At 51.7% G+C, this 84,617-nt stretch carries 75 protein-coding genes, 2 tRNA genes and 6 pseudogenes; 39 read left to right on the forward strand and 44 right to left on the reverse strand.

The window, feature by feature from the left end:
• From FYJ64_RS11830 to FYJ64_RS09615, 8 genes and pseudogenes are all read right to left on the reverse strand, one after another.
• A pseudogene (locus tag FYJ64_RS11830) lies at positions 1–114 on the reverse strand (prealbumin-like fold domain-containing protein); the annotation flags it as partial.
• Positions 115–125: 11 nt separating this feature from the next.
• A complete protein-coding gene (locus FYJ64_RS09585) occupies positions 126–455 on the reverse strand; it encodes a hypothetical protein (protein ID WP_154574931.1) in 330 nt (109 codons plus the stop codon).
• A 54-nt stretch (positions 456–509) separates the two neighbouring features.
• Entirely contained in the window at positions 510–728 is a 219-nt protein-coding gene (locus FYJ64_RS09590) for a hypothetical protein (protein WP_154574932.1), read from the reverse strand.
• Between the two features lie 67 nt (positions 729–795).
• Positions 796–1,905, reverse strand: coding sequence for a Spy0128 family protein (locus tag FYJ64_RS09595; protein WP_154574933.1), 1,110 nt, complete (start codon positions 1,903–1,905; stop codon positions 796–798).
• A gap of 4 nt (positions 1,906–1,909) precedes the next feature.
• Positions 1,910–2,785: a class C sortase gene (locus FYJ64_RS09600; protein WP_154574934.1), complete on the reverse strand. Its 876-nt coding sequence runs from the start codon at positions 2,783–2,785 to the stop codon at positions 1,910–1,912.
• 71 nt (positions 2,786–2,856) lie between these two features.
• Positions 2,857–3,699, reverse strand: a complete 843-nt coding sequence (locus tag FYJ64_RS09605) for a class C sortase (RefSeq protein ID WP_154574935.1) — start codon at positions 3,697–3,699, stop codon at positions 2,857–2,859.
• A 133-nt stretch (positions 3,700–3,832) separates the two neighbouring features.
• Positions 3,833–5,416, reverse strand: a complete 1,584-nt coding sequence (locus FYJ64_RS09610; RefSeq protein ID WP_154574936.1) for an isopeptide-forming domain-containing fimbrial protein — start codon at positions 5,414–5,416, stop codon at positions 3,833–3,835.
• Between the two features lie 761 nt (positions 5,417–6,177).
• On the reverse strand, positions 6,178–9,828 hold the full coding sequence (locus FYJ64_RS09615; RefSeq protein ID WP_206045630.1) for an InlB B-repeat-containing protein: 3,651 nt from the start codon (positions 9,826–9,828) through the stop codon (positions 6,178–6,180).
• A 908-nt stretch (positions 9,829–10,736) separates the two neighbouring features.
• On the opposite strand from FYJ64_RS09615, the gene FYJ64_RS09620 reads away from it, so the two are divergent.
• The 7 genes from FYJ64_RS09620 to alr all read left to right on the forward strand — a co-directional run bounded on the left by FYJ64_RS09620 (position 10,737) and on the right by alr (position 20,060).
• Entirely contained in the window at positions 10,737–11,597 is an 861-nt protein-coding gene (locus tag FYJ64_RS09620; protein WP_154574938.1) for an anthranilate synthase component II, read from the forward strand.
• Positions 11,594–13,288, forward strand: coding sequence for an aminodeoxychorismate synthase component I (pabB, locus tag FYJ64_RS09625; protein ID WP_154574939.1), 1,695 nt, complete (start codon positions 11,594–11,596; stop codon positions 13,286–13,288). Before FYJ64_RS09620 ends, pabB begins: the two co-directional genes overlap by 4 nt.
• Positions 13,285–14,043 carry an aminotransferase class IV gene (locus tag FYJ64_RS09630; protein ID WP_154574940.1) on the forward strand — a complete coding sequence of 253 codons (759 nt, stop codon included), beginning with the start codon at positions 13,285–13,287 and terminating at the stop codon, positions 14,041–14,043. The genes pabB and FYJ64_RS09630 overlap by 4 nt, the downstream gene beginning before the upstream one ends.
• A gap of 376 nt (positions 14,044–14,419) precedes the next feature.
• Positions 14,420–15,778: an acetyl-CoA hydrolase/transferase family protein gene (locus tag FYJ64_RS09635; RefSeq protein ID WP_154574941.1), complete on the forward strand. Its 1,359-nt coding sequence runs from the start codon at positions 14,420–14,422 to the stop codon at positions 15,776–15,778.
• 335 nt (positions 15,779–16,113) lie between these two features.
• Positions 16,114–17,550, forward strand: a complete 1,437-nt coding sequence (gene purB / locus FYJ64_RS09640) for an adenylosuccinate lyase (RefSeq protein WP_154574942.1) — start codon at positions 16,114–16,116, stop codon at positions 17,548–17,550.
• Between the two features lie 41 nt (positions 17,551–17,591).
• Positions 17,592–18,881: an adenylosuccinate synthase gene (locus FYJ64_RS09645; RefSeq protein ID WP_154574943.1), complete on the forward strand. Its 1,290-nt coding sequence runs from the start codon at positions 17,592–17,594 to the stop codon at positions 18,879–18,881.
• Positions 18,882–18,920: 39 nt separating this feature from the next.
• The gene (gene alr, locus FYJ64_RS09650) at positions 18,921–20,060 is read left to right on the forward strand and encodes an alanine racemase (RefSeq protein WP_154574944.1); all 1,140 of its coding nucleotides are present in this window, start codon (positions 18,921–18,923) and stop codon (positions 20,058–20,060) included.
• A 92-nt stretch (positions 20,061–20,152) separates the two neighbouring features.
• Here alr and FYJ64_RS09655 read toward each other — a convergent pair whose 3' ends face one another.
• Positions 20,153–21,376, reverse strand: coding sequence for a MalY/PatB family protein (locus FYJ64_RS09655; protein WP_154574945.1), 1,224 nt, complete (start codon positions 21,374–21,376; stop codon positions 20,153–20,155).
• 57 nt (positions 21,377–21,433) lie between these two features.
• Here FYJ64_RS09655 and FYJ64_RS11585 point away from each other — a divergent pair, with 57 nt between their 5' ends.
• The gene (locus tag FYJ64_RS11585; RefSeq protein WP_235897167.1) at positions 21,434–22,600 is read left to right on the forward strand and encodes an asparaginase domain-containing protein; all 1,167 of its coding nucleotides are present in this window, start codon (positions 21,434–21,436) and stop codon (positions 22,598–22,600) included.
• Here the strand turns inward: FYJ64_RS11585 and FYJ64_RS09670 are convergent.
• Complete coding sequence (locus FYJ64_RS09670) at positions 22,554–24,386, reverse strand: choice-of-anchor I family protein (protein ID WP_154574946.1); 1,833 nt, start codon at positions 24,384–24,386, stop codon at positions 22,554–22,556. The two genes, FYJ64_RS11585 and FYJ64_RS09670, sit on opposite strands and share 47 nt — an antisense overlap.
• A 574-nt stretch (positions 24,387–24,960) precedes the next feature.
• Here FYJ64_RS09670 and FYJ64_RS09675 point away from each other — a divergent pair.
• Positions 24,961–25,036 (forward strand) — tRNA-Arg (locus FYJ64_RS09675).
• A gap of 355 nt (positions 25,037–25,391) precedes the next feature.
• Here FYJ64_RS09675 and FYJ64_RS09680 read toward each other — a convergent pair.
• The 14 genes and pseudogenes from FYJ64_RS09680 to FYJ64_RS09745 all read right to left on the reverse strand — a co-directional run bounded on the left by FYJ64_RS09680 (position 25,392) and on the right by FYJ64_RS09745 (position 37,450).
• Positions 25,392–25,640: a DUF6275 family protein gene (locus FYJ64_RS09680; RefSeq protein ID WP_154574947.1), complete on the reverse strand. Its 249-nt coding sequence runs from the start codon at positions 25,638–25,640 to the stop codon at positions 25,392–25,394.
• 166 nt (positions 25,641–25,806) lie between these two features.
• A complete protein-coding gene (locus FYJ64_RS09685; protein WP_154574948.1) occupies positions 25,807–26,181 on the reverse strand; it encodes a DUF7674 family protein in 375 nt (124 codons plus the stop codon).
• A complete protein-coding gene (locus FYJ64_RS09690) occupies positions 26,182–26,418 on the reverse strand; it encodes a hypothetical protein (protein ID WP_154574949.1) in 237 nt (78 codons plus the stop codon).
• A complete protein-coding gene (locus FYJ64_RS09695; RefSeq protein ID WP_328597007.1) occupies positions 26,384–26,647 on the reverse strand; it encodes a polymorphic toxin type 50 domain-containing protein in 264 nt (87 codons plus the stop codon). Before FYJ64_RS09695 ends, FYJ64_RS09690 begins: the two co-directional genes overlap by 35 nt.
• 3 nt (positions 26,648–26,650) lie before the next feature.
• Positions 26,651–27,988, reverse strand: a pseudogene (locus FYJ64_RS09700) (IS4 family transposase); the annotation flags it as partial.
• Between the two features lie 507 nt (positions 27,989–28,495).
• Entirely contained in the window at positions 28,496–28,705 is a 210-nt protein-coding gene (locus FYJ64_RS09705; protein WP_154574951.1) for a hypothetical protein, read from the reverse strand.
• Positions 28,702–28,812, reverse strand: coding sequence for a polymorphic toxin type 50 domain-containing protein (locus FYJ64_RS11835; protein ID WP_154574952.1), 111 nt, complete (start codon positions 28,810–28,812; stop codon positions 28,702–28,704). Before FYJ64_RS11835 ends, FYJ64_RS09705 begins: the two co-directional genes overlap by 4 nt.
• Positions 28,787–28,987: a transposase gene (locus FYJ64_RS09715; protein WP_235897169.1), complete on the reverse strand. Its 201-nt coding sequence runs from the start codon at positions 28,985–28,987 to the stop codon at positions 28,787–28,789. Before FYJ64_RS09715 ends, FYJ64_RS11835 begins: the two co-directional genes overlap by 26 nt.
• A 299-nt stretch (positions 28,988–29,286) precedes the next feature.
• The gene (locus tag FYJ64_RS09720) at positions 29,287–29,493 is read right to left on the reverse strand and encodes a hypothetical protein (RefSeq protein ID WP_154574953.1); all 207 of its coding nucleotides are present in this window, start codon (positions 29,491–29,493) and stop codon (positions 29,287–29,289) included.
• Positions 29,486–29,821, reverse strand: coding sequence for a polymorphic toxin type 50 domain-containing protein (locus FYJ64_RS09725; RefSeq protein ID WP_154574954.1), 336 nt, complete (start codon positions 29,819–29,821; stop codon positions 29,486–29,488). The genes FYJ64_RS09720 and FYJ64_RS09725 overlap by 8 nt, the downstream gene beginning before the upstream one ends.
• A 108-nt stretch (positions 29,822–29,929) precedes the next feature.
• A pseudogene (locus tag FYJ64_RS11425) lies at positions 29,930–30,508 on the reverse strand (transposase); the annotation flags it as partial.
• 63 nt (positions 30,509–30,571) lie between these two features.
• A complete protein-coding gene (locus FYJ64_RS09735; protein WP_154574955.1) occupies positions 30,572–30,889 on the reverse strand; it encodes a hypothetical protein in 318 nt (105 codons plus the stop codon).
• A gap of 29 nt (positions 30,890–30,918) precedes the next feature.
• The gene (gene ygiD, locus FYJ64_RS09740; protein ID WP_154574956.1) at positions 30,919–31,698 is read right to left on the reverse strand and encodes a 4,5-DOPA-extradiol-dioxygenase; all 780 of its coding nucleotides are present in this window, start codon (positions 31,696–31,698) and stop codon (positions 30,919–30,921) included.
• Positions 31,699–32,089: 391 nt separating this feature from the next.
• Complete coding sequence (locus tag FYJ64_RS09745) at positions 32,090–37,450, reverse strand: Ig-like domain-containing protein (RefSeq protein ID WP_206045632.1); 5,361 nt, start codon at positions 37,448–37,450, stop codon at positions 32,090–32,092.
• A 621-nt stretch (positions 37,451–38,071) separates the two neighbouring features.
• Here FYJ64_RS09745 and FYJ64_RS09750 point away from each other — a divergent pair.
• Together FYJ64_RS09750 and FYJ64_RS09755 are read left to right on the forward strand one after the other, a co-directional pair.
• Positions 38,072–38,809, forward strand: a complete 738-nt coding sequence (locus tag FYJ64_RS09750) for a LytR/AlgR family response regulator transcription factor (protein WP_154574958.1) — start codon at positions 38,072–38,074, stop codon at positions 38,807–38,809.
• Positions 38,757–40,631 carry a sensor histidine kinase gene (locus FYJ64_RS09755; RefSeq protein WP_154574959.1) on the forward strand — a complete coding sequence of 625 codons (1,875 nt, stop codon included), beginning with the start codon at positions 38,757–38,759 and terminating at the stop codon, positions 40,629–40,631. Before FYJ64_RS09750 ends, FYJ64_RS09755 begins: the two co-directional genes overlap by 53 nt.
• Positions 40,632–40,757: 126 nt before the next feature.
• On the opposite strand, the gene FYJ64_RS09760 is transcribed toward FYJ64_RS09755, so the two are convergent.
• The 5 genes from FYJ64_RS09760 to FYJ64_RS09780 form a co-directional block, all read right to left on the reverse strand.
• Positions 40,758–41,606, reverse strand: coding sequence for a 3-hydroxybutyryl-CoA dehydrogenase (locus tag FYJ64_RS09760; protein WP_154574960.1), 849 nt, complete (start codon positions 41,604–41,606; stop codon positions 40,758–40,760).
• Positions 41,607–41,719: 113 nt separating this feature from the next.
• A complete protein-coding gene (locus FYJ64_RS09765; protein WP_154574961.1) occupies positions 41,720–42,796 on the reverse strand; it encodes a hypothetical protein in 1,077 nt (358 codons plus the stop codon).
• Positions 42,796–44,433, reverse strand: a complete 1,638-nt coding sequence (locus tag FYJ64_RS09770) for a ClC family H(+)/Cl(-) exchange transporter (RefSeq protein ID WP_154574962.1) — start codon at positions 44,431–44,433, stop codon at positions 42,796–42,798. The genes FYJ64_RS09765 and FYJ64_RS09770 overlap by 1 nt, the downstream gene beginning before the upstream one ends.
• A gap of 9 nt (positions 44,434–44,442) precedes the next feature.
• Entirely contained in the window at positions 44,443–45,951 is a 1,509-nt protein-coding gene (locus FYJ64_RS09775; protein ID WP_154574963.1) for a DUF1846 domain-containing protein, read from the reverse strand.
• Positions 45,952–45,966: 15 nt separating this feature from the next.
• Positions 45,967–46,410, reverse strand: a complete 444-nt coding sequence (locus FYJ64_RS09780; RefSeq protein WP_154574964.1) for a YwiB family protein — start codon at positions 46,408–46,410, stop codon at positions 45,967–45,969.
• Between the two features lie 174 nt (positions 46,411–46,584).
• Here FYJ64_RS09780 and FYJ64_RS09785 point away from each other — a divergent pair, with 174 nt between their 5' ends.
• Positions 46,585–48,351: a S1C family serine protease gene (locus FYJ64_RS09785; protein ID WP_154574965.1), complete on the forward strand. Its 1,767-nt coding sequence runs from the start codon at positions 46,585–46,587 to the stop codon at positions 48,349–48,351.
• Between the two features lie 267 nt (positions 48,352–48,618).
• Here the strand turns inward: FYJ64_RS09785 and FYJ64_RS09790 are convergent, their stop codons facing one another.
• Genes FYJ64_RS09790 through tadA form a run of 4 tightly spaced genes read right to left on the reverse strand, consistent with a single transcriptional unit; the run spans position 48,619 to position 51,632 of the window.
• Positions 48,619–49,302, reverse strand: coding sequence for a GntR family transcriptional regulator (locus tag FYJ64_RS09790; protein ID WP_075713713.1), 684 nt, complete (start codon positions 49,300–49,302; stop codon positions 48,619–48,621).
• A gap of 16 nt (positions 49,303–49,318) precedes the next feature.
• Complete coding sequence (locus FYJ64_RS09795; protein ID WP_154574966.1) at positions 49,319–50,266, reverse strand: 4-(cytidine 5'-diphospho)-2-C-methyl-D-erythritol kinase; 948 nt, start codon at positions 50,264–50,266, stop codon at positions 49,319–49,321.
• A 5-nt stretch (positions 50,267–50,271) separates the two neighbouring features.
• Positions 50,272–51,156, reverse strand: coding sequence for an Ig-like domain-containing domain (locus FYJ64_RS09800; RefSeq protein ID WP_154574967.1), 885 nt, complete (start codon positions 51,154–51,156; stop codon positions 50,272–50,274).
• The gene (tadA, locus tag FYJ64_RS09805) at positions 51,153–51,632 is read right to left on the reverse strand and encodes a tRNA adenosine(34) deaminase TadA (protein ID WP_075713707.1); all 480 of its coding nucleotides are present in this window, start codon (positions 51,630–51,632) and stop codon (positions 51,153–51,155) included. The genes FYJ64_RS09800 and tadA overlap by 4 nt, the downstream gene beginning before the upstream one ends.
• 40 nt (positions 51,633–51,672) lie before the next feature.
• Here tadA and FYJ64_RS09810 point away from each other — a divergent pair, with 40 nt between their 5' ends.
• From FYJ64_RS09810 to FYJ64_RS09875, 14 genes are all read left to right on the forward strand, one after another.
• The gene (locus FYJ64_RS09810; protein ID WP_154574968.1) at positions 51,673–51,852 is read left to right on the forward strand and encodes a hypothetical protein; all 180 of its coding nucleotides are present in this window, start codon (positions 51,673–51,675) and stop codon (positions 51,850–51,852) included.
• Positions 51,853–51,979: 127 nt separating this feature from the next.
• Positions 51,980–52,807: a hypothetical protein gene (locus FYJ64_RS09815; RefSeq protein WP_154574969.1), complete on the forward strand. Its 828-nt coding sequence runs from the start codon at positions 51,980–51,982 to the stop codon at positions 52,805–52,807.
• Between the two features lie 14 nt (positions 52,808–52,821).
• Complete coding sequence (locus tag FYJ64_RS09820) at positions 52,822–52,977, forward strand: hypothetical protein (protein ID WP_154574970.1); 156 nt, start codon at positions 52,822–52,824, stop codon at positions 52,975–52,977.
• Positions 52,978–53,212: 235 nt separating this feature from the next.
• On the forward strand, positions 53,213–53,851 hold the full coding sequence (locus FYJ64_RS09825; protein ID WP_206045633.1) for a CvpA family protein: 639 nt from the start codon (positions 53,213–53,215) through the stop codon (positions 53,849–53,851).
• Positions 53,852–53,947: 96 nt separating this feature from the next.
• Positions 53,948–55,222, forward strand: coding sequence for a dihydroorotase (locus FYJ64_RS09830; RefSeq protein WP_154574972.1), 1,275 nt, complete (start codon positions 53,948–53,950; stop codon positions 55,220–55,222).
• Positions 55,219–55,947 carry a dihydroorotate dehydrogenase electron transfer subunit gene (locus FYJ64_RS09835; RefSeq protein WP_154574973.1) on the forward strand — a complete coding sequence of 243 codons (729 nt, stop codon included), beginning with the start codon at positions 55,219–55,221 and terminating at the stop codon, positions 55,945–55,947. Before FYJ64_RS09830 ends, FYJ64_RS09835 begins: the two co-directional genes overlap by 4 nt.
• On the forward strand, positions 55,941–56,852 hold the full coding sequence (locus FYJ64_RS09840; protein WP_154574974.1) for a dihydroorotate dehydrogenase: 912 nt from the start codon (positions 55,941–55,943) through the stop codon (positions 56,850–56,852). The genes FYJ64_RS09835 and FYJ64_RS09840 overlap by 7 nt, the downstream gene beginning before the upstream one ends.
• Entirely contained in the window at positions 56,852–57,550 is a 699-nt protein-coding gene (pyrF, locus tag FYJ64_RS09845) for an orotidine-5'-phosphate decarboxylase (protein WP_154574975.1), read from the forward strand. Before FYJ64_RS09840 ends, pyrF begins: the two co-directional genes overlap by 1 nt.
• Before the next feature lie 163 nt (positions 57,551–57,713).
• Entirely contained in the window at positions 57,714–58,352 is a 639-nt protein-coding gene (gene pyrE, locus FYJ64_RS09850; protein ID WP_154574976.1) for an orotate phosphoribosyltransferase, read from the forward strand.
• 1 nt (position 58,353) lies between these two features.
• Positions 58,354–59,274, forward strand: a complete 921-nt coding sequence (pyrB, locus tag FYJ64_RS09855; RefSeq protein ID WP_075713693.1) for an aspartate carbamoyltransferase — start codon at positions 58,354–58,356, stop codon at positions 59,272–59,274.
• A 27-nt stretch (positions 59,275–59,301) separates the two neighbouring features.
• The gene (locus FYJ64_RS09860) at positions 59,302–59,721 is read left to right on the forward strand and encodes an aspartate carbamoyltransferase regulatory subunit (RefSeq protein ID WP_075713691.1); all 420 of its coding nucleotides are present in this window, start codon (positions 59,302–59,304) and stop codon (positions 59,719–59,721) included.
• Positions 59,722–60,069: 348 nt separating this feature from the next.
• Positions 60,070–60,145, forward strand: a tRNA-Thr gene (locus FYJ64_RS09865).
• A 487-nt stretch (positions 60,146–60,632) separates the two neighbouring features.
• Complete coding sequence (locus tag FYJ64_RS09870) at positions 60,633–60,857, forward strand: hypothetical protein (RefSeq protein WP_075713689.1); 225 nt, start codon at positions 60,633–60,635, stop codon at positions 60,855–60,857.
• A gap of 236 nt (positions 60,858–61,093) precedes the next feature.
• Positions 61,094–61,999, forward strand: a complete 906-nt coding sequence (locus FYJ64_RS09875) for a hypothetical protein (RefSeq protein ID WP_154574977.1) — start codon at positions 61,094–61,096, stop codon at positions 61,997–61,999.
• Positions 62,000–62,034: 35 nt separating this feature from the next.
• Here FYJ64_RS09875 and FYJ64_RS09880 read toward each other — a convergent pair whose 3' ends face one another.
• Together FYJ64_RS09880 and FYJ64_RS09885 are read right to left on the reverse strand one after the other, a co-directional pair.
• Positions 62,035–65,565: a PD-(D/E)XK nuclease family protein gene (locus FYJ64_RS09880; protein ID WP_154574978.1), complete on the reverse strand. Its 3,531-nt coding sequence runs from the start codon at positions 65,563–65,565 to the stop codon at positions 62,035–62,037.
• Positions 65,559–66,245, reverse strand: coding sequence for an HAD-IA family hydrolase (locus FYJ64_RS09885; RefSeq protein ID WP_206045634.1), 687 nt, complete (start codon positions 66,243–66,245; stop codon positions 65,559–65,561). Before FYJ64_RS09885 ends, FYJ64_RS09880 begins: the two co-directional genes overlap by 7 nt.
• Between FYJ64_RS09885 and FYJ64_RS11430 the strand changes: the two genes are divergently transcribed.
• The gene (locus FYJ64_RS11430) at positions 66,230–66,382 is read left to right on the forward strand and encodes a hypothetical protein (RefSeq protein ID WP_206045635.1); all 153 of its coding nucleotides are present in this window, start codon (positions 66,230–66,232) and stop codon (positions 66,380–66,382) included. The two genes, FYJ64_RS09885 and FYJ64_RS11430, sit on opposite strands and share 16 nt — an antisense overlap.
• A gap of 44 nt (positions 66,383–66,426) precedes the next feature.
• On the opposite strand, the gene FYJ64_RS09890 is transcribed toward FYJ64_RS11430, so the two are convergent.
• From FYJ64_RS09890 to FYJ64_RS09910, 5 genes are all read right to left on the reverse strand, one after another.
• On the reverse strand, positions 66,427–67,239 hold the full coding sequence (locus FYJ64_RS09890) for a PDDEXK family nuclease (RefSeq protein ID WP_154574980.1): 813 nt from the start codon (positions 67,237–67,239) through the stop codon (positions 66,427–66,429).
• Between the two features lie 927 nt (positions 67,240–68,166).
• Positions 68,167–70,344, reverse strand: coding sequence for a Tex family protein (locus FYJ64_RS09895; RefSeq protein WP_154574981.1), 2,178 nt, complete (start codon positions 70,342–70,344; stop codon positions 68,167–68,169).
• A 44-nt stretch (positions 70,345–70,388) separates the two neighbouring features.
• Positions 70,389–71,486 carry a peptide chain release factor 2 gene (prfB, locus tag FYJ64_RS09900; protein WP_154574982.1) on the reverse strand — a complete coding sequence of 366 codons (1,098 nt, stop codon included), beginning with the start codon at positions 71,484–71,486 and terminating at the stop codon, positions 70,389–70,391.
• Positions 71,486–74,320 (reverse strand): preprotein translocase subunit SecA, encoded by a 2,835-nt coding sequence (secA, locus tag FYJ64_RS09905; RefSeq protein ID WP_154574983.1) that lies wholly within the window; start codon positions 74,318–74,320, stop codon positions 71,486–71,488. The genes prfB and secA overlap by 1 nt, the downstream gene beginning before the upstream one ends.
• Positions 74,317–75,609 (reverse strand): HlyC/CorC family transporter, encoded by a 1,293-nt coding sequence (locus FYJ64_RS09910; RefSeq protein WP_154574984.1) that lies wholly within the window; start codon positions 75,607–75,609, stop codon positions 74,317–74,319. The genes secA and FYJ64_RS09910 overlap by 4 nt, the downstream gene beginning before the upstream one ends.
• Before the next feature lie 379 nt (positions 75,610–75,988).
• On the opposite strand from FYJ64_RS09910, the gene FYJ64_RS09915 reads away from it, so the two are divergent.
• Entirely contained in the window at positions 75,989–76,963 is a 975-nt protein-coding gene (locus FYJ64_RS09915) for a biotin--[acetyl-CoA-carboxylase] ligase (protein ID WP_154574985.1), read from the forward strand.
• Between the two features lie 8 nt (positions 76,964–76,971).
• Here the strand turns inward: FYJ64_RS09915 and FYJ64_RS09925 are convergent.
• The 3 genes and pseudogenes from FYJ64_RS09925 to FYJ64_RS09935 all read right to left on the reverse strand — a co-directional run.
• A pseudogene (locus FYJ64_RS09925) lies at positions 76,972–77,630 on the reverse strand (ABC transporter ATP-binding protein); the annotation flags it as partial.
• Between the two features lie 70 nt (positions 77,631–77,700).
• Positions 77,701–78,294 (reverse strand): annotated as a pseudogene (locus tag FYJ64_RS09930) (IS256 family transposase); the annotation flags it as partial.
• Between the two features lie 193 nt (positions 78,295–78,487).
• On the reverse strand, positions 78,488–79,552 hold the full coding sequence (locus FYJ64_RS09935) for a hypothetical protein (protein WP_154574987.1): 1,065 nt from the start codon (positions 79,550–79,552) through the stop codon (positions 78,488–78,490).
• 234 nt (positions 79,553–79,786) lie between these two features.
• Between FYJ64_RS09935 and FYJ64_RS09940 the strand changes: the two genes are divergently transcribed.
• From FYJ64_RS09940 to FYJ64_RS09965, 6 genes are all read left to right on the forward strand, one after another.
• Positions 79,787–80,188, forward strand: a complete 402-nt coding sequence (locus FYJ64_RS09940; RefSeq protein WP_154574988.1) for a hypothetical protein — start codon at positions 79,787–79,789, stop codon at positions 80,186–80,188.
• Between the two features lie 167 nt (positions 80,189–80,355).
• Complete coding sequence (locus FYJ64_RS09945) at positions 80,356–80,568, forward strand: hypothetical protein (RefSeq protein ID WP_154574989.1); 213 nt, start codon at positions 80,356–80,358, stop codon at positions 80,566–80,568.
• A 155-nt stretch (positions 80,569–80,723) separates the two neighbouring features.
• Positions 80,724–80,999, forward strand: a complete 276-nt coding sequence (locus FYJ64_RS09950) for a hypothetical protein (protein WP_154574990.1) — start codon at positions 80,724–80,726, stop codon at positions 80,997–80,999.
• A 341-nt stretch (positions 81,000–81,340) separates the two neighbouring features.
• Positions 81,341–81,532, forward strand: a complete 192-nt coding sequence (locus tag FYJ64_RS09955) for a hypothetical protein (RefSeq protein WP_154574991.1) — start codon at positions 81,341–81,343, stop codon at positions 81,530–81,532.
• 100 nt (positions 81,533–81,632) lie between these two features.
• A complete protein-coding gene (locus FYJ64_RS09960) occupies positions 81,633–81,839 on the forward strand; it encodes a hypothetical protein (RefSeq protein WP_154574992.1) in 207 nt (68 codons plus the stop codon).
• A gap of 63 nt (positions 81,840–81,902) precedes the next feature.
• A complete protein-coding gene (locus FYJ64_RS09965) occupies positions 81,903–82,148 on the forward strand; it encodes a YjcQ family protein (RefSeq protein WP_154574993.1) in 246 nt (81 codons plus the stop codon).
• Positions 82,149–82,205: 57 nt separating this feature from the next.
• Here the strand turns inward: FYJ64_RS09965 and FYJ64_RS09970 are convergent.
• Positions 82,206–82,511 (reverse strand): annotated as a pseudogene (locus tag FYJ64_RS09970) (IS30 family transposase); the annotation flags it as partial.
• Positions 82,512–82,568: 57 nt separating this feature from the next.
• Here FYJ64_RS09970 and FYJ64_RS09975 point away from each other — a divergent pair.
• The 5 genes from FYJ64_RS09975 to FYJ64_RS09995 form a co-directional block, all read left to right on the forward strand.
• A complete protein-coding gene (locus FYJ64_RS09975; protein ID WP_154574994.1) occupies positions 82,569–83,018 on the forward strand; it encodes a hypothetical protein in 450 nt (149 codons plus the stop codon).
• Between the two features lie 437 nt (positions 83,019–83,455).
• On the forward strand, positions 83,456–83,767 hold the full coding sequence (locus FYJ64_RS09980; RefSeq protein ID WP_154574995.1) for a DUF6883 domain-containing protein: 312 nt from the start codon (positions 83,456–83,458) through the stop codon (positions 83,765–83,767).
• Between the two features lie 12 nt (positions 83,768–83,779).
• The gene (locus FYJ64_RS09985) at positions 83,780–83,965 is read left to right on the forward strand and encodes a hypothetical protein (protein ID WP_154574996.1); all 186 of its coding nucleotides are present in this window, start codon (positions 83,780–83,782) and stop codon (positions 83,963–83,965) included.
• Positions 83,966–84,047: 82 nt separating this feature from the next.
• Positions 84,048–84,263, forward strand: coding sequence for a hypothetical protein (locus FYJ64_RS09990; RefSeq protein ID WP_154574997.1), 216 nt, complete (start codon positions 84,048–84,050; stop codon positions 84,261–84,263).
• Positions 84,264–84,390: 127 nt separating this feature from the next.
• A partial coding sequence (locus FYJ64_RS09995) for a transposase (RefSeq protein ID WP_206045636.1) occupies positions 84,391–84,617 on the forward strand: 227 nt, incomplete at its 3' end.

An 84,617-nucleotide genomic window follows, 5' to 3' on the forward strand; every position in this document is an offset into this window, starting at 1 on the left:
CTCATCTTCTGTAACGGTCACCTCATAAGGCGTGCTGTCAAGCTCATAGCCCGTCGGCGCAGTCACCTCGACGATGGAGTATTTCCCCGGAACCAGTTTTCCCGAGGTCGCCTCGCCCTGCGCGTCTACGGATTGCGAAAATAGAGAAACATTTTTCCGCTGATGCTGGGGTTCACATAATAAGCCTTCCGATAAACAACCTTGTACCGGCCGCTCTGCACTCCGGAGGCAACTGTGTTCTCATCCGTATTATCCGGCGCATTCACATAATACACATATATTCTGACGCTGTGCGTACTCGTCGGCCGGATGCTGAAACAATCCACCTTCGATGAATGGTCACTGTTCCCGTTCTGAACCCGTGCCTGCGTTCCATCCAGTGCATCTGCCCAGCTGGCCTTTGTCCTGATTTTCAGAGCTACCTGAAATACATTTTCCGTGTCTGTCGGAATCACATTTTTTCTGACGATAACACTTCCGCTGCTGTTTCTTTTCTCAGTAGTGCTCCCCTACCTGCCATCGAAGTAATTTCCTGACACGATCTGCCACCGGTTTGCCGCAGAACTGTCAGCATTGAACGGCGAATCCGTCGGATGCCAGGCATCCTGAAGCTCCGCAGTTCCTTCCGGTACTGCAGAATCCGCATAGGTACCGGCAGCCGCCAGAATTACCGCTGTAATTATCAGAAGTCCGATAAACAGTCTCCTCAACATTATTTCAATTTTCATGCCGTCTGCCCCCTTCCTGACAGTCTGTAAACAGACCGTATTCAATCTGCAGTCTCAGCGGACATTATCAGTTGATTTTTTCAATGCGCGATGTCCGACTGCGCTTTCTTCTCCACACTTCCAACAGAGAAGCCGCCGCTGCTGTTATCACGACAACCCACAACATCAGATTCATCGGATCCCCGGTATTGATAATGTGCTGAACAAAACTCCTTCGCTTGTATACATTGTTGAATGTGGAGTCTCGTCCAAGCTTTATTCTGTCTATCCGCAGGGATCCATCGCTGTTTTCCTTTACGGTTACCGCAGCTCTTACCTTCATTTTGTCGTAGGTTACATTCTTCATTCCGTCATTAATCTCACTAATGAGGAAATAATAGGTTCCCGTCTTTGAAAACCTGAGAGAAAAGATGATTTCACCGTTCTTTCCGTTTGAAACAGTCTCATTTATTCCGTCCTTCATTATTTCCCCAGCCGCTGTCGTCTGCCGAAGACGAAACCGGAACATTCTCTTCGTCAATTTCTTTCCGGACAACTTCTTCTTCAGCCGCACTTCCGTCCGACAGGGTTTCGTCGGATTCTTTACGAGTACCGGCTTTATTTCGGAAACCACATCATACTTCCATGTATTGACATCGTTCTTACGTTCGATTCCGGGAACCATAATCAGATACGGTTCGATCTGACTGTACGCCTTCGCATTTCCGGTTTTTCCGGTCTCCAGAACAAGATACATCCCATGGCTAAGATCAGTAAAAGCAGCATTTCCGGCACCGTCTGAAACGGCTTTTACACCATTAAGGTTTTTTGCTTTCACAAGCTCCGCCAAAGCTTTAGCCGCTGATTCTGATTGCTCCGCCGTCATCCCATCATAATTTATGTCTGCTGATGAAAATTCAGGCAACGACGTATAGATAGCGCTTCCTCCCTTTGTCTTCAAATTTGCCACCTTATAAAGCGTCAGCTCTTCACCGGGAATCGGAATCGCTCTGTCAACTGTCTTGTGATAAATCGTTTGTATCGTCAGCGTACATGCTCGGTTTAAATCCGCATCCGGAACTTTATTCGGGTCCGTATCGGCCATGCAGACCGACACACCCGCGACCAGTGTCAAAACAATTACAAGAACCGCTGTTACCAGCCGAGATGGTCTGTTTTGCAATTTCAGGAAATTCATCTCTTCATCCTTTCCGCATCCTTCCCCTGCGTTTTTTCTTCGTGGCTCCTGTCAGAAACGCTGCCGACACTGCCCCAGCCGAAAGCCAGAATTGCCAGCTGTGCAGCAGTTTACTAAGCGGGGACCGTATCGGTTTATGAGTCTGATATGGAACACGATGCCCCCGAACCAATAACCGATGAGTATTTACTCCGTAAGGCGTACACGTCAGGAGCGTTACGTAATCACGTCCCTTCTGAATCGCCAGCTCTTCCATATTTTTCGGGCTCACAACACGAATCTGATCCACCTGATAAGCCAGATGGCGATTCAGCACAGTCAGATAAAATTTATCTCCTACTTCCATTTTATCCAGATCACTGAACAACTTTGCGCTGGGCAGTCCCCTGTGAGCCGCCAGAACCGCATGGGTTCCCTTTCCGCCTATTGGAAGACTGGTACCCTTCACATGTCCTACTCCCTTCTCCAGAACCTTCGCTGAGGTACCATGAAAAATCGCCAGTTTCTGCTGAATTCTCGGGATTTCGAGGTATCCCATAACCCCGTTATCTGTAGGATTCAGAAGGTCATCATAGGGATGCTCAATCATATATTTATCCTTTGTAAATGCGTCTGCAACCACATTGCTCGTGTGTTGGCGGTTATAGCTGCGAGCCTTCCTCAGTTCCTCCCGTATTCTTGTCTCAGGAATATGATCAACTTTACTCTGATACACAGTCACAAGCTGATTACTCCTGTGACTGTTCCACAAATCACTGATAGTCGGATAGAGCAGCACGCCGATCCCTAATACAAACAACAGTACGATAAGAATTAACGAGCCCTTCGTATTTTTCTTCTTTCTTTTTTTTCTGTCGATAGTTTTTCCTTTCACAGCCATTTACATTTTTGTATTCGGTCGGATACAATTTTCCATATCCGTTCCCGGCTCATCACATCCGATTCCTGCTTTCACTCCTTTCGGGGTTTCGGAGAATCCCAGAAGATCGCCTTCGATATCACGAACGCCATAGCCAGTCCTGCCGCGATGCAGAGCAGCACCATGAGTATATGTTTCCAATTATGATGTGTTCCTGCCTTTTCTGCCGGATTATACGGCACTCGATGTCCCCGGACCAAAAGCCTGTGACTGTTGACACCATATGGAGTACAGGTCAGCAATGTCACATAATCTTTCCCCTTGACAGCCGCCAGAGCATCTGTCTGTGTTGGTTTCACAACCTTGATCTGATCCACCTGATAAGCCAAAACTTTATTCAGAATATGCAGGTAAAATTGATCCCCCTCCTTCAGCTGGTCCAAATCAGTAAACATTTTGGCGCTGGGCAGGCCACGGTGTGCAGAAATCACCGCGTGTGTTCCCTTCCCTCCAACCGGAAGGCTGCTTCCCAGAAGATGCCCTGCTCCTTTTTTCAGAACACTTTTTGTCGTGTAGTGAAACACAGGAAGTTTCACGTGGATGGATGGTACGTCAACATACCCCATCATTCCATTGCCTGTCACATTCAGAAGCTTTTCATATTCAGCGGATCGATGTCCCGCCTTTGACGAAAAGGCATCCGGCACACTTTTGGGGCGAAGATCACGATTATATGCCCGCGCCTTGGCAAATTCCTTTTTCCAGTTCGTACCGCTTTTGCTGACCTTCGCGTTATAAACAGAAATCAACTGTTTATCGCGATGCTCATTCCAAAGGTTGCTTACTGTTGGATACAGTAATATGGACAAGCCTGTAAGAAAAAGCAGGACAATACCAATGGTGGATTTTCTGTTTCTCCTTTCAGATCTCTTCATATTACTGTGATCCCGTTTCTCCCTTTCTGAGCAAGGCGGATGCCGCGCCGCAGACGCGACACCCGCTTTAACACTATTACTTATCCTTACTGAAATTCGTCCCGAATCAGCGTTTCAGACGTCTTTATTGCATCTATTCCGATCTGTTTTCGTTCCGATGTCTTCTGATCAGCATGCCGCCTGCAATCGCAATGATTGTGATGCCCAGAACGATGAACAGATAGGTGCCCATACCACCTGTGGAGGGCAGTCCCTTGGTCTTGCTGTTTTTAATCGTGACCGTAGATGAATCTCCGCTGATCTTGGTGATCGTCCCTTTATCGTAAGTAGCCGTATAGGTAGACGTAGCGTTTCCATCTATAGTGACGGTATACGATGCCAGAGTTCCATCCTCGTTGTACTTCGCGGAAATTTTTACTGAATGCGTCTTATCATCCAGCGCATAACCTGTCGGAGCCTTAGTCTCCTTCAGAACATACTCCCCTTCATTCAGTCCCGTGATGCTGAGATATCCATCACTTCCTGTCATCGCCGTTTTAACCGCAGTGTTTCCGTCAGACGTGTACAAAGTAAACTCTGCATCTTTCAGTGGCTCAGTCACCTTGGTGGATTCCTGTGTCGTTTCTGTAGAATCAATTTTTTCTACTTTGCCGTTCTCATCTATTTTGATGATCTCTGAGGTTCTCTTAGTGTCGATTCCGGACTCCCCGTTCAGATTCGCATCTATGCCGAAGGTATAGTTATAGGTCTTGCTTTCTTTCGGCTTTGCCGTGCCGTCGGTACTCGGATTGTTGCTGTACGTCAGCTTCGCAGTGTTGGTATTTGGATCGAAGTTGACCGCCGCATTGCTGTTAACCTTTGCGCTGTATGTAACAACGACATTCTCGTTTCCATGCTTCTTGATAAAGGGGGCTTTGAACGAAATTGTAAACGGGTTAGTGCCTGTCTTGCTATAAGTTACATCCCCCTCATTAACGGGCGTCCCGTTCACCGTAACAGCGAAATCCTTAGGATCATCAAATCCTTTCGACAGAGTATCCTCAATTTTATATGTCAGCGTGTTGTTGTCATAGTCGTCACTGTAGGAAGGAATCTTTCCTTCAATTTTAAATCCCACATCATCGCCGACTGCGACAGAATATCCTTTATCTGTTTCTCCGTCATTCGTTTTTCCTTTTCCGGTGGTAACTGATTTGTCAATCGTCGGCTCACTGCTCTTGGCATATGCCACACTTTTGTCAGAGGCCACAAAATTGGATGTCGCATCCACTTCAGGCTTTTCATTTTCACCTGTGGTATAATCTGCACTGACAATCATCGGATTATAGACCTTTGCCGAATCTGTTTTTGTCACAAGCACCAGATACATGCCCGGTTTTACATCGCTCAGCGTGTAATCACTGCCGCTGGAAATCATTGTTTTTCCGGTAAGACCTGAAGTATCGTTTGCCAGCGCTGTAACGTCGGAGGCTTTCAGATCCACATTCCCGTCTTCTTTAACAGTAATTTTATTCCCACTGTTGTTCGCAATCGCCACCCAGCGACCATTCTTTTCCTGTACCACCTGATATGCTGTTACCGTCGCTCCCGCTTCTACGTTTTTCACTGTGATCGTGGTCTCTGCCGTTCTCGTTTCCGCGAAACTCGTAACGCCCATCGCCAGTATCACACCCAAGGCCAACAATAACGTAACGGCCTTTTTGAACACTTTCTTCATTTGCTTTTCTCCTTTTCTATTCTATAGAACAAAATAGAACAATGATGTGCACAAAATTCTAATGTAATATATTCCTCCTTCCCCTAATAGTCCCACTGCTCATTCGCAGACTAAGCGTGCACAATCTTCATACACCACATGCTTACATATATCATTCATCCTCGCTCCATTGGATTGTACGCTGCGGCTCTATTTAAAACCTATCGTCAGCGACCATCTAATCCGATGGGGAATTAATGAGCATGCGCTATTTTACAAAAAACACAACATCCGGCCTGTGGGGAGCTCTAACTCTCCACAGGTCGGATGTTTGCGTGATTTTCCATATTAAAATGCAGGCAAAAATGACAAACTATGTCATGTCTGTCTGTCTGTCTGTCTGTCTGTCTGTCTGTCTGTCTGTCTGTCTGTCTGTCTGTCTGTCTGTCTGTCTGTCTGTCTGTCTGTCTGTCTAAAGATTATCGATTTTGGTGACATCGCTGTCAACCCCTTTCCTTACATTGATCACACTTCTCTATTAAATTTAGCATATTCGAAAACCCTTTTCAAGCCTTTTTAGGGTTATTTTATATTTAAATTCATACATTATTACTATACACAATGGCTATTTGCATAGATTCTTGCTATAATGTGACCATTTTTCGTCTGTTTTCTGCCCATTTATATTTTGAGGTGTACTTATTCAAATGGGATGAAGTTCCCGAACAGACTTCACCCCATTACTGATTTTAATTCTCGCCGCATCCGCCGTCAGCCTCTCATCACTTCACGGTGATGACTACACTGGTCCGCACGCCGTTGGCCGCCATCACATAGATTCTGGCCTGACCCTTCGACACCGCTTTTACCGTGCCGCCTGCGGTGACCTTCACCGCTCTGGAGGTGCTGTACGGGTATTCCGCATCGGTGACAACATACCTGTACCGGGGGGTGTGGCCCTTCCACAGAACCACTCTGCCCTTCCGCTCCGCCTTGACGGAAACCTTCAGTTTCGTCGTCTGGCCAGTGCGCAGCGTCGTCTTTCCCGCCCTGACGCTGACCGACTTCGCGTTTGTCTTTATTCCGCTGTCATTGCCGGTGATGCTGTGCTGCGCCGCCGACTTTGCGATACGTTTTCCCTGTGAATCCACAGCGACAACGTAATATTTGTACGCGTCCTTCCTCCGAAGCTTCCGGAATGTTTTAGACGTGCCCTTCACGGAAGCGAGTTTTTTGAATTTCTCTTTGCTGCACAAAGTCCCGTACACCTCATAATGATGGGCGCTGACTTTGTTCCAGGTCAGTTTCTGAGCCTTCTTGCCGCCGGCTTTCACCGTCAGCAGCAGAACCGGTCTCTTCCAGGTCGCCTTGAAGGCGAGATTGCCTGTGGTTCCTGTCGCCACTGTGACGGTTCTGGTATTTCCGGTCAGGCCGGTGCCGGTCCAGCCGGTGAACACGTAGCCTTCTCTCTCCGGATTCTGCAGTGAGAATGCTGCGGTTTCCACATTGTAGCTGTCGGGGTTTGCGGTCTTCACGTTGCCGCCCGCCAGGTCATAGGTAATTGTATAGGTGACCTTCTTCCAGTGCGCTTTGTAACTGCGGCTGCCGTAGCTGTTCTGCGGCACGGTGACCGTCATATTGTCCTCGCCCTGCAGACCGGTTCCGCTCCATCCGGTAAACTTAAAGCCCTTGCGGACCGGATTGTTCAGCGTGAACGCTTCGTCGTCATAGGTGTACGTCGCTTTGTTCTCCGCTTCGCCGCCGTCCAGATCATAAGTAATCGTATAGACAGTCGGCTCGGCGCTGATCGTCACGTTCCCGGTCACCTTGCTCAGAGTATAGCTGCCGTCCTCATTTTTCTGAATGTCGCAGCCGTCCGCTTTGACGGCAAAGGCCTCGTCCAGCGCGTCATCGGTCAGCTGCACTCTGATGATGCCGGTTCCCTTGTCCTTCTCCAGCCATCTCTCATTCTGGAAACCGGTGAAGCCCTCCTCATAGGTAATCTTCTTCACTCTGGAGCCCGGAATCACCTTATAGAAGTCGGTGACCTCCGCACCGTTTCTGCTGTCTTTGACGGTGCCGCCGAAATTGTTCACTTTTCCGTAGTTTCTGTTCACGGTTCCTGCGTTGAACCGGATTTCTCCGTAGTTGGTCCCAACCTCGCCGGTCTCGTCGTTGGCCTTGAGAACACCGTAGTTGTAGTCGATGGTTCCTTTGTTGGTCTCAACGCCTGCGCGGCTGTTGTGAAGAAACCCGGTGTTGAGACTCAGCAGTCCTTCGTTGTAATCGAGTTCTCCGCTGTTTACCTTCAGCATATTGTAGTTATAGTTAAGTTTCCCTTTGTTGTTTCCTATGACTCCGTAATTGTCGGAGATGGACCCGCCTTTGTAAATCCCCACATATCCGTAGTTCTTTCCGACGGTTCCGCCCTCCGTCACCAGGCCGATCTCTCCATAGTTCTCGGAGACGTTCCCTCTGTTCTCATCGGTCGCGGTGAAAAAGCCGTCAAAACCTGAAACTCCGTTGATAAAGGTCGTGGTGTTCTCCGCGGTCTTTTTCGTCCAGCGGGCGTAGTAGGTGGTGTCCTGTGCCGGGAAGCCGTCGCGCGCGCTCAGCACGCCGTTCCAGTTCCCGCTTTTATCCCTGGCCCACCAGCCGTTGAAGATGTAGCCGCTGCGGCTGCTCATCGGGAGCACGCCGATGGTTTCTTTATATTTCCCCGTGAATGTGCCGCCGTCTGTGCCGCCGTTTCCGTCCAGTTTAATGGTCACGGTGCGGATCTGCCAGCGGGCGTAATACGTGGTGTCTTCGGAAGGTCTCGCCGTGTCGCTGCCGATCTTCTTTCCGTCCTTTTCCCCGGTGTACCAGCCGACAAAATCATATCCGGTTCTGGTGACGTAGCTGTCCAGTCCGGAGTCGTTCAGGAAGCTCCCAAAGACAGTTCCGGCCTTGCTCTTATCGTATTTCTTTACAATGCCCCTGGAGTCAACATCGAATTTGAATGTGATGCTGATCAGGTCAGGGTTGGGCGTCCAGGTAGCCTTGTAGCTGCGATTGCCCGTGCTGCCCGCCGGAATGGTGACTTCCTTCGCAGGAGCATCCAGTCCGGTCCCGGTCCAGCCCGCGAACAGAAACTCAGTGTATTCGCCGTTTTTCTTATCCTGCGGATTCTTCAGCGTGATCGTGTCCTTCGACGTGTAAGCGATCGGATTGCTGTCGCCGTCCGCCAGTGCTCCGCCGTCCAGATCGTAACTGATGGAATATGTGGGCACATCGCTGATAGCTGCGTCTTTCTTGACATTGGAAACCGTATAGGTTCCGTCTCCGTTCTCAGTAAGATCACCGCCGGACATGTACAGCTTATCCACACCGTCCGCCGGAGTCAGCGTTCCCTTTCCGCCCTGCGGCAGGTACACACTTCCGTCCTTCGCCTCGATGAAATCGCCGCCGACGCTTTTCACCAGACCGCTGCCCAACTCCACCTTAAAGCATGAGATGGTTTTGTCATAGCGTCCCGGCTTTCCGGAGGTTGTGCCGCCCAGATCATAGATGGTGGCACCGCCGCTGCTGCTGTTATATACAAAGGTTCCGCCCGCGAAGTTATACACCCTGGGGCTGCCGCTCGCCCAGTACTGCTTCACCGTTCCGCTGTAATTGTAAATAACGCCTTCCTCCGCTGATTCGACGGTGCCGCCGTCGTTATACATCACCGAATTCTCTTCCGTAGTCTTAACGGTGCCGGTATTACTCTTAATGACGTCGCGATTGGTGTCCACGGTTCCACTATTGCTCTCGATGATGCCGTAGTTATCATCCACATTCCCGCTGTTGTTTTTTATGATGCCGTAGTTGTAACTCAGCCCCCGGGAACTCTTCGTGGAAGCGTAGTTCTCAATCGTTCCGTAGTTATATGTGCCGCTGCCCGCGGTTGCGGGAACTGTACCGATGGTTCCATAGTTGTAGGTAAATCCTTTGTTCACCGTTCCGATCTCACCGTAATTGTAGGTCACGCTCCCGGCACTGTCGTCCGTCGCTTTTCCATAAAAATAGGTTGCGGTCCTGGAGGTTGCCTCACTGATTTCCGTCCAGCGGGCGTAGTAGGTGGTGTTTGATGCGGGTTCACTGTCACCTGCTTTCAGAATGTTCCCCCATTCGGATCCACTCTTGGTCCACCAGCCGTTGAAGACGTATCCGTCCTGCTGCGCGACAGGCAGCGGCGCAGCCACCCTCTTCTTGTCCGTTACCTTTACCGTTCCTCCGCCCGTACCGCCATTTGTGTCAAGCACAATGGCGGTGGAGTCCGATAACGCGTGTGCCGGAGTGACATTCAGCATTGCGAAACACAAAATCACCGCAAGCACAATCGCCGCGCTGCAGACCCATTTTCTGCCCCGTCCGTCTGTCATCCGGCCGGAATGAAATTTCATACTCATAGATGCCTCTCTCTCAAAATCGTAATACACTGTAACTTCACAATAACTTAATGCGTGCTCAGCTACCGGATATGCTTGAAATATCAATAATACAAAGAGCATATTCGGTAGCCTGCCGGCGCACCCTTCCATTGGATGGTGCGCCGCGACGCTACTGACAAACTGCCGTCAGCTCCCATTAAGTCTGACGGGAACTTAATGAGCAGACGCTGACTTAATAATCCCTGAACTCTTGGAAATGCAGCAGGTTTGTTTTCCCTTTCCACATATCGCTGCGAGATTTCTTTTACCTTATTTTATTATTTTTTTACCCGCATGAAAACAACGAGAAATGACGTTTTCGTTGACATAATTCGTACTTGACAAAATATTAATTTTATGCTCACAAAGCAATTACAATGCATGGAATAAATACATCCAAAACCGCACTCTCTCCGGAAAGGCCTGATTTTTTAATGCAGACGTGAAAGGCCGAACAGACATATATGGCGGCCGCGATTGTACTCCGGCTTCGCAGCAGGTCAGTTAAAAGAATCGCCACCGCATCATGTTTTGTAAACTCCACACCTCTGCACCGCGTTCTGTAAACTTCGTACCGTGTTTCGCAAACTTTGCATAAAAACATTGGACAAAGCCTGACCCGCCATGTTATATTAATTGCGATGGTGTGTCCACGAAGCGGAAAACTGCCAGGAAAAGATTCTAACAGAATCTTTCCCTGACAGTTTTTTATTTTATGCCGCAGCCTCCCGGCATGCGGCGTGCCGGCACGATTGGCATGAAAGGCAGCGCATCGACATGAAATTCAAAATCCGAAAATCCGGGATCGGAGAACCCGGACCCCAGAAACCAGACATCTCCCGGAGGGCTGAAGCCTTCAGAAAATCAGAAAGGAAGTACTTGCTGTTATGTATCTGATGATTGACCATTATGATTCTTTTGTATACAATCTCGCCTGCTACATGCAGGAATGCGGCGCGGAGGTAGAAACAGTACGGAGCGGCAGCGCCGATCTCACACAAATTGAAATGCTTGCACGGTCCGGAGAACTGGAAGGAATCGTTATCTCCCCGGGTCCGAAGGGGCCGGACGACTGCCCGCTCAGCCAGGAGCTGGTTCGCCGAATGTCCGATCGGATTCCGATTCTCGGAGTCTGCCTGGGACATCAGATTATCGGCCGTGTTTTCGGCGCCACCGTTCAGCGCGGACAACGCCCCATGCACGGAAAAATCAGTCTCATCCACAACAGCCGGCAAGGTCTGTTTCGCGGGCTTCCGGCCTTCTATCGGGTGACACGTTACCATTCGCTGGTGGTCAGTGAAGAAAATCTGCCGCATGAACTGGAGGTCGATGCGCGCACCGGCGACGGCGTAATTATGGGATTCCACCACAAAGAATTTCCCATTTTCGGGGTTCAGTTTCATCCGGAAGCTGTGCTGACCGAGTATGGGCACGAGCTGCTTTACAACTTTATCCAGATCAGCAGAGAAAGATCCGATAGCAAAGCCACTGGAGCATACGCGGGAGCAGCCCTCAGGGGTGATGTCGTGAAAGCGGCCGAGTCAACCCTCGGAGGCAATGCCGAAACAGTCACCGGTGAGACCGTCGGGGCAATCTTCGGGGGCAATGCTGAAGATGCATCAGAGGCAACCCTTGGGGGTGATGTCGCGAAAGCGACCGAGGCAGCCCTCGTCGGCAATGCCGAGAAAGACAATGAAACAGACATCGGAGATTCCGCCGGTACCAAAAAGGAGGAAATCAGATCATGACAACACACGTAGAAAAACTCGACTTTTACCGGCCCACAGCAGAAATTTTTGAGCGGTATCATCAGGAACCTTTTGCGATTTTCCTGGATTCTTCGACGTCGGTCGCGAGTCGCTGCAATTCGACGCCGGTCGCGAGTTACTGCGACTCTTCGCAGTTCGCCGATTATTCGCAGACGCCTTCGACGCCGGTCGCAGGTCGCTGCAGTTCTTCGCAGTTCGCCGGCTCTTCGCCGGCGCCTTCGACGCCGGTCGCGGATTGCTGCAGCTCCTCCTCCCGGCAATACGAACGATATTCCATCATCGCACTGGAGCCGTACCTGATTCTGACAGAGACGGAAGGGCGCTGCACGGAAAACGGGGCTGCCTGTCCGGAGTCTCTCGAGCAGCGTCTGTCACGGCGGCTGGAGGAGCACCGCGAAGATAATCCGACACACCTGCCTTTGATCGCCGGCGCCTTCGGATACTTCTCCTACGATTTCTGCCGGAAGTTCGAGAATATTCACAGCCGCCACCCCCGAACGGTGCAGGTTCCGGACGCTTTTTTCGCATTTTATGACGTTTTGATTATCGAGGACCGGGAGGAACGCGCGTTGTATCTGACGATGCGCGAGGAAGCGGAGGACTTCGGAGCCAGGCTCACAAAGTATCGAGCAGAGCTGCGCAAACCATGTTTTGTTCCTGCTCCCCCCGCGCACAAAGGGCTTGCTCCCTTCAGCTCCGCTTTCACAAAGGCTTCCTATAAGGAGGCGATTCGCCGACTGATTGAATACATCAGAGCCGGCGACATCTATATCGCCAACATGACGCAGCAGCTCCGGCTCAGCAGCAGCCGGGAGCCCTATGAAGTGTACCGCTACCTCCGCACACACCACCCGACCCCCTTCGGCGGATTCCTGCAGGGCGTGGATTTTCAGGTAGTCTGCGCCTCTCCCGAACGTTTTGTGCGGATTCGCGGGAACCGGGTCGAAACACGGCCCATCAAGGGTACCCGGAAACGCGGGAGCACGGAGCAGGAAGACTCCATGCTCCGCGAAGAACTGCGGCACTCAACCAAAGATCGCAGCGAGCTCCTGATGATCGTAGACCTGGAGCGCAACGACCTGAATCACATCTGCGAAGCCGGCAGCGTACAGGTTCCGGAGCATTTTGTCATCGAAGACTATTCCACTGTCTTTCACCTGGTGAGCACAGTCATCGGAAGAAGGCGGCAGGATATTGAGGTTCCGGAGCTTCTTCACAGCCTTTTCCCCGGCGGTTCCATAACCGGAGCACCGAAAATCCGGGCCATGGAAATCATCGATGAACTGGAACTGGAGCGGCGGAATCTGTATACCGGTACACTTGGGTACTTTTCGCTGGACGGAAACTGCGACTTCAATATCATGATCCGGACCGGGATATGCCGCGGGAACCAGTGGCATCTGGGCGTCGGCGGAGGTATCACCTGCGAATCCGACCCGGAGGCGGAGTACGAAGAAACCCTGCAGAAGGCAAAAGCAATGCGGGAGGCTTTGTGGTCGGGCAACGACGCTCGCGGACAGGCCGATAGCGACGACGCTCGTGAACTATCCGACGGCCTCGGCGACGACGCTCACGGACAGGCCGAAGGGCTCGACAGTGCGCGCAAACATGCCGATACGGGCGGCGGAGTTGATACTGACGATGACTTTGTACAGAAGGAGACTGTATGATCAGAGAAGACGAAGGATATTTTTTCGGGCTGGGAGCATTTGAAACCATCGCGGTTGAGTACGGAACTCCCGTCTGGGCAGACCGGCACCTGCGGCGGCTGGCGGAGGCGCTAACCTTTCTGGGGATTGACCGGACAGGCGGAGAAATCAACGATGCATTGGAAGCGGCACTGGAGGACCCGCGGCTGCAGCAGGGGCGTTATGCGCTGAAACTTACGATTTCAGAACAAAATATATTGACGGCGATTCGGCCGAACCCCTACGACCGGCAGACAGTCGAATCAGATTTTGTCGCCGTATATTCCTCTGTCCGCAGGAACGAAACATCTCCGCTGGTCTTCCGCAAAACTCTGAACTACGGCGACTGCATCCTCGAAAAAAGGCGAGCCGCCGCACTGGGCGTCGATGAACCCGTCTTTTTAAACACCCGCGGCGAAATTACAGAGGGCGCAGTGTCCAATGTGTTTTTTGTGCGGAACGGGAGCATCGTCACACCACCTGTCTCCTGCGGTCTGCTGCCCGGCATCGCCCGGGAGGTTCTCATGGAACGGTGCGATATCTGCGAAGAAATCCTCCGGCCGGAGGATGCCGCCATCTGCGAGGAAATGTTTCTGACCAATTCACTGATGGGAGTCATGCCCGTTCGCAGGCTGGGCTCCCACACCTTCGCAGGCACAGAAACCGGAATGCGGCTGACCAGTGAGTTCCGAGAACTGAACAGCGGGGTCTTCAGGGCTTCGTCTGGCGGCGCGTGATAGGGGCTTCGTCCGGCGGCTCGGTAGGGGCCCCGTCCGTCGATGCGCGGTAAGAGTCCTGTCCGGCGGCGCGTGGCAGGGGCTTCGTCCGGCGGCTCGGCAGGGGCTTCGCCCCGTGGCGCGGGCACGAGGTTCGTCCGACAACCCGGCGCGGAATGACATACGGCGGGAGTTTTGCAAAAGTCCCGGCCGGGTCAGATATTTTTGAATAAACAGGTTGCTAACCTTCCGCCAATGTAGTACAATTGGATTGTTAGAAAGTTAACAAACGGTCGGCGAGCCGGAAGGACACGCTGCCGGGGTACTGTGATTTTCGTACAAAACACGAGTCCGGCGCAGATGGCGCGCCGCCACAGAAAAAGAAAGGAAGGCCTGAATGTACAAGGTTTCGACTTTAGCGGAAGAATATAAGAAAAAACTGATTACGGCAGACGAAGCGGCTGCGATGGTGCGCCCCGGTGATCGGATCCACTACGGTCTGGGCTGCGGCGCGGTCGTGGATATCGACGAGGCGCTGGCCAAGCGTGCGGACGAACTTCACGGCGTAGAGGTGATCAGTACTGTATCCATCCGAGAGAAGCCCTTCGCCCTTTACGAGGCGACCACCTCCAACGATCAGGTGAAATTCGCGTCGGCGCATTTCAGCGGATTTGACCGGTTGATGTCCAAAAACGGACGCTGCTGGTATATCCCCATGCTGTTTTCCGAGCTGCCGAAATACTGGATCAACAATCCGTCGGGTATTGATATCGCCATGTTCCAGGTGGCGCCCATGGACAAGCACGGGAACTTCAATCTGGGTCCCCAGGTCGCGGACATGTGGGGCGTAATCAAGGCCGCCAAGAAGATCATCGTCGAAGTCAACGAAAACATGCCCATCGCGCTGGGGCACCAGACTCAGCTGAACCTGTACGGCATCGATTATGTGGTGGAAGGCTCCAACACGCCTCTGGCCCAGATGCCGGACAAGCCGGGGAGCAAAATCGACCGGATGATCGCCTCCCACGTTGTCGAACGCATCAAATCCCACAGCACACTGCAGCTGGGAATCGGCGCACTGCCCTCCACCATCGGAAAAATGCTGGCGCAGTCAGACATCCGCAATATCAATGCGCACACAGAGATGTTCGTTGACGCCTACGTAGATCTCTTCGAGGCAGGCAAGCTCACGGGGAACAAAAACGTAGACAAAGGCAAGGCTCTCTATACCTTTGCCGGCGGCACGCAAAGGCTCTACGACTTCATCGACAACAACCCGATCTGCTGCAACGCGCCGGTAAACTATGTAAACAACGTACACATCATTTCCAGCATTAAGAATTTCGTATCGGTAAACAGCTGCATTCAGGTCGACCTGTACGGGCAGGTATGTTCCGAATCCGTAGGGCACCAGCAGATTTCCGGCACCGGCGGACAGCTGGACTTCGTAATGGGTGCTTTCCAGTCGGAAGGCGGCAAAAGTTTCATTTGTACTCCTTCGACACGGGCACTGCCCGACGGCACTGTGGAATCCCTCATCGCTCCGATGCTGAAGCCGGGTTCCATTGTCACTACGCCGCGTATGGCCACTCATTACATTGTCACCGAATACGGCGCCGCGGATCTGAAAGGCAAGTCCACCTGGGAGCGGGCAGAAGCGCTGATTAACATCGCCCATCCTGATTTCCGCGAGGATCTGATTAAAAACGCGGAGAAAATGGGAATCTGGAAATACACCAGCAAAACATCGTTCTAGGCACGGCAACAAAGGCCGGTGCAGATGTGCACGTGCCGCGAGCATGAACAAAGGCAGACTCGGGCGTGCGCAGGCGGCAGCAAAGGCCGGTGCGGACGTGCCGCATTTACGAACAGAGTCATTTCCGGGCGTTACACAAAGAATAATGCGATCATGTCAGAGCAGAAATACTCCGGCATGGTCGTTTTCTTATCGCCCGGCTTCGCCGAACCGGTCCGAAGCACTCATTTCATGCCACTTTACCGCGATTCCATTGCCTAATCGGGGTTGAAAACACATGGTTCAGATGCTATAATCAAAAATGGATTAAACTGTATGTACAGGGAGGAAAATGAATGGCAGATTATACTGGCTATACAAGTCCACTTTCGGAACGGTATCCGAGCGCGGAAATGAAGTACCTTTTTTCGCCGGAGATGAAGTTCCGGACCTGGCGCAGGCTGTGGATCGCTCTGGCAGAAGCGGAGAAGGAGCTGGGCCTGGAGATCACTCAGGAACAGATTGACGAACTCATCGCTCACAAAGATGACATCAATTATGATGTTGCCAAAGCGAGAGAAAAGGAAGTGCGGCATGACGTCATGTCTCACGTCTACGCATACGGGGTGCAGTGCCCAAAGGCAAAGGGAATCATCCACCTCGGCGCGACATCCTGCTACGTCGGCGACAACACCGACCTGATCATCATGACAGAAGCGCTGAAGCTGATCCGCACCAAGCTGATAAACGCCATCGACCACCTGGCCGATTTCGCGGAAAAATATCGTTCGCAGCCCTGTCTGGCCTATACGCACTATCAGGCCGCCCAGCCCACCACTGTGGGTAAGCGCGCGACACTGTGGCTGAATGACCTGGTTATGGATCTGGGTGATCTGGATTACGTCCTCAGCACTATACGGTTGCTGGGCTCTAAGGGAACGACGGGAACACAGGCTTCCTTCCTGGAGCTTTTCGGCGGCGACCATGAGAAATGCAAGGCTCTGGATCAGAAAATTGCGGATAAAATGGGATTCGAGGCGTGCTACCCCGTTTCGGGACAAACCTACTCCCGGAAAGTAGACAGCCGCGTGTTGAACGTGCTGGCCGGCATCGCCCAGTCCGCACATAAATTCAGCAACGATATCCGTCTGCTGCAACATATGAAGGAGGTCGAAGAACCCTTTGAGAAGCATCAGATCGGCTCCTCTGCCATGGCATATAAGCGGAACCCCATGCGTTCAGAGCGCATGGCATCCCTGGCGAACTACGTGATCAGCGACGCCATGAATCCGCAGCTGACGGCGGCAACCCAGTGGTTTGAACGAACACTGGACGATTCCGCCAACAAAAGAATCAGCGTCTCTGAGGCGTTCCTCGCCACGGACAGCATTCTCGAGCTGTACATCAACATCTCCGAGGGTCTCGTGGTCTACCCGAAGGTCATCGAGGCGCACCTGATGGCTGAGCTTCCATTCATGGCGACGGAAAATATTCTGATGGACGCCGTCAAGGCCGGCGGTGACCGTCAGGAACTCCATGAGCGCATTCGCGAGCTCTCCATGGAGGCCGGAAAAACAGTCAAGGAGGAGGGAAAGCCCAACGATCTTCTGGATCGCATCGCGGCCGATCCCGCCTTTAATATAAGCAAAGAGGCTTTACAGAAGGTTATGAAGCCAGAGAATTACATTGGAAGGTCTGCTGAGCAGACACTCGAGTTTCTTGACGGGGTCATAAAGCCTGTTCTGTCCGCAAACAGAGACGTATTGGGCGTCGAAGCGGAAATCAATGTATAGCATCCTCATTTCTGAGGATCTTTGACAGGAGGAAACGTTTTATGGTCAAAGCAATCGTAGGAGCAAACTGGGGTGACGAGGGTAAAGGCAAAATCACCGATGTCCTGGCACAGGAGGCGGATATAGTCGTCCGGTTCCAGGGCGGCGCCAACGCCGGTCACACGATCAAGAACAAATATGGGAAATTCTCTCTTCACATGATGCCGTCCGGCGTCTTTAACGATAACACCACCTGTGTTCTCGGAAATGGCGTCGCACTGGATATCGATAAATTCGTCAATGAAGTGGAGGACATCGTCTCGAAGGGCGTTCCGCAGCCGGACATCCTGGTTTCCGACCGGGCGCACGTCGTCATGCCCTATCACATCCTGCAGGACGGGTACGAGGAAGAGCGTCTGGCCGGTCACGCATACGGCTCCACCAAGTCCGGAATCGCACCCTGCTATTCCGATAAATACGCCAAGATCGGCTTTCAGGTCAACGAGCTCTTCATGCCTGACGAACCGCTGAAGGAGAGGGTGAACAACGTGTGCACCATCAAGAACGCTCTGTTCACCAACCTCTATCACAAGCCTGCTCTGGTTCCGGAGGAGGTGTACGAGAAGATCCTGGATCTGCGGGAGAAGATCCGTCCCTATGTGGGTAACACCGCCGCATTCCTGAATCAGGCTATCCGCGACAACAAAACAATTCTCCTGGAGGGACAGCTCGGAACCATGAAGGATATCGACCACGGCATCTATCCGATGGTCACCTCTTCAAACCCCATCGCCGGCTACGGCGGCGCGGGGGCCGGCATTCCGCCTTATGAGATCCGTCAGATTGTCGCAGTCACAAAAGCATATTCATCCAGTGTCGGCGGCGGAGATTTTGTGACCGAAATCTTCGGCGAAGAAGCCGAGGAACTGCGCAGACGCGGCGGAGACGGCGGTGAATACGGTGCGACCACAGGCCGCCCGCGGAGAGTCGGATGGTATGACTGCGTCGCTTCCCGGTACGGCTGTATGATTCAGGGCGCTACCGACGTTGCTCTGACGGTCGTGGATCCCCTCGGCTATCTAGACGAGATTCCGCTCTGCGTCGGCTACGAGATCGACGGAAAGGAAATTCAGGATTTCCCGCACGTCACCGATCTCGGACGGTGCAAGCCGATCTATAAAATGATGAAGGGCTGGAAGTCTGACATCACAGGCATCCGGACCTTTGAAGAACTGCCGGCGGAATGTCGGGAGTACGTGAACGAAATCGAGCGTCAGCTCGGCTTCCCGATTACCATGGTCTCCAATGGCCCGGCCCGCGAAGACATCATTCTCCGCAAGCCGCTGATCTAGTCTCAATTATTATTTGTTATACGAAAGAAGGTACAGCATATGTATAAAGAAGCAATCAGACCCGCATGGGCCGAAATCAATCTGAGCAACTTCGACTACAATGTAAAGCAGATTCGCGCCAAGATGGGAAATGACAGAGAGTTTATCGGTGTCATCAAGGCGGACGCTTACGGTCATGGCGCCATCCAGTGTGCTGAGGTTCTTCGCGAAAACGGTGTCAAAACCTTCGCTATCGCAACTCTTCAGGAGGCAATCACGCTGAGAGAGGCCGGAGCCACAGAGCGCATCATCTGTCTGGGCCTGACGCCGGATATGTACGTCGATATTCTGGCGCAGTACGACATCATCCCCGTCGTGGATGACTCCAGAAACGCCCGCGCCATCAGCGACGCGGCAGCCGCGCGGGGCAAGACCATCGACTGCCTGATTGCCGTCGATACCGGTATGGGCCGCATCGGTTATCTGGCAGACGACCTCAACTATGCCGTCGAGGACATCCGTCGCATCGCGGTGCTCCCGAACATCCGCATTCTGGGAATGTTCTCCCATATGGCTACGGCAGACGCCTTCGACAAAACCTTCTCCCATGAGCAGGAAGCAAGGTACAACCGGTTCTACGATGCAGTAACGCAGGCAGGGATTCCCCTTCCTTTCCGGACACTGGCAAACAGTGCTTCCATCATGGAACTTCCGACGGTTCTGTTCGACGGATGCCGCCCGGGAATCATCCTGTACGGCCAGTACCCCTCCCATGAGGTTGACAAGAATCAGCTGAGTCTCAAACCCGTTATGCAGGTAAAGGCCAATATCGTCCATCTGAAGTACGTACCACCGGGATTCTCCTGCGGATACGGACGTAAATTCATTGCGAACCGTCCGTCCGCTATTGCTACGGTCGGTCTGGGATATGCTGACGGCTACCCCCGTCCGTACTCGTCAAAGGCCAGAGTCATCGTCAACGGACAGATCTGCAATGTTGCCGGCAATATCTGCATGGATCAGTTCATGGTTGACGTTACTGATGTCCCGGGCGTCAAGGTCGGCGACGAAGTTATCGTCATGGGAACCGACGGTGTCAACACCATCTCCGCAGACGATATCGCGGACGCAACCGGAACCATCAATTACGAGATCACCTGTGCGTTCGGTCAGAGACTGCCCAAGGTGTTCGTAAAATAGTCCTTATGTGAAACAATTTCCGGCTGGCAGCCGGTTAACGGGAGCTGCGGAGCACGGCAGGCCTATATGGTTTGCCGGCGCTCCGCAATTTTTTATCTGCGCTTTATTGCGCCGGCCATGCGCTGTATACCGGTAGCGACAATACTCCGTGGCATCGCGAGATTCAGCCGGACGAAGCCTTCTGCGCTGCCTACAAACAGCCGGTCTCCACCCTCCAGCAGGACGCCGGCATTTTCTGCGAAGAACAGCGGCAGGTTCGTACCGTCGAAACCGCCCTGAGCATTCCGGAAACAGGGTCGAAGATCCACCCAGTCGAGATAAGTCGATTCGGGGATTCCGCAGACCGCCTCCGGAAGTTCACTGTTAAAATATTCCTTTACAAACCGGAAGTTCTCGTCCAGATATTCCTTCAGCTGGCGGAGCCACTCACCTCCCTCTTCATACGCCGCCTTATGTGCGGCAAGTGACAGCGGATTGAGGTTCCCGACGAGTTTGTTTCTGGAACGGAATTTCCGGCGCTCCCGGTCATCCCGGATAATCGCGTTGGCGAACAGCATTCCCGCCATATTGAAGGTTTTGCTGGCAGACATGCATGTAATCAGCCTCGGATAATCCGGCATAATCTTTCCCAGCGGAATGTGCGTAATCCCGGTGCGGACGAGGTCGCAGTGGATCTCGTCAGATATCACCCACAAATCATTGGAAACGATGATGTCAGCCAGACGCCGAAGCTCATCCTCATTCCAGACTCGACCCGTCGGATTATGAGGATTGCAGAAAATCAGGACTTTCACCGCCGGATCCGCCGCTTTGCGGGCAAGGTCTTTGTAGTCAATGGAATAATACCCGTCTTCATTGTGAAGCGCAGACACAACCAGTTCTGTTTTGTTGTAGTCGGCGGCGTGAGCGAAAAAGCCGTAGGACGGGGTCAGGGTCAGGACTTTGTCTCCCGGCTCGGTCAGATCCTCGATGGCCTGATAGAGCGCGGGGATCACGCCTCCCGTAATCACGAGCTGCTCCCGGGGGAAATCCCATCCGTAGCACTCGCGGCACCAGGCGGACAAAGCGTCGCTGTAATCGTCTGTAGTAAGCCCGGTGTACCCGAGAATCCTCCTGTCCAGCCGACTCCGAATCGCATCGAGGATCGGGGGCGCCGTCGCAAATTCCATGTCCGCCACCCACATACGAACAAATTCGTCATCCTCATAAGGGAATTTTCTGTCCTTTTCCGTGCCGAAAATGTAACTCCGCCATCCGTCGGTATTCAGCGCGTTCGTGTTGCTCCTATCGATAATCTCATCAAAATTGTATTTCATTTCCTACCTCCATCCCCTATAATATACCATGAAGGAAGAAACAGAAAGGAATTTCTCATGAAAAAAATCTGCATTCTATATACCGGCGGTACCATAGGCATGGTTCCCACAAGTCACGGTTATGCCCCGAAGTCCGGCTATTTCCGGAACGCCCTCTCACGCATCGACGAGTTGAAAGACCCCGCCATGCCGGGCTGGGAGCTGATAGAGTTCGACCCGCTGCTGGACTCCTCCAATATCGCCGTAGAGCAGTGGAACAGGATGGGACGCGTCATCGCAGAGAACTACAGACAATATGATGGTTTTGTAATTTTACACGGCACAGATACTATGGCGTACACCGCCTCCGCACTCTCTTTCATGCTGGAGGGACTGAACAAACCCGTGATTCTGACCGGGTCACAGATTCCTTTGTGCCGTCTGCGCAGCGACGCCAGAGACAATATCATCACTTCACTGCTCATCGCCGCGGAAGGATATGTCCGCGAGGTCTGTCTTTACTTCGGCGGGAAACTGATGCGGGGAAACCGGAGTACAAAATCCTCCGCGGACGGTCTGCTGGCCTTTGACTCTCCAAACTTTCCGAACCTGGCCAGCGTAGGCATCGATATCGCCTATAACAAAATCCTGACCACCAGCTTCCGCGATTCACTCACGGCTTGCAGCTGCGAAACGTCAGTGTCCGGCGGAGCAGCAGGATACAGTGGGACAGCGATTCCCGACAAAACAGCAGAATACAGAGGGGCAGAGACTCTCGACAGAACAGCAGAATACAGAGAAGCAGCGATTCCCGACGAGTCCGTCTCAGAGGAATTTCATCTTACCGAATTCAGGCATGCTGCGATTGGCGTAATCAAGATTTTCCCCGGCATACAGTTCCGTCTGTTTGAACCGATTATGACAGAGGGATTAAACGGCATAGTCCTGGAAACCTTTGGCACCGGCAATATTCCGGCATATGGTTCTGAACTTCTGCCGATGATACGCAGAGCCTTTGAGAACGGGACTATCGTCTGTGTCTGCTCTCAATGTCCTCAGGGAACCGTCCGCCTGGGTGCTTACGAAACCAGTTCCATGCTGACGGATGCCGGAGCCGTTTCCGGCGGCAACATGACAACGGAAGCCGCAATCGCCAAGCTGTATTATCTCTTCAGTCTGGGTTTAAGCCGAAACGAGATCAAGGCCAACATGGAAACTCCCCTACGCGGCGAAGGTGATTTCTGAAAACAGTGTACTTCGCCGCTCCGCTCACCTTTTCCCAGGAAAGCTTTACGCTGGTTGTTGTCTGCTTCACCGAAGCCGCTTTCAGAGCACGGAACGACATGACGCTCTTTTTTACCGCGGGAGCGGTCTGCGCTTTCGGCAGCTCTCCTACGGCATACGCCGCCACGGTGCCGCTCACCTCAAAGGCGCTCAGCAGAATCGGGGTTTTGGACGGGGAATCCGATGCGCTAACAAAGGCAAGCCCTTCCGGCGCGACATCTCCCTTCAGGGATTCAACGCCCTCGCCCAGCTTCGCCGGATCCTCGCTGAAGTCGCGGCTGTTGATGTAATTGCTGTACTGCGCCTTCTCCGGATCTGTTACGTCGTAGTCCATAATACCGCCGATCCGCTCTAGTCCGATGAACGCATAGATTTTTCCGTTCACAGTCCCGACGGTTACATTTTCGGCCTCCTGTCCCTTCTTGCGGGAACGGCTGTCGATGAGGTTATCGTCATTGGAGCAGTTGAAGTAGGAAGCCAGAGTCTCTGCTGTCTTCTTCTCGAATTCGTTTCCGCTGTCATAGACCTGCTTCAGACCGCTGTCCTCAACTTTGTATATCGAAAAGGACCGGCCGCCGAACAAAACTGTTTTCCCTTCAGGAAGTCCATCGGTAACATCCGCCTTAATCGCGCGAACCTTCTTGGCCTCAGTTCCGTCCGCGGAAGTAATGGTCACCTTTTCCTCGTTTGCGTAATCGCCCCATTCTCTGGCGTCTCCTTCATTAGCCGTCGCGATATACTGCTGTCCTCCGGACTCCCAGGCAGCAATTCCGTCCGGCATATACGCTCCGACCGCATCCGGATAAACAGCGGCCTCATATTTGTCGTCCTCAAGAACATCAATGGCGTTGCTCTCCGCTCCCAGATCCTTTAATCCCATGGAATATACGCCGTCATAGCTTCCGCCGGAAATATCCAGCACTGCGATCGCGTTAGCCTCCTGCAGTGTGACGTAAGCCTTGGTATTGCTTGCCGCAATGTATTCCGGCTCCAGGTCTGCGGACGGAGCGGTGCCCTTGCTCAGAATGATATTCTGCTTCACCAGCTCATCTCTCTTGCTGTCGAAGGCCGTAAAATCAGCGTCCTCGGACCTGCTAGCCGCAGGGTTTTCATGGTTGACACGAATCACAGATACGGAGCCTTTCGGATCGGTAATTCCGCTGCCGATTCCGTTTCTCGGCTCTCCCTCATTCGCTGCCAGCACAGTATTGCCATCCGGCGTAAAGGTCACCATATCCGGCTGGAATCCCGCCGGAACCATTCCCAGGAAGTCACCGTTTTTCCTCAGGAACGCGATATACCCGCGCTTGTCATATGATTTGTCCTGCAGTGCCACAGCCACCAGATCGTCCTTTGTACTTACCGCAACAGAGGTCATGTCTCCATAAGTGAACGTGCTCTCGGCCTGCGCCGCCTTCCCGCTGATGTCGATGGACGTTGCGGTCATCGCATCAGATCTGGCTCCGGTCACATTTCCCATGCTCAGGATATCCAGCTTTCCCGTAGCGCCGTTGACCACCCACGCGTTGTTGTTGTCTTTGTCATACGCAACAATCTCGGCCACGCCGCCGTCCTTGTTTGAAAATCCCGAGACATAGGAGCCGATCTTCGTCAAGTTCACTCCCTTGCCGTTATCAAAGCCCTGCACCGCCGCGGAGGTGTCCGCAAACGCCGCCTGCGCCGGCAAGACCGTCACAGTCATCATGGCCGCCAGCATCAGCGCCGACGCCTTCCTCATCTTACTCATTCGTCATCTCCTTTCTTGTCAGCAACTTCTCTCTGCCCCCATAATAGCGGATCTCTGTAAAATCTCCGACGGGCACAAAGTTAAAGTTCTGCAAAATATCGGCGGGCGGCGGGAGAATTGCGGCCAGCAGGGACAGCGTGCCAGCCCGGCGGTTCGTGTGAAATTCATGTCAACTGATTCGCGAGGCTAGTACACGCGACTGATGCACGAAGCCGGCGATTTAGCACAAAATCTACGCAGGCTGGTGCACAAAGCCGACGACGATTGTGTGAATCGCCGCGAATTGGTACAAAACCAGTGCACGAGGTCTCGGGCTGTGTGAAATTCATGCCGGGCGGTTTGCGAAGCTAGTGCACGCGACTGATGTACGAGGCCGGCGGTTTAGCACAAAATCTACGCAGACTGATGCACTAGGCCACCAGGAAATACATACTCCGGCATGAATTGACAAAGTTGCCGAGGCAGCCGAGAGATGTCTCCGGAGGCCACGAATCCTCGTTTCCACAATTTTGCAGAGGTCATTCATTCCGCCCTTGAAAAACAGCCCGAAGAATGGTATTATAAATGTTGTTAAGCCTCAGTAGCTCAGGGGATAGAGCGTCGGTTTCCTAAACCGTGCGTCGGGTGTTCGAATCGCCTCTGGGGCACCATTCTTAAAAGCCTTGCAAACGCTGAAATTTCAACGTTCACGCAAGGCTTTCATTTTTCTAAATTTACCAGTTAATGTAAATCAATCCTTATTTTTAGTGGTTTTTAGCGTGGTTTGGTGGGACACCCTGAGTCTCCCCACTACAGCCGCGGAAACTCTGAAGCGCCACGCCGCCGAAGCGTTTTGTCTGTCAGTTCTTTTAGCTCCATGCTTTTACCTCCACGACAAACCCCCGCGTTGCCGCGAGGTCCCTTATTCCTTAATTTTTCTTAGCACACCGAAGGTATTAAATACCACCGGCGCAAGCTGGTGGCGTTCTGCATATATGTATATCAGTTTATATACATTTCTCTTTTTCAGTCTGAAATTTTAACATTCCTGATTTTCTTATATACGTCAAGATAGGCTTCTTTTTTATCTCCGTTATAAGTAACCTCAAAGTACATGCCGTCCGGAAGATCCGTGGAAAGCAGCGCCTTCCAGTTCTGCAATGTCTTGCAGAACCACACGACATAAACATCCTCTGCGGTTACTGCAGAAATCTCATCCTTGCCGGCCTGATCGTTATACAAGTTCGCGACAATCCGTTTTGCTTTTTCCTGCATTCTGTCCTCCATTTCTTTACATAAGAATACCCCGCGGTGCCGCGAGGTATAAAACTCCTGATATGTGTTTTAAATGAATAAGCAGCTTAGGCGGGACCGTCTTTTGTCGCCCGCCATTAGGGTGTTCGATTATGAAATCATCTTGTCCAGCATGTGCTTCTGATTTTTATAACTGTGCTTGTTCTGGCATATATTCTCTTATCGCCTTGAGAGCAAGCTTTGTTTCCGAACCCAGATATTTTTCAAATTGCACATTTCTATAGTCATCACATAGTTCTTCAAGAGTAGTAAATTCTACAACTTCAGCTATGTTTGAATCTCCGGATGTTTCCATCTCCTCTAAGAATATGAACATACTTTGAACAATATCCTCTTTTTTTTTATCAATCGCACGGAACAATATTTTGTCGAAAACAAAACTAAAAAAAATATGCTGCCCAAGGCTCTCATCTATATCTCCCGCCCTTTTCTGCATTTCAAACTCTGTTTGAACTTCCGGGAATCTAGAGCATGCCTCAGATATCAAACTTTCAAATGTCATTTACAACACCTCTTTTAAAGCTCTCAATTCTTTAAGTAAATATTTTCTTTCCTTTATTGTCATATCATCTACAGGAATTTCGATGATGCAGTCTGAATCTATCGGGTCAATATCAACACAATCCTTTCCTATGTCTGAATCCTCCGCATCAAGAACCTCGAATATATACCCTGAAAATTGCTTTCCGTCTTTACAAGTCAAATCAACCTTTTTGCCTAAGTAGCCAATCATTTCCATCTTTTTTCCTCCTCCTTATCCAATACTCCTTCTGATTCTCATACATTGGTACAATATGCGTGCCTGCCGCCGCATAATGAATTTTGAAGCCTGTGGCTGGCACCTTCTTGCCTGTCCTATTATCGACAGCATAGCCTATTTTTTTATCGTTGTCTACTATCATTTCTGATGGTATCAGCTCCCCTTTTTTGTTTAATTTTAGTATACCCGTTCCATGGTATTTTTCAATAACTTAAACTTCCCACATCAAAATGGGAACTGAACATTGAAAACTCAATACTTTAGCCGTGGCAAATAGCTTCAACTCCGCTGGATGGGTGTAACTGAGTGCTCGCTGCATGTATTCCGGCAGTCTGCTGTAGAAATCAGCGGCGAATACCTCAAGCTGTTCTTCTGTGACCCGAAACACCGACTTCACTGTCTGGAACATCGCTTCCACAAGGATCATCATGGACTGGTGGAAAGTGATATCCTCCAGTTCCGTCAGCATCACATAGAACAGTTCACCCAGCGCTCGTTGATCTTCATCCTGCCTCTGGAATACAGACAGGATCATGTATCGCACCATGGCGATGGCGACGTGAGCTGTCATCGCATCGTAGGAAAGCGAATTGCATTCCTTCTGCAGCCGCAGGTAGGACTTGCAGGTCTTGAAGAGGACCTCAATATCCCAGCGCTTGCCGTAGATCCGAATGATCTCTTCTTCGCTGAGATCCATGTCCGTGCAGATCAGAGCGATCCAGTCCTTGCGGTTGCTGCGGTTGCGGACATAGATCAGTCTGGCTGGGATCGGGTGCTCATTCGCGCCATCGTCCTTGCCCACAAGGATCTCCACCGACAGAAGGTAACGGCTGCGTCCTCTGCGCTTCTTCGACTGCTTGAAGATCTGCTTGGAATTCATGCGCCTGCCTTCGAATTCGTATGTGATCCTGAAACTCTTCTTCACCATTGCGATGGTGTCGAGGCCCATATCCTTGATCGCAACGATCTGGTGAGGATTCGCGAACCAGGTGTCGAACAGAACGTATTTTGCCTGGTGGCCAGCTTTCATCGCTGCATCAAGCAGTTCGAGCATGACATCGGTAGCCTTGCGCAATGCCATGGACCGACGCCTCCCGGCGATCGTTCGTCCATCTCCCAGCTCCATGACTCCAAGCTGATTGCTCTCCTTGTTGGAGGACAGGAGGCTGAAATTTATCGGAAGGAAGGAGTTGCCGTCAGACCAGCCAAGTGTCAGCAGGCGGAATCCCTTGCGGTATTTCATCTCTGTATGATCAAACACTCTGGCGACCATGTCGGTCTTCTTGTAGCCGCTTCTGCTAAAGAGGGTGTCATCGATGATGAATACATCTTTGCGTTCCTCACTGGTCAAACGCTGCATGAAGTCGCCGACGACAGCTGCGGACAGGAGCATGGTGAACCGGAACCAGTTGGTCCTCACACTGTTGAGGAACCGGTAGTATGTGTTCTTACTGAAATCCTCACGGTAGGAATCCGCGCGGATCTGCATGTACATGCTCCTGGCATTGAAGACGTTGCCGATCATATAACGGAAGATCTTCATGACCGGGACACCCTTTCCTTGCTGGCGTTACACTTTCGAAGGAGCTTTCCGACATGGAAGATCGAGAGAAAATTCTCGATCACTGTGCAAAGCATCTGTCCATCGCGGTCGTTCTATGGTATGATAGTCATGGCATAAATCCTCCATAGGTATTTAGTTAGTTTGGTCACTTACATTATACCATTTTTCGGAGATCTATGCCTTTTTAATACGGCTAAACTATTGAATTTTCAATGTTCTCACCCCTCTTGGGGTGCGGGAAGTTTGAGTAATATATCCTTTTTTTCTTTCGCCAATCCCGTCCCAGTAAATGAAAATTTTCTATGCTCCTATATTCGCGTTTGCATGACGGGCATATCTTTTTCATTGTGCTTTCCTCTCTTTTCCGCTTCAAACAAAAAGAGACCGACGATTGTCAATCCCTTTAACAACTTACCTGATATAGAGAACTTACGGAAACGTATTATCCTTAATTCCTTTCTCATTAGAGTCTGATATCATACCTACGTTGAATTATCCTATTTCAACAATTTTTTTTATATTGCTTTTCGTTACCGTATGAAGTCTCATTCTAATATTTGGATCCTCTATAGTGATTTGATCCTCTCCATTTTCAGATTCATCTGCGTATGTCACATCAATAGGAACCCCTAAATATGATATTCCGTTTTTTAATTCAATTTTTACCAAATCGCTATCTAAATAATCACATAATCTTTTCATGTGCTTTTTACCGGCACGATGTGTATCCCTTTCTTGGAATGAAATATTTTCATTCGCCTCGTTTCATGCCATTCTCCTTTTTCAAAATGCTGCCCTATGATCTTCAATCATTGCATCCAAGTCTATGTCTAACCCAAATTCCTTAATATCAGCATCCTCTATTTCAAGATCATTTTTTAAACTGTCAAGCATCTCGTAATACGCCGCTTTTTTTCCTTCGTAGAACTCATCGTTTTTATTATTATTGACATCTTCGATTGCATCTTTTGCATTATCTATCAACCTATGGATCATGCGATTCATCGCTTCCTGACTTAACTCAAACACGTTTACCTCTCTTTCTCAATTCTTCCTCTTTGCGTTTTATGCTATCTTCAAAATTATTAATTTCCTTCTTCCAGTGTTTAATATATCCTTTTTTCTTCCTTTCGTCAATCCTGCCCCAGTAAATGAAAATTTTCTATGCTCCTATATTCGCGTTTGCATGACGGGCATATCTTTTTCATTGTGCTTTCTCCTTTATGGGTATAATAAAACCCCGCGGTGCAGGGCATAAAATAGCGTCAGTCGAAGCAAGTGGATTAATTTAATATTTCGATATTATCAATTTCACTTTGTCCTATTTCTAAGTAGTTCCCATCATCTGTCCAAAATGAAATGCCTGGTTCCGTTATTCCGCTTTCTTCTTCATCATCGATACTCTCGATATACCCATCGGTATACATGCCATCGGTAAAAGTGATGCGGACTTTTTCTTCAATATCGATGTATTTAATGATGTTAATCATAGTTACTCCCTTTTATCGGGACCAGATGTGATTCTCTTCTTCCATGATGAATAGCTGCCTTATTAGTTGAAACCCATTTCCCTTTTTGATAATATTCGCCAATAACTCTGTCACATGTTATCTGCTCAATATTTGTTGGACTTCCATCTTTCCTTATTTTTATTATACCAGTTCCACTCTGTTTTACAATGATTTCCTGTGATTCTTCCTTGTTTATTAATAGCCTGCTCTGCGGTCCATATCCTTTTCTCTCACGTTGCTCTTTGTATCTCTCATAATCTCTCGTTCCATTTCGGTGTTTGTCGTATTGCTGCTGACTCAGCTTCAACGAGTATTCTCCGTTTGCAATCTTTTTTGTTATAGTACTGGCTGAAATTTGAGGGATTCACAAGTCAAGTCCAAATTTGTGTGTAAATTGCCTTTAGGTTCATTCTGGTCAGGAAACCTGTAAGAGGGAGGCCTGTTCCTCCGCAATCAGGTGGAGCCTGTTCCTTACATCTGATACAAGAAGTTTGCTGTATGTCTCCTTACTGAAGATGGACCTTCCAGCCTGACAGATACTGTTCTGCTCCAGCAGGACGGATCCAATCAGCCGGACCAGTGAGGCATCATTCGGAAAGATCCCGATGGCTTTCGATTGCCGCTTCAGTTCCCTGTTCAGCCGCTCGATGTGGTTTGATGTGCGGAAGAACCGCCGCATCCCTTCTGGCAGCGTCATGACCGTCATGGCACTCTCGAATCCTTCGTCCAGACAAGCCATGGGAGATTCAGCGACATCTTGATAATCCCGGATGATCTTATCGCGGAGAGTCCGTGCCGCCTGAATGGTCTTCGCGTTGAACATCTCCTGAAGTTCCGCTCTGAGACCGGACTGATATTTCTGCGGAGCTTTGTCTGCGATGTTCTTTGAAAAATGGAACTGGCACCGCTGCCACGGTACGTCAGGAAATACTTCTCTTACTGCCTGAATGATACCTTCATGCGCATCCGATGTGATCATCATGAGCCCGCACAATGTATAATAAAACCCCACGTTGCCGTGAGGTATGAAATAGCACCGGATGTAACCGGTGCGTTATCATACATTAATAGATTTGATTTCTTCTTCGGAGATAGTGAGTTCTCCAAAATCCTTCTTGTTTTCTACAATGATATCAATCCACCAATGACCATCTTCTGAATCTTCAGGAGACTCGTAAGAAACCGCCTTCCCGATCCATAAAATATCATCTATGTCGGTTATTTCTAACTTTTTTCCAAAATACTGATCGAGCCTCATTTCTCTTCCCTCCTTGTAGGAACTATATGTGTCCTTCATCAGTTCTATATCCGCGATTCCGTATAGATCGATGTCGTTTTCTTCCATGCACTGCTTCAGTTTATCTGTTATATTCATCGTCCAATTCTCCTCGCAGTCACAAAACTTTATCTCTCTCCGAACACAAAGCCTGTCATCGCCATGGAGCCGAGGCTGCAGACGTTATTGAATATCCGGGCGCTGTCGCCGTCCGCCGCGCCGAGGCAGTATATCAGCGGAAGAAAATGCTCCGGCGTCGGAACTGCATAGGCCGCTTCCGGACCGGACTCATAATTCACGACCTTATCGGTTTCCCCTGCCAGAACCGCGTCGGCGATATACCGATTGAAGGCCTCCGCCTGCCCTGTTCCGCCGGGATTATCCCAGTCGACAAGGCGAAGGTTGTGAACCACGTTTCCGCTTCCGAAAATCAGATAACCCTCTTCCCGCAGCGCGGCAAGCTTTCTGCCGATTTCCAGCGCGTCCGCAGCGGTTCCCGTGCTGTCCACAGAAAGCTGCACCACCGGTATATCCGCCTTCGGAAACATATGAACCAAAATCGACCAGGTGCCATGATCGATTCCCCATTCATCATTTACCGCGACCCTGCTGCCGAGCAGCGCCAGCACCCGGTCAGACAGTTTTTCACATCCGGATACGGGATAGCGTACCTGATACAGTTCCTCCGGAAAACCATACATGTCATAGATCTGTCTCGGATTTTCGGCAGTCTGCACGAAGGTTCCCCTCGTGTACCAGTGCGCGGAAACAGACAGTATCGCTTGCGGCCGGCCGTACTCCTTCAGAATCCGCTCCCCTGTACGACCTATTTCCTCCGTCAGTGCATCCCTGTGGAGGGCAATCATCGGATCTCCGTGCCCGGAGAACACTACAGGCATTTTATTCATACAATCATCTCCTTTAATAAGCAGGACAGGACGAACCGCCCCGGCTCTTTTTTCTGCTTTGATTATAGGTGCGTCACGGTGAATCGTCAAGCCCGGCGAGGCCCGGAGGCGGTCGGCGTCCCGCGGGTTGCAGGCCGGTTACCGGAGTCTTCTGCGCGTACAAAATTTAACGGGTGGCCGGCAGAGCCGGCGCCTTCCTTTTTAACAATAAGAAACTTGCCGCACGGAGCGTCGGGAATCAGTTTTCACTGACCTCGTGTGCTTCGTGCGGCAGGTTTTCCGCGGCAGCTTCTGCGCTGCCCTCTGGTTCACCGCGTCCTGTTCGTGTCGGGGGACAGAGGAGCGGACGCGGTGAGTTGAAGGTTGTGTGTTATGACTTTATTCAAACGGTTTACTTCACGACTGTAACATATACAACTGCGGTCATACCGTTCAAAGCTGTAGCATTGATTCTGCAGGTTCCCGCCTGCTTTCCCTTTATTGTACCGTCAGCCGCCACGTATGCGATGGACGAATCCGAGGAGCTGAATCTGACGTACATATCATGATCGTAGTCCAGGAGATTGCGGCTCTTCTTGAGCTTGGTCACCTTGACCTTGATCTTGTAGCTTTCACCAACAGAGAGGTTGACGTACTTGTCCGGTACAGAGACGGATTTCGCATCTGTGTGCTTCTTGCTGTATCCGCCCGCAATCGCATGCGAGACATACGCAGAAGCAACGATAACCTTCTTGCCGTTGACAACCTTGTACGCTTTGATTCTGTACTTATACGCCGTACCCTTCTTCAGGTCTCTCTTCACCATGCTGGTGCGGGACTTACTGTAGGTCTTGTAGTACTTCATGTCGCGTCCGCACTTCGCATAGTAAACCATGTAGCCGTCAATCTTGGTCAACTTGGTCCATTTCAGATTCTCCGTCGTCTTTGTGCGCGGCGTAGCCTTCAGAACAAGAGCAGGCTTGTAAATCTTGAACTGCACGTATCCGGAAGCCAGCTTGCTGAAGCCTTCGGTGCCGGTTACCGTCGCTTTGACGTAGTAGGTGCCCGGCATGGTCGGAGCGGCGCTGAGCTGCTTCTTGCTGCTGCTGTAATACGTGTAGACAACGTCTCCGTATTTCGCCTCAGCGACCGGCTTCTTCGCGGTCTTTCCGTATGTCCAGTTGTCAATGGACAAATCCTTTATCCACTCATTATCATCCTTTGTGATGAGATAAGGCAGCGTAATCGTTCCGTCGCCGTCCTGATCGCCGTCATTCCACGCATAGATGGAAGGATCCTTGAGCTTCAGAACAACCTTGTATTCGCCGGCGTCGATTCCGCCTTTGTTCTCAACGACTTCGTAAAGCCCGGACTCCGGAATCTCCGCGGTCTGCAGTTTTCCGTTGTACTTGGAGGCCTGCGTGTAAGCCGGAATGTCCACAACGAGTTTCTTAATCGTGAACTTCACAGTCTTGGATTCCAGTCCCTTATAGTTGTCGGTCTCCTCGACGATCGCCTTGACGTAGTAGGCGCCCGGTTTGGTCGGAGCCTGGTCAAGCTCGTTCATATCGGTGTCATAGTACTTGTATGTGACCGTTCCGTACTTTGCAGCCGCGCTTACCTCAGCCGGATCGCCGTCGTAATCCTTGCTCTCCGCCTTCAGTTCGCCGGTCCACTCGTTGTCGGCCTGAGTGATCCGGAAGGATACCTTGTCGGATTTCAGACCGGTGTAGTTATCGGTTCCTGCGACAGAAGCCTCCACGAAATATTTGCCCGGTCTGGTCGGAGCGCTGTCCAGCTTCTTCAGATCGCTGTCATAGTAGGTGTACTCGACATCGCCGAATTTCGCCTTTGCAGTCACTTCCGCCGGATCTCCGTCACAATCCTTGTTCGTTGCCTTGAGCTCTTCTGTCCATTCGTTCTTCGCCTGAACGATCTTGTACTCAAGCTCATGCTGCTTCGTCAGAGTTCCGTCCGCCCATGTGAAGTTGTCGGTTTCCGTCAGCTCGATGTAAACGGTATAGGTTCCAACGTTGACGTGCTCCACGTTCTTGGAGGAAACCTCGTTGTAGTACGGGCTCTTCGGAATGTCTGCCTTCTGTGCCTTGCCCGTGTATGTGAGGTCTTTCAGGGTCGGGATTTCGACCTTGGCTTTAGCAATCTTGAAGGACACTGAAGTCGAGATCTCATCGTAATTGCCGTTCCCCGGAACGACTGCCTTCACATAATATGTTCCTGCGCCTGTTTCCTCATCGATATCGATTTCATTGGTGCAGGCTTTGTTTGTGTAGTAGTGGTATTCCACCTTGCCCCATTTCGCCTCGGCGCTCGGCTCGTTCGGCGTTTTGCCGTACGCCCAGCCCTCGATGCTCAGAGCCTTTGTGAACTCGTTCTCACCCTTGGTGATCTTGAATTCTGTGGTCGCGATGCTGCCGGAAGGTACGCCGTACCAGCGGTAGTTCGCTGAATCCTTCAGCTTCAGCTTCACGGTATAGGTGCCCGCGTCTGTCACTGCTTCATAGTCGTACAGCCCGTACAGTTCGGAATCGATGTCCGGTGTCTGCGCCTTGGCGTTGTAGACCTTGGACTTCAGAGTCGGAACCTTGACGGCCTGTCTTTCGATATTGAACTTGACATATCCGGACTCCAGCGCTTCGTAGTTGTCCGTGCCGTCAACAAAAGCCTTCACATAATAGGTGCCTGCATTCTCCGGCTTGGAAATCTGCGTGTAGCTGTCGCTGTCCTTCTTGTAATAGTTGTATTCGCTGACTGTACCGAAGTGCGGCTTGGCGGCCGGTGTGGACGCCTCATCGCCATAGGTCCAGTCTGCCATGCTGAGAGCAGTATCCCAGCTGTTCTTCGCCTTGGTGATCTTCCAGGAGATTTCTTTGTCCCCGCTGGTTCCGTCCGCCCAGGTGAAGTTGGCAGGATCGCTCAGACGCAGAGTCACAGTATAGGTACCGACGTCTGTGCCTCCCTCGTCGCTGACGATGGTATAATCCTTGGTTGCCTTGAGTCCGGAGGTCTGCTTCTCGCCGGTGTACGCCTTGTCAGCAGCCGTCGGCAGAACAATTCCGGCCTTCTTCTCATAAACCTGGAATTTGACCTTGCCTGAGGTCAGTGCGCTGTAGCTGTCGCTTCCCTCGACATAGGCTTCAACGTAGTAGGTTCCCGGCAGCTTGCCGTCCGGCTGGCTGATGATGGAGCCGTCCTCGCTGTAGAATCTGTACAGGACGGTTCCCCACTTCGCGCTCGCGGTCGGGTTCTGCGCGGCTTCTCCGGATCTCCAGCTCTGAATCTGCAGACCTTCAATCCAGTAGTTCTCCGCCTTGGTGATGGTGAACTTGATGGTTGTGGTTTCTGTATCTCCGTTGGACCAGATGTAGTTCTTCGCATCCTTCAGCGTCAGAACCACATCATAGGATCCGCCCTCTGTTCCGCCGTCATTTGTGGTGACGGTGTATTTAGCGGTGTCCCTAATATCTGCCTTCTGCGCTTCGCCGTTGTATTCCTTGGAGGCAACTGTCGGAACCTCGACTTCCGCCTTCGAGATGGTGAAGGATGCGGTGTCAGAAATCTCCGCGTAATTATCGTTCCCCGGAACGACTGCCTTCACATAGTAGGTTCCCGCAGCAGTCGTCTGATCGATGTCAATCTCATTGGTGCAGGCTTTGTTTGTGTAGTAGTGGTATTCCACCTTGCCCCATTTCGTCTCGGCGGTCGGCTTGTTCGGCGTTTTGCCGTATGTCCAGCCCTCGATGCTCAGAGCCTTTGTGAACTCGTTTTCACCCCTGGTGATCTTGAACTCCGTGGTCGCGATGCTGCCTTTGCCGCCGTACCAGCGATAGTTCGCAGAATCCTTCAGCTTCAGCTTCACGGTATAGGTACCCGCGTCTGTCATCGCTTCATAGTCGTACAGCCCGTACAGTTCGGAATCGATGTCCGGCGTCTGCGCCTTGGCGTCGTAGACCTTGGACTTCAGAATCGGAACCTTGACGGCCTGTCTTTCGATATTGAACTTGACATATCCGGACTCCAGAGCCTCGTAGTTGTCCGTGCCGTTTACAAATGCCTTGACATAGTAGGTGCCGGCATTCTTCGGCCTGGAAATCTGGGTATAGCTGTTGCCGTCCTTCTCGTAATATTTATATTCACTGACTGCACCGAAATGCGGTTCTGCGGCCGGTGAAGAGGCTTTGTCGCCATAGGTCCAGTCTGCCGTGCTGAGAGCGGTATCCCAGCTGTTCTTCGCCTTGGTGATCTTCCAGGAGATCTCTTTATCCTCGCTGGTACCGTCCGCCCAGGTGAAGTTGGCAGGATCGCTCAGACGCAGAGTCACAGTATAGGTGCCGGCGTCTGTGCCGCCCTCGTCGCTGACGATGGTATAATCCTTTGTCGCCTTGAGTCCGGAGGTCTGCTTCTCACCGGTGTACGCCTTGTCGGCTGCTGTCGGAAGAACCACGCCGGTCTTCTTGTCGTAAACCTGGAACTTGACTTTGCCAGAGGTGAGCGCCTTGAGGCTGTCGGTCGCTTCTACATATGCCTCGACATAGTAGGTTCCTGCCGCGCTGACCTCTGATTTGGCGACGGCGCTGCCGTCCTCATCGTAATACTTGTACTGGACGGTTCCCCACTTCGCCTTGGCGGTGGGTTCCTGCGCGGTTTCACCGGCTCTCCAGCTCTGGATCTGCAAACCCTCGATCCAGTAGTTCTCTGTCCTGGTGATGGTAAATTTGACGGTGGTCGTCTTGGTGTCTCCGTTGGCCCAGACGTGATTGTTCGTATCCTTCAGCGTCAGAACCACATCATAGGATCCGCCGTCTTTTCCACCGTCATTCGTGGTGACGGCGTATTCAGCGGTATCCGCGATGTCCGCCTTCTGCGTCTCTCCGTTGTACTCCTTGGAAGCGACTGTCGGCACAGCCACCTTCTTCTTGTTGATGGTGAATTTCACGGTCTTGGGATCGGTGGATCCGTCTTCCCATGTATATCCTGATTTCAGAGTCAGGGTGATGTCATAGGTGCCGGCGTCCATGTGGACCGCATTTGCGACTGTATAGGCGTCACTGTTCGTAAGACCGGTGATCTCCGCTCCGGTGTAATCCTTTGTTACCGTTCCCGGAACTGACACGGCGCTCTTTTTCAGGATCTTGAAGGACGCTGTCGCGGAGTCGCTCTTGTAGTTATCGGTGCCCTTTGACGTCGCCTTGACATAGTAGGTTCCCGCGGCGGTCGTGGAGGAAATCGCGACCGGAACTGTGCAGGCCGCATCCTCATAATATGTATAGGTGATCGCGCCGGACTCATACTTGGAGGATGCCGACGGTTTGCCCGGCGTATTTCCGTATGTGAAGTCCGCCATGGTCAGTCCGCTCACGGTGTTGGTATCCTGCGTGATTGTGAAATCCTGCGTCACAGTTACCGCATCATAAGTCACCGTTCCCAGCGGGTCAGACGGGAAGTGCAGTCTCAGGGTATAGCTGCCTACATCTGTGGGCTGCTCGTCCGTAACGGTCGTGTCCCCTTTCTTAGTATAACTTATCGACGGGTCGTTCTCGTATGAGCCGGAATCCCAGCTCACCTTCTTTGCCTTCCCGCTGTAAACAAAACTGACATTAGTGCCAGATTGTCCGTTGATGCTTGCGACCGGCTGCTTCGGAGCTGTGTCCGCATATGTGGTCTGCGGCAGCATGATCGTCAGCATCGAGATTACCAGCATGACGGCCAGGATAGCAACTCCTGCCTGTTTGCCGGCTGTTTTCAACGCTTTCATAGAATGTCTCCTCTCTTTCATGTGTGAAAACGATTAACGGGTAATAATAACGATATATATCACAGAATCCCCGGCGCGCTGCCGGAGTTCGTTCTGTGGCTCATATTAATTCCGCAGGCTGGTGAGCTGTGAGTTCGCCGGTCTGCGACAGCCCGCATCTCCGCCCTTTTTCAACCGAATCCGCGCCCTGAACCAGAGAGCGCGGAAAAGCGGACAATTCGATAATTTTTTCTATATTGCTCGGTCATCTTTCTGTTTCCAATAGTTTCGGAACCTATGACCGAAAATTCGGTACAAAAGTCCTGCTCCCACCGGAGAACTGCGGAGCAGGGTTGGTTTTCCCTTTCCGCATATCACTTCGGGATTTCTTTTCCTTGATTTTATTATTTTTTTACCCGCATGAGAATAACGAAAAATGCCATTTTCGTTGACATAATTCGTACTTGACAAAGCATATGTTTTCTGCTCACAGAGCAATTACAATGCATGGCAGAAATCCTCCCGGAGCCGCGACCTCTCCGGAAAAGCCTGATTTTTTTAAATCTCATTGACGAAGTCTTTTCTCATCGTTTAAGATAGTGATGTCGGAAATCAAATCAGGAAGATAAAGGAAGGTTTTGAATGGAGGCTTTGAAGATCGCGGTGTGCGATGACCAGGAAGAAGAACAGAAAAGGCTGAAAGAAATACTGCGGAAAATCCAGTCGCCGCCGGTCACGGCGGTATTTTTCAGCCGGGGCGAGGAGCTGCTGGAGAAATTCTCGGCGAGTACGTACGATCTGATTCTCATGGATATCTATATGGATGGCATGAGCGGAATCGACGCCGTCGCGAAAATCCGCGAGAAGGATCCCGGTGTCCCGGTTGCATTCATCACATCCAGCCTGGACTTCGCGCTGGACAGCTACCGGCTCTCCGCCATCGGCTATATCGAAAAGCCGTATGAGCCGAAGGATATCGAGAGAATCCTGAATCTCGCCCGCACGCTGAAGATCAACACGCCGTCTCTTTACGCACAGAAAAACCACGAAACCATCCGGGTGCCCTTCCGGGACATCCAGTATCTGGAGCAGCAGCGCCATCAGGTCAGCATCGTGTGCAGCGACGGACGATCTGTTCTGGTCTACGGCAAAATCGCCGACATGATGTTGCAGCTGGACGACAATCTGTTCTGCCGCACCCATAAAAGTTTCTGTGTGAATATGGACTTTATATGCTCCGTCAACCCGGAACTCAGATGCCTCGTCATGAAGGACGGCACGAACATCCCGGTCCGCAGGGAAATCTATCCGAAAGTCAGGAAACGCTATGAAAATCACCTCTTCAGCAAAGCAAGAAAAAATCCGTCTGAACCGCAATAATATCCGGACAGTCTCCGCCGCACTGCGGGCTGTTCTTCTGTTCCTGATCCTGCTAAGCATCATTCTCGCGCTCGCTCCCCAGCGGGACTTCGAGTCCTATCCGAAAAAAGAGGCAGCTGTTATCAGCTGCGTGACGGTTACGACGAACGGAAAGACAAAGGATATGCAGCTTCCGTGCACGATCCGGACAAAGAAATCCCGGACAAGGGTGACTGTAACCTTTCAGGTGCCGAAACGCGCAGAGGCGCGGGACATGCTGTATGTAAAGACCGTCTACTGCCCGCTCACGGTCTCCCTCAACGGCCGGATTCTGGCGCAGCTGGGCGATCTGAACTACTACCCGTCCTTTATGCACGACCCCGCAACAGAGGTGCGCTTCGTGGCGCTGCCGAACGACGCCGATGAGCGGACAGTCACTCTCACCTACCTCTCTCCGGAGGGCCGGGACTATGTCACGCTGCACGCCCCGATAATCGGGAAGGTCGGTCCCGTAACCTCGGTGCTGCGCCAAGACCGACAGTTTCCGTTCGCACTGGCCCTGCTGCAGATCTTCATCGGCGTCATCGTCATGATCGTCACTGCTTCCGCGCTCCGCAGGGAACCGGACATCCGCGCTGTCTTCTGGCTCGGACTCTTCTCCCTCTGTGCCGGAATCTGGGAGCTTGGCGAAAACAATCTGACCCTCCTGCTCTTCGACAAGCCTGCGTTGTTGTATATTTTGGACTTCATGGGGCTGGAATGCCTGCTGATTCCGTTCATCCGCTTCCTGCGGTGCATCCTCGACCTGACCCGGGCTCGACTCATCGTCCTTCTGGACTGTCTCGCCGTGGCCGCACCCATCGTATCTCTAACGCTGCAGCTTGCCGGAACCGTTCCTCTGTATCAGAGCATCCGGTTTTTTCATATTTTCACCCCGCTGGTGTTCCTGTATATTCTCTTCCACAGTCTCCGGGAATACCGCAGAAAACGAGACAGCAACTCTCTCCACATCGTTTTCTCACTGCTGATTCTCTTCACCTCGGCCACACTGGAAGCGATGAACTATTATCTGCGCCTCCTCTGGCAGAATGCGCTGTTCTTTGAGGTGGGTATGACGATATTCATCCTGTATTCCGGTTACCTCAGCGTCCGATATTTCTATCTGACCAACCGACAGAAGAAGCGGATGGAGACGGACATGCGGATGATGACCATTGAGGCCAGGGAACAAAAGAAACATTCCCTGCTCATCATGGAGAATGAACGGAAGACACGTGCCCTGCGTCATGACATGCGCCAGAGCCTGATCGCAATAAAGTCTCTCGCTGAACAGAACAATACGGATGAGTTGAACCGCTATATCGACTCCATCATCGACTGCATTCCCTCGGCAATCCGCACATACTGCGACAATCCGATGATTAATGCAATTGTCTCTTATTATGCATCGGCCTGCGAACAGCAGGGGATCCGGTTCGAGACGCACCTGTCGATCAGCGCTGACGATACCCTGACTCAGATCCGGGACGTGGATCTCTGCGCTGTGTTCGGAAATCTTCTGGAAAATGCGCTGGAAGCCTGTGAACGCATGGAGGATGGCAGTCGCTTCGTCACGCTGAACAGCATCTGTCATCTCAACACCCTCACCATCGTGATGGACAACAGCTATGACGGAAAAGCCGAACGCTCCGGCGAACTGTTCCGATCAAGCAAACGGGACAACGCCGATGTAGGAATCGGACTGTCCTCAATTCGGGGCATCGCCCGGATATACGGCGGCGACGCCCGGTTTGACACCGATGGTACGGTTTTCCGTTCCTCAGTATATATGTATCTTCAATAGGTAACTGCGGCACCGGTTACGAATGCGATGAACCTGACCCTGCGGAGCAATCCGCAGGGGTCTTTCTTTGTACGAAAAAGAGCTGCCGCACAACGACAGCTCTGTAATCAGTTTCTTCAGCTGCTCTTATTTGCTGTAATCGAAGAATCCGCATCCGGTCTTCATTCCCAGCTTGCCCGCTGCTACCATCTGGCGGAGCAGAATGTTCGGACGGTATTTGGGATCGCCGAACTGCGTGTACAGCACTTCCATGATAGCCAGGCAGACATCCAGACCGATCAGATCGCCCAGAGCGAGAGGTCCCATCGGGTGATTGCAGCCCAGTTTCATCGCGGTGTCAATGTCCTCCGCAGATGCGATTCCCTCATTGAGGATTCCGATCGCTTCGTTGATCATCGGAATCAGAATTCTGTTGACAACGAATCCCGGCGCTTCCTTAACCTGGACCGGAGTCTTGCCTAGAGCCTCAGACAGCTCTGTAACTGTCTTGTTGGTCTCTTCGGAGGTCAGCAGCCCGTTGATGATCTCTACCAGCTTCATAGCCGGAACAGGATTGAAGAAGTGCATTCCGACAACCTTGTCCGGTTTGCTTGTGGACATTGCGATATCGGTGATTGACAGCGAGGAAGTGTTGGACGCAATGATGCATTCAGGCTTGGTCAGCTCGTCAACCTCTTTCAGCAGAGCCTTTTTCGCTTCCATGTTCTCCGTAGAAGCCTCGATTACCAAGTCTGCGTCAGCGATGATGCTCAGTTCTGTGGAACCGCTGATTCTGCCGAGAGCCGCAGCTTTATCCTCCTCAGAAATCTTTTCCTTTTTAACCAGCTTGGACAGGTTCTTCTCAACCTTGGCCATACCCTTGTCAATGGATTCCTGATGTCTGGCTCTCATTACCACTTCATATCCGTTCTGAGCCAGTACCTGTACGATTCCGGCACCCATGGTGCCCGTTCCTAATACACCAATTTTTTTCATTTCAGAAAACCTCCTATATTTGTGTTAATCACACATATTTACTGGGCGAATCTGTTAAAAAATTAACTTTTTGTCGCAATTAAATTATAACACATTCCAAACTAAAGTAAACCCTAATTCTGCAAAATAAACCCGGTTATTCCGGAGGAAATCTGGAGGAAGCAAACCAGCTCGCCGTAATCGCCGGGGGTCATCCCGTCCAATGTGAGTTTTGTGCCAGTCGTCCTCCTCCACAAAGCCTCCATCGCCGACTTCGCCATCTCGTTCAGAGAGCCGTCCGGATCCGCGCCCGGAAACGGCGGGAGCATGATGTCGGAATCCTCACTGCGACAAAAGAGATGGGTACAGAACGCGTCCTCCCGGAGCGCCGCCTCCTCCCGGGGCATGAATACAGTCCTCGCATCGATCCCGATCGCTTTGTGCAGAGTGGCGATCCATTCTGCCGCACCCGTGAATTCACGCTGCCAGTACACGATATCCTCCTCACGGTGGCCAGCCAGACAAAGACTATAACAATCCGCATCCCGGTCCCACCATGTGCTGGTCAGCATCCGGCGGAATCCTTCCATAAACGCCTGCATATCTGCGCCGGCCAGGAGCCCGGGTACCAGCATCGCGTCCGTGCCGGAAGCCTCAGCGGCCTGGACGTCAGCCTCCAACAGGTGCATCTCATGTCCGTCGGCAGACGCTTCCTCTGCAAGATATCGGGCCTCACCGTTCAGAACGATCCGAATCCGGCGTCCCGCTCCGTCAGTTCCATACCGGTCCTGCAGGAATTTGCGGATCGCCGCAAAGGCCGTTCTTTGTGCCAGCGTCTCCTCCCCGCATGAGAAGGCAACCATGCCGCAGCTGTGTTTCTCCATCTCCTGGAACAAAACACGATACGAGCCGGCCGACAAAGTCCCGCCGAACACCACGAGTTTTTTGTGTCCAGTTCCCGTCAGCGCTCGGAGCATTCCCCGGAGCATGGCAGCCATGCTCCCGTCAGCGACCAGCACAATCATATCACAGAGACTGGAAAATTCACTGAGCTGCAGCTCCAGTTCCTTCAGGCGCCCCGCTCCGGGACTGATTCCGTCCCGGATCCAGGATCGTTTCCAGAGCTCGTCAAGCGCCTTTCCGCTCTTCTCTCTCCACAGACGGATTTCCGCCTCATCACCCGCTCTGCTGTTATCTGCAATGATTCCCATTATCGAATCCTTTCTGTACGACACATCTTCTTCAGAATGCGGTCTGCCTCATCCATTCTGCCCTGATTGCAGAGAACCGTCAGCCGGTCTCCGCCCTTCAGCTCCGTATCACCACCGGGAACCAGTTCCTCCGGACCCCGGAGCACCGAAACCACCAGACATCCTCTGGGCAGTTTCATCTCCTTCAGCCTGCGGCCATCCATGATACTGGAAATATAGACGTCACTTTCAAGCAATACTTTGTTCCGGCGCAGCTGGTCTGTCATGCCACAGTCCGGATCCTTCCGGAGCATCCTCTCCAGCAGTTGTTGATAAATGGGAACGCTGCCCAGCAGATCCGCCGTGATATAGGCGATCAGCGCCACCACGCTCAGCGCAAGAAAATTGGTGAAATCTCCGACCATCTCCGTGATAAGGATTACACCGGTGACCGGGGAGCGGACGATTCCGGCGAAGTATCCCACCATACCGTAGATGACAAAATTGTCGATATAATACTGCGGAATATCAAGAATCTGCGTCACCGCCGTGAAGTACAGACCGCCGGCGATGCCGCCGATGACCAGCAGCGGCATGAAGATCCCGCCCGGAGCTCCGGCGCTGAAGCTCAGAATCGAATAGCAGAACTTCATCATCAGAAGCAGTGCCAGAGCCGACAGAACAAATTTCTCATCCGCCACCTGCGTCACCAGCCGATAGCCGCCGCCCATCGCCATGGGATACCAGAGGCCCAGAGGAATCAGCAGCAGAAAAGGCACTGCCAGACGTCCCGCCTTAGACGGGATAAGATCATAGAGATCCTGAGTAAAGGCGATGCATTTCCCGTAGATCATACCGAAGAAGCCCAGCAGCACGCCCAGCACCGCCAGAGTCCAATACAGCGACAGGGGCAGCGCCTGACGGATGCTCAGGTCGAAGACCGGCGTCAGTCCGAAGACATAGAACGCCACGAAGTCCGAGGCGATGGACGCCGCCATGCTCCCCAGGAGTACGTCAGTGGAAAAGTTTTTGTGCAGGCCCTCCAGCGCAAACACAGCTCCGGCCAGCGGAGCACTGAAGGCGCAGGACAATCCCGCCGCCGCGCCGCAGGTCATCAGCAGTTTCTCCTCCGTAGCCAGGCGGTCGATGAGAGAGGAAAAACCCTTGCCCACCATGGCTCCGAGCTGAATGCTAGGGCCCTCTCTTCCCAGAGAAAGTCCCGCGCCAATAGCCAGCGTGCCGCCGATAATCTTGGCCGGAATCACCTTCCACCATGGCTGAAACACCCTCCCCTTCAGTTCTCCTGCCACCTGAGGAATTCCCGAGCCGGCGCACAGGGGAACCAGACGCACACAGAGCCAGGTGCCCAGAAAGCATCCCGCCAGCACTATCAGCAGAAGCACCGCCATCCGGGGATGCTGCATCATCGCCGTCCCGGGCGACTGCATACCCGGCACTCCCGACGTTCCCGCCGATTCCGCCGCTCCCCCCGCGGCCTCACGCAAAACAGAGTCCCTCAGGGACTCTGCAGCAATCAGGATCCGCCGGAAAAACGACACGACGATCCCTGTAAGGACACCTATACAGCATCCCTGCAGGATCAGCGGATAGCGGATCTCTGAAATTCTTTCAATTGCCTGTTCAGCTTTACTCTTCATATCCGTATATCAGTTCGTATAGAGGTTAGTTGTGACGTATTCCGGATCACAGGTCACATCAATGCCCAGCGACTGGAGCACCTGCTCATCCTGATCACTCAGAATCGCGGTACAGTGCGCCTTGCAGCCGCGCAGTTCCGCAAGCTTGCGAGCAGCGTATTCCGCGGCCGGATTCTGAGTTCCGGACACGGTCAGCGCAATCAGAACCTCTTCACAGGTCAGCGAAGAGCGATCCGACCTGAGCACCTCATCCTTCATCTTCTGCATCGCGTCAAACACCTGCTTGGTAATCAGGAGCATCCCGTCCGGCAGTCCGGCCAGATACTTGATGCTGTTCAGAATCACCGCGGCCGCGGCAACCATCCGACGGGAACTTCTTCCGGTGATGATTTTCCCGTCCGGCATCTCCATCGCCATAACCACAACGTTCTCGTACCGGGAGTCGCACTCCCGTTTCTGCTCCGCATATTCCCGAGCCGGCAGCACGACAGGACGATCCTCCACATCCATGCCGACCTCTCTCATCAGAAGTTCCGAGCGCTCCAGGGAACTCTCGGAAATCTTTCCTTTTTTATAGTCCACCTCCGCAATAAGATATCTGCGGATTATCTCCTGGCAGGCCGCCTCGCGGCATACCTCATCGTCGGTGATTCCGAAGCCTGCGCGGTTAACGCCCATATCCGTCGGCGACTGGTACAGAGCTTCTCCGGTAATCTTCTCAATAATCCGGCGGACGACAGGGAAAACCTCCATGTCCCGGTTGTAATTTACCGCGGGTACGCCGTAGGCCTCCAGATGATAGGAATCGATCTGGTTCACATCTTTCAGATCTGCGGTCGCCGCCTCATAAGCGATATTTACCGGGTGCTTCAGCGGCAGATTCCAGATGGGGAACGTTTCAAATTTGGCGTAATTCGCCCGGATGCCTCGTCGGTAATCATGGTAGAGCTGAGAAAGACATGTAGCCAGCTTGCCACTGCCTCCTCCCGGGCCGGTAACCACCACAAGAGGCTTTGTCACCTCAATGTATGAGTTGGCGCCGTAGCCCTCGTCGCTGACGATCGTATCCACGTCGGTGGGATAACCCTTTGTGAAAAAATGCTTATACGTGCGAATCCCCCTGCGCTCCAGCTTGTTGATGAACATGTTCACCGCCGGCGCGTCCTCATACCGGGTGACCACCACGCTGTTGATCTGCAGATCATACCGGCGAAAATTGTCGATCAGCCGAAGGACCTCCAGATCGTAGGTGATCCCGAAATCATGGCGTGTCTTACTGGTGGTGATATCGCCGGCGTAGATGCAGATGATGATCTCCGCCTCGTCCTTCAGCCGCTGCAGCAGCTTGACCTTGGCGTTCTCATCGAAGCCCGGCAGCACTCTGGCCGCGTGCTTGTCATGCACCAGCTTACCGCCGAATTCCAGATACAGCCGCTCGCCGCTGGCGTGACTGATTCTCTCACGGATATACTTTGACTGTTCTTCAATATACTTCTCTGCGCTGAACCCGATCTTCATCTTTCCTCCAGAACTCTATTTGCCACTGCTTGCTTCGTTTACTTCTATGTGCAGCTCATTTCGGCCTTCCGCCATCCCCTCCAGGCTCACATGGTAATCCACATTGATATCGCCAAGTCCCTCCGGAGAGAGATTGTTCTCCACACGGTTCGTCAGAACCTCCATGTCCATAGCGCCGTAGGGCGTCTCATACTTGCCGAAAAACCGCTGCCCCTTCCGAAATTCCATTTCCATTCCGTAGCCTGCGCCCCGGCCGATCCGTTTCATCCGCACAGAATCGTCCTTCAGCCGCAGGCTGGTCTTACAGCCCGGAAATCCCGAAAACTCACTTTCCTCATAGATCAGATAGGTGGCGCCGTTTCTTTCATAGAGCTGTCCCTCGGTGACAAACTCCATCTGCTCCTCCGCTTCATCACCGGAATACTGCTTCCCGACGATTTTCAGCATGATCTCTTTCATTTCGATACCTCACTGTCATAACGCTGCTTTAACAACTTATTTTACCATAACATTGACGGTTTGCACACATAAAAAACACGAACCGGACCCATAATTTAGCCATCGGGTGGTATAATACCATCAACAATATCCACAGATATCTCACTGTCGTTTAATTCATGGAGGTATGCATATATGGACAAATGGGATGACTATAAATTCAGAAGGTCCCCGGAGGAGACCCTTCCCCGGCAGGACGGACCGTCACAGTCCCCCGGTAATACGGATTCCGGAGCGGACGCTTTCTCTTCCGGCACAAAGCATGATTCGGACGCCGTCTCCGCCGGAGCTTCAGGCACAAAGAATAACGGGAACGCCGACCGGGCCGGCGCGACAGGCACGACCGACGCGGCAGGCACAAAATACAGCGGGGACGCCGACCGGGCCGGCGCGGCTCCGTCCGAGGCGCCGGATCCTTTTTCCGGCACAAATGCCGGTCCCATCGGTGTTAAGGAGACCGGCTCCGATACGGAAGCCGGCGCCTTCGGCTCATCCGTCGAAAATACGGTAGGCAGCGTGAGCACCGGTGATTCCAGACCGGGTGCCGATTCCGCGGGCAGTTCCGTATGGACAGACTGGAGCGGCACAACAGGAAACACAGCCGAAAACTCATCGGCCTACGGATACACTGAAACCGGAGGAAACGCCGCAGCCTACGGGAGCACCGAAGCAGGCGGGAACGACACAGCCTACAGGTACGGCGGCGGATTCGACGGCGGCGGCGGAAACGGCAGCGGATACAACTACGGCTACACTGTTCCGCCGGGGGGCAGGCAGAAGAAGTCTGCACAGCCGATGCAGATCACTAAAAAGGCTTTTGTTCTCATCCTGATTCTGGCCATGCTGGTCACCTCCCTCCTCACCGTCGGAGGCATCGCGCTGTACGACAACCACTTTGCGGCCGGGGCAAATCAGGCGACGAACTACACTTTGTCCTCGTCGACAGAGTCGCTCTCTTACAAGAGCATCATCTCCAAGACCAGTGACAGCGTAGTGTCCATCACGACAGAATCCATGTCCACAGACGCGTGGGCGCAGAATTATGTCACAAAGGGGGCCGGCAGCGGCGTCATCATTCAGTCCAACGGCTACATCATAACCTGCAACCACGTCATCGAGGGTGCGAGTAAGATTACTGTCACGCTGAAGAACAAAAAAACCTATACGGCAACTGTCGTCGGAACCGATTCTGATAACGATATCGCCGTGCTGAAAATACGGGCAACAGGGCTGAAGGCTGCCACCTACGGGAACAGTTCCAAGCTTCAGGTGGGCGACCAGGTCGTGGCAATCGGAAATCCGCTGGGCGAGCTGAGCAACACAGCCACAACCGGCATCATCAGCGCGCTGAACCGTAATCTGACAATTGATGGGAAAAAGCTGAATCTGCTGCAGACAGACGCCTCTATCAATCCGGGCAATTCCGGCGGAGCGCTCTTCAACTCCTCCGGCAATCTGGTGGGCATCGTCGTAGCGAAGTCCTCCGGCTCGGATGTGGAAGGTCTGGGGTTCGCTATCCCCATCAACAAAGCGGCGAAAATCGCGAAACAGCTTATCAAGACCGGAAAGAGCACCAGTTCCAGCAACTCAAGCAGTTCCAGTTCCTCCGGAGACGCAGCCATCGGCGTCACGGTAACGGAGCTTTCTGAAAGCCAAGCAAAAAGCTCAGGCTATGACGCGGCGGGAGTCTACATTTCCTCCGTCACCAGCGCCTACGCGCGGTCTGCGGGACTGGAATCCGGAGACCGCATCGCGGCCGTGGACGGAACATCTGTATCCAGCCTGACTGCTCTGAAGAGCGCACTTAAAAAACATTCGCCCGGAGATAAGGCGAAGATTACTATCGTGCGCGATGGTAAGAAACATACTGTAACCGTCAGGCTGACCTCCGTCAGCAATTAAGGCAGCGGCTGTGCTTTGGGGTTCGGCTGTCTCCGAATCCCTCTGCCGTGGGATGCGCCTCTGCAGCATTGGAATTCAGGCGTCCTCCGCCGCGGAGCACAGCATCATATATATAATCAAAGAGGGGCTGTCGCACAGTTGATTTAAATATCAGGTGGAGCGACAGTCCCTCTTCATTTTTCGGTTTTCTGTTCATATACGTTTTCGGATTATACGATCCGTGTTTTGTTCATATGGGCGCCGGATCGTCCGGATCACGACGGTAATTTACCGTTTACTGTGCTCCTGGAAAGCGTCTTTCCCCTCGTTGATGACGAAATCCTTCAGCTTCTTGACATGCTTGTCGGACACCTCTCTGGCGTTCTCAGGATCGCCTCCGCGAATCGCCTCCACGATATTCATATGCTCGGTCGGCATATTCTCATACCGGGTGAAATCATCGTAATACAGGTACCGGAAACGCAGCGCCAGTTCCTGGATGATCTCAAAGAGACTGCTCAGGGTTTTGTTCCCCGACATCTCAACAATCGTCCGATGAAAACCCTCGTCCTCATGGATGATCTTCTCCATATCTCCGGCAGCAATGGCGTCGCTGTATTCCGTCGTCATGGCGTCCAGTCTGTCCAGCTCCTCCCGGGTGATGCGCTGAGAGGCGAGCGCCGCCGCAAGACCCTCCAGCGACTCGCGAACCACCAGCGTGTCCACCATATCCTTCACCGAAATGTCCGATACATACGCACCGCGCCGCGGCTCGATTACAACCAGACCGTCCTTCTCCAGCTTACGGGTCGCCTCCCGGACCGGCGTCCGGCTGACTCCCATTTCCTCCGCCAGCTCCACCTCCATCATCCGGGTGCCCGGCGCGATACGTCCCGTCAGGATCTGCCGCTTCAGCTGTTCGTACACGATTTCGCGAAGTGGCCTGTGGTTCTGCAATTCAAAATCTATCATTCTCTTCCCTCACACTTTACTTCATCGTCCGGGTCCAGTAGGCTTCATACCCCTGTTTCCGGAGGATCCTGCATGATTTCTGAGCATCCTCCATCCGTCGGAACACCGCGAAAACGGTGGGACCGCTTCCGCTCATCAGCGCCTTCTCCGGATGCATCCGCTCCATTCTTTCCTTTAATTCCGCAACCTTCGGGTAGGCTGCGAGCGTATAATTCTCCAGAACATTGATGAAGTCCTCGTAGACACGCCCGTCCCCGACGACGTTCTCCTCAAGTCTGCGTGCGAGTCTCCGGTTGTCCGGCCGCTCCGGAATATCACAGTTGTCAATGCCCCGATACACTTCCGCCGTTGAAACACTCAGCGCCGGTTTCGCAATGACGATGGAGCGGTCGATCCCCCGCAGCGGCTCCAGCACAGTACCCCTGCCGGTCGCCCTGACACAGGACGCCGCCATGGAATCACGGCGAACCGCAGTCGGGAAGACTTTGTTCCCCCGGGCCTGCCCCACCGCGCTGAAGGGCACGTCAGACCCCAGCTCCTCGCAGAGACTGCAGATTTCCCCCAGAGTAAGCTTCAGTCCGAACATGACATTCATCCCGTGGATCACTGCCGCTCCGTTTCCGGATCCGCCGGCAAGTCCCGCCGCGACCGGAATCCGTTTCAGAATATTGATTTCCAGTCTTCCGGACTCCCAGGAGCTCCCGTACCGGTCAATCATCAGCTCCGCCGCGCGCCAGGCCAGATTTCGCCGGTCAGTCGGCAGATAATAGCGGTTGGTGCGGACAGAAATCCCGATATCGCCCTTCTTTCCGCCGGGAAATCTCACGAATCGCAGCTGCACATCGTCATGAAACGCCAGCTGCTGCATGATCATATCCACCTCATGGTATCCCTGCGCATCGCAGGCTCCCACGTCCAGAGACAGATTTATCTTGGCAAAGGACCGGACTGTAATCTCTTTCATGATTATTACTTCTTTTTCCCTTTCGGGTTCTTGCCGTAGTTTGTAGCTTTCAGCTCCGCTTTTTTCCGGGCTTCCTCTTCCTTCTTCGCCTCAGCGAGAGCCTTCCGTCCGGTTTTGTAGGTGCAGCCCGCCGCAGCGATGGGCCGCGGACCCTTTACATGATAGCAGCCGTCGTCCTCTCTGGCGTAGTACTCATCCAGCTCTTTGTCACGTCTTGCGCGGGCTTCCTTAGCGGCGTTCTTGCGGGCGACCTCCTTCTCATGCTTGGCGAGAACCTCCTCCACGGACTTGCCGGTGCGTTTGGCTTCCTTGTACGGATTGAACGGTTCTTCCTTCTCGTCCTTCTCGTTCTCGTCGCTCTTCTTTCTCTGCTGCCGCATGGAGAACACCATCATTCCGCCGAACATCAGGAACATCATAACCATGTAGATGACTGTATTGCGGCTCTGGTTCATCGTGCGGAAACTGATCTTCACGTCTTTTCCGAGCTTGTTTCCGTCGTTGTCAACAAAATCTCCCGAAATGGTGGCCGTGTAGACGGTGTTGTCCTTGATGGTATTCTTGCCCTTTCCGGTGGTCTTGACTTTATTGGTGTCAATCAGCATCAGAACGTATTTCGGCTCCTTGCTGTTGTAATAGATCAGCGTCGGATAGGAGTGTCCCGTGGAATCTGTAATCTTGAACTTGTCTTTGTTCGCCGCCCTGGAGGCCTTGTTTCCGACTGCGTGATTGAAGTAGACCTTGACGCACATATTGTCCTTGGTCGTATTCTTCGCCCCGTCCTTCGGGTATGTGTTGGTCACCTGGAACGATGACGCCCCAAAAATGAATGTCGCAGCAAGCATTACCATAAGCGCGGCAAGACACGCTATCGCGCCTGTTCTTTTCATACTAAAGTCCTCCGATTCTGTTTTCTTGATTTTCTGAGATCCGAAAAAAACTCTTTCAGGATCCGGGAGCAGTCCTCTTCCAGAACGCCCGTCTCCACCTCAATATTGTGGTTGAGCCGCGGTTCCTCCACGATGTCAAATACGGACCCGCAGGCGCCCGCCTTCGGATCCATCGTGCCGATACAGAGCTTCTCCATCCGGCTCCAGACCAGCGCGCCTGCGCACATGGCGCAGGGCTCGCAGGTGACATACATGGTGCAGCCGGGAAGTCTCCAGCCTCCCAGCCGTTCTGCCGCCTGGCGGATAGCGTTCATTTCCGCGTGAGCCGTGGGATCCTTCCGGGTCTCTGTCAGATTGTGTCCCCTGGCGATGATCTCGCCGTTCCGGACGATCACCGCACCGATGGGAACCTCCCCCAGCCGGAACGCCTTCTCCGCTTCGTTCAAAGCTTCTTTCATATATTCGTACTTACTCATACACCTAAAAAGTATACAACACTTCCATACAGTATTCAAGATGTTTTTGTACAGAATTCCGTGCATTACGGAGCATTCCGTCCCCGTCTTCTGCTATGAAAACCGGTATCGTTTTCTGCTTCGGAACACTGACTTTGAAGCGATTGTCGGAAAGCAGACTATGCAGCGGTTTGCAATGACCAGTTTCACGATATCCTGCTATGCAGAAGGAAGGGATTAAAATGCCCTTCTATCTATCATTATATTTACAAAAATTGGATAATTCCGTAAATTTGTTGACTTTTTTGTGACAAAACAATATAATATGATGTAAGTCTATTTGTTTATGTTTCGGAAAGGAGTCTACAATGCAGTCAAGATGTAGAAAATATAAAAAACTGATTTCAAAGACATTGAGTGTCTTTGCACTGTGCGCTGTGCTGACGGTTAGTGCATTTGCGGATACGGAAACTGCCGAATATTCAATTCACGCTGATTCCAAAAGCAATATTACTGCATACAATGACTTTGTGCTGCAGCCAGCTGTTTCAAAATCTGTATCCGAATATGAAATGATCAAGGAGTTGAGACAATATCCAACAGATACGTTGAAAGAAAATGGATTTTCACAAAAGGAAATCACTGCAATTAAAGGTCCATTGAAAGCAAAATCAAAGTATGGAAATATAACATATACCATCAACTATGATAAAATGTACCAGAAAAACGGCGAAACGTTCTTAAGAACAAAAATGACGTGGGATTGGAGTAAAGCACCAATATGTCTTTTAACGGACATTCCCGCGATGACAACCAGTGAAACATTTACTAAGGACTCTGCCACCGCAAAAGTGCAATATTATGCATATGGAAATAAAAACAAAAAAACCAGTACTTCCTCTCCCAAAGTAAAGACCGCGAATGCCGGTCAAGGAGTATACATTAAACTCAGTATGGGCAAAAACTTTGATGTATCGGAACATTCTTATAAAGAAATCCCCTTATCAGGGTCAATTACAACATCGTGGAGTGTGAGCAAAAAGCTCAAGCAAGTTGGCATTGCATCAAATTATGGGCATACCATTCTTTCATGTACTCCATCGGTATCTTTTGGTCGCTCTGCTGCAATCGGTTTCACGCCCGAAAAGAGATGTAAATACGGGGACGAGGCATACATGAAGGCAACTTTGAAATAGCAGAGGAGAGCAAAATGAAATTTAACGGATGGATTCTGCTGCTGGTCTGCATACTGGCAGGATTTTTGGCTTATATATCAGTAGAAGGTTATTTGGGTGACGGAATTGCAACTATTTGTTGCTTTATGGCGCCGGCAATTGTATACATCGGGAACAAAATAAGCAAATGATATGCGGAGCCCCAATCCTGACAAGCGTTCAACGCGTCATTATCGTTCAAGGCTGTCACTACGAAGGAAATCGCATAAAAATAATCACAGAAGGAAGGTATGTTCAGGAGAACGAGAGACTGCCGTGGTGTGTAGAAGTGCAACTGCGCTGTGTTGCTGCAACACGGCATTGCTTTTTTTATGTTTTTTTAGTAACATATACGGTAAAGAAAATGAAAAAGGAGGGCTCCGCCCTATGATTATGGATATCGCCGCGGGGATTATCATCGTTCTGTCGGCAGTCTTTTACTGTCGCAGGGGGTTTGCGGCATCAGTCATCAATATGCTTCAGTGGTTTCTCTGCATCGTCGTCGGACTGCTGCTCTGTGATAACGCCACCCGGCTCCTGACCGGACATACCGGAGCGGGAAATTTTCTGAACGGCGTATTCGAGAAAAAGCTGGCCTCCACTGGCAGCCCGCACACACAGGCACAGTCGGTATACGATGTGTTTCACGGCTATATCAGCAGCAATTCCCAGATGGTTTCCAATCCGGGAGCCTCGGACATCACTCAGATTGTCCTGGCGATTCTGTCCTTTTTTGTAATCATCGCCGCGGTGAAGCTGCTGCTGTGGCTGTTCTGCAAAATCTTCCCGCAGGAAAGCTATGACGGAATCCGCCGTTTCTTCGACCGGCTGACGGGAATTGTCTGCGGAACCGGAATGGGCATCATCTATGTTCTTCTGGCGCTGACGATGCTGCTGGCACTGATGGCGGTGTTACCGTCGGGTATCGCGTCTGCGCTGTCCGGTACGCTGGACAGTTCCTTTGTGACCGGCAGCCTGTACACCAACAACCCGCTGCTGCCCCTGCTCCGGAATCTGTTCACCTGAAGCTGACAATTCTTCTTGCAGGAGGGCTTGACAGTGACCCGGGTTTGTGATATAAAATTAAAAGTTTGAGTTTTTTCGGAACAGGAAGGACACGACATGGCAATTCTGCTGACGAACGGCAACGTATACTGTGACAGAGGTTTTCAGAGGACGGACCTTCTCATTTCAGAAGGACGGTCATTCGTTTTTGAAAAACCCGACCTCCGTCACGCAGACCGTACAATCGACTGTAAAGGCAAGATCATTATTCCCGGCTTAGCGGATGTACACGTACATTTCCGTGAACCCGGGTTTTCTTATAAAGAGACCATACGCACAGGCTCCGCGGCGGCAGCTGCCGGAGGCTATACCTGCGTCTGCACCATGCCGAATCTGAATCCGGCGCCTTCAACAAAGGAAGGTCTGCAGGTCCAGCTGGACCTGATCCGCAGGGATTCTCTCATCGACATTGTTCCCTACGGAGCCATCACCGCTGATCAGGACGGCCGCAGCCGTCTGTCCGACATGGAGACACTGGCTCCCTTCGTCTGCGCCTTCACCGATGACGGTAAAGGCGTACAGGCAGGTGCACGGATGGAGGAAGCCATGCGGCTGGCGAAGTCTCTGCATCGCATGATCGTCGCCCACTGCGAGGACGAGAGCCTCCTGGGCGGACGCGCTGTCCACGACGGCGTCTATGCGAAGAAGCTGGGCATCCGAGGAATATCTTCAGAAAGTGAATGGCGGCAGGTAGAACGGGACGTGGAGCTGGCGGCGAAGACCGGCTGCGCTTATCACGTCTGCCATATTTCCACAAAGGAAACCGTGGAAATTATTCGGCAGGCAAAGAAAAGCGGCGTGGATGTGAGCTGTGAGACAGGCCCTCACTATCTGGTCCTGTGCGATGAGGATCTGCAGGATCTCGGACGGTTCAAAATGAATCCGCCGATCCGCAGCGCGGACGATCGGGACGCACTGCGAGAGGGTCTTGCGGATGGCACAATCGACATGATCGCCACCGACCACGCTCCCCACAGCGCAGAAGAGAAATCCCGGGGAATTCTGGACAGCGCCTTCGGCATCGTCGGACTGGAAACCGCTTTCCCTGTCCTGTACAGCCGGCTGGTGTGCCGGGACAGACTCATCACAACAGAAAAGTTAATCGACCTGATGGCTCTCGCGCCGAGACGGCGCTTCCCCCTCCCGGGCGGACCCATCACAGACGGCGCCCGCGCGGATGTGACCGTCATCGACCCGGAGGCTTCCTTTGTGATAAACCCGTCGGACTTCCGAAGCAAAGGAAAAGCCACGCCATTTGAAGGCTGGGAGGTTCAGGGGAAGGTACAGATGACCTTCTGCGCCGGTACGCCGGTATATGAGGTAGAACAATGAAGCAGCAATATCTGACCGTCCGATCGGTCACCGAAATTCAGAAAAACATATATAAGATGAAGCTTTCCGGCAACTGCACGGAAATTTCCGCTCCCGGACAGTTCATCAATATCCGCCTCGCGGGCTTTTACCTGCGGCGTCCGATCTCCATCGCCAGCTGGGACGCCGCCAGCCTCACCATCGTCTTTCGGACTGTGGGGGCCGGAACAGAGGCTCTTTCCCGTGTCGAGCCGGGCACATCGCTGGACGTGCTGATGCCTCTGGGCAACGGTTTCGACCTTACAAAGGGCGGTAGCAGTCCCCTCCTCATCGGAGGCGGCATCGGTCTTCCGCCGGTTTACGGGTTGGCTCGCGCCATGGTGCAGGAGGGCATGACGCCCCGGGTCATCGCCGGGTTCAACACAAAGAATGATGTGATTCTGACAAAGGACTTCAACTTCCTGGGCATCGAACCGGTCATCACAACGATGGACGGAAGCGAGGGACTGCGGGGCACAGTAACGGACGCCGCTGCAAACGCCGACACCGGCTATGTCTATGCATGCGGTCCGGAGCCGATGCTGAAAGCAGTTTACGACATCTGCGGCGACGGACAGTTCAGCTTCGAAGCGCGCATGGCCTGCGGCTTCGGCGCCTGCATGGGCTGCAGCTGCAAAACAAAGTACGGGTACAAACGGATCTGCAAGGACGGTCCTGTTCTGCAAAAGGAGGAGATCATATGGTAAACACACAGGTTCACCTTTGTGGCCTCACCCTGGACAACCCTGTCATCCCCGCCAGCGGCACCTTCGGCTACGGCAGGGAATTCGCGGAACTCTACGACCTGGATATCCTGGGTTCCATCTCATTCAAGGGCACGACGCCGGAGGAACGGGGCGGCAATCCCCTCCCCCGCATCGCGGAATGCCCGCAGGGAATGCTGAACTCCGTAGGGCTGCAGAATCCCGGGCTGGAGGAGGTCTGCACCCGCGAACTGAAGGAACTTGCGAAAATCTATCACAAGCCGGTCATCGCCAACATCAGCGGATTCTCAGTCGAGGATTACGTGACCTGCGCAAGAGCCATGGACCGGGAGGAGCAGGTGGGCATCATCGAGGTCAATATCAGCTGCCCCAATGTCCATAACGGCGGAATGGCTTTCGGAACAGATCCCGCTTCTGCGGCCGAGGTAACAAAGGCGGTCCGGCGCGTCACGGACAAACCGGTGTTCATGAAGCTGTCACCGAATGTCACTGATATCGCTGAAATCGCCCGTGCCTGCGAGGCAGCCGGAGCGGACGGCCTGTCGCTGATCAACACCCTTCTGGGAATGCGCATCGACATTCAGCGCCGGCAACCGGTGCTGGCAAATAAAATGGGAGGCTACTCCGGTCCGGCCATCTTCCCGGTGGCGGTCCGCATGGTATATCAGGCGGCGCGGGCGGTCAGAATCCCGATTATCGGGATGGGCGGTATCTCCACGGCAGAGGATGTCATCGAGATGATGATGGCCGGTGCCACGGCGGTACAGGTGGGTGCTGCGAACCTGGTGGATCCGTTCGCCTGCCCCAACATCATCGAGACTCTCCCGACCCTGATGGAAAAGCTGAATATCAGAAATCTTGAAGAAATAATAGGAGTGATTGAATAATGGCCAAAGACGTCATCATCGCCTGCGATTTTCCAGGCAAAGCAGAAACCCTGGCATTCCTGGACCGGTTCACCGGCCGGAAGCCCTTTGTTAAAATCGGCATGGAACTGTTTTACGCTGAAGGACCCGACATCGTGCGGGAGATTAAGGCGAGGGGGCACAAAATCTTCCTCGATCTGAAGCTCCACGACATCCCGAACACGGTAGAAAAAGCGATGGCCTCGCTGGCCCGCCTGGAAGTGGACATGACCAACGTCCACGCGGCCGGCACCATTGAAATGATGAAGGCCGCCCGCAGAGGCCTCACCCGCCCGGACGGCAGCCGTCCTATCCTGATCGCCGTCACCCAGCTGACCTCTACCAGCCAGCGTGCGATGGAACAGGATCTGATGATCCATGCGCCCATCGCAGAGGTGGTCACACAGTACGCCCGGAACACCAGAGAGGCCGGGTTGGACGGCGTGGTCTGCTCGCCCCTTGAGGCCGGCGTGATCCACAAGGCATGCGGTGAAGATTTTCTGACCGTAACCCCGGGCATCCGTTTCGCCGGGGCCGCCGCAGATGACCAGTCCAGGATTACCACTCCCGCCAGAGCGAGAGAGATCGGCAGCGACTACATCGTCGTAGGCCGCCCTGTCACCAAAGCGAAGGATCCCGTCGCCGCCTACGAGCGATGCCTGACGGATTTCCTCGGCTGACGCCGGGCGACAGCCGGGCGGAACATAGCCCCCGAGCCTCGGAGCATGTGGTCGAGCGTAAGGCAGGCGAGAGAACAGCCTGCAAGGAGCGGCGAGATGCGCGCCGGGCTCGCGAGGAGAAAGACTGACAATTTGTTAATTCAGATACACGGAAGGAGTACACATGAGTAAGCAAGAAATCGCGCGGGGGCTGCTGTCCATCGGAGCTGTTTTTCTGCGGCCGGAGGATCCCTTCACCTGGGCCAGCGGCATTCAGAGCCCTATCTACTGTGACAACAGGCTGACGCTGACCGCGCCGGACGTGCGGATTAAGGTCGAGCAGGGTCTGGTTCGCATCATTCAGGAATGCTACCCTGACTGCCAGCTGGTCATGGGAACCAGCACCGCAGGCATTGCTCACGCAGCAATCGTCGGGCACCTGATGAATCTTCCCATGGGTTATGTCCGGGGCAGCCGTAAGGATCACGGCCGTACCAACCAGATTGAAGGAAAGCTTGTCCCCGGGGAAAAGACCGTCGTCATCGAGGACCTGATTTCCACCGCCGGTTCCTGCTGCGAAACCGTCGAAATCCTCAGAGAAGCCGGTGCGGAGGTCCTGGGAGTTGCCAGCATCTTCACCTACGGCATGCAGAAGGGACTCGACCGCCTGGCGGAGCACAACACAGAAAATCACAGCCTCTGCGACCTGGACACTCTGGTTGAAGTAGCTGTGGAAGCCGGATATATCAAGCCGGAGGACAAAAATAAAATACTGCGTTTCAGAAAAAATCCGTCTGACGGCGGATGGATGAAGGAGGACTGACATGAGCGAAATTCGCAACCTGATTAACATCACGGACTTTTCGGTGGAGGAAATCGATCACCTGATCGAGGTCGCCGATGATATCATCGCACAGCCGGAAAAATACCAGGACATCTGCGCCCACAAAAAACTGGCCACACTGTTCTTTGAGCCGAGCACCAGAACGCGTCTGAGCTTCACCGCGGCCATGATGGAACTGGGCGGGAACGTACTGGGCTTCGACGACGCCAGCACCAGCTCCACCAAGAAGGGAGAAAGTGTCAGCGATACAGTCATCATGGCAGGCTGCTATGCGGACATTATTGCCATGCGCCACCCCAAGGAGGGCGCTCCGGTCATTGCCGCGACAAAGACAACCGTTCCGATTATCAATGCGGGCGACGGCGGTCATTTCCACCCGACTCAGACCCTGACCGACCTCCTGACCATCAGCCGGAAAAAGGGCGGCCTCGGGAATTTCACCATCGGTCTCTGCGGCGACCTGAAGTTCGGCCGCACGGTCCACTCTCTGATCGAGGCTCTGATGCGCTATGAAAATGTGAAATTCGCTCTGATCTCACCCGAAGAACTGCAGCTCCCCGACTATGTGAAGGAAAACATGGACCGCGCCGGCGCTGAGTGGGTGGAATACCGCAAGCTGGAGGACGCAATGCCGGAACTGGATATTCTGTACATGACCCGCGTCCAGAAAGAGCGCTTCTTCAACGAAGAAGACTACGTCAGACTGAAGGACAGTTTCATTCTGAATCTGGAGCTCCTGGAGCCCGCCAAGAAGGATCTGATCATCATGCATCCGCTGCCTCGTGTCAATGAAATTTCCGTAGAGGTGGACAATGATCCGCGGGCCTGCTATTTCTACCAGGCACTCTGCGGCAAATACATCAGAATGGCACTGATTCTCTATCTTCTGGGCATCAAATAGATTTAAACAGGAAAGCGAGGTACATTAATGAATATCGATGGAGTAAACACCGGCGTCGTACTAGATCACATCAAGGCAGGAAAAAGCATGCAGATCTATGAACTCATGCGGCTCGACAAGCTGAAATGCTGCGTTGCCATCATCCAGAACGCAGACAGCGCGAAATACGGAAAAAAGGATATCATCAAGGTAGACGGCGACCTTAACCTGGATTTTGACATACTGGGATATATCGACAGCAACATCACCGTCAACATCGTCGAGAACGGCCGCCTGGAGAAAAAGGTTCACCTGGACCTGCCCGAGACGCTGACTAATGTCATCAAATGCAAGAATCCACGCTGCATCACATCAATCGAGCAGGAAATCCCCCACAAATTCCGTCTCGTCGATCGGGACAAAAAAGTGTACCGCTGCATCTACTGCGACGCGGAATACACTGAATAGACGTCCATTTCACCAAAAGCCGGCCTTTGCAAAAAGACCGGCTTTTACTGTACAGAGCGACCCTTACTGTGCCGACGGTTTGCCGTACAGAACGACCGGCGGGCGAACCGGATTCTCCGCAGCTCCTCCACCGGCGTGCAGATATCTGCGAGAATCTCCCGTACAACAGGAACCCTCCTGCAGTACATCTGCAATACCCGCTGATCCGCCAAAAAATCCCTTGCAATCAACGGCCACTCGTGTTACACTTTATGATGTGTGAGGGGCGCACCCCTCGTTAACACGCAATTTAAGCGCGTGACCCATTTTCGGGTCGATATATCCGGCACTATTGCCGGCAGCCGACACGCTTCCGTGGCTCAGTTGGCAGAGCAGCGCATTCGTAACGCGCAGGTCGGCGGTTCGAGCCCGCCCGGGAGCTCCATAAAGAACTTCTCCTCACAGAGAGGTTCTTTTTTTCTTTGTGACAAAGACTTCTCGGCGCGAACTTCGTTTGTCCGTTCCAACCTGCCGGTTCATAAGCGGTGCCCGAGACACGAGTCACAGCGCAAGCTAAGGCGTAAGCCACGCGCCAGTTATGGCGTCGACCCATAATTGGTTCAATATTTTTTTCGTTCTGAGTCAATGTTGAATCAGAATACCGCCATTCCGCCATTTTTGCACCGGTTGAAATCCGGAATTCCCGCATTTTCAGGGATTTTCCCGGGATTGCCGACAGGCATCAAAATTTTTTACAAAGTATTTTTCAGCAATTATCGTTGAAATTTCAACACCACTCGATAAAATATCATTTTATTTCCGGATTTCTTTTGCAAGTTTGGCACGGTATATGCTTTGTACTAGGGGTGAATAAAGGATAAAAAAGAAACCAGATAAAGGAACTCAGTGTTTTGTGAATGGAGGTATTCAAGATGAAGAACGAAAAAATCATGAGAAAAGCTTTTGCAGACGCGGCGAACGAGATGCTCTACGTTTCCGATCCGGAAATCATGGAAGCCGTAATTGAAAACACGATGGAGAGCAGAATCGGAAAAGTCTGCGGAAAAGATGAAATCAGAGCTTTTGTGAAGGCCGAGCTGGCGAAGATGAACGATGCGACATCCGACTACAGCTTCCGGTGGTCCTTCAACAACTAATCAAGCCCATAAACCCTAATTAAAGCCCATAATAAATGATCCAATAAATCCTCAATACTTTTTAATGGATCACGAACTGCCCCGACTACCCACGGGGCGGTTTTTTTGTGTCATTTCAATCGCTCTTGCGGTTTTACTGTTTCGTCTGTATAATTAGTGTATGCTCAGTGCCGCCCGTCAGGCCCTGCGCGGTTATGCGGGCAGATATGAACTTACAGAACAGGAGTGCAGCAATCATGGAGAAACTGTCAGAGAAGAAAATCAGCCGGGCCCTGCAGGACACCGAATTTTTCAAAACATTGGAACCAGCGGAAATGATGTATGTTCTGGTATCCGACATCATTCTCAGAGGAGACGTGAAAAAATCCAACTTTGAATACTGGCTCACCCAGGAGGAGCGCTGGCCGGAAATCAGTGCTGAGGACCGCATGGATCAGGTTCTCCGCGTGCTGGAGGACGAGAGCCCCTCGGCAGCACTGCAGGCTTTTCAAAAGGTCGGATTTATGCGCTTCTGCATGCCGCGCTGCTTCCCGATCCGGAAGCTGATGGACAAAAAAACCTTCTACTCTATCATCGACAACTTCAATCAGCTGGAGTACCGAAGAGACGACCTGGCCTTCAAGCTCGCGCTGTTGATGTTCTCCTTCGACCCACTGGCGACCGAGGAAACACTTTACGACGCCAATTTCGACCGGGACGCCATCAACTGGATCTGCAATCTGATTTATTTCTATATGGAGTTCATCCGCCTGAACACTCCGAAAAAGTTGAAATCCTTCGTCGGCAAATTCGGGAAAGACTTCTATTTCGATATGAACGACTACGCCTGGGCCATCCTGAAAATCACCAAAATGCGTGAGCTGAAGCCGCTGAAAAGCAAAGACCATGTCCTCAGCTGGATGAACCAGGGAGTTCCTTTGGACGCTGAAGATCTGGAGCTGACCCGGGAGGATATTCTGGAGGCCGGCGCGGAGAGCGAGGACGAGGTCACAGCAATCCAGCAGCTTCTCATCGAGCACTGCCAGAAAAAGCCCCTGGACAATATCCGGGAGCTTGAACTCAGTCTGGTGAAAAATCTGACGCAAAAGGAAATCGATCGGACCATTCGCCGCGTGCGCAAAGCCAAAGAGCGCCGCTATTAGCCACTGCTGTATCGGTCGACGTATGCCGGCGGTTTTCAACGGATTCGATTGTAGGCGCAGCCGTCGAACATCAGATCGAACCGGCAGATGCTCCGGTTCCCGCAGTAATCGCAGGGAGTGCTGTCCTTTGTCTTCATCGGATGGATATCGATGACGCCCTCCAGCATGTCCGCGACAAATTCCTGCACCTTTTCGTCCACTGCCTCCTGCAGCTCCGCAAACTCCTCGTCGCTGACCAGAGAGCCCTCCGGCGAACCCTTCAGTCCACCGGCAGTAATACGGACAGGCGCGATGCTTGAGGTACCCTCGAATTCTCCGGCAATCTCCCTCACGACCTTCGGATCATCCACCATAATCCCGTTCAGTCTGAAGCGCTTCCGGAGCTCCGCCTCCAGCCGTTCCGCACGCTCCTCATCAGACTCACCGCCTCTGTCCGATGCTCCCGTAATGCTCCCGTCGACTCTGGGATCCTGTATATGGAAATAGAAGACCCCGGCCGGTCTGCGGATTTCCTCCTGCACCACCTCGTCTCCCGCCGGTTCTGTCTGAGATGAATCGCCCTGCGCCGCCCTCATGTACAACATCAGCTGCAGCCGGTAGCCCGCCCGGACCTCCTCCTGCTTCAGCTGGAGATTCCCCGACTTGTAATCGATAATTTTCAGCCGATCGTCCGGCAGCCTGTCCAGGCGGTCGATCCGGCCCTCAATGCACACCTCCGTGCTCCCGACCTTTACCACAACAGGACGTATCGGTCGTCCCGTTCCGAATCCGACCTCAAATCGGCTGCTGCTGATCTCTCCGGACCGGGCGTGCTCCACCAGAACCCACAAAGACTTCAGACAGGTATCCTCAATGCGTCGGGTTTTGTAACGTTCCTCGTTTCCCAGGGAAAACAGGCCGTCGCGATACCCCTCGGTCTCCTCCGCAAGAGCCCTGCGGACCAGTTCGCGGCATTCTTCCTTTGTTACCGTCTCCCATGCCTGCTCCCGGGACAGCCGCGCGGTAATCCGCATCAGACAGCCGTGATAAATATCTCCGATCTCCCGGCTTGCCACCTGAAAAATCCGCCGCTCCTCCGGCTCCAGTCCATAGGTGACGTAATATGCAAAGGGACATCTGGCATAGGTTTCAATTCTCGACGGCGACAAAGTGCGGGTTCCTCCGTTTTCGCTCTTGAACAGCAGACTGCTGTAACGGGACGGAAGGGTTTCTGTCCGGTTTTCAAAGGACAGGTCTTTGTCGATCTGCTCCATCACCTCCGGCAGATGCTCCCGGTACCATCTTTCAACCGGAGCCCATACGGGAGCACGGCGCACTCCTTTTTGTTCCAGACGCATCCTCTCCACAAGATGCCGCAGTGTGCTGATGCGACCTCCGACCAGCGCCTCCTCATCCTCGCGGTTGATAATGTCGCGGCGGATTTCGAGGGACGGAAAGATACCCGTCAAAGTGTCGACGATATCGGATCTCCTGAGTTCCCGGCCCTCTTCGTCTCCGGTGGAATATCCGATCCACAGATGTTCCGACGGTCTGGACATATTACGGTAGATGGCGAGGCGTTCCTCCTGAAGACGGATCTGATCCACCTTGCAGATTTCGTGCCCGTCCTCCGCCAGCTGCTGCCGCTCCTCCGGCGAGAAAAGTCCCTCGTCGGCCGCCTCCGCCGGGAGCACACCCTCATTGGCACCCAGAACGACCAGTGCCTTCAGCTGCCCGCTTCTCGTCCGCTGCATAGTTCCCATCATCAGATCATCGATGGAGGACGGCAGAACGCCGATTTCAATCTGTTTCAGCCCCGCGGTGAAAATTTCAATAAAGTCTCCGGCATCAAAAGGTTCGTCGCCGATCAATTCTACAATCTGATCGAAAAGTCCGATAATCATGGTGAAGATCTGTCTCGTCTCTTCTGCTTGATCATCTGCATCATTCTCCTCCTGGAGGCGCATGAACTCCTGCAGTTTTTCCTCCATCCCAAGCGGCCCGGTCAGGTATCCGAAAAATCCGGTCAGGAATTCCCGTACCGTCCGGCTTTCGGCAATGATTTCCTCCAGTCCGCCGAATATTTCCATCGCCTGCTCCCGCAGTTCCTCCAGCGCCGCCATTCCGTCTGCGCCGTATTCAAACCCGCCCTTCTCAAAGGGTTTTTTCCACATCGTTCCTCTGATGCGGTATTTCAGCGCGTAATTTTCCAGACGCTCCACCTCGTCTACGGTCAGGCTCGTGAATCCGGTTTTCAGCGTCCGCATCACGTCAGTAAAACGGTACCGGTTTGCGACCGACTGAAGCATAGAGACCAGAAATATTGCGGGATTGGAATTAAGAATGCCCCGCTTGCTGTCCAGAAACAGGTCGATACCGTATTCCCGGAATACACGCGAAACGGCCTGCGCCCTGACGCTCTGGTCGTTGCAGATTACCACGATGTCGCGATACCGGTATCCGTGCTCCCGAATAAGCCCCAGAATAAACGCTGCCGCCGACTCCGCCTCATTATATATATTTGCCGCCTCACAAATGGTAATTCCGTCGCTGTCTTCCGCTGTTTCAGGCACCGGCGCGTACAGCTCATGCTCAAGATGCGCGATTGCCGGCCGCCGAAAATCCGAGCCTCCCCCCGGAGCATCAACAGGGCGCGTGTATTCCGGTCCGATTTTCTTCAGCTCTCCAAGAGGGCATCCGACTTCCTTCCCTGCTTCAATCAGTCTGTGCATTACTGTTCGCGTCAGGGAGAAAAGTTCCTCGTCCCGGCATCCTTTGTCGCCGGTCAAAACAATATTGACTTCCTCCGCAGCTCCCATCAGCCCCCGGAGCACCTTCACGGATTTCGGAGCGAAGCTGTCGAACCCGTACACCCAGATACGTGCACCGCTGACGATTCCGGACCGTCCGATGCGGTCAATGTACAGATCAATGTAATCCTCTGAATCAGTGTACTTCCCTTCTATTTTTTTTTGATATTCACCGTAGATAAGGGAAAGGTCTGACAGTTTTCTGTGAAGCAGCGTTTTCTCCGGCACGCTGTCTCGAACCGCACGCAATCCTTCCGGAGTAACACCATACTGCTTCAGCTCGGAGATGAAATCATTTGCCAGCTCCACAAAGGAATTTTTCGCCATATTTCCTTTGAATACCTGAAGCTCACCGTCTTTTTCTCTGGCAATCTGTGTCAGCAGCATCTGCCGTCCGTATTTGTCGATAAAAGTCCGACGACCGCCGCCCAATTCCCGAAGGATATTGTGACCAAGACGCGACATGCTGAACACATCCAGCCCCACCAGTCCGGTCACATTCAAATATCGAAAAGCCTGCCGCTCCGCCTCCAGAGTGTACTGATCCGGAACGATGATCAGAACTCTCCGATCCTCGCTGAAGCCGGGCGATCCAGAACAGGCGATTTGCGCGCTGCCCATGTCCGGCACATTACCTGTAGAAGCCGATGCAGCGCCCTTGACCGGTGCAGTACTAAGGGTTGGCGCATTGCCCACGCCCGGTGCAGTTCCCGCGATGCGGTCATAGATGAATTTTTCTTTGTTGACACTTTCTCTTCCATAATAAATATTCAGCATTTTTCAAGAATCTCCAAAAGCTCTCCGGCTTCTTTTATCTCGTGATCCGGTCTGTAAATTCCCACTTTGTCTTCCGGGCGCATGGATCGCGACCAGCCCACAAGCACAGCCTCGATGCCGGCGTTATGAGCACATCCCATATCATAATGCGTGTCCCCTACAAACAAAGCCTGATCCGGTCTGACATCCAGCTTCTCCAGGCCGATCAGTGCCGGTTCAGGTTCCGGTTTATGCACCGTGGTATCGTCGCAGGTTACGATTGCCGAAAAAGTATCCTCCATTCCCAGGTACACCAGCGCCCGCTCCAGTGAATCCCGCGTTCTGGATGTGACAATTCCCATCCGGTATCCGCGGCGTCTCAACTCTCCGATCAGCTGCCTCATGCCGGGAAACAGATACCAGCGATTCTGATCCTGCGCCGCCTGCCAGTCGCGATAAATTCTCAGCGCATCCTCCAGGTCATGCTCCGGAAAAAATCTGACCATAGTCTCTCTGAGCGGCTCTCCAAAAGTGTGATATAAAAGCTCGTCGTCCGTTCTTCTGCCCCGAATTGTCATAAATGTGTGCTGCCAGGAATCGATTACAAGCTGGTTCGTATCTCCGACGGTTCCATCATAGTCAAACAGTACCGCCTTGATGCGGCCGGCCGGATCCGGATGCCGGGATGCCGGCGAACCCAACGACGGATTTTGCGACTCCGGATGCCGGGATGCCGGCGAACCCAGTGACGCTGTTTCGGGCATACGTGATGCCGACGCAGACCGCAGCGATGTGGGTGACGAAGCATGCGGCAGCGCTGTCAATGTGGACGCAGTAAATTCTGCCGGCGGCGTTTGGGAAAAATCTGTGAATTTGTCTTTGTTACTTATGCTCATAAAAAGGTAAAATCTTCTCCTCAATGATCTTGTATATATGGGCGCTGTTGATGCGGCCGCGGCTGTCGTCCTGCGTCAGAATCAGATTTTCTCCGATAATACGGTCGTTCATCTGATAGGCGCGCAGACGATATGCATTTTCTATACAATAATCCAGATTTCTCAGCATCCCGAAGTGTTCCCAGATCAGGGTTCTGCCGTCAGGCAGATAAATCGTAAAATCCGGATAATACGTTCTCCCATCCTCATCACAATAGGGAAATTTCTCTTCATAATGAAAAATTATACCGTATGTATAAAGTGCATTGGCAATGATGACCTCGGATTTAGAGCGAACCATCTCGCCGTAGCAGGTTTCATGAATATGCTTTCTCGGGTCCTTGGGACATTTTTCATAGTCGGCTTGATTTTGTTCCGCGCGAAGACGCAGCCTCCGATTTTTCAGAATTCTTTGGACCTGTGCAGGCATTTCTGCGATAATATCCTGTGGATCACGCCGATCCATATGTTTCATCATGCGCTCCAGGAGCTCTATGTTTTGTTCGCAAAATAAAATCAACCGCTGCGCTGCAGACTTTTCCGCCAAAGTCTCGATGCGGGAAGGATCCTTCGTAATGTTGGTCTGAAGACGCCGGCCTTCAACCGTTGAAAGAGCATAGCAATCAACACGCCCGCCTCTTGTCCGGATGTACAACGTACCATCCTCTGCACAGCACTTCGCCGCGCGAAGCTGTCCGAGCATTTTCCTCTGCACCCGCAGTTCACGCTGCATCGCATCATACAAATCCTTCAATTTCACACACCTCTCTTCCGCGGCGGCGCAGGCAGACGTAATAACTGTTCCGGCCCACGCCGTTACGCGCTGACTGTTCACACTTCCAGGCTCACGCTCCGGGACGGTCATCGAGCCGCCGACTTACGCATCGCCGCAAACGGCTTGTCGCTCACCCTTCGAGCGCTCTGTTTCTGCGGCTCGACGTCCGAAGCAGAGCTTTACATTCTTATACTTTCCGCGTTTCAGGTTTTTCTGTTTTACAACAGCCTCACCATAAACATTTTATCATCTCGCGCCATCTCAGGCAATATGATGTGAATCTATGGTAATCATTCATTTTATATTGGCTCACGATCGAGATTCTAACTCGATTTCTCAATAGCCGGGAGTCGAGTCTCGACAGAGGTCAGACGGAACTTCGAGTTGCCACATTTTTGGCTTTTTTCGAGAAATGTGGCAGATTTCATGAGTTTTCTGCTATGTATAACATATGCTTTAAAGTTAGAGTGTCGAATTTACGTCATTCGTACCTGATTTTGTAAAATCTCGCATCGTTAAAGTGAGCACAGTGTGCATTTTTCTATGCAAAATAGTAAAAAATGTAAATTCGCCTCGGAAAACCTGCCACATTTTCGGTTTTTTTCGCGTTTTGTGGCAGATTTTCCGAACAAGGGTCGTTTAAGCGGGTTTGTAATCGTTAATTTACGATGTGTTATTTTACATCAGTCACAGTTCGTCATTCGTCGCCAGTCGTCGCCCGCTTGTTGACTAGCCCTCATTCCTCACCCGTCCGTCGGGGCAGCCTACGGGTGGCGGTCTCGGACTGCGTACGCTCGCCGCGCTCCCATCGGAGTCGGCAACAATCTCGCCAGAGCGCAGCATACGGGCGGCGGTCTCAGCGCGGCGTACAGTCGCCGGTCCGCCCCTCGGGGCAACGCGCAGGCGATATCCTCAGATTTTCATCGTCAGGGAAATCTTTTTCTTTGCCCGGTCGATGGAAAGGATCCTGACTTTTACGGTATCGCCGACGGATACGACATCCATCGGGTGGGAGACGTACTTGCTGCTGAGCTGAGAAATGTGAACGAGGCCGTCCTGCTTGACTCCGATGTCTACGAAGGCGCCGAAGTCTACTACATTGCGGACGGTGCCGGTCAGCTCCATGCCTTCTTTCAGGTCATCGAAATCGCGGACATCGTTGCGGAAGACTACGGGCGGTGCGGAGTCACGGGGATCACGTCCCGGTTTTTTCAGCTCTTCGATGATATCCAGGAGCGTGGGCTTGCCGACACCCAGGTCTTCGGCCATCTGGTCTATGCTGCGGCTCAGTTTCTTTGCCGGATAGGCGGCGGCAATGCGTTCATCCAGCGCATCACCGACTCCGCCGGCGACGATGGCGGAGTCATCAATCCCGATTTTCTTCATCATCGCCTCGGCCACCTTGTAAGACTCCGGATGCACTGCCGTCCGATCCAGCGGCTGATCCCCGTCCGCGATTCGCAGAAATCCGGCGCATTGCTCGAACGCTCCGGCACCCAGCCTGGAAACTTTCAGCAGCTGCCGCCGATTCGTGAAGCGGCCGTTCTCCTCGCGCCACGCCGCGATGTTGCGAGCGATACCCATATTGATTCCCGCCACATAGGAAAGAAGCGACGGGGAGGCGGTATTCAGATCCACACCGACCCGGTTCACACAGTTTTCCACCACGCCGGTCAGTGCGCTTTCCAGCATTTTCTGATTGATGTCATGCTGATACTGACCGACGCCGATGTGCTTCGGGTCGATTTTCACCAGCTCTGCCAGAGGGTCCTGAAGCCGGCGGCCCAGTGACATTGCACCGCGCGTCGTGACGTCCAGATCCGGATACTCCTCCGACGCAAGCTTAGAGGCGGAATAGACCGATGCACCCGCCTCGTTGACGATGGTGTACTGAATCTGCAGACTGTTCTTCCGGATGAAACCTGCCACCACCTCTTCTGTCTCGCGGGAGGCAGTACCGTTGCCGATGACGATGATATCGCACCCGTATTTGTTAATCATCCGCAGAAGCGTCCGCTCCGCACCCGCCACATCATTGCGGGGCTGCGTCGGATAAATCGTTGCGTAGGCCCGAAGCTTTCCGGTGCCGTCCAACACAGCGACCTTGCAGCCGGTGCGGTATCCCGGGTCGATGCTGATGACGCGCTTGTCCTTCACCGGCGGAACCATCAGAAGGTTCTCCGTATTTTTTGCGAAAATACGGACCGCCTCCCGCTCCGCACGTTCTGTAAGAGTTTTCCGCACCTCTCGTTCTACCGACGGTGCAATCAGACGTTTGTAGGCGTCCGTGACAGTCTGCTCCAGCAGGGGCACAAAGATCGATCTGCGGTTGCGGATTGTCTGTTTCTCAATCAGTCCGATGATTCTGTCCGTATCCGTCTCCACCCTGACCTTCAGCATCTTTTCCTTCTCACCCCGGTTGATGGCCAGTATCCGGTGGTTCGGAATTCTGGCGATACCCTCGCTGCTGTCATAGTACATATCGTAGACAGATTTTTCCTCCGGATTCATGGCCTCCGTGACGAGTTTCCCGAACCGGAAGGTTTTGTCCCGAATCACCTCGGTGAGGTCGGCATCATCCGCGATCATCTCCGCGATGATATCACAGGCTCCATGAAGCGCGTCTGCCGGAGAGGCGACTTCTTTTTCGGGATTGACAAAATCCTGTGCGACGGTTTCCGGATCACCCTTTGTCTGCTGCTGAGCATAAAGAATCATGGCCAGCGGCTCCAGCCCGCGGGCTCTCGCTTTGCCTGCCCGGGTCGCCTTCTTCTGCCGGTACGGCTTGTATAGATCCTCCACCCTCTGCAGGACTTCCGCCCGGTCGATTTCCGCGGAAAGCTCTTCTGTCAGTTTCCCCTGCTCGCCGATTAGACGCTTAACCTCCTCCTTGCGTTCCTGAAGATTCCGTAGATACTCCAGACGTTCCGCCAGATCCCGCAGGGTAACGTCTGTCAGTCCGCCGGTGGCTTCCTTTCTGTAACGGGCAATAAACGGAATCGTATTTCCGTCGTCAATCAGTTCAATGGTGCTTTCCACCTGAGAGTGGCGAATGCGAAATTCCTCCGCTAATACTTTGACAATGTCCATAATTCTCCTTATAAAAGACGGCCGGCCCTGAGCCGGCCGCCTGTTTACAGCTGCTTCAACTCTTCATTTATAAAAGGATCCAGTGCGCCGTCCATGACTGCGCTGACGTTTCCGACCTCCGCTCCGGTCCTGTGGTCCTTCACCATCGTATAGGGCTGGAAGACGTAAGACCGAATCTGCGAACCCCAGGTTATCTGAGAAAAGTCCCCTTTGATTTCCTTCAGATCTTCCTTGTGCTGCTGCTCCGCAAGATCCATCAGTTTGGACATCAGTATCTTCATGGCGACTTCACGATTCTGGTGCTGGCTTCGCTCATTCTGACAGGTGACGACGATGTTAGTCGGAATGTGGGTGATACGGATGGCCGAATCGGTTTTGTTGACGTGCTGACCGCCGGCCCCGCTGCTGCGGTAGGTGTCTACGCGGATGTCATTGGGATCGATATCCACCTCAATATCGTCATCGATCTCCGGCATCACCTCAAGCGCCGCAAAGGATGTCTGCCGCTTGCCCGCCGCGTTGAACGGGGAAATCCGAACCAGCCGGTGGACGCCCTGCTCATGCTTCAGATAACCGTAGGCGTTCTCGCCTTCCACCAGGAAAGTGGCACTCTTGATACCGGCCTCTGTGTCATCCTGGAGATCGACGATGTTCACGGTATACCCCTTGGATTCTGCCCAGCGGGTGTACATCCTGAGAAGCATCTCCGCCCAGTCCATAGCTTCTACACCGCCGGCTCCAGCGTGCAGGGACAAGACAGCGCTGTTGTGGTCATATTTTCCGCTCAGCAGTGTTTCCAGTTTGAAGTTCTCCAGTTTTTCGGAAAATAACCGAAATCCCTCAATTACATTATCGGCTTCCTCTTCATCCTCCATCTCGTCTGCCAGATCAGTCAGTTCTTCAATGTCTGACAGCTCGCTCGACAGCTTCTCATATTTCTCGATTCGGCCGTCGATACCGCTCTTCTTCTTCAGCAGAGCCTGCGCAACCTCCGGATCGTCCCAGAAGCCTTCCGCCATCGTCTTCTGGTTCAATTCTTCTGCCTGCTTTTTCAGCTCCTCCAGTCCCAGCGACTCACCGATTTCGGTGAGTGTCTTCTTTTTTGCGGGCAGTTCCTGCTTTATCGGATCTAATTTGAGCATTACATATTCTCCCTTTCCTTCTCAAGATCGGACTGCATATGGCAGTTTTTGTATTTCTTTCCGCTGCCGCACCAGCATTTGTCGTTCCGTCCCAGTTTTGGATGATCACGGCGCACGGTCTGCTGCTTCTTCTCTCTCTCGGGCATCGCCGCCCCCTCGGGGAGTTCCTCTTCCGTTCCGCCGGCCATCGCCTGCAGAATACCGGAGTCTACATCCTCCGCCTTGGATTCTCCGCCGATCTGTATCACTGTACGCCTCTCTGTATCGGTTTCCAGCGTGACACTGTAGCAGTACTGAACAGTCTCTTCCTTAATCTCGTTAATCATGCCCTCGAACATATCGAATCCTTCCTGTCCGTAGGCAGCCACAGGATCCTGCTGTCCAAGCGCACGAAGTCCGATTCCTTCCCGCAGCTGATCCATGGCGTCAATCTGATCCATCCAGTGATTGTCCACAACGCGTAGCAGAATCATGCGTTCCACCTCACGCATCCGCTCTATGCCGATTTCCTGTTCTTTCTTCTCATACATCGCCTCGAACTGGGCATCGATATCCTCTTCCAGGGATTCCGGCGTCATGGAGATCAATTCGTCGGTGTCGTATTCGTCTTTACCCTGATACTGTCTGGTGATGCGCTTCAGATTCCGGTTCAGTGTCGGGAAATCCCATTCCTCCGGGAACTTGGATTCCAGAACAACGCTCTGCACGGTCTCGTGCACCAGATCCTTCATCATGTTCATGATGTATTCTCTGAGATCCTCGCCGAACAGCACCTTGCGGCGCTCGCCGTAGATGATCTCCCTTTGTTTGTTCATGACATTATCGTACTGGAGTACATATTTACGGATTCCGAAGTTGCGGCCCTCCACCTTCTTCTGCGCGCCCTCGATGGAGCGGGACAGCATTCCGGCCTCGATGGATTCGTTCTCTTCCAGTCCCATTCTTGCGACGATGTTCTGCATCCTTTCGCCGCCGAACAGCCGCATCAGTTCGTCCTCCAGAGAGATAAAGAACTGAGTCGTACCGGGGTCGCCCTGACGGCCGGCACGTCCGCGCAGCTGGTTGTCGATACGTCTGGATTCATGACGTTCCGTACCGATAATGCAGAGTCCGCCCAACTCCACAACCTTGTTGTGCTCCTCGTCTCTTTCTTCCTTTACTGCGTCGTAGAATTCCTGATAAGCCCTCCGCGCGTCCATCAGCTCCTCGTCGTCTGACTTGGCAAAGCCGGTGGCAAAACTGATAGCCTCCTCCGAGTAGCCCTTCTTCTTCATCTCACGCCGGGCCTCAAAGTCCGGGTTTCCGCCCAAAATAATATCGGTACCGCGGCCGGCCATGTTGGTGGCGATGGTGACCATGCCCAGACGTCCGGCCTCCGCGACGATCTCCGCTTCCTTCTCATGCTGCTTGGCGTTCAGCACGTTGTGGGGTATACCCCGTTTCTTCAGCAAGTCGCTGACGATTTCTGACTTCTCGATGGAAATCGTACCCACCAGCACCGGCTGTCCGGTTTTGTGCACCTCCGCCACGCGGTCTGCAATCGCAAGGAATTTTCCATGCTCCGTCTGATAGACGGCGTCCTGCATATCGTTGCGGATGACAGGCTTGTTGGTGGGGATCACGACGACGTCCATGTTGTAGATATCTCTGAACTCGTCTTCTTCCGTCTTGGCGGTACCGGTCATGCCCGCCAGTTTCTCATACATGCGGAACAGATTCTGCAGCGTGATGGTGGCCAGCGTCTTGGATTCCGAACGGACCTTCAGATGCTCCTTGGCCTCGATGGCCTGGTGAAGCCCGTTGCTGTAGCGGCGTCCGAACATCAGACGTCCGGTGAATTCATCAACGATGATAATCTCGCCGTCCTTGACGATATAGTCCACATCCCGTTCCATCAGAGAATGCGCCTTCAGTGCCTGCTGAATCGCATGGTTGATCTCCATGTTTTCCGGATCTCCGAGGTTCTCCAGCCCGAAGAACGCCTCCGCGAGCTTGACGCCCTTATCCGTCAGAGATACCTGCTCATCCTTTTCTTCGACTTCATAATCCGCATCCGGATCATCCGGCTCTTCCGCCTTGGGATCCGTCTTATAGCCCTTTTTCAGGTCCTTCACAAAACGATCCGCCTGGCGGTACATATCGGTGGACTGGTTCCCCTGCCCGGAAATAATCAGCGGGGTTCTTGCTTCGTCGATAAGGATGGAGTCCACCTCGTCCACGATAGCGAAGTTCAGGCCGCGCTGCATCAGTTCCTCTTCATAGGTGACCATATTGTCCCGCAGGTAATCGAAGCCGAACTCGTTATTTGTGCCATAGGTGACGTCCGCCTGATACGCCGCGCGCCTCGTCTCATCGCTGATCCCGTGGATCACGCAGCCAACGGTAAGACCCAGCCAGGTATAGAGCTTGCCCATCCACTCCGAGTCGCGCTTCGCCAGATAGTCGTTCACTGTCACCACATGAACGCCTTTTCCGGACAGAGCATTCAGATACACCGGCAGTGTCGCCACCAGCGTCTTGCCTTCACCGGTCTTCATCTCGGCGATGCGGCCCTGATGGAGCACCACGCCGCCGATCAGCTGAACGTGAAAGTGCTTCATGCCTAGAACACGCCAGGCCGCTTCACGGCACACTGCGAAGGCTTCCGGAAGAATGTCGTCCAGTGTTTCTCCGTTTTCCAGCCGTTCCCGGAACTCCGGCGTCTTCGCCTTCAGTTCCTCATCGGTCAGCGCCTGCATCTCTTCATCATAGGCTTCGACGCGGTCCGCGATTTTCTCGATCTTTCTGACCTCTCTTTTGTTCAGGTCGCCAAATATTTTTTCTACCAGGCTCATTTTCTGCTGTCCCCTTTCTGCAGTTCCTCTTCCGGTTTCTCTTCCACCCTCAGGTTGATTTCCAATGCCTTGCGGCTGTCCGCACGGGTCACCTTGCCGGTGAATACTTTGTCGCCCGCGTCATATTCAAAGCTGTCGCCCGCCGCAGGCATCTTATCGATCAGGAGCACCACCCATCCGTTCACGGTGGTTGCATCCAACTCTTCCTCTTCGTCGAAGTAGTCGAACATCTTCTCTACGTTGGTACTGCCCAGGATGCGGTAGCTTCCGTCCTGGAGAAGTGTAATGTCCGGACTTTCCACCTCGTCGTGCTCATCATAGATTTCGCCCACCAGCTCCTCTATGATGTCCTCCATCGTCACCAGTCCCTCTGTCCCGCCGTACTCGTCCACGACGATGGCAATCTGGGATTTGCTGGCCTGCATCTTCTTGAGCAGATCCGCGCATTTGATGGAGCCGGCCACAAAGACCACAGGCTTGACATAGTCGGCAATGGTCTTGCGGGACCCGGAGATGAAATTGTGAAAATCCTTCTGATTCAGCACGCCCAGAATCTTGTCCAGGTCCCCCTCATAGACGGGGACTCTGGAAAAGCCGGTGTCTTTGAACAACGCAGCGACGTCCTTCTTTGTCGCCTCAATATCGATAGCCTTGATATCCACCCGCGGCGTCAGCACATCCCAGGCCTCCAGATCGTTGAATTCAATAGCGTTCTGGATCAGTTCGCTCTGATCGGACATAATACTGCCCTCGGTCTCCGCCTCCTCGACGATGGTCTTCAGTTCCTCTTCGCTGATGGAATGCTCAGGACTTGCCTTGAACAAAATCATCAGGAATTTTTTCCACATGCCGAACAGCCAGTTGACCGGCGTGAAGACGATCATTAACACGCGGATCAGCGGTGCGGCGAACCGGGCGAAACTCTCCGGATATTCCTTGGCGAGGCTCTTGGGCGAGACTTCTCCGAAAATCAGGACCACCAGGGTCATGACCACCGTCGATACCGTTGCTCCGTAGCGGCCGTAAAGCGCCACAAAGAACACCGTCGCTACAGCGGTGTTGGTGATGTTGGCAATATTGTTGCCCACGAGAATGGTTGACAAAAGGCGGTCGTACTGGTCTGCCAGTTCCAGCACGCGTTTCGCCCTGCGGTCGCCGTCATTGGCCTGATTCTTCAGCCGAATTTTGTTCAGCGAAGTAAACGCTGTTTCCGTAGCAGAAAAATATGCTGACAGAATCAGCAGGCACACGATGGCCGTAATATACATCCCATATTGTCGGGCGTCCATTGAATCCGATTCCTCCATCTGCTGCCGGCAGGCGGCCGGCAACACGTTCTCTGGTGACAGTTCATCAATTTATCATACCATATAACGAATGGAAAATAAAGGGGAACGCAGTGAGTTCAGCGAATCTTCACAACGCCGTAACAGAGAGTTAATCTCTTAAGATCGCCCGCATTCAACAGAGGTGTGATGCGCCCGCAGCGCTGCTGACAAACTGCCGCCAGTGCCCATTAAGTCCGACGGGGACTTAATGAGCAGACATTAATTACGCTGGACTTAATCTGCAAAAAACGAGTGTCTGGCAGTTGCCGCTTGAAAACAGGGACAACATCGGTGTAAAATAATATTCACAATATATGAACTCACACATCTGGAGGAAATCATGACAACACGAACAGAGCTGCTGAAGCTTCTCAGGAGCAGCCGGGGAGAGTTTCTCTCCGGACAGAAAATCGGTGAAACGCTGGGGATATCCAGAAACTCAGTCTGGAAGGCTGTCGCACAGCTGAAAAAGGAAGGCTATCCGATCGAAGGCAAATCCAACGCCGGCTATCGGCTGACTGCCGCTTCAGATCCGCTGACGCCCGGCGATGTGGAATCCGTACTGAGAGTTCCCTGCGACATTCAGGTTCACGATGTCGTTACCTCCACCAACGACATTGCCCGATCCATGCCGCTCAGCCACCGTCCTGCGGCCATAATCGCCAATCAGCAGTCAGCCGGCCGCGGCCGGCTGGGGAGGTCTTTTGAGTCGCCGGGAGGCACAGGTCTCTATATGACCATCGCGCTGAAGCCGGCCTTCGCTCTGAACAAGGCCCTGTTCGTCACCATGGCCTGCGCCGTCGCCGCATGCCGCGCCATCGAGAGAGTCTGCGGCGTGAGCCCTTCCATCAAATGGGTCAACGATATTTTCCTGGAACAAAAGAAAATCTGCGGCATCCTCACGGAAGCTCAGTCGAATCTGGAGACCGGCGAAATCGATTCGCTGATTATCGGCACCGGGATAAACTGCTTTCCGAGCAGCTTCTCGCCGGAAATCAGCCATATCGCCGGATGCATTTCAGACACGCCGGGCGCCTTCTCCCGGGGCGAGCTGGCCGGAGAGCTGATCAACCAGACCGCTGACGTCCTGGAGGACATCGAATCCCGCTCCTTTTTTTCGGAATACCGCGCGCGCTGTTTTATCCTGGGCCAAAGGATTCTCGTTCACGCCCATTACGACTCCCGGAGCACACTCGCACTTGCCCGGGATATTGATGAAGACGGCGGTCTGATCGTCGAATATCTGGAAGGCCCCCGCGCCGGCATACTTGAAACACTCCACACCGGCGAAATTTCCATCGTGCCGGTGCAGTAAAAAGCGTCAATTATGACGATGGTCTTTTCCTTTGTCAGCGCGTCAACGGCTTCCATGAGTTCTCTTTCGTTTTCCGGATCCACGTTGGCCGTTGCCTCATCCAGAATGATGACCGGCGCATCCTTCATGATGGCCCGCGCAATGGATATTCTCTGTTTCTCTCCGCCGGAAAGTGTGGCGCCGCCTTCCCCAATCACTGTTTCGTATCCATCCGGAAGAGCCATGATGAAATCGTGGCAGCAGGCCTTTTTTGCCGCTCACCTCCGGACAGGTGTCCGCCCGCGCTGCCGACGAGAGTGTCATATCCGTGCTCCAGCCCCATGACGAAATCGTGGCATCCACACCGCGCAGCAGCCTCCTCCACCTCTTCGTCTGTTGCATTTATATTTCCCATCCGGATATTTTCCCGAATCGTCTCATTGAAGAGATAATTATCCTGTGACACATAGGCCACGTTCCGGCTGTATTCCGCAAGCGGCAAGTCCCGAATATCCGCGCCACCGATCCGTATGCTTCCGTCGCCGACATCCCAGAGTGATGCGATCAGCTTGGCTATGGTGGATTTCCCTCCTCCGGAAGGACCCACAAAGGCGTTTACCGTGCCCTCCTTAATTTCCATAGTCACGTCATGCAGTACCTCCTCGTCATGATATGCAAACGTCACATGCTCGCACGAGGAAATGATTTAGATATACATTTCCTCTGCCTGTTCGTAAAATACCGCCCCAGTACCATATTTCCTGCAGTTCAGCACGGAGACCAGCCTGTACCTTCTTCGGTGCTTTGTCGGCGATGTTCTTTGAAAAGTGAAACTGACACCGTTGCCACGGAACGTCCGGAAATACCTCCCTGGAGGCATTGATAATGCCATCGTGAGCATCGGACGTAATCATCATGAGGCCGCACAAGCTGCGCTTTTTCAGGCCTGTCAGGAAATCTTTCCATGTCTCACGTGACTCGTTACGATAGGCCGAGAAGCCAAGGATTTCGCTCTTTCCATCGTCATTGGTGCCATAGGCAATCAGCAGCGCTTTCGAGACAACCCGGCCGTTCTCACGCACCTTGAAATACGTAGCGCCGACCGTGAGAAACGGATAATTCCCTTCGATCGGCCAGCTGCGGAATGCCTCGACTTCCTTATCGAGATCCTTGCAGACATCGGAAACGGCGGATTTAGAAATCGATGAACCGCAGAGCGTTTCTACGACCCTTGCAACTTTCCTGGTGGATACACCGCTCACGACCATTTCCGCCATGGTCGTAACCAGAGCGACCTCGCTGCGGGAGTAGTTCTCAAAGATCATCGTATGGAATGGCTGGTTTCTGTGTCTCGATTCTCAGGTTCACAAAGCCTGAGGTAGGTTAGTAGATCCATACTTCTTGCTCTCTCGATTTCTTCATTTGTGTAGAAAATTGTGCTCACCTCTCTTTCTGAATACGAAAATAGCCTTGAGCATATCAGCATGTTGCTCAGGGCATGTATATTAGTGATTCAGTTTGTGTGCAATTGATGTAATTGCGTAACTATTTAATTTTAACCTTCTTAACCTTTGAGTCATAGCTGTAAGCCTTGTACTTAGTATCGTTATAGGTCTTTACTTTGACAGCAATGGTTCTGCCCTTTAGGCTTATAGGCATATCCCAATTGAAGGATGCTGTGTATGTATTCTTAGTTCCCTTAATTGTTTTGTATGATGAGATACCTTGAACTGTTGAAGTAAGATCGATACCCTTTGCACCTTTTGCCTTCTTGCTTAAAGTTACAGTCATCTTGAATGTAGTCTTGTACTTATATTTCCATTCATCATAATTGAAATATCTTTTAACTTTTACTTTAGAAATTTTTACTGACTTGATTACAGGTTTTGTTGAAGGTCCCATAGGTACAGTAGCTAATTTGTAGACATCGGAGTTAACCTGGAAGTTATTAACTCTGTCTATCTGACCTGCATATAGAGTGTATTTCTTTCCAGGCTTCATTGCTGATGAAGTTTTGTATGCTATCCATTCTCCCCATCCATTCTTTAGCATTGCACTAAATGTCTTTCCACCAACACTTGCAAGCACGTTTGTATATTCTCCATGCTGGTCACGAGTTAGATAGTCAGCATTAAAGAGAATCTTGTTAGGATATGTTTGAATCTTCATCTTAGTAGCTTTTTTGAAGTTTACATAGAAGAAATCCATTCTATCTTCACTCCAACTAATGCCCTTGCAGTAAAGATAAAATACTCCCGGTTTTAGATTGGTATCTTTGATATTTAATACACCATACGCAACGTCTCCGTTCTTATCCCACTGCTGACCATTTATTTCTTTTAAACTACTATCGGTGAAGTAAGGATAGTTGCCAAATGTATCACCTTCTGCAAGTTGAATTCTGCACTGAATATAATCTTTAGTGGCTGGTGCTTTAATAAGATCCTTGGTAAATGATACAACAGTACCATCATCAAATGTCTTGGAATACTTATAATCAGCATCATTTTTGTTAATTGTTGCTGCACTTGCAACTACTGCTGTTGCAGCTATCATAGCTGTTGTTACTGCTAAAATTAACAGCAATCTTGATACTCTACGCTTTTTCATTTTCTTGCCCTCCTTTGAAAGAACACTAACATTAACTTCTGAGTTCGAAATATGAAAAGTTTTGATGTATTAAGGTGCTGTCTTTTCACCTCCTTGTCACCTAATCTACTTTAACGCTCTACATTGTTACAGGCATTGTACACTACTCTACGCACACCCGCAAGTGTTTTTGCATATTTTCAGTCAAGTCCAAATTTGTGTGTAAATTGCCTTCAGGTATAACTGCTGATAACTATGCTGCCAGGAGGGCGGCCTGTTCTTCGGCGATCTGGTGCAGGTGATTTCGAGCATCTGATTTCAGCAGCTTCTGATGAGTCAGAGAAGGGTTATCAAGATGCGCATACGAAGAAGTGGATTGATCAGCAGAAGCTATCAGAAAGAAGAAACAGAATTGAGATTGATAAGAATTTATTGCGGAAGATGGAAATAAAAGATTTCGCACTATATACCAAGCAAAGGAATCATGTTATAATAGTTACGAGTAAACAATTCGGAAAGAAAATCGGTGAACATGCTCGTGAATGGGGGCTTGATAAGTTAAATTCAGAGGATAGGCGGAAACTGGCACGCATAATACAGGATATATTATATACTGACGATGTGCGCAAAGGAACATGGAGGGGCAAGACGGATTAGTGAAATTTTATGTAAAAGGAAAAGATGCAGTCGTAGTAAATAATAAAGGTCAATTTGTTACTATATTAAAGGGTGGTGTCAACAATGCGAGGATTAAGAACGCAAGAAGGACAAAAATTTGAAAAATTTTTTGCATTAATCCAAAATGAGGCAATGAATGAAAAAAAGTGTTTTTCCTTGATTCGGGGGAAGGGCAGGAATTTGAAACAGATGAAATGGAAGGTGAAAACCTTTCAGGTTGGTTAGTTCCTGTTAAAGAAGCCGATGAGTTTGAAAAACAATTTATTAAATGGGACATTGATAATGAAAAATGGGATGATTTTTATTCGTTTGCAAGATGGAGTTGGAGTAACAGACAAATAAAAATTACTTTTGGCTAAACTCTAACTATATTTCCAAACCTCGCGGCAACGCGGGGTTTTGTTATACAGAGAAAACGCTGCAATTTAGCAGCATATTTCAGAAGTGTGCTGCGAAAACGCAGCGGGAGAAACGATATGAAGCACATAAGAGCACCGGCCAGACAATTGGGGAAATGGCAGACAGAATCGGACGCCAGACCCCTACAGAGAGCTTTGTTTTACCTTACCAGAAGACAGACGGCACAGAAGCCATAGCTTGTTACGGGAAATCCGGGCGAAAAGCAATGGACTGGCAGAAACTGCTGGTCTATGACATTCTGGCACGTGAAAAGGATAACCAGTGGGCACATATGAAATACGGGCTTTCCGTTCCCAGACAGAACGGAAAGAATGAGGTAATCGCAATTCGTGAGGTTTACGGTCTGCTGCTCGAAAGGCAAGCAGAATAATAATTGATAACAAAAATAAGGCGAAACGTGATATATTGGAAGCAATAAGAAAACCGAATGCGAAAGTGCATTTTCCCGCGAAAAAATTGATATCGAGAAGTATTCGTTCGATGGGTACCATATTAATTCCGAGAGAAGACACAATGTCACGTTTCAGCAAGCTTCTAAATTCATTCAAGAAGCAGATGCATCGGTTACAGTATGGAATGGGCGAATAGAACGATATTATAGTAAAAATGGCATTGCATATGTTGATACGGTTAATAAGAAAATAATCACGGCATTCACAAAAAAAGAATTTTACGGTGATACCGTGAAGGTGATGGAGGTAATTGAGAAATATGGATTATAAGGAAATGAGCCCAGAATTTGTCGATTGTCCATTATGCGACGAAAAAATTTATTGCGGCGAATGTGTTGAAAATAGCGATACCTCAGAAGGAACAATCAATGAAGGTCATTTGCCAGAAAAGTATAAGGAAAAAGCAAATTGGAGAGACATCTGCAAGAATTGCAAATGGCATAATTATTAAGCACCAACTGCAACCGGTGCTTTTTTCATACCTCACAAATGCAAGGAATCTCGCGGCAACGCGGGGTTTTGTTATGAAGAGATAAAAACTGGAGGTAAAAATGGATAAAACAGAAGACGGCCGGATTACAGGTTTTTTAATTAACTTAAGCAAATTAAATGATCTTTATGGAATTACAAAGGTGGAGCTGTATGGTGGATATAATCTCGATATTGAGGGTTTGACAAAGGACGATATTGAAGTCAGATATCATCTGCTCCGGGAAAGAGCAATAGCACTCGGTGTGCTAAAAGAAATTAAGGAATAAGGAACCTTGCGGTAACGCAGGGTTTTGTTATAGGGATAAACAGAAAGGAAACGGTGAAATCGAATGGCAAAAGATGATTACAATGTCGTTGTGTTCAAGATATTGACATACCTGTACGCATGCCTGAAAATGAAAGCACTGTTTGAAGATAATGTATTCAGGCAGATAATTGATAAACAGCAAGTTTCTGATGAATATCTAGCGGATATCCTTCACATAATGACGGAAGAAGGGCTGATAGTCGGCTTGGTATTTACAATGACATGGGGCATACATACATTTTGGCACTTAATTGCAATAACAAGTTGAACATTGATAACTGAATATCCATAGGGTAAGCCGAAAAGGTTGGGGTGCCTGCGCCGGCTACGCCGCTCGATAAATCCGGTCAAGCTCTGCCTCGAAAACTTCATCCGGAGTTCTGTATCCAAGGATCCTCCTCGGCAGGCTGTTGCACCAGACCTCAATATTCGAGATCTCCTCTGCGGTATAGCTGTCGATCCGTTTTCCCTTGGGAATGAATCTCCTTATGATACCGTTGTGCCACTCGTTCGTACCCTTCTCACAGGACGTGTATGGGTGAGCGAAGTACACCAGCGTATCTGCCAGTTCCTCCAATTCAGAGAGCCGGGCGAATTCAGATCCGTTATCCGTGGTAATAGTCTTGAACAGGCTATAAACAAGGTTAAAAAAGTAAGGCCAAGCGGTTTGTAGGAAAACCAAACGGATATGTTAAAAAAAATGAATCGGGATATATTGGATTATGCAATGAAAAATAACGAGAGCAACGAAGTAGCAATGCTAATGCATGAAGGGGTAAAAGTATCAAAGCCAATTAAAGGAGATTATAGAAGTGTTGATATAATGGCTGATGCAGATGGGTACCATATCTTGATGTCATCAAATTATAGAAGTGTGACACTGTCACATAATCATCCAGGGCTATCGTATTTTTCTTCGGATGATTTGTTTATATTTATGAAATATCCATCAATAAAAAGTATGGCAGTGGTGACAAACAGAGGGAAGGTGTGGTATATTAATAAAAAAGATAATTACGATGATGAGGAAGTCATAGACGCTTTCTTTGAATTCGGACGAAGACATAAGGATTGGGATGACCGGAGAATTGTAAGAGTATTTCTAAGAGAATATAGCTCAATGATAGAAAGGAATTAATAATGGATGATGAAAGAACGATGGAAGATATCCTAAAAGAAGCTGAAGAGGCAAAGAGAATCTTGCACGAAGAATTGCTACGATGCGGGAAACATTCTCGCACCTAAGTTGCGTACGATGTATTTAATTAAGCACCAGCTGCGGCCGGTGCTTTTTTCACACCCCGCATACGCGGGGTTTTGTTATGAAATTGAAGAAATTTTACCTCAACGGTATGATGATGTAAGTAAAATAACGAAGACGATCAGAAATGACCGCCTTTTTTTATTGAGTCGCTGCGAAAACGCAGTGGGAGAAATGATATGAAGCACATAAGAGCACCGGCAAGACGATTGAACTGAAGGAGAGGAAATGGCAGACAGAATCAGACGCCAGACCCCTACAGAGAGTTTTGTTTCACCTTACCAGAAGACAGACGGCGCAGAAGCCATAGCCTGTTGCCAAATATAGATAAAGCCGAGATTCCATATAAGAAGATATCGAGATATCTACTACTTCCTGGCGCAAAGCATTCAAAAGAATTTTTTGATTTAGGATACACTGTGCAAGACGCTGAGCAACTTTATAGTGATATTATGAGAGAGATAGAGAAAAATAAGGCAAACGAAATTTCTGGAAAATTTTATGGTAATAGGCGAAGATATTCTGTTATAATAACACTAGGCAAGACAAAGAAAAGAAAATTTATAACTGTTTGGCAAATGATAGATGGCATTCCGACATTTATCACAGCTCACAAAATTCGATAGAGGGTGAAAATTATGGATTCGTTCGTAATTGGTGACAAGGTATTGATAAAAGAAAGCAAACAACTTGGCTATATTTGTGATGATATAGATCGTGAAGAGGGACATTATATTGTTGATTGTTACGATTTTATGAACTCAGATAATCCAAATAAATATTTGATTGATGTTGAAGAAAAAAACATTGTAAAAACAACATAATTATTAAGCCCCTAGCTACGGCCGGTGTTTTTTAATACCTTGCGAACATCGCGGGGTTTTATTATGAAGAGGTGAAAATGGGATGCAAAAAGCGGATAGAACAGAAGCCGGCCGAACTACCGGCTTTTTAATTAACTTCAGTAAATTAAATGATCTTTATGCAGTTGCAAAGATAGAACTGTATGGTGGAAATAATATCGATATCGAGGGTTTTACGAAAGACGATGTTGAAATTAGATATCATATGTTCCGAGGGAAAGCAATAGCACTCGGTGTGCTAAAAGAAATCAAGGAATAAGGAACCTCGCGGCAACGCGGGGTTTTGTTATACAGAGAAAAAAACGCGAGAGTATGAAACAATCTCTGTAAAAGTTCATTTCTGAGGCCTTTCATGATACAATCAAAATTATGGAGGGCCTTAGATTATGGCAAAAAGAGAAAGAAAATCCGTACATCACGTGGAAATGACGGACGGGAAACGAGCGATCATTCAGGGACTGCTGCAGGAATATGATATCCAGAATACTCAGGATATCCAGGACGCGTTGAAAGATCTTCTCGGTGGAACCATCAAAGAAATGATGGAAGCTGAGATGGATGACCATCTCGGGTATGAAAAGTCAGAGCGGACGAACGATGACAGTGAGGACCG

The sequence above is a fragment of the Hornefia butyriciproducens genome (assembly GCF_009695915.1).
GTDB lineage: Bacteria > Bacillota > Clostridia > Peptostreptococcales > Anaerovoracaceae > Aminicella > Aminicella butyriciproducens.

Coding starts and splice junctions, on each gene's coding strand:
- FYJ64_RS09810 (WP_154574968.1), top strand. CDS start 51,673: ATGTTTTTGTACAGAATTCCGTGCATTACGGAGCATTCCGTCCCCGTC.
- FYJ64_RS09800 (WP_154574967.1), bottom strand. CDS start 51,156: ATGAAAAGAACAGGCGCGATAGCGTGTCTTGCCGCGCTTATGGTAATG.
- FYJ64_RS09735 (WP_154574955.1), bottom strand. CDS start 30,889: ATGAATATAACAGATAAACTGAAGCAGTGCATGGAAGAAAACGACATC.
- FYJ64_RS09965 (WP_154574993.1), top strand. CDS start 81,903: ATGGCAAAAGATGATTACAATGTCGTTGTGTTCAAGATATTGACATAC.
- FYJ64_RS09785 (WP_154574965.1), top strand. CDS start 46,585: ATGGACAAATGGGATGACTATAAATTCAGAAGGTCCCCGGAGGAGACC.
- FYJ64_RS09940 (WP_154574988.1), top strand. CDS start 79,787: ATGCTGCCAGGAGGGCGGCCTGTTCTTCGGCGATCTGGTGCAGGTGAT.
- FYJ64_RS09935 (WP_154574987.1), bottom strand. CDS start 79,552: ATGAAAAAGCGTAGAGTATCAAGATTGCTGTTAATTTTAGCAGTAACA.
- FYJ64_RS09960 (WP_154574992.1), top strand. CDS start 81,633: ATGGATAAAACAGAAGACGGCCGGATTACAGGTTTTTTAATTAACTTA.
- FYJ64_RS09690 (WP_154574949.1), bottom strand. CDS start 26,418: ATGGAAATGATTGGCTACTTAGGCAAAAAGGTTGATTTGACTTGTAAA.
- FYJ64_RS09830 (WP_154574972.1), top strand. CDS start 53,948: ATGGCAATTCTGCTGACGAACGGCAACGTATACTGTGACAGAGGTTTT.
- FYJ64_RS09820 (WP_154574970.1), top strand. CDS start 52,822: ATGAAATTTAACGGATGGATTCTGCTGCTGGTCTGCATACTGGCAGGA.
- FYJ64_RS09610 (WP_154574936.1), bottom strand. CDS start 5,416: ATGAAGAAAGTGTTCAAAAAGGCCGTTACGTTATTGTTGGCCTTGGGT.
- FYJ64_RS09895 (WP_154574981.1), bottom strand. CDS start 70,344: ATGGACATTGTCAAAGTATTAGCGGAGGAATTTCGCATTCGCCACTCT.
- FYJ64_RS09620 (WP_154574938.1), top strand. CDS start 10,737: ATGTATCTGATGATTGACCATTATGATTCTTTTGTATACAATCTCGCC.
- FYJ64_RS09990 (WP_154574997.1), top strand. CDS start 84,048: ATGCAAAAAGCGGATAGAACAGAAGCCGGCCGAACTACCGGCTTTTTA.
- FYJ64_RS09775 (WP_154574963.1), bottom strand. CDS start 45,951: ATGAAGATCGGGTTCAGCGCAGAGAAGTATATTGAAGAACAGTCAAAG.
- FYJ64_RS09605 (WP_154574935.1), bottom strand. CDS start 3,699: ATGAAGAGATCTGAAAGGAGAAACAGAAAATCCACCATTGGTATTGTC.
- FYJ64_RS09860 (WP_075713691.1), top strand. CDS start 59,302: ATGAATATCGATGGAGTAAACACCGGCGTCGTACTAGATCACATCAAG.
- pyrE (WP_154574976.1), top strand. CDS start 57,714: ATGAGTAAGCAAGAAATCGCGCGGGGGCTGCTGTCCATCGGAGCTGTT.
- FYJ64_RS09795 (WP_154574966.1), bottom strand. CDS start 50,266: ATGAAAGAGATTACAGTCCGGTCCTTTGCCAAGATAAATCTGTCTCTG.
- FYJ64_RS09875 (WP_154574977.1), top strand. CDS start 61,094: ATGGAGAAACTGTCAGAGAAGAAAATCAGCCGGGCCCTGCAGGACACC.
- FYJ64_RS09720 (WP_154574953.1), bottom strand. CDS start 29,493: ATGATTAACATCATTAAATACATCGATATTGAAGAAAAAGTCCGCATC.
- pyrF (WP_154574975.1), top strand. CDS start 56,852: ATGGCCAAAGACGTCATCATCGCCTGCGATTTTCCAGGCAAAGCAGAA.
- FYJ64_RS09780 (WP_154574964.1), bottom strand. CDS start 46,410: ATGAAAGAGATCATGCTGAAAATCGTCGGGAAGCAGTATTCCGGTGAT.
- FYJ64_RS09975 (WP_154574994.1), top strand. CDS start 82,569: ATGTTAAAAAAAATGAATCGGGATATATTGGATTATGCAATGAAAAAT.
- pyrB (WP_075713693.1), top strand. CDS start 58,354: ATGAGCGAAATTCGCAACCTGATTAACATCACGGACTTTTCGGTGGAG.
- FYJ64_RS09685 (WP_154574948.1), bottom strand. CDS start 26,181: ATGACATTTGAAAGTTTGATATCTGAGGCATGCTCTAGATTCCCGGAA.
- FYJ64_RS09705 (WP_154574951.1), bottom strand. CDS start 28,705: ATGAAAAGATTATGTGATTATTTAGATAGCGATTTGGTAAAAATTGAA.
- FYJ64_RS09615 (WP_206045630.1), bottom strand. CDS start 9,828: ATGAGTATGAAATTTCATTCCGGCCGGATGACAGACGGACGGGGCAGA.
- FYJ64_RS09760 (WP_154574960.1), bottom strand. CDS start 41,606: ATGAAAAAAATTGGTGTATTAGGAACGGGCACCATGGGTGCCGGAATC.
- FYJ64_RS09745 (WP_206045632.1), bottom strand. CDS start 37,450: ATGAAAGCGTTGAAAACAGCCGGCAAACAGGCAGGAGTTGCTATCCTG.
- tadA (WP_075713707.1), bottom strand. CDS start 51,632: ATGAGTAAGTACGAATATATGAAAGAAGCTTTGAACGAAGCGGAGAAG.
- FYJ64_RS09645 (WP_154574943.1), top strand. CDS start 17,592: ATGGTCAAAGCAATCGTAGGAGCAAACTGGGGTGACGAGGGTAAAGGC.
- FYJ64_RS09750 (WP_154574958.1), top strand. CDS start 38,072: ATGGAGGCTTTGAAGATCGCGGTGTGCGATGACCAGGAAGAAGAACAG.
- prfB (WP_154574982.1), bottom strand. CDS start 71,486: ATGCTCAAATTAGATCCGATAAAGCAGGAACTGCCCGCAAAAAAGAAG.
- FYJ64_RS09770 (WP_154574962.1), bottom strand. CDS start 44,433: ATGAAGAGTAAAGCTGAACAGGCAATTGAAAGAATTTCAGAGATCCGC.
- FYJ64_RS09910 (WP_154574984.1), bottom strand. CDS start 75,609: ATGGACGCCCGACAATATGGGATGTATATTACGGCCATCGTGTGCCTG.
- FYJ64_RS09630 (WP_154574940.1), top strand. CDS start 13,285: ATGATCAGAGAAGACGAAGGATATTTTTTCGGGCTGGGAGCATTTGAA.
- FYJ64_RS11430 (WP_206045635.1), top strand. CDS start 66,230: ATGCCGGCGAACCCAACGACGGATTTTGCGACTCCGGATGCCGGGATG.
- FYJ64_RS09635 (WP_154574941.1), top strand. CDS start 14,420: ATGTACAAGGTTTCGACTTTAGCGGAAGAATATAAGAAAAAACTGATT.
- FYJ64_RS09815 (WP_154574969.1), top strand. CDS start 51,980: ATGCAGTCAAGATGTAGAAAATATAAAAAACTGATTTCAAAGACATTG.
- FYJ64_RS09825 (WP_206045633.1), top strand. CDS start 53,213: ATGATTATGGATATCGCCGCGGGGATTATCATCGTTCTGTCGGCAGTC.
- FYJ64_RS09590 (WP_154574932.1), bottom strand. CDS start 728: ATGAAAATTGAAATAATGTTGAGGAGACTGTTTATCGGACTTCTGATA.
- purB (WP_154574942.1), top strand. CDS start 16,114: ATGGCAGATTATACTGGCTATACAAGTCCACTTTCGGAACGGTATCCG.
- alr (WP_154574944.1), top strand. CDS start 18,921: ATGTATAAAGAAGCAATCAGACCCGCATGGGCCGAAATCAATCTGAGC.
- FYJ64_RS09870 (WP_075713689.1), top strand. CDS start 60,633: ATGAAGAACGAAAAAATCATGAGAAAAGCTTTTGCAGACGCGGCGAAC.
- secA (WP_154574983.1), bottom strand. CDS start 74,320: ATGAGCCTGGTAGAAAAAATATTTGGCGACCTGAACAAAAGAGAGGTC.
- FYJ64_RS09670 (WP_154574946.1), bottom strand. CDS start 24,386: ATGAGTAAGATGAGGAAGGCGTCGGCGCTGATGCTGGCGGCCATGATG.
- FYJ64_RS09680 (WP_154574947.1), bottom strand. CDS start 25,640: ATGCAGGAAAAAGCAAAACGGATTGTCGCGAACTTGTATAACGATCAG.
- FYJ64_RS09985 (WP_154574996.1), top strand. CDS start 83,780: ATGGATTCGTTCGTAATTGGTGACAAGGTATTGATAAAAGAAAGCAAA.
- FYJ64_RS09655 (WP_154574945.1), bottom strand. CDS start 21,376: ATGAAATACAATTTTGATGAGATTATCGATAGGAGCAACACGAACGCG.
- FYJ64_RS09915 (WP_154574985.1), top strand. CDS start 75,989: ATGACAACACGAACAGAGCTGCTGAAGCTTCTCAGGAGCAGCCGGGGA.
- FYJ64_RS09955 (WP_154574991.1), top strand. CDS start 81,341: ATGGATTATAAGGAAATGAGCCCAGAATTTGTCGATTGTCCATTATGC.
- FYJ64_RS09950 (WP_154574990.1), top strand. CDS start 80,724: ATGGCAGACAGAATCGGACGCCAGACCCCTACAGAGAGCTTTGTTTTA.
- FYJ64_RS09835 (WP_154574973.1), top strand. CDS start 55,219: ATGAAGCAGCAATATCTGACCGTCCGATCGGTCACCGAAATTCAGAAA.
- FYJ64_RS09595 (WP_154574933.1), bottom strand. CDS start 1,905: ATGAATTTCCTGAAATTGCAAAACAGACCATCTCGGCTGGTAACAGCG.
- FYJ64_RS09755 (WP_154574959.1), top strand. CDS start 38,757: ATGAAAATCACCTCTTCAGCAAAGCAAGAAAAAATCCGTCTGAACCGC.
- FYJ64_RS09840 (WP_154574974.1), top strand. CDS start 55,941: ATGGTAAACACACAGGTTCACCTTTGTGGCCTCACCCTGGACAACCCT.
- ygiD (WP_154574956.1), bottom strand. CDS start 31,698: ATGAATAAAATGCCTGTAGTGTTCTCCGGGCACGGAGATCCGATGATT.
- FYJ64_RS09600 (WP_154574934.1), bottom strand. CDS start 2,785: ATGGCTGTGAAAGGAAAAACTATCGACAGAAAAAAAAGAAAGAAGAAA.
- FYJ64_RS11585 (WP_235897167.1), top strand. CDS start 21,434: ATGAAAAAAATCTGCATTCTATATACCGGCGGTACCATAGGCATGGTT.
- FYJ64_RS09765 (WP_154574961.1), bottom strand. CDS start 42,796: ATGGGAATCATTGCAGATAACAGCAGAGCGGGTGATGAGGCGGAAATC.
- FYJ64_RS09790 (WP_075713713.1), bottom strand. CDS start 49,302: ATGATAGATTTTGAATTGCAGAACCACAGGCCACTTCGCGAAATCGTG.
- FYJ64_RS09880 (WP_154574978.1), bottom strand. CDS start 65,565: ATGCTGAATATTTATTATGGAAGAGAAAGTGTCAACAAAGAAAAATTC.
- pabB (WP_154574939.1), top strand. CDS start 11,594: ATGACAACACACGTAGAAAAACTCGACTTTTACCGGCCCACAGCAGAA.